Source organism: Sinorhizobium sp. FG01 (assembly GCF_002531875.1).
GTDB classification, from domain to species: domain Bacteria; phylum Pseudomonadota; class Alphaproteobacteria; order Rhizobiales; family Rhizobiaceae; genus Sinorhizobium; species Sinorhizobium fredii_C.
This window is the reverse complement of record NZ_NWTB01000008.1, coordinates 55,692-166,010: the sequence shown is the minus strand read 5'-3', so window position 1 is coordinate 166,010 and position 110,319 is coordinate 55,692. Positions and strand designations below refer to the sequence as shown.

The 110,319-nt window shown below is 63.6% G+C and carries 113 protein-coding genes, 2 tRNA genes and 1 pseudogene (2 of these 116 running past the window's edge); 59 read left to right on the top strand and 57 right to left on the bottom strand.

What is annotated here, in order from left to right; genetic code table 11:
• From dxs to CO656_RS15190, 5 genes are all read right to left on the bottom strand, one after another.
• A protein-coding gene (gene dxs / locus CO656_RS15210; RefSeq protein WP_083853830.1) for a 1-deoxy-D-xylulose-5-phosphate synthase crosses the window boundary here: on the bottom strand, window positions 1–1,114 show its 5' portion. 824 nt of this gene lie to the left of the window's left edge; the window shows 1,114 of its 1,938 coding nt (coding positions 1–1,114); its start codon is at window positions 1,112–1,114; its stop codon lies off the left edge, out of view.
• 137 nt (window positions 1,115–1,251) lie between these two features.
• Window positions 1,252–2,175, bottom strand: coding sequence for a pirin family protein (locus tag CO656_RS15205; RefSeq protein WP_037413351.1), 924 nt, complete (start codon window positions 2,173–2,175; stop codon window positions 1,252–1,254).
• 248 nt (window positions 2,176–2,423) lie between these two features.
• Window positions 2,424–2,678 carry an exodeoxyribonuclease VII small subunit gene (locus tag CO656_RS15200; protein ID WP_037413353.1) on the bottom strand — a complete coding sequence of 85 codons (255 nt, stop codon included), beginning with the start codon at window positions 2,676–2,678 and terminating at the stop codon, window positions 2,424–2,426.
• Window positions 2,679–2,681: 3 nt separating this feature from the next.
• On the bottom strand, window positions 2,682–3,611 hold the full coding sequence (locus tag CO656_RS15195; RefSeq protein WP_097526383.1) for a histone deacetylase family protein: 930 nt from the start codon (window positions 3,609–3,611) through the stop codon (window positions 2,682–2,684).
• A gap of 63 nt (window positions 3,612–3,674) precedes the next feature.
• Complete coding sequence (locus CO656_RS15190) at window positions 3,675–4,643, bottom strand: zinc-dependent alcohol dehydrogenase family protein (RefSeq protein WP_097526301.1); 969 nt, start codon at window positions 4,641–4,643, stop codon at window positions 3,675–3,677.
• Window positions 4,644–4,657: 14 nt separating this feature from the next.
• Here CO656_RS15190 and CO656_RS15185 point away from each other — a divergent pair, with 14 nt between their 5' ends.
• Window positions 4,658–5,059 (top strand): thioesterase family protein, encoded by a 402-nt coding sequence (locus CO656_RS15185; protein WP_097526300.1) that lies wholly within the window; start codon window positions 4,658–4,660, stop codon window positions 5,057–5,059.
• On the opposite strand, the gene CO656_RS15180 is transcribed toward CO656_RS15185, so the two are convergent.
• From CO656_RS15180 to CO656_RS15160, 5 genes are read right to left on the bottom strand one after another with little or no spacing between them, the layout of a single operon-like run.
• Window positions 5,047–6,240, bottom strand: a complete 1,194-nt coding sequence (locus CO656_RS15180; protein WP_097526299.1) for a thiolase family protein — start codon at window positions 6,238–6,240, stop codon at window positions 5,047–5,049. The two genes, CO656_RS15185 and CO656_RS15180, sit on opposite strands and share 13 nt — an antisense overlap.
• Complete coding sequence (locus CO656_RS15175) at window positions 6,224–7,720, bottom strand: class I adenylate-forming enzyme family protein (RefSeq protein WP_097526298.1); 1,497 nt, start codon at window positions 7,718–7,720, stop codon at window positions 6,224–6,226. Before CO656_RS15175 ends, CO656_RS15180 begins: the two co-directional genes overlap by 17 nt.
• A gap of 4 nt (window positions 7,721–7,724) precedes the next feature.
• Entirely contained in the window at window positions 7,725–8,288 is a 564-nt protein-coding gene (locus CO656_RS15170) for a biotin transporter BioY (RefSeq protein WP_097526297.1), read from the bottom strand.
• A gap of 31 nt (window positions 8,289–8,319) precedes the next feature.
• On the bottom strand, window positions 8,320–8,925 hold the full coding sequence (locus CO656_RS15165) for an energy-coupling factor transporter transmembrane protein EcfT (RefSeq protein WP_097526296.1): 606 nt from the start codon (window positions 8,923–8,925) through the stop codon (window positions 8,320–8,322).
• The gene (locus CO656_RS15160; RefSeq protein WP_037413363.1) at window positions 8,919–9,599 is read right to left on the bottom strand and encodes an energy-coupling factor ABC transporter ATP-binding protein; all 681 of its coding nucleotides are present in this window, start codon (window positions 9,597–9,599) and stop codon (window positions 8,919–8,921) included. Before CO656_RS15160 ends, CO656_RS15165 begins: the two co-directional genes overlap by 7 nt.
• Before the next feature lie 236 nt (window positions 9,600–9,835).
• On the opposite strand from CO656_RS15160, the gene CO656_RS15155 reads away from it, so the two are divergent.
• From CO656_RS15155 to CO656_RS15145, 3 genes are all read left to right on the top strand, one after another.
• Window positions 9,836–11,035, top strand: coding sequence for a winged helix-turn-helix domain-containing protein (locus CO656_RS15155; RefSeq protein WP_097526295.1), 1,200 nt, complete (start codon window positions 9,836–9,838; stop codon window positions 11,033–11,035).
• A gap of 70 nt (window positions 11,036–11,105) precedes the next feature.
• Entirely contained in the window at window positions 11,106–12,521 is a 1,416-nt protein-coding gene (tldD, locus tag CO656_RS15150; protein ID WP_037413378.1) for a metalloprotease TldD, read from the top strand.
• 10 nt (window positions 12,522–12,531) lie between these two features.
• Window positions 12,532–13,035, top strand: coding sequence for a GNAT family N-acetyltransferase (locus tag CO656_RS15145; RefSeq protein WP_097526294.1), 504 nt, complete (start codon window positions 12,532–12,534; stop codon window positions 13,033–13,035).
• 28 nt (window positions 13,036–13,063) lie between these two features.
• Here CO656_RS15145 and CO656_RS15140 read toward each other — a convergent pair whose 3' ends face one another.
• Complete coding sequence (locus tag CO656_RS15140; protein WP_037413380.1) at window positions 13,064–13,462, bottom strand: RidA family protein; 399 nt, start codon at window positions 13,460–13,462, stop codon at window positions 13,064–13,066.
• A gap of 157 nt (window positions 13,463–13,619) precedes the next feature.
• On the opposite strand from CO656_RS15140, the gene CO656_RS15135 reads away from it, so the two are divergent.
• Window positions 13,620–14,261: a TetR/AcrR family transcriptional regulator gene (locus CO656_RS15135; RefSeq protein ID WP_037413381.1), complete on the top strand. Its 642-nt coding sequence runs from the start codon at window positions 13,620–13,622 to the stop codon at window positions 14,259–14,261.
• Here CO656_RS15135 and CO656_RS15130 read toward each other — a convergent pair.
• A complete protein-coding gene (locus CO656_RS15130; protein WP_097526293.1) occupies window positions 14,258–15,511 on the bottom strand; it encodes a D-alanyl-D-alanine carboxypeptidase family protein in 1,254 nt (417 codons plus the stop codon). The genes CO656_RS15135 and CO656_RS15130 overlap by 4 nt on opposite strands.
• Window positions 15,512–15,754: 243 nt before the next feature.
• Between CO656_RS15130 and CO656_RS15125 the strand changes: the two genes are divergently transcribed.
• A complete protein-coding gene (locus CO656_RS15125; protein ID WP_097526292.1) occupies window positions 15,755–16,807 on the top strand; it encodes a polysaccharide deacetylase family protein in 1,053 nt (350 codons plus the stop codon).
• A gap of 110 nt (window positions 16,808–16,917) precedes the next feature.
• Here CO656_RS15125 and pdxH read toward each other — a convergent pair whose 3' ends face one another.
• Window positions 16,918–17,538, bottom strand: a complete 621-nt coding sequence (gene pdxH / locus CO656_RS15120; RefSeq protein ID WP_097526291.1) for a pyridoxamine 5'-phosphate oxidase — start codon at window positions 17,536–17,538, stop codon at window positions 16,918–16,920.
• A gap of 138 nt (window positions 17,539–17,676) precedes the next feature.
• Here pdxH and CO656_RS15115 point away from each other — a divergent pair, with 138 nt between their 5' ends.
• From CO656_RS15115 to CO656_RS15100, 4 genes are all read left to right on the top strand, one after another.
• Window positions 17,677–18,129 (top strand): RT0821/Lpp0805 family surface protein, encoded by a 453-nt coding sequence (locus tag CO656_RS15115; protein WP_037413388.1) that lies wholly within the window; start codon window positions 17,677–17,679, stop codon window positions 18,127–18,129.
• A gap of 210 nt (window positions 18,130–18,339) precedes the next feature.
• Entirely contained in the window at window positions 18,340–19,389 is a 1,050-nt protein-coding gene (locus CO656_RS15110; RefSeq protein WP_097526290.1) for a DnaJ C-terminal domain-containing protein, read from the top strand.
• 204 nt (window positions 19,390–19,593) lie between these two features.
• Window positions 19,594–20,412, top strand: a complete 819-nt coding sequence (gene fabI, locus CO656_RS15105; protein ID WP_097526289.1) for an enoyl-ACP reductase FabI — start codon at window positions 19,594–19,596, stop codon at window positions 20,410–20,412.
• A gap of 142 nt (window positions 20,413–20,554) precedes the next feature.
• Window positions 20,555–21,139, top strand: a complete 585-nt coding sequence (locus tag CO656_RS15100; protein WP_037413391.1) for a histidine phosphatase family protein — start codon at window positions 20,555–20,557, stop codon at window positions 21,137–21,139.
• 45 nt (window positions 21,140–21,184) lie between these two features.
• On the opposite strand, the gene CO656_RS15095 is transcribed toward CO656_RS15100, so the two are convergent.
• On the bottom strand, window positions 21,185–21,445 hold the full coding sequence (locus CO656_RS15095; RefSeq protein ID WP_012707100.1) for a DUF1344 domain-containing protein: 261 nt from the start codon (window positions 21,443–21,445) through the stop codon (window positions 21,185–21,187).
• 515 nt (window positions 21,446–21,960) lie between these two features.
• Between CO656_RS15095 and aroC the strand changes: the two genes are divergently transcribed.
• Both aroC and ribB read left to right on the top strand, forming a co-directional pair.
• A complete protein-coding gene (gene aroC / locus CO656_RS15090; RefSeq protein WP_037413392.1) occupies window positions 21,961–23,058 on the top strand; it encodes a chorismate synthase in 1,098 nt (365 codons plus the stop codon).
• Window positions 23,059–23,077: 19 nt separating this feature from the next.
• Complete coding sequence (gene ribB / locus CO656_RS15085) at window positions 23,078–24,178, top strand: 3,4-dihydroxy-2-butanone-4-phosphate synthase (RefSeq protein WP_037413393.1); 1,101 nt, start codon at window positions 23,078–23,080, stop codon at window positions 24,176–24,178.
• Between the two features lie 84 nt (window positions 24,179–24,262).
• On the opposite strand, the gene CO656_RS15080 is transcribed toward ribB, so the two are convergent.
• On the bottom strand, window positions 24,263–24,793 hold the full coding sequence (locus CO656_RS15080) for an invasion associated locus B family protein (RefSeq protein ID WP_037413395.1): 531 nt from the start codon (window positions 24,791–24,793) through the stop codon (window positions 24,263–24,265).
• Between the two features lie 369 nt (window positions 24,794–25,162).
• Here CO656_RS15080 and coxB point away from each other — a divergent pair, with 369 nt between their 5' ends.
• The 13 genes from coxB (at window position 25,163) to rnhA (ending at window position 35,102) form a co-directional block, all read left to right on the top strand.
• On the top strand, window positions 25,163–26,047 hold the full coding sequence (gene coxB, locus CO656_RS15075) for a cytochrome c oxidase subunit II (RefSeq protein ID WP_097526288.1): 885 nt from the start codon (window positions 25,163–25,165) through the stop codon (window positions 26,045–26,047).
• A gap of 20 nt (window positions 26,048–26,067) precedes the next feature.
• Window positions 26,068–27,759, top strand: coding sequence for a cytochrome c oxidase subunit I (gene ctaD, locus CO656_RS15070; protein WP_037379304.1), 1,692 nt, complete (start codon window positions 26,068–26,070; stop codon window positions 27,757–27,759).
• 98 nt (window positions 27,760–27,857) lie between these two features.
• Window positions 27,858–28,814, top strand: a complete 957-nt coding sequence (locus tag CO656_RS15065) for a heme o synthase (RefSeq protein WP_097526287.1) — start codon at window positions 27,858–27,860, stop codon at window positions 28,812–28,814.
• Entirely contained in the window at window positions 28,814–28,954 is a 141-nt protein-coding gene (locus tag CO656_RS15060) for a hypothetical protein (RefSeq protein ID WP_037413400.1), read from the top strand. Before CO656_RS15065 ends, CO656_RS15060 begins: the two co-directional genes overlap by 1 nt.
• A 10-nt stretch (window positions 28,955–28,964) precedes the next feature.
• Entirely contained in the window at window positions 28,965–29,564 is a 600-nt protein-coding gene (locus tag CO656_RS15055; RefSeq protein ID WP_097526286.1) for a cytochrome c oxidase assembly protein, read from the top strand.
• Window positions 29,565–29,626: 62 nt separating this feature from the next.
• Window positions 29,627–30,505, top strand: coding sequence for a cytochrome c oxidase subunit 3 (locus CO656_RS15050; protein WP_037413402.1), 879 nt, complete (start codon window positions 29,627–29,629; stop codon window positions 30,503–30,505).
• Window positions 30,506–30,583: 78 nt separating this feature from the next.
• The gene (locus CO656_RS15045) at window positions 30,584–31,075 is read left to right on the top strand and encodes a L,D-transpeptidase family protein (protein ID WP_176536605.1); all 492 of its coding nucleotides are present in this window, start codon (window positions 30,584–30,586) and stop codon (window positions 31,073–31,075) included.
• Window positions 31,072–31,464: a DUF983 domain-containing protein gene (locus CO656_RS15040; protein WP_097526285.1), complete on the top strand. Its 393-nt coding sequence runs from the start codon at window positions 31,072–31,074 to the stop codon at window positions 31,462–31,464. Before CO656_RS15045 ends, CO656_RS15040 begins: the two co-directional genes overlap by 4 nt.
• Window positions 31,424–32,209: an SURF1 family protein gene (locus CO656_RS15035; protein WP_097526284.1), complete on the top strand. Its 786-nt coding sequence runs from the start codon at window positions 31,424–31,426 to the stop codon at window positions 32,207–32,209. The genes CO656_RS15040 and CO656_RS15035 overlap by 41 nt, the downstream gene beginning before the upstream one ends.
• 13 nt (window positions 32,210–32,222) lie before the next feature.
• On the top strand, window positions 32,223–32,588 hold the full coding sequence (locus CO656_RS15030; RefSeq protein ID WP_097526283.1) for a DUF1304 domain-containing protein: 366 nt from the start codon (window positions 32,223–32,225) through the stop codon (window positions 32,586–32,588).
• Window positions 32,589–32,591: 3 nt separating this feature from the next.
• Window positions 32,592–33,602, top strand: a complete 1,011-nt coding sequence (gene ispH, locus CO656_RS15025) for a 4-hydroxy-3-methylbut-2-enyl diphosphate reductase (protein WP_097526282.1) — start codon at window positions 32,592–32,594, stop codon at window positions 33,600–33,602.
• 61 nt (window positions 33,603–33,663) lie between these two features.
• The gene (locus CO656_RS15020; protein ID WP_097526281.1) at window positions 33,664–34,644 is read left to right on the top strand and encodes a homoserine kinase; all 981 of its coding nucleotides are present in this window, start codon (window positions 33,664–33,666) and stop codon (window positions 34,642–34,644) included.
• The gene (gene rnhA / locus CO656_RS15015) at window positions 34,641–35,102 is read left to right on the top strand and encodes a ribonuclease HI (RefSeq protein WP_037413409.1); all 462 of its coding nucleotides are present in this window, start codon (window positions 34,641–34,643) and stop codon (window positions 35,100–35,102) included. Before CO656_RS15020 ends, rnhA begins: the two co-directional genes overlap by 4 nt.
• Window positions 35,103–35,286: 184 nt before the next feature.
• Here rnhA and CO656_RS15010 read toward each other — a convergent pair whose 3' ends face one another.
• Together CO656_RS15010 and CO656_RS15005 are read right to left on the bottom strand one after the other, a co-directional pair.
• A complete protein-coding gene (locus CO656_RS15010; protein WP_037413410.1) occupies window positions 35,287–35,772 on the bottom strand; it encodes a peroxiredoxin in 486 nt (161 codons plus the stop codon).
• 72 nt (window positions 35,773–35,844) lie between these two features.
• Window positions 35,845–36,660 (bottom strand): protein-disulfide reductase DsbD domain-containing protein, encoded by an 816-nt coding sequence (locus CO656_RS15005; RefSeq protein ID WP_097526280.1) that lies wholly within the window; start codon window positions 36,658–36,660, stop codon window positions 35,845–35,847.
• A gap of 272 nt (window positions 36,661–36,932) precedes the next feature.
• Between CO656_RS15005 and CO656_RS15000 the strand changes: the two genes are divergently transcribed.
• The gene (locus CO656_RS15000; protein ID WP_037413412.1) at window positions 36,933–37,538 is read left to right on the top strand and encodes a YqgE/AlgH family protein; all 606 of its coding nucleotides are present in this window, start codon (window positions 36,933–36,935) and stop codon (window positions 37,536–37,538) included.
• Window positions 37,539–37,570: 32 nt separating this feature from the next.
• On the opposite strand, the gene CO656_RS14995 is transcribed toward CO656_RS15000, so the two are convergent.
• The 4 genes from CO656_RS14995 to thrC all read right to left on the bottom strand — a co-directional run bounded on the left by CO656_RS14995 (window position 37,571) and on the right by thrC (window position 44,078).
• A complete protein-coding gene (locus tag CO656_RS14995) occupies window positions 37,571–40,483 on the bottom strand; it encodes a sensor domain-containing phosphodiesterase (RefSeq protein ID WP_097526279.1) in 2,913 nt (970 codons plus the stop codon).
• Window positions 40,483–41,094, bottom strand: a complete 612-nt coding sequence (locus CO656_RS14990) for a GNAT family protein (RefSeq protein ID WP_037413744.1) — start codon at window positions 41,092–41,094, stop codon at window positions 40,483–40,485. Before CO656_RS14990 ends, CO656_RS14995 begins: the two co-directional genes overlap by 1 nt.
• 261 nt (window positions 41,095–41,355) lie before the next feature.
• On the bottom strand, window positions 41,356–42,657 hold the full coding sequence (locus CO656_RS14985) for a pitrilysin family protein (RefSeq protein WP_037413415.1): 1,302 nt from the start codon (window positions 42,655–42,657) through the stop codon (window positions 41,356–41,358).
• A gap of 14 nt (window positions 42,658–42,671) precedes the next feature.
• The gene (gene thrC, locus CO656_RS14980; RefSeq protein ID WP_172900163.1) at window positions 42,672–44,078 is read right to left on the bottom strand and encodes a threonine synthase; all 1,407 of its coding nucleotides are present in this window, start codon (window positions 44,076–44,078) and stop codon (window positions 42,672–42,674) included.
• Window positions 44,079–44,488: 410 nt separating this feature from the next.
• On the opposite strand from thrC, the gene CO656_RS14975 reads away from it, so the two are divergent.
• Window positions 44,489–45,037: a hypothetical protein gene (locus tag CO656_RS14975; protein ID WP_037413416.1), complete on the top strand. Its 549-nt coding sequence runs from the start codon at window positions 44,489–44,491 to the stop codon at window positions 45,035–45,037.
• 196 nt (window positions 45,038–45,233) lie between these two features.
• Here the strand turns inward: CO656_RS14975 and CO656_RS14970 are convergent, their stop codons facing one another.
• Together CO656_RS14970 and CO656_RS14965 are read right to left on the bottom strand one after the other, a co-directional pair.
• Window positions 45,234–46,340 (bottom strand): ABC transporter substrate-binding protein, encoded by a 1,107-nt coding sequence (locus CO656_RS14970; RefSeq protein WP_037413418.1) that lies wholly within the window; start codon window positions 46,338–46,340, stop codon window positions 45,234–45,236.
• Window positions 46,341–46,583: 243 nt separating this feature from the next.
• Entirely contained in the window at window positions 46,584–47,279 is a 696-nt protein-coding gene (locus CO656_RS14965; RefSeq protein WP_037413420.1) for an HAD family phosphatase, read from the bottom strand.
• A gap of 170 nt (window positions 47,280–47,449) precedes the next feature.
• Here CO656_RS14965 and CO656_RS14960 point away from each other — a divergent pair, with 170 nt between their 5' ends.
• Together CO656_RS14960 and CO656_RS14955 are read left to right on the top strand one after the other, a co-directional pair.
• A complete protein-coding gene (locus tag CO656_RS14960; RefSeq protein ID WP_097526278.1) occupies window positions 47,450–48,118 on the top strand; it encodes a GntR family transcriptional regulator in 669 nt (222 codons plus the stop codon).
• A gap of 52 nt (window positions 48,119–48,170) precedes the next feature.
• Window positions 48,171–48,599, top strand: a complete 429-nt coding sequence (locus CO656_RS14955) for a DUF1284 domain-containing protein (RefSeq protein WP_037413424.1) — start codon at window positions 48,171–48,173, stop codon at window positions 48,597–48,599.
• On the opposite strand, the gene CO656_RS14950 is transcribed toward CO656_RS14955, so the two are convergent.
• Window positions 48,594–49,274, bottom strand: coding sequence for a winged helix-turn-helix domain-containing protein (locus CO656_RS14950; RefSeq protein ID WP_097526277.1), 681 nt, complete (start codon window positions 49,272–49,274; stop codon window positions 48,594–48,596). The two genes, CO656_RS14955 and CO656_RS14950, sit on opposite strands and share 6 nt — an antisense overlap.
• A gap of 71 nt (window positions 49,275–49,345) precedes the next feature.
• Between CO656_RS14950 and CO656_RS14945 the strand changes: the two genes are divergently transcribed.
• The 3 genes from CO656_RS14945 to CO656_RS14935 all read left to right on the top strand — a co-directional run bounded on the left by CO656_RS14945 (window position 49,346) and on the right by CO656_RS14935 (window position 51,275).
• Window positions 49,346–49,666 carry an NIPSNAP family protein gene (locus CO656_RS14945; RefSeq protein ID WP_037413749.1) on the top strand — a complete coding sequence of 107 codons (321 nt, stop codon included), beginning with the start codon at window positions 49,346–49,348 and terminating at the stop codon, window positions 49,664–49,666.
• Between the two features lie 4 nt (window positions 49,667–49,670).
• Window positions 49,671–50,027, top strand: a complete 357-nt coding sequence (locus CO656_RS14940) for an antibiotic biosynthesis monooxygenase (protein ID WP_097526276.1) — start codon at window positions 49,671–49,673, stop codon at window positions 50,025–50,027.
• A 117-nt stretch (window positions 50,028–50,144) separates the two neighbouring features.
• A complete protein-coding gene (locus CO656_RS14935) occupies window positions 50,145–51,275 on the top strand; it encodes a site-specific DNA-methyltransferase (protein ID WP_037413429.1) in 1,131 nt (376 codons plus the stop codon).
• A 182-nt stretch (window positions 51,276–51,457) separates the two neighbouring features.
• Here the strand turns inward: CO656_RS14935 and CO656_RS14930 are convergent, their stop codons facing one another.
• The 3 genes from CO656_RS14930 to mutY all read right to left on the bottom strand — a co-directional run bounded on the left by CO656_RS14930 (window position 51,458) and on the right by mutY (window position 54,418).
• On the bottom strand, window positions 51,458–52,495 hold the full coding sequence (locus CO656_RS14930; RefSeq protein WP_097526275.1) for a calcium-binding protein: 1,038 nt from the start codon (window positions 52,493–52,495) through the stop codon (window positions 51,458–51,460).
• Window positions 52,496–52,625: 130 nt separating this feature from the next.
• On the bottom strand, window positions 52,626–53,288 hold the full coding sequence (locus CO656_RS14925) for an HAD family phosphatase (protein ID WP_037413432.1): 663 nt from the start codon (window positions 53,286–53,288) through the stop codon (window positions 52,626–52,628).
• Between the two features lie 41 nt (window positions 53,289–53,329).
• The gene (gene mutY / locus CO656_RS14920) at window positions 53,330–54,418 is read right to left on the bottom strand and encodes an A/G-specific adenine glycosylase (protein WP_037413435.1); all 1,089 of its coding nucleotides are present in this window, start codon (window positions 54,416–54,418) and stop codon (window positions 53,330–53,332) included.
• A gap of 90 nt (window positions 54,419–54,508) precedes the next feature.
• Between mutY and CO656_RS14915 the strand changes: the two genes are divergently transcribed.
• The 5 genes and pseudogenes from CO656_RS14915 to ppdK all read left to right on the top strand — a co-directional run bounded on the left by CO656_RS14915 (window position 54,509) and on the right by ppdK (window position 62,957).
• Entirely contained in the window at window positions 54,509–55,015 is a 507-nt protein-coding gene (locus tag CO656_RS14915) for a DUF721 domain-containing protein (RefSeq protein WP_037413437.1), read from the top strand.
• Window positions 55,016–55,136: 121 nt separating this feature from the next.
• Window positions 55,137–55,949, top strand: coding sequence for a DsbA family protein (locus tag CO656_RS14910; protein ID WP_097526274.1), 813 nt, complete (start codon window positions 55,137–55,139; stop codon window positions 55,947–55,949).
• Between the two features lie 80 nt (window positions 55,950–56,029).
• Window positions 56,030–56,402, top strand: a pseudogene (locus CO656_RS14905) (DUF559 domain-containing protein).
• A gap of 256 nt (window positions 56,403–56,658) precedes the next feature.
• The gene (gene smc, locus CO656_RS14900; protein ID WP_097526273.1) at window positions 56,659–60,120 is read left to right on the top strand and encodes a chromosome segregation protein SMC; all 3,462 of its coding nucleotides are present in this window, start codon (window positions 56,659–56,661) and stop codon (window positions 60,118–60,120) included.
• Window positions 60,121–60,266: 146 nt separating this feature from the next.
• The gene (gene ppdK, locus CO656_RS14895) at window positions 60,267–62,957 is read left to right on the top strand and encodes a pyruvate, phosphate dikinase (RefSeq protein WP_037413442.1); all 2,691 of its coding nucleotides are present in this window, start codon (window positions 60,267–60,269) and stop codon (window positions 62,955–62,957) included.
• A gap of 19 nt (window positions 62,958–62,976) precedes the next feature.
• On the opposite strand, the gene CO656_RS14890 is transcribed toward ppdK, so the two are convergent.
• Complete coding sequence (locus CO656_RS14890; RefSeq protein ID WP_037413751.1) at window positions 62,977–63,222, bottom strand: hypothetical protein; 246 nt, start codon at window positions 63,220–63,222, stop codon at window positions 62,977–62,979.
• A gap of 283 nt (window positions 63,223–63,505) precedes the next feature.
• A complete protein-coding gene (locus CO656_RS14885) occupies window positions 63,506–63,895 on the bottom strand; it encodes a hypothetical protein (RefSeq protein ID WP_097526272.1) in 390 nt (129 codons plus the stop codon).
• A gap of 404 nt (window positions 63,896–64,299) precedes the next feature.
• Here CO656_RS14885 and CO656_RS14880 point away from each other — a divergent pair, with 404 nt between their 5' ends.
• Window positions 64,300–65,208: a DUF1499 domain-containing protein gene (locus CO656_RS14880; protein ID WP_097526271.1), complete on the top strand. Its 909-nt coding sequence runs from the start codon at window positions 64,300–64,302 to the stop codon at window positions 65,206–65,208.
• Between the two features lie 6 nt (window positions 65,209–65,214).
• Here CO656_RS14880 and CO656_RS14875 read toward each other — a convergent pair whose 3' ends face one another.
• On the bottom strand, window positions 65,215–66,126 hold the full coding sequence (locus CO656_RS14875; protein ID WP_097526270.1) for an MBL fold metallo-hydrolase: 912 nt from the start codon (window positions 66,124–66,126) through the stop codon (window positions 65,215–65,217).
• A 400-nt stretch (window positions 66,127–66,526) separates the two neighbouring features.
• On the opposite strand from CO656_RS14875, the gene CO656_RS14870 reads away from it, so the two are divergent.
• Window positions 66,527–66,601: transfer RNA gene (locus CO656_RS14870), tRNA-Gln, on the top strand.
• 82 nt (window positions 66,602–66,683) lie between these two features.
• Here the strand turns inward: CO656_RS14870 and CO656_RS14865 are convergent.
• Window positions 66,684–67,097: a hypothetical protein gene (locus CO656_RS14865; protein WP_037413453.1), complete on the bottom strand. Its 414-nt coding sequence runs from the start codon at window positions 67,095–67,097 to the stop codon at window positions 66,684–66,686.
• Between the two features lie 289 nt (window positions 67,098–67,386).
• On the opposite strand from CO656_RS14865, the gene CO656_RS14860 reads away from it, so the two are divergent.
• Window positions 67,387–67,463: transfer RNA gene (locus tag CO656_RS14860), tRNA-Pro, on the top strand.
• A gap of 252 nt (window positions 67,464–67,715) precedes the next feature.
• On the opposite strand, the gene cysN is transcribed toward CO656_RS14860, so the two are convergent.
• The 3 genes from cysN to CO656_RS14845 are packed head-to-tail and all read right to left on the bottom strand — an operon-like array spanning window position 67,716 to window position 70,966.
• The gene (gene cysN, locus CO656_RS14855) at window positions 67,716–69,212 is read right to left on the bottom strand and encodes a sulfate adenylyltransferase subunit CysN (RefSeq protein ID WP_037413455.1); all 1,497 of its coding nucleotides are present in this window, start codon (window positions 69,210–69,212) and stop codon (window positions 67,716–67,718) included.
• On the bottom strand, window positions 69,212–70,165 hold the full coding sequence (gene cysD, locus CO656_RS14850; RefSeq protein WP_037413458.1) for a sulfate adenylyltransferase subunit CysD: 954 nt from the start codon (window positions 70,163–70,165) through the stop codon (window positions 69,212–69,214). The genes cysN and cysD overlap by 1 nt, the downstream gene beginning before the upstream one ends.
• Before the next feature lie 45 nt (window positions 70,166–70,210).
• Window positions 70,211–70,966: a phosphoadenylyl-sulfate reductase gene (locus CO656_RS14845; protein ID WP_097526269.1), complete on the bottom strand. Its 756-nt coding sequence runs from the start codon at window positions 70,964–70,966 to the stop codon at window positions 70,211–70,213.
• Window positions 70,967–71,256: 290 nt separating this feature from the next.
• Between CO656_RS14845 and CO656_RS14840 the strand changes: the two genes are divergently transcribed.
• Together CO656_RS14840 and CO656_RS14835 are read left to right on the top strand one after the other, a co-directional pair.
• The gene (locus tag CO656_RS14840) at window positions 71,257–71,655 is read left to right on the top strand and encodes a DUF6152 family protein (protein ID WP_097526382.1); all 399 of its coding nucleotides are present in this window, start codon (window positions 71,257–71,259) and stop codon (window positions 71,653–71,655) included.
• Window positions 71,655–72,140: a DUF6644 family protein gene (locus CO656_RS14835; RefSeq protein WP_097526268.1), complete on the top strand. Its 486-nt coding sequence runs from the start codon at window positions 71,655–71,657 to the stop codon at window positions 72,138–72,140. The genes CO656_RS14840 and CO656_RS14835 overlap by 1 nt, the downstream gene beginning before the upstream one ends.
• Before the next feature lie 59 nt (window positions 72,141–72,199).
• On the opposite strand, the gene betA is transcribed toward CO656_RS14835, so the two are convergent.
• The 4 genes from betA to betI form a co-directional block, all read right to left on the bottom strand.
• The gene (gene betA, locus CO656_RS14830) at window positions 72,200–73,849 is read right to left on the bottom strand and encodes a choline dehydrogenase (RefSeq protein WP_037413468.1); all 1,650 of its coding nucleotides are present in this window, start codon (window positions 73,847–73,849) and stop codon (window positions 72,200–72,202) included.
• Window positions 73,850–74,062: 213 nt separating this feature from the next.
• Window positions 74,063–75,526 (bottom strand): betaine-aldehyde dehydrogenase, encoded by a 1,464-nt coding sequence (gene betB, locus CO656_RS14825; protein WP_037413469.1) that lies wholly within the window; start codon window positions 75,524–75,526, stop codon window positions 74,063–74,065.
• Between the two features lies 1 nt (window position 75,527).
• Window positions 75,528–77,066, bottom strand: coding sequence for a choline-sulfatase (betC, locus tag CO656_RS14820; protein ID WP_037413756.1), 1,539 nt, complete (start codon window positions 77,064–77,066; stop codon window positions 75,528–75,530).
• A 211-nt stretch (window positions 77,067–77,277) separates the two neighbouring features.
• The gene (betI, locus tag CO656_RS14815) at window positions 77,278–77,865 is read right to left on the bottom strand and encodes a transcriptional regulator BetI (RefSeq protein ID WP_037413471.1); all 588 of its coding nucleotides are present in this window, start codon (window positions 77,863–77,865) and stop codon (window positions 77,278–77,280) included.
• Window positions 77,866–78,011: 146 nt separating this feature from the next.
• On the opposite strand from betI, the gene CO656_RS14810 reads away from it, so the two are divergent.
• From CO656_RS14810 to CO656_RS14800, 3 genes are all read left to right on the top strand, one after another.
• Window positions 78,012–78,560 (top strand): HdeD family acid-resistance protein, encoded by a 549-nt coding sequence (locus CO656_RS14810; RefSeq protein ID WP_037413474.1) that lies wholly within the window; start codon window positions 78,012–78,014, stop codon window positions 78,558–78,560.
• A 130-nt stretch (window positions 78,561–78,690) separates the two neighbouring features.
• Entirely contained in the window at window positions 78,691–80,481 is a 1,791-nt protein-coding gene (locus tag CO656_RS14805; protein ID WP_097526381.1) for a GGDEF domain-containing protein, read from the top strand.
• 81 nt (window positions 80,482–80,562) lie between these two features.
• Window positions 80,563–81,570, top strand: coding sequence for an NAD(P)H-quinone oxidoreductase (locus CO656_RS14800; protein ID WP_037413476.1), 1,008 nt, complete (start codon window positions 80,563–80,565; stop codon window positions 81,568–81,570).
• A gap of 240 nt (window positions 81,571–81,810) precedes the next feature.
• On the opposite strand, the gene CO656_RS14795 is transcribed toward CO656_RS14800, so the two are convergent.
• Window positions 81,811–82,548: a DUF3750 domain-containing protein gene (locus CO656_RS14795; protein ID WP_097526267.1), complete on the bottom strand. Its 738-nt coding sequence runs from the start codon at window positions 82,546–82,548 to the stop codon at window positions 81,811–81,813.
• Window positions 82,549–82,619: 71 nt separating this feature from the next.
• Between CO656_RS14795 and CO656_RS14790 the strand changes: the two genes are divergently transcribed.
• Entirely contained in the window at window positions 82,620–83,627 is a 1,008-nt protein-coding gene (locus CO656_RS14790) for an asparaginase (RefSeq protein ID WP_097526266.1), read from the top strand.
• A gap of 52 nt (window positions 83,628–83,679) precedes the next feature.
• On the opposite strand, the gene CO656_RS14785 is transcribed toward CO656_RS14790, so the two are convergent.
• Window positions 83,680–84,432 carry a DeoR/GlpR family DNA-binding transcription regulator gene (locus tag CO656_RS14785; RefSeq protein WP_037413483.1) on the bottom strand — a complete coding sequence of 251 codons (753 nt, stop codon included), beginning with the start codon at window positions 84,430–84,432 and terminating at the stop codon, window positions 83,680–83,682.
• Window positions 84,433–84,526: 94 nt separating this feature from the next.
• Between CO656_RS14785 and CO656_RS14780 the strand changes: the two genes are divergently transcribed.
• Window positions 84,527–84,898 (top strand): NUDIX hydrolase, encoded by a 372-nt coding sequence (locus CO656_RS14780; RefSeq protein ID WP_037413485.1) that lies wholly within the window; start codon window positions 84,527–84,529, stop codon window positions 84,896–84,898.
• Window positions 84,899–85,012: 114 nt separating this feature from the next.
• Complete coding sequence (locus tag CO656_RS14775) at window positions 85,013–85,633, top strand: glutathione S-transferase (protein WP_037413488.1); 621 nt, start codon at window positions 85,013–85,015, stop codon at window positions 85,631–85,633.
• A gap of 9 nt (window positions 85,634–85,642) precedes the next feature.
• On the opposite strand, the gene CO656_RS14770 is transcribed toward CO656_RS14775, so the two are convergent.
• Complete coding sequence (locus tag CO656_RS14770) at window positions 85,643–86,008, bottom strand: MmcQ/YjbR family DNA-binding protein (protein ID WP_097526265.1); 366 nt, start codon at window positions 86,006–86,008, stop codon at window positions 85,643–85,645.
• Entirely contained in the window at window positions 86,005–86,262 is a 258-nt protein-coding gene (locus tag CO656_RS14765; RefSeq protein WP_141471730.1) for a hypothetical protein, read from the bottom strand. The genes CO656_RS14770 and CO656_RS14765 overlap by 4 nt, the downstream gene beginning before the upstream one ends.
• A 164-nt stretch (window positions 86,263–86,426) precedes the next feature.
• Between CO656_RS14765 and CO656_RS14760 the strand changes: the two genes are divergently transcribed.
• Window positions 86,427–87,362 (top strand): LysR substrate-binding domain-containing protein, encoded by a 936-nt coding sequence (locus tag CO656_RS14760; protein WP_037413492.1) that lies wholly within the window; start codon window positions 86,427–86,429, stop codon window positions 87,360–87,362.
• Here the strand turns inward: CO656_RS14760 and CO656_RS14755 are convergent.
• A complete protein-coding gene (locus CO656_RS14755) occupies window positions 87,322–87,981 on the bottom strand; it encodes a glutathione S-transferase family protein (RefSeq protein WP_097526264.1) in 660 nt (219 codons plus the stop codon). The two genes, CO656_RS14760 and CO656_RS14755, sit on opposite strands and share 41 nt — an antisense overlap.
• Before the next feature lie 393 nt (window positions 87,982–88,374).
• Here CO656_RS14755 and CO656_RS14750 point away from each other — a divergent pair, with 393 nt between their 5' ends.
• On the top strand, window positions 88,375–89,136 hold the full coding sequence (locus tag CO656_RS14750; RefSeq protein ID WP_037413496.1) for a L,D-transpeptidase family protein: 762 nt from the start codon (window positions 88,375–88,377) through the stop codon (window positions 89,134–89,136).
• Window positions 89,137–89,163: 27 nt separating this feature from the next.
• Here the strand turns inward: CO656_RS14750 and CO656_RS14745 are convergent, their stop codons facing one another.
• Entirely contained in the window at window positions 89,164–89,655 is a 492-nt protein-coding gene (locus CO656_RS14745) for a MarR family transcriptional regulator (protein WP_097526263.1), read from the bottom strand.
• 115 nt (window positions 89,656–89,770) lie between these two features.
• Here CO656_RS14745 and CO656_RS14740 point away from each other — a divergent pair, with 115 nt between their 5' ends.
• Window positions 89,771–90,196: an organic hydroperoxide resistance protein gene (locus tag CO656_RS14740; protein WP_097526262.1), complete on the top strand. Its 426-nt coding sequence runs from the start codon at window positions 89,771–89,773 to the stop codon at window positions 90,194–90,196.
• Window positions 90,197–90,265: 69 nt separating this feature from the next.
• Here the strand turns inward: CO656_RS14740 and CO656_RS14735 are convergent, their stop codons facing one another.
• A complete protein-coding gene (locus tag CO656_RS14735) occupies window positions 90,266–91,819 on the bottom strand; it encodes a helicase HerA-like C-terminal domain-containing protein (RefSeq protein WP_097526380.1) in 1,554 nt (517 codons plus the stop codon).
• Between the two features lie 263 nt (window positions 91,820–92,082).
• On the opposite strand from CO656_RS14735, the gene CO656_RS14730 reads away from it, so the two are divergent.
• Window positions 92,083–92,475 (top strand): hypothetical protein, encoded by a 393-nt coding sequence (locus CO656_RS14730; protein ID WP_037379449.1) that lies wholly within the window; start codon window positions 92,083–92,085, stop codon window positions 92,473–92,475.
• 51 nt (window positions 92,476–92,526) lie between these two features.
• Here CO656_RS14730 and CO656_RS14725 read toward each other — a convergent pair whose 3' ends face one another.
• The 5 genes from CO656_RS14725 to CO656_RS14705 all read right to left on the bottom strand — a co-directional run bounded on the left by CO656_RS14725 (window position 92,527) and on the right by CO656_RS14705 (window position 96,729).
• Window positions 92,527–93,357, bottom strand: a complete 831-nt coding sequence (locus CO656_RS14725) for an aldo/keto reductase (protein ID WP_037413501.1) — start codon at window positions 93,355–93,357, stop codon at window positions 92,527–92,529.
• 101 nt (window positions 93,358–93,458) lie between these two features.
• Window positions 93,459–94,232: a trans-aconitate 2-methyltransferase gene (gene tam / locus CO656_RS14720; RefSeq protein WP_097526261.1), complete on the bottom strand. Its 774-nt coding sequence runs from the start codon at window positions 94,230–94,232 to the stop codon at window positions 93,459–93,461.
• Between the two features lie 12 nt (window positions 94,233–94,244).
• Window positions 94,245–94,907: a haloacid dehalogenase type II gene (locus CO656_RS14715; protein WP_037379455.1), complete on the bottom strand. Its 663-nt coding sequence runs from the start codon at window positions 94,905–94,907 to the stop codon at window positions 94,245–94,247.
• A gap of 159 nt (window positions 94,908–95,066) precedes the next feature.
• A complete protein-coding gene (locus CO656_RS14710; RefSeq protein ID WP_097526260.1) occupies window positions 95,067–95,618 on the bottom strand; it encodes a phosphatase in 552 nt (183 codons plus the stop codon).
• 70 nt (window positions 95,619–95,688) lie between these two features.
• Window positions 95,689–96,729, bottom strand: a complete 1,041-nt coding sequence (locus tag CO656_RS14705) for a zinc-dependent alcohol dehydrogenase family protein (RefSeq protein WP_097526259.1) — start codon at window positions 96,727–96,729, stop codon at window positions 95,689–95,691.
• A 160-nt stretch (window positions 96,730–96,889) separates the two neighbouring features.
• On the opposite strand from CO656_RS14705, the gene CO656_RS14700 reads away from it, so the two are divergent.
• Both CO656_RS14700 and CO656_RS14695 read left to right on the top strand, forming a co-directional pair.
• Window positions 96,890–97,771 carry a branched-chain amino acid aminotransferase gene (locus CO656_RS14700; RefSeq protein WP_097526258.1) on the top strand — a complete coding sequence of 294 codons (882 nt, stop codon included), beginning with the start codon at window positions 96,890–96,892 and terminating at the stop codon, window positions 97,769–97,771.
• Window positions 97,772–97,973: 202 nt separating this feature from the next.
• Window positions 97,974–98,522: a glyoxalase superfamily protein gene (locus tag CO656_RS14695; RefSeq protein ID WP_097526257.1), complete on the top strand. Its 549-nt coding sequence runs from the start codon at window positions 97,974–97,976 to the stop codon at window positions 98,520–98,522.
• 88 nt (window positions 98,523–98,610) lie between these two features.
• Here CO656_RS14695 and CO656_RS14690 read toward each other — a convergent pair whose 3' ends face one another.
• Complete coding sequence (locus tag CO656_RS14690; protein ID WP_097526256.1) at window positions 98,611–99,021, bottom strand: VOC family protein; 411 nt, start codon at window positions 99,019–99,021, stop codon at window positions 98,611–98,613.
• Window positions 99,022–99,250: 229 nt separating this feature from the next.
• On the opposite strand from CO656_RS14690, the gene CO656_RS14685 reads away from it, so the two are divergent.
• Window positions 99,251–99,853, top strand: coding sequence for a superoxide dismutase (locus CO656_RS14685; protein WP_037413517.1), 603 nt, complete (start codon window positions 99,251–99,253; stop codon window positions 99,851–99,853).
• A 97-nt stretch (window positions 99,854–99,950) separates the two neighbouring features.
• Here the strand turns inward: CO656_RS14685 and CO656_RS14680 are convergent, their stop codons facing one another.
• Window positions 99,951–100,664: a YafY family protein gene (locus tag CO656_RS14680; protein ID WP_097526255.1), complete on the bottom strand. Its 714-nt coding sequence runs from the start codon at window positions 100,662–100,664 to the stop codon at window positions 99,951–99,953.
• 132 nt (window positions 100,665–100,796) lie between these two features.
• Between CO656_RS14680 and CO656_RS14675 the strand changes: the two genes are divergently transcribed.
• The 3 genes from CO656_RS14675 (at window position 100,797) to CO656_RS14665 (ending at window position 103,089) form a co-directional block, all read left to right on the top strand.
• Window positions 100,797–101,435 carry a LysE family translocator gene (locus tag CO656_RS14675; RefSeq protein WP_097526254.1) on the top strand — a complete coding sequence of 213 codons (639 nt, stop codon included), beginning with the start codon at window positions 100,797–100,799 and terminating at the stop codon, window positions 101,433–101,435.
• A 213-nt stretch (window positions 101,436–101,648) separates the two neighbouring features.
• Window positions 101,649–102,095 carry a cytochrome c gene (locus CO656_RS14670; RefSeq protein WP_037379476.1) on the top strand — a complete coding sequence of 149 codons (447 nt, stop codon included), beginning with the start codon at window positions 101,649–101,651 and terminating at the stop codon, window positions 102,093–102,095.
• A gap of 76 nt (window positions 102,096–102,171) precedes the next feature.
• Complete coding sequence (locus CO656_RS14665; RefSeq protein ID WP_179864771.1) at window positions 102,172–103,089, top strand: cytochrome c; 918 nt, start codon at window positions 102,172–102,174, stop codon at window positions 103,087–103,089.
• 17 nt (window positions 103,090–103,106) lie between these two features.
• Here the strand turns inward: CO656_RS14665 and CO656_RS14660 are convergent, their stop codons facing one another.
• Window positions 103,107–103,610 carry a GNAT family N-acetyltransferase gene (locus CO656_RS14660; protein WP_037379478.1) on the bottom strand — a complete coding sequence of 168 codons (504 nt, stop codon included), beginning with the start codon at window positions 103,608–103,610 and terminating at the stop codon, window positions 103,107–103,109.
• A 202-nt stretch (window positions 103,611–103,812) separates the two neighbouring features.
• Window positions 103,813–104,226 carry a helix-turn-helix domain-containing protein gene (locus tag CO656_RS14655; RefSeq protein WP_097526253.1) on the bottom strand — a complete coding sequence of 138 codons (414 nt, stop codon included), beginning with the start codon at window positions 104,224–104,226 and terminating at the stop codon, window positions 103,813–103,815.
• 169 nt (window positions 104,227–104,395) lie between these two features.
• On the opposite strand from CO656_RS14655, the gene bla reads away from it, so the two are divergent.
• A complete protein-coding gene (bla, locus tag CO656_RS14650; protein ID WP_097526252.1) occupies window positions 104,396–105,286 on the top strand; it encodes a class A beta-lactamase in 891 nt (296 codons plus the stop codon).
• 30 nt (window positions 105,287–105,316) lie between these two features.
• Here the strand turns inward: bla and CO656_RS14645 are convergent, their stop codons facing one another.
• From CO656_RS14645 to CO656_RS14635, 3 genes are all read right to left on the bottom strand, one after another.
• Window positions 105,317–107,653 carry a glucose/quinate/shikimate family membrane-bound PQQ-dependent dehydrogenase gene (locus tag CO656_RS14645; protein WP_097526378.1) on the bottom strand — a complete coding sequence of 779 codons (2,337 nt, stop codon included), beginning with the start codon at window positions 107,651–107,653 and terminating at the stop codon, window positions 105,317–105,319.
• A 296-nt stretch (window positions 107,654–107,949) separates the two neighbouring features.
• Complete coding sequence (locus CO656_RS14640) at window positions 107,950–109,455, bottom strand: protein adenylyltransferase SelO (protein WP_050988154.1); 1,506 nt, start codon at window positions 109,453–109,455, stop codon at window positions 107,950–107,952.
• Between the two features lie 136 nt (window positions 109,456–109,591).
• Window positions 109,592–110,319 carry the 3' portion of a homocysteine S-methyltransferase family protein gene (locus CO656_RS14635; RefSeq protein ID WP_037413773.1) on the bottom strand. The gene runs 229 nt beyond the window's last position, so 728 of the gene's 957 nt are visible here — the last part of the coding sequence; its start codon lies off the right edge, out of view; its stop codon occupies window positions 109,592–109,594.

Genomic DNA, 110,319 nt, shown 5'->3' with positions numbered 1-110,319 from the left:
CGTCGAAGCAGCGCGACGGATGCACGGCCGCAAACCGGTCGAGCCCGGTGCCGGACGGCATGGCGGCGGTGATCGCCACGATCTTGTCGTCGAGGCTAGCCTCCTGCACCAGCGCATCGGCGAAGACGGACGTGTAGGCCGGCGCGTTCGGCTTGGCCTTCGCCTGAGCGCCGGTGATCACGTCGAACTTGTTGACGCCATGATATTTGTCGGCGGCGGCCTCGGCCGGCGGATAGCCCTTGCCCTTCTGCGTTACCACATGAATCAGCACCGGTCCGCGCGCATTGTCGCGGACGTTGCGCAAGACCGGCAGCAGATGGTCGAAGGAGTGACCGTCGATCGGGCCGATATGGTAGAAGCCCATCTCCTCGAAGAGGGTGCCGCCGGTGACATAGCCGCGCGCATGCTCGACGGCGCGGGTGATCGCCCGGTCGACCGTCTTGCCGAGATAGGCGGTCAGCTTCTTGCCGACCTCGCGGATGCCCATATAGGTCCGACCGGAGGCAAGCCGTGCCAGATAGGCGCTCATGGCGCCGGTCGGCGGGGCGATCGACATGTCGTTGTCGTTGAGGATGACGATCAGCCGGGCATCGAGCGCGCCGGCATTGTTGAGCGCCTCATAGGCCATCCCGGCCGACAGCGCGCCGTCGCCGATGACGGCGATGACATTGCGGCTCTTGCCGTCGAGATCGGCAGCGACCGCCATGCCGAGGCCGGCGGAGATCGAGGTCGACGAATGCGCCGCGCCGAACGGGTCGTATTCGCTCTCGGCGCGCCGGGTGAAGCCGGAAAGACCGCCTTCTTGACGCAGCGTGCGGATGCGGTCGCGCCGCCCGGTCAGGATCTTGTGGGGGTAGCACTGGTGGCCGACGTCGAAGATCAGCCGGTCGTGCGGCGTGTCGAAGACCTTGTGGATGGCGATCGTCAGTTCGACGACGCCGAGGCCGGCGCCGAGATGGCCGCCGGTGCGCGACACCGCATCGATCATTTCCGCACGCAGTTCGCTCGCCAGCTGCGGCAGGTCCTTGTCGTCGATCCTCTTCAGATCGTCGGGGACATTGACCTTGTCGAGCAGCGGGGTCGCCGGCATCGGATTGGTGGGCAGTTGTGTCACGCTGCGTGCCTCGTGCGCGCCGCCGGGCGACGCGCGAACTGTTGGTGATTTCCGTCTTATTGGCTGTTTAGACGCAATCGTCGTTGAATGCAAAAATTAGGCATTCCTGCGTCGCCAACCAAGGGCTCGACGAAAAATTAGCTTGCCGGCAGGGGAATGAACTCCTCCTCGTCGCCCGGCACGATGTCGAAGCGGCCGCTCGCCCATTCTTCCTTCGCCTTGTCGATGCGCTCCTTCGATGAGGACACGAAGTTCCACCAGATATGCCGTGGCGAGCCGAGTGCAGCTCCGCCGAAGAGCATCACGTGACAGCCGGACGGCCCCGCCGTGATGGTGATCTCGTCGCCGGGCCGGAAGACGAGAAGCTGGTTGTCGGCGAAATGGTCGCCCGCAATTATCGCTTCGCCCGAGAGAATATAGATGGCGCGTTCCTCCCATTGGGCGGCAAAGGGAGCGCTGCGGCCGGCCTCGATCGACAGATCCACATAAATAGTGTGCGTGAAGGTCGAGACGGGCGAAGCAGCCCCTTCGAAATTGCCGATGACCACGCGCGCGCGAACGCCTCCGTCGGCAAGATGCGGCAGCATGTGTTCCTCGGTATGGGCGAAGACTGGATCGACTTCTTCCTTGTCATCGGGCAGCGCCAGCCAGGTCTGCAAACCGGAAAGCGAGCGCTCACGGCCGCGCTGGTTTTCCGGCGAGCGTTCCGAATGGACAATGCCTCGCCCTGCAGTCATCAGGTTCACGTCGCCGGGGCGAATGACCATTTCGGTGCCGAGGCTGTCGCGGTGCTTGATCTCGCCGTCGAAGAGATAGGTGACCGTCGACAGGCCGATATGCGGATGCGGACGCACGTCGATCGCCTGGCCGGCCCGCAGCAGCGCCGGTCCCATGCGGTCGAAGAAGATGAACGGGCCGACGAGCCGCCGCCGCGCCGTCGGAAGCGCCCGACGCACTTCTAGGCCGCCGATGTCGCTGGTGCGCGGGATGATCAGATGTTCTATGGCGTCGCAGGCCGGCTTGTCGCCGGCGAGCGGATCGGGACCGGGAAAAAAGGACATGGCGCTTGCTCCGGTTGGTGGCGTTTCAGCTTGAAACTAGCGCCGATCCTTCTCGCTCGATAGCGGATGTCGGCGAACGAAGTGTTTCCCAAGCTACAATGGTGACGACAGGCCTGGCCCCTCACCCTTCCCCTCCGTTCTGACGGGGAGAGGGGACCGAGTTGGCGCCACAAGTCCCTTCGCCCGGCCTGCGGGGAGAAGGTGCCGGTAGGCGGATGAGGGGCAAATTCTCGGACGAAAGCCGATGGCTATTCCGCGTCGAGCGGCTCCACAGCTTGCGGCTTGCCGTTGCGATCGAGGCGGATTTTCTCGATGCGGTCCTCGGCCGCCTTCAGCAGCGTCTCGCAATGCTTCTTCAGCGCCTCGCCGCGCTCATAGATTTCGATCGATTTGTCGAGCGCCACATCGCCGCGTTCGAGCGCGGAGACGATCCGCTCCAGCTCCTCGACGGCCTGCTCGAAGGAGAGGGCGGAGACGTCCGCCTGCGTATTGTCGTTGTTCATCAATTACCCTCTCATCAGTCTCAGTATGTGCATGCCGGCCGATTCGGCGAGCCCCTGCAGGTCATAGCCGCCCTCGAGCATGCTCACCACTCGGTTGCCGGCGCTCCTGCCGGCGGCCTCCATGAGGCGTCCGGTCGCCCAGTCGAAGTCCTCCGCCACAAGATTGATCTGCGCCAGAGGATCGCGGTAGTGTGCGTCGAAACCGGCGGAGATCAAGACGAGGTCCGGCCGGAAATTGTCGAGAGCAGCAAGAACGCGGCTTCGGAACGCATCGCGGAAGTGCTCGCTGCCGCTATTGGGGGAGAGCGGCGCATTGACGATATTGTGCTTGACGCCGGTTTCTTCCTTGGCGCCGGTGCCCGGATAGAGCGGCATCTGGTGGGTAGAGCAGAACAACACCGACGGGTCGTTCCAGAAAATGTCCTGCGTGCCGTTGCCATGGTGCACGTCCCAGTCGACGATGGCGACCCGCTCGACGCCGTGCGCCTTCTGTGCATGGCGCGCGGCAATCGCGATCGTGTTGAAGAAGCAGAAGCCCATCGCCTTGTTCTTCTCGGCATGGTGGCCCGGCGGGCGGGCCGCGACGAAGGCGTTGTCGGCCTCGCCGGCGAATACCGCGTCGATGGCGGCGACGGCGCCGCCGATGCCGGTCAGCGCCGCCACGAAGCTTGACGGGCTCGCATAGGTATCGGCTTCGATCTGGTTGATGTCCTCGTCCGGCATCGCCCGGGTGATCGACCTGAAGTGCTCCTCGGAATGGGCAAGCAGCACCAGGTCCTCGCTGCCCTTCGACGCCTCGATACGCGTGAGCGGCGCGAAATTCGGATGCTCCAGCGCGAGGTTCAGCGCCCTCAGCCGATCCGGTCGCTCCGGGTGCCCCTCCGGAACTTTGTGTTCCTGGAAGAGGGCATTTTCATAGAGATGCGTGGTCATCCGCGCAAAGCTAGTGCGCGTGCCTGTCAAAATCCATGGCCGCGACAGCAAAAGTCCGAATTTTCAACACCGCGGATCGAGCAGGATCTTGCCGTTGCGGAGCGGATCGGACTGGTGTGCCAAGGCTTCGCGAAGCCGGCTCAACGGATAGGTTGCGGCGACCGGGCTCGCGAACAGCCCGTCGCGAAGGCCCGCAAAGCTTCGGGCAAAGGCTGCCTCGAGGGCGTCGCGCCCGGCGGAGTGGACCCAGGTTCGCAGCCAGAGGAAGGCGAAGCGAACGTCGGGGCGGCCGGCGATCGCTGCCTGCGGGACCGGAATGCCGCTGAGCGCGCCATACTGGATGAAGGCCCCGCCTCGATGGATGGTCCGGCTGATCAGCTCGGCGGCCAACGTCCCGCCAACCGCATCGAGCACCGCGTCAAACCTTGCCCCTGCCGGAAGGTCGCTGCCGTCGGTCACGACAATCGAATATCCCTCGCCGACACAGGTGCGGCTCTTGTCGCTGCGAAGGACCGCTGTTGGCACAACGCCTTCCAACGTCAGCAACTTCATCAGCATGCCGCCGATCGCCGAACCCGCGGCCGTCACGCCGACGCTGCGGCCCTGGAGAGAGCCGAAATGCAGGCGCAGCGCCTCGACGAGCCGCAGCGCCGTCAAGGGGTTGACGTAGCTCATTGCCGCTTGCGTGTCGCTCACATCGTCCGGCACGGCAAAGCACCATTCGACCGGGCGGACGAGGAATTGCTGCCACAGCCCGCTGGCGCCGATCGGAACCACCCGGTCTCCGGGTTTCAGCTGGTGCACGCCCGTTCCGACGCGACGGACGATGCCGACGCCCTCGAAGCCGGGCACGAAGGGCAGTTCGGTGCGGGCGCGATAGGCGCCGGTCACCGGGATCAGGTCCGATGGGTTGATCGCCGCAAGCGAGATCTCGACCTCGACCTCGCCGGACCCCGGCTCGACGCGGGCGGCGTCGACGATCTCGATGACTTGTTCGGGATCGCCAAACTGTCTAACGAGAGTGGAGCGCATGTAAGGGGCCTCGCATGGACGGCACAGAGCGGGAAAATGTCACGGAAATCCGTATTCCGTTTCGCGATATAGACATGCATGGCCACATGCACAATGCGGCCTACTATGCGCATGCCGAGGCGGCACTGGCCAATCTCTGGCGGCATCGCCCGCCGACGAAGAACGAGCCGGCCTATCTGGTGCGCCGCCCTGCCTGCCTCTTTCATCGCGGCTTGCGTTTCGATGAGCCGGCCCGCTTCACCGTCACCGTGGCGAAGATCGGCGGCAGTTCGGTGAGCTTTGCGGTGCGCATCGAGGCTGGCGCCCATCTGGCGGCGGAGGTGGAAATCGTGTGGGTCGCCGTCGATCCGACTCGGCATCAGCCGGTGCCGCTGCCGGCCGCGACGCGCGACTGGCTCGCCGGCTATGCGGTGTGACCCGGTCTCAGCGAGCGAAAATGGGCGACGACGCCCATGCCGCCGCCGACCCCCATCATTGCCAGACCCTCGCTGTCGCTCGCTGCGGCGAGCATCTGGGAAAACAGCCTGACGACGAGAATCGCGCCGGAGGCGCCATAGGGATGGCCGAGCGCGATCGCACCGCCATCGCGATTGACGCGCTCCGGCGAAATGCCGAGGGGATCGAGACTTCCGAGAACCTGAGAGGCAAAAGCCTCGTTGAACTCGATGAAGTCGACCTTGGCGACGTCGAGCGCCGGATTGCGGGCACGAAGCCTCGCCATTGCCGGCACCGGGCCGAGGCCCAGGAGGTTGGGGTCGACGCCCGCCGTCGCCGCGTCGATGAATTCGAGGGCAAAGGACACGCCAAGCCGCCTAGCCTCGGCGAGCGACGTCATCAGAACGATCGCCGCGCCGTCATTGATCGGACAGGCATTGCCGGCGGTGACGGTGCCGTCCCTGACGAAGACGGGCTTCAGCCGGGCGAGCGTCTCGGCCGAGGCGTTGGCGCGGGGGCACTCGTCGCTGGCAACGAGGCCGGCCGGCGTCTCGACGGGCACGATCTCGCGACCGAAGCGGCCCGCAGTCTGGGCAGCCACGGCACGGCAATGACTTTCGAGCGCAAACTGGTCCTGGCGCTCGCGCGAAATCCCGCAGGCCGCGGCGACGTTCTCCGCCGCAACGCCCATATCCGGGTCGCCGATGGCATCGGGCGCCATCCGCGCGCGCTTCACCGGCTGCAGTTCCTCGCCACGCGCCAGCGGCGGGCGAAGTCGGATATGGGCGCGGCTGGCGCTTTCGGTGCCTCCGGCAAGGTAATATTGGCCTGCGCCGGCCTGGATCTGCCGCGCCGCCAGGACGATCGCCTCGAGCCCGGAGCCGCATTGGCGGTCGATGGTGACGCCGGGGATGGAAACGGGCAGGCCGGCCTCGAGTGCGGCGAGACGCGCGAGATTGCCGGCGCTGTTTGCGGCATTGCCGACAAGCACGTCGTCGATCTCGTTCCGATTGATACCAACGTCCGAGACGATGCGATCGATCAGCAGGGCGGCAAGGTTTGCGGGCTCGATCGCGGCGAGACTGCCGTTGACGCGACCGATCGGCGTGCGTAGCGCCGCGATGACGACCGGTGTGCGGGTGGGATCAGAAGAGGCGTTCAAGGGCACCGTTCTCCTCCGCGATCCATTGCCGCAATTGTCCGGCCGCGATCTTGCCGGAGGCGGTCATCGGCATTTCCCGGCACAGCCAGACCTTGCGTGGATGCTTATAGCGCGGCAGGGCATCAGCAAGATGACGCTCCAGCGCTTCACGCTCGAACCTATCATCGCTCGGCTGGACGACCGCGACAAGCTCGCTGCCGAGATCCGGATGATCCAGGCCGAAGGCCAGCACCGACTGGACCCTGGCCGCAGCCATGATCGCGCTCTCGACTTCCGAGGGATAGATATTGTTGCCGCCGGAAAGCACCATGCCGCCGGCGCGGCCGATGAGATGCAAGGTGCCGTCCTCGTCGAGAGAGCCGAGGTCGCCGACGGTGGCGAGCCGCCCATGGCGTCGAAATCCGACATTGTCGCCGCCGACTATGTAGCCATCTGATATCAGTGCGCTGTCGACGAAGATCGTCCCGGCTTCCCCCGGCGGCAGGCGATTTCCGCGATCGTCCAGGATGGCCAGCCGGACGCCCGGAAATGCCTTGCCCACGGCAGTCGCTGCGTGATGCTCGTCCGCGCCGGCAACTGTGATGAAGCCGAGTTCCGACGCGCCGAAATATTCGATCACCTCTGCCGCGGGGAAGGTGCGCGCTGCAGCGCTGCGGTCCGCCGGCGTCAGCTTGGCACCGGCGACGGTGATCTTTTCGACGCAGCGCAAATGAGCACCTTCCGCCTCATCGCAAAGCCGCCGCAGCATTGTCGGTACCAGCACCAGGCGTTTCGCCCTGGCGGCGCCGATGATGTCGAGTGCCTGGCGCGCCTCGAAGTGGCGGGCGCCGATGAATTCGGCTCCGGCCGCAAGGCTTTCGACGAGGGCATAAAGGGCCAGCCCGTGCGCCAACGGTCCGGGGGCATAGGTCGTCGTTTCCGGTCTTAGGCCGAAGAAATCCTGGCCAATTTCGAGGCTGAGGCGCCAGGATCGGCGGTCGCGGATGATCGCTTTCGGTTCCCCGGTGGTACCCGAAGTGAAGACCACGAGGAACGGTTCCGCCTCGTCGCCGACGCGGATCGGGGAGGAGCCGTCGAACGTATCGAGCGAATGGGTTTGTCCCGCTGACGGAACCTCCAGATGCAGGAGATCGCCGGCGGCGCGGATGACGATCTCCGGTTTCAGCTTTTCCTTCATTCGCTGGCGGGTCGAGTCGGGGAGGTGCGGATCGATGAGCGCGGCACAATTGCCGCCCGATGTCGCGGCGATGAAGGCTGCGGCAAAGAGCGGGTGATTGCCGGTTTCAAGGGCAATCAGCCGGACGCGGCCGGAAAGGACACTTTGCTCCGTCGCCTGCAGGGCCGCTTGTTCGATCGCGTGGAGAATCCAGTACGCATCCGCGGCAAGCTCGCCATAGGTGAAAACCCGGCCCTCCATGTGGAAGGCCCGGGCGTGCGGGCGCTCGCCCGCATGTCGCGCTATGGCGCCTGCAAGCGGCATTGCCTCAGGCGCGGGCCGGCAGCAGCGGATAGCCGGCGTAGACGGCGCGGGCCGCGAGCGTGGCGATCGCCGCCTTGAGGAGATCGCCCGGAATGAACACCAGCGAACCGGTCGCGGCGGCCATCAGCGGCGTGCCGGTGACTGCCGAGAGCCACGGAACGCCGATCGCATAGAGGACGACGATGCCGCCGATCAAGGAGGCGAGGAAGAATCCGACGAACTGACGCGCTTCCGAATTTCCCGGATGCACGAAGCGTTCGGCAATGAGACCGGTGACATAAGCGGCAACCGCCCACCCAAGAATGAAACCGCCCGAGGGGCCGGCGAAGACGGCAAGTCCGCCGCGACCGCCCGACAGCACCGGGAGGCCGATCGCGACCAGCAGGATGAACAGCAGGAAGGAAAGCGCGCCGCGCTTGGCGCCGATGATGCAGCCGGCGAGCATGACGCCCATCGATTGCGCCGTAATCGGAACGGGGATGAAGCCGAGCGTGATCGGCGGGATGAGGCCGAGCACGACGACGATTGCGGCGAAGAGCGCGATGAGGACGAGGTCTCTGGTGTTCATGTGGTCCTATCCTTTATTAGAAAGCGCGAATTTATTGGCGGCGGAATCCGCGCGCGTCAATGGCCGCCGCGATCGTATCCGCATCTTTCAGCGTCAGGATGATCAGCGGGCCGATGATCGTCATCGGCCGGATCGGCAGTCCTCGTGCACGGTGCGCCTCGCTGATTGCCTGATATCTGGCGAGGATATCCGGGACGAAGCGTAGCACGAGGCCAAGCGCCAGGCTGACATCGGCCGCCCGCAGGAGCCCGAGGCGTTCCAATGGCTTCAGGAGGATGGTGATCTCGTCCATGAAAGCGCCGATCGTCGTCGTCGCCGTGACCGCGGCGGCAAAGAGCACGAGGGCCGTCAGCCGCAGAATGAGTGCGATCACCTGGGGGAGTGGAACGAGGAAGAGGTTGATCCCCGCCAGCACGAGGATGGTGAACAGGACGAAGCCGACCCGCGAAAAGGCCTGGCGCGCCGACATGCCGAGGGAAAGATAGAGCGCACCGCAGAGGAGAAAGGCCGGCAGCAGCAGGAGCGGCGCGTTCGTCGCAAAAAGCGCCACGCTCAGGACGATGAGAGCGGCGAGCTTCAGGCGCACCGGCACCCGGTGGAACCAGCTCTGTCCTTCCACATAGAGGCTCGTCAGCATCCGGCCACCTCGTGATAGCGCCCGATTGTCTCCTCGGGGGTTCCGTCGGCAACGAGGCGACCTTCGTGAAAAAGCAGCAGGCGCTCGACCCCTTCGACAAGCCCGAGATCATGGGTGATGACGATCGTGTCCTCGTCGAGCGCATCGATCGTTGCCGCGACCATGCGGCGGTTGCGCAGGTCGAGCTGGTTGGTCGGCTCGTCAAGGATCAGGATTTTCGGTCCGGTGACGACGACGCTCGCCATGGCGACAAGCTGCGTTTCCCCGCCCGAAAGCTCATGCACGCGCCGTCTCGCAAGATGGCTGACGCCGAAGCGGGCCAGCACCGCCTCCGTTCGCGAGGAAATCTCGTGCGTTGGCAGTCCGCGATTCTTGAGCCCGAAGGCGATGTCGTCCGAAACGATCGGCATGATCAGCTGGTGCTGTGGGTTCTGGAAAATGAAGCCCGCCTCGGCAAGCACGTCCCTGTCATCCTTCACCGTATCGAGGCCATTGACCAAAACGTGACCCGTCGTCGGCTTGACGAGCCCGTTGATCAGTCGCGCGAAGGTCGTCTTGCCGGAACCGTTGAGGCCGATGATGCCGATCCGCCGTTCGTCGAGGGCAAGCGTCAGCGGGTGAAGCGCTACCCGCTCGCCGAACCGGACCGAGCAATCGGTGAAGCGGATGTCCAATCTTGATCCTCGTCCAGTTGTCGTGGTGGCTCTAGCGCATCGCCCGAAAATCGGCATCGTTTTTTCGGGAAGCACGATGCGTAGGTTTAAAGTGTTACAGCGTCTTTTGCGCGTCTGAAAAGACGTGCGGCGCTGTATAGGGCAACTCGATCGGCAAGGGCAATGCAGCCTTTGCCCGATTGCTTTATGGTGGAACTGTATTTGAATTATGGGAATAAAAGCCTATCCTGTTGCCCATGACGATTCGCCTCTCCAACCGCGATGCCCGGCGCATCTTCCTTTTCAAGCAGCGCCTCTCTGCCGCGCCGCATCGCGCGCTCGGCAAGGACGGTCTCCTGCGGCTGATCCGCGATATCGGCTTCGTGCAGGTTGATAGCATCGGCACCGTCGAGCGCGCCCATCATCAGATCCTGTTTTCACGCAACCAGACCTATCGCCGCGAGCATCTGAGCGAATTGCTGGAAGAGGATGGCGAGCTCTTTGAGCACTGGACTCATGATGCTTCGATCATTCCGAGCGCCTTCTTTGTCTATTGGAAGCATCGCTTCAAATGGGAGAGCGAAACGCTCAGCGAGCGTTGGCGCAAATGGCGCGGCGACGGCTTCGATGCGGGTTGCGACGAAACCTACGAGCGGATCGCCAGCGGCGGCGCCGTCATGGCGCGCGAGCTGAAGGAGGATCATCACGAATCGGGCGGCTGGTGGAACTGGCACCCGTCGAAGACAGCGCTCGAGGTGCTCTGGCGCCAGGGCCGGCTGGCGATCGCCCGCCGCGTCAATTTCCAGAAGGTCTATGATCTCACCGAGCGGGTGATCCCGGCGCATCACTACGACGGCGATGTGAGCCATCCGGAGTTCGTCGACTGGGCCTGCCGCAGCGCCCTCGAACGCCTCGGTTTTGCCACGCACGGGGAGATTGCCGCCTTTTGGGATCTCGTCTCGCCCGAGGAAGCGAAGGCCTGGGTCGCCGAGCATCGCGGCGAGCTTGACGAAATCGTCATCGAGCCTGCCAATGGCGGCAAGCCACGGCTGTCCTATGCCTTTGCCGGCTTTCCGGACATTCTCGCCGATGTGCCCGATCCGCCGGCGCGCATTCGCGTGTTGAGCCCCTTCGACCCCTTGCTGCGCGACCGGAACCGCACCGAGCGACTTTTCGGTTTCTTCTACCGCATCGAAGTCTTCGTTCCCGAGGCGAAGCGCGAATATGGCTATTATGTCTTTCCGCTTCTCGAAGGCGATCGGCTGATCGGCCGGATCGACATGAAGGCCGACCGCAAGCGCGGCAGCCTCGACGTCAAGCGCCTGTGGCTCGAACAAGGCGTCAAGCCGGCGTCGGGCCGCATTGACAAGCTGATGGCCGAACTCGACCGGATCGCCCGTTTCACTGGCGTGGCAGAGGTCAATCTGCTGGAAGGCTGGAACGCCGATCTCTCCTGACCGATTTTTCTTGGCTTGCGGCGCCGGGCTTCCTAAATGGAAGGAACCCTTCACGACGCGGAGCAGAACGATGGACACCAACCTCATAAGCCTCTTCGATGCGGACGAGGCGGCGGTCCGCAAGGTTCTCTCCGAGACGCTTGCCGGCGCCGACGACGGCGAACTCTTCCTCGAGCATGCGCAGGCGGAGGTGCTCTCCTTCGACAATGGCCGCCTGAAGGGTGGCAGCTTCAACACCGACCAGGGTTTCGGCCTGCGCGCCGTCGCCGGCGAAGCGGTCGGTTACGCCCATGCCGGGGAATTGTCGCTTGCCGCGTTGAAAAGGGCCGCGGACGCGGTCGGGCAGGTGACCCGCGGCTATTCCGGCTCCTACGCCGCTGCCCCGCAGCGCACCAACAAGAAGCTCTATGGCGATGAAAATCCGATCGGCGAACCGAGTTTCGAGACGAAGGTGAGCCTGCTCCAGGACATCGACGCCTATCTGCGAGCCAAGGACCCCAAGGTCAGGCAGGTGACGGCGACGGTCGCCGCAAGCTGGCAAGTGGTGGACATCTTGAGGTCGGACGGGCATCGTGTTCACGACGTGCGGCCGATGACCCGCATCAACATCTCGGTCGTGGTCGGCGAGGGCGAAAGGCAGGAATCCGGTAGCTTCGGCATCGGCGGCAGGCGCGGCTTCGGCGACTTCATCACCGAAGAGAACTGGAAAAAGGGTGCCGACGAGGCGTTGCGGCAGGCGCTCGTCAACCTCGAGGCAATCGATGCGCCGGCAGGAACTATGGACGTGGTGCTCGCTTCCGGCTGGCCGGGCGTGATGCTGCACGAAGCGGTCGGCCACGGCCTGGAAGGCGATTTCAACCGGAAGAAGACCTCCGCCTTCGCCGGGCTGCTCGGCGAGCAGGTGGCGGCCAAGGGCGTCACCGTCGTCGATGACGGCACGATCGAGGCGCGGCGCGGCTCGATCTCGATCGACGACGAGGGCACGCCCTCCGGCTACAACGTGCTGATCGAGGACGGCAAGCTGGTCGGCTACATGCAGGACCGGCAGAATGCCCGGCTGATGGGCATGAAACCGACCGGCAACGGCCGCCGCCAGGGCTACGCCCATGTGCCGATGCCGCGCATGACCAACACCTATATGCTTGCCGGCGATCGCACGCCCGCTGAAATCATCGCCTCGGTGAAGAAGGGTATCTATGCCGTTTCCTTCGGCGGCGGCCAGGTGGACATCACCTCGGGCAAGTTCGTGTTCGGCTGCACCGAGGCCTATTTGATCGAGAACGGCAAGGTCGGCGCGCCGGTCAAGGGCGCCATGCTGATCGGTAATGGACCGGATGCGATGAAGCGGGTAACAATGGTCGGCAACGACACGAAGCTCGACACCGGTATCGGCAACTGCGGCAAGGCGGGCCAATGGGTGCCCGTCGGCGTCGGCCAGCCGCATCTCAGGATGGATCAGATCACCGTCGGCGGCACTCAGGCATAGGCAAGTCGAGATGGCGGGTCAGTCGGGAGATGTTCTGGAAGTCCGGCGTTTTTTGGCGGCTGACGAGCAGGGCGTCATCGACGTCATCCTGCCGATCCAGCGCGAGGAATTCGGCATTGCCATCACCGCCGAAGATCAGCCCGATCTTCGGGCAATTCCCGCATTCTACCAGAGCGGCGACGGAGACTTCTGGGTTGCAGCCGTCGGCGAGCGGATCGTCGGCACGATTGCGCTCAAGGATATCGGAGGCGCCGAGGCGGCCCTGCGGAAGATGTTCGTCGCGTCCGAATTTCGCGGGCGCGAATACGGCACCGCCACTCGCCTGCTCGATACCCTCCTCGCCCATGCCGAACGGCGGCAGTTAACGGCGATCTATCTCGGCACGACCGAGAAGTTCCTCGCCGCCCATCGGTTCTACGAAAGGAACGGCTTTGTCGAAATCGCCAGGCAAGATCTGCCGGCGAGCTTTCCGGTGATGGGCGTCGATACGATATTCTACGTTCGCCGATTTTGAGGGCCCGACAGAAGAGCGCGGATATCTGTCAGGTATTTGCGGGAATACGGGCGATGACCTTTATCTCGAAGTCGAAGCCTGCGAGCCAGGTCACCCCGAGCGCAGTCCAATTGGGGTACGGCGGCTTGCTGAAAACCTGTTGCTTGACCTCCATGATGGTTCCGAACTGGTTTTCGGGATCGGTGTGGAAGGTCGTCACGTCGACGATATCATCCATCGTGCAACCCGCTGCGCTCAGTGTTGCCTTGAGATTTTCGAATGCCAGTTGGACCTGGCGCCTGAAGTCGGGTTCGGGAGTTCCATCAGGACGGCTGCCGACCTGCCCGGAAACGAACACGAGATCGCCGGATCGAATGGCGGCGGAATAGCCGTGCTCCTCATAGAGTGCGTGCCTGTCTGCAGGAAAGATTGCTTCGCGCTGGGTCATTCTGATTTCCTTTGGGATGATCTAGAGAGAACCGATGAGCGCGGTTCATGCTTCACAAGCCGGCGCCACATTGGTATACGGTACGTATGTGAAATATCCAAATACGCACCGTATGTCAAGTCTATGTACGAGTCGTATGTGAAATTGTGAGTTTGAAATGGCGAAACGACGCAGCGAAACGATGGAGGAGAACCGGGTCAAGTTGATCGGGGCTGCAAGAAAGGCCTTCGCGGAAAAGGGATATTCCGCGGCATCGATGGACGATTTGACCGCCGAGGCAGGTTTGACGCGCGGTGCGCTCTACCACAACTTCGGGGACAAGCGAGGGCTGCTTGCGGCGGTTGTCGAGCAAATCGACTCGGAGATGGCGTCGCGCGCGCAGGAGATCGGCGCACGCGAGGGCAACGATTGGCTGAGACTATTGGCCGAGGGCGCGGCCTATATAGAGATGGCGCTTGATCCAGAAGTGCAACGCATTGTTCTTCTCGATGGACCCGCCGTGTTGGGTGATCCCTCGCAATGGCCCAGCCAGAACAGTTGCCTGCAAGTAACGAAAAGAGCTGTGGAACTCCTCATTGCGCGGGGCATCGTCAAGCCGCTTGACGCGGAAGCATCAGCCCGGCTTCTCAGTGGTGCCGCGCTCAATGCTGCTCTCTGGGTCGCGGCAAGCGACAACCCACCGGATGTGCTGCCGAAAGCCGTGGAGGCTTTCCGTTCCCTTGCGGCGGGGCTGCTTTTGCAGCCCTCGAGCGCTGCCGATGGCTGTGCGCATCGCCTGGAAAACGCGTCCCGATCTTAGCTGCGGCCGGGAAGCAGCAGGCAGTCGTAGGACCGTTTCTTGAGGATGGTGCAGGCCGAGTCGGCCGCCTCCCGGCTGGGGAAGCCGATGAAGCGGGAGCGGTAGCGCTTCCCGGAGCCGCTGCCGTCCACATCCGTATGCGGCGAGGCGCCGAGCAGGGCCGCACCGCCGGCCGACTGTGCCTCGACGAGAATTCTGCGCGCGGCTTCTGCCGTGGGTGACGTCGAAATCTGGATCTGCCAGTAGGCAGCCGCCTTCGCCTCGCTGCGCGCGACCACCTCGATTTCGGTTGGCCGATCAGCCGGAACCACAGCTGCGGGCGAGGCCGCCATGAGAGCTGCGCTCGCTTTCTTTCCGGCCCGAGTGGGTTCGGAATAGAGAGACACGCCGGGCAAGGTCGCGACCTCGACCGTGTCGAGCGGCTTAGCCGCGGCCATCGCCGATCCGCTGCCAGACTGGGACGCCCTGCCCAGGTGTTGATCGAGCAGCGCCGCCATCTTGTTGTCGCGGCTTTTCGCCGTGCGTCCGCCGAGCACGACGCCGATGACACGGCGGTTGCCGTCTCTGACGGCGCTGACCAGATTGAATCCGGAAGCGTTGGTATAGCCGGTCTTGATTCCGTCCATGCCGTCGTAACGATACATCAGCCTGTTGTGGCCCCGGATCACCCGGCCGCGGAAATTGAAGCTCTGCGCCGAGAAGAGCCGATACTCCTGCGGAAAGTCCCGGATCAGCGCCATGCCGAGTCTTGCCATGTCGCGCGCCGTCGTCACCTGCTGGCTCGCAGGCAGGCCGGATGCGTTGACGAAGACGGTGCGCGTCATGCCGAGCCGGCGCGCCTTCGCCGTCATCATCTGGGCAAAGGCGGCTTCGGAGCCGCCGAGTTTCTCCGCCATCGCCGCAGCGGCATCATTGGCGGAATGGACGATCATGCCGTAGACGGCCTGCTCGACGGTGATGGCGTCGCCGGGCTTGAGGCCAAGCTTGGTCGGCGGCTTGCGCGCCGCTTCCTTCGACATCGGTACCGGGGTCTGCCAACCAATCTCCCCCCGATGCAAGGCCTCGAAGGTCATGTACAGCGTCATCATCTTCGTCAGCGATGCCGGATAGTTCAACTCATCCGCATTTTCGGCGGAAAGAACCCTGCCGCTGCGGGCGTCGATGACGAGGGACGCGCTACCCGCGAAAGCCGATCCGGTGGCAGCGACGAATGCAACGATCGCCGCCAAGGCAAATTGCAAGTTCTTCATGATTCCCCCTTGAACGCGTGGCTTCTGGCGCGCGAAGTGTCAGGACGTGGCCGACGTGGATTTGTCGTAACATTAAGGCCGAAAATCGATAAGCGCAGCCCCTTTTTAAGGTTTGCCCCGACTTTCAATGGCAGCGCCGGCCGATTCAGCAAGGCTTAACAGAGGTGGCGTAAAGCTTCGGCAAAGTGCTGCGGGGCGGGTTCAGCGGCGTCTCGCGAAGCCGGTGCGGCACAGCGGAGAAGGATGAGACAGTTGGTCGCGAAGATCGTCCGCAACCATTTGCGGCGGGCCGCAATTGCCGGCGGGCTCGAGGCCGCACATCTCCTTGCGCGCGCCGGTCTGATGGGCGAGGCCCGCGGCCGCGGTGCCGTCTTTACCTTGCATCATGTCCGCCCCAGGGAACATCGAAACTTTGATCCCAACGCGCATCTGGAAATCACCCCGGCGTTCCTCGAAAAGACGATCGTGACATTGAAGCGCGGCGGTTACCGTTTCGTCGCTCTCGAAGATCTGCCGGCATGTCTCGCCTCGACCGGCGATCGGCCCTTCGCTTGCTTCACGCTCGACGACGGCTACCGCAACAATCTCGAATGGGCGCTGCCCGTATTCGAACGGCACGCCGTTCCCTTCACCGTCTTCGTCACGGCAGGCTATGTCGATCGCAGCCACACGCTGTGGTGGGAAACGCTCGCCGAGCTGCTGTCGCCCAGCCGCGAGTTCCGCTTCGACTTCGGCGATGGTGCGGTGCCGCTCTCGAGCGGCACGCTTGTGCAGAAGCAAGCGGCTTTCGATCGCATCGCCGCCTTTATCCATAGAACCGACGAGGCGAGCGCAGTGGCGGCGCTGAACCGAGCTGCGCTGGCGCAGGGCATCGATCCCCTCGCCATCACCGAGCGACTGACGCTCGACGAGAGCGGTCTTCGCGCCTTGGTCGCAAGCCCGCTCGCCAGCCTCGGCGCGCATACGGTCAGCCATCGCGCGCTGGCGCGGCTCGATGACGAGGAGGCCCGCCGGGAAATCGCCACATCCGCCGCACGGGTCGAGGCGATCACCGGCAGGCCGCCGCTGACCGTCGCCTATCCCTATGGCTACGGGCCGACGGTTTCGAAGCGGGATCACCGGCTGGCCGCGGATCTAGGCTTCACCGTTGGCGTGACGACCGAACCGGGCACGCTCTTTGCCGGCGTCAATCGTCATGCCATGCCGCGGATCTCGCTGAACGGTCACTTCCAGAGCGAACGCTATGTCGCTGCGCTCGCCTCCGGCATTCTGTTCCGGCTGCTGCATGAGTCCTGAAATCGGAATCGATTTCAGGACTCATGCAGCAGTTCAAAGTGCTACAGCGATCTTGGCGCGTCCACTTGGACGCGCGGCGCTGTAGGCTGGCGACAGGTCGCGGCTTCCCGTCAGGGATACATCCGAAGCTTTTCCCACCCTCCTTCCGGGAGGGGGCGGCGGAACTCCATGCGGTCGTGCAGTCGGAATGGACGGTCATGCCAGAACTCGATCGAGGTCGGCCGGATGCGGAAACCCGACCAGTAATCCGGACGCGGGATTTCGCCGATGGCGTGACGGGCGGTGAATTCGGCGACGGCCTTCTCGAGCGCGAAGCGGCTCTCGAGCGGTCGGGACTGCTTCGAGGCCCAGGCGCCGATGCGGCTGCCGCGCGGCCGACTCCTGAAATATTCGTCCGCCTCTTCATCGGTGACGATTTCCACCGGCCCGCGCAGGCGCACCTGGCGGCGCAGCGATTTCCAGTGGAAACACATGGCGGCCTTGCGGGTCGCCAGCAATTCGCGGCCTTTCTGACTCTCGAAATTCGTGTAAAAGACAAAGCCGCGTTCGTCGAACCCCTTGAGCAGCACCATGCGGACATTGGGCAGTCCACCGGGATCGACGGTCGCAAGGGCGACCGCGTTGGGGTCATTCACCTCGCTCTTCTCGGCGTCCTTCAGCCATGTGCCAAAGAGGGAAAAGGGCTCGTCTGCCTCCGTGAAGTCACCGGTTGTTAACTCATTCGCCGTCATATTGCCTTCCTATGCCGTGTATCTGGCGCGGGAGCGCGTCGGGATGAGCCCGATTGTCGTTTCCGCATCGAAAAATGTCGGAGCCCGCCAGCGCTTCCTCGGGCTGCGCTCGGCTCTGGCGAGTCAGACAGGATTGCCGTGCAAGACATAGCAAAGTGGATCGATGGCAAGAAGGGTTTTTCCATTGCGCTGCTGCGCAGTGCGGCTTTGTGCCTGACCGTCTTGGCGCTTCCGGGCTGCATGGGCGGTGGTCTTGATCTCTTCGGAAGTTCGAGCGTCGATCGTTCGGTCGCGACCGGGACCGTGCCGGTCGCCAAGACGTCCGACGGTCTCTCGGACGCGGTCGCCGTGCGCAATGCGGTTTCCTCGGCCGATATTACTGCGAGCAGCAACGCCATTCCCTGGGCGAATGCCTCGTCGGGCAGCGCCGGGGTCATCAGCAGCATCGAGGAAGACCGCGCCTCCGGCGTGCTCTGCCGCCGCTTCACCACCACGCGCCACTCCTTCGAAGGCATTGCCAAGTTCGATGGGCGGACCTGCCAGCTCGACAATGGCGAGTGGTATCTGACGAGCTTCGGCCCGCAGGGCTGAAATCCTCGGTTAACCACATCCCCGCAAAGACGCGGGACTGCGGCCCGAGCGGCCCGCAACCGCCTGCGGGGCGATAGCTCGGCTAACCGATATTTAGCAACTTCCCCGGATCATCGCTTCCGAGAAGAGCGGCCCATCTTGAGCTGCCGTCGTAGTGCGTAGACGCGCCGCCGCCAAGGGCTGGCCGTTCAAAGAATGTGGTGACAAGCCATGCGTGATCCCTATGCAATCCTCGGCGTGCGTCGCGGCGCTGGACAGGACGAAATCAAGGCCGCCTGGCGGTCGGTCGCGAAAGCGATCCATCCGGATCACAACCAGGACGATCCGCTGGCGACCGAACGCTTTGCCGAAGCCGGCCGGGCTTACGAACTGCTGCGGGACCCGGCGCGCAGGAGCCGCTACGACCACGCGCGGCGGGAGGCGGAACTGCGTCGCATGGAAGCGATGAAGGAGAAGATGCGCGGTCCGGAGCAGGTCGAGGAACCGGTCGGCGCGGAGAGCGCCGAGGAGGCGGTATCGCGCATTTTCGGCGTCGATCCACAACCGGCATCCGGCAACAGGCCGAGGGCCTCGGCGCAGCGCCCCGCCGAGAAGGTCGCTCCCGCCGCCGAGGCAAAGCCGGAGCCGCCCGTCGAAACGACACAGGAGCCGGCAAGGACGGATACAGCGGTCCGGCGGCTTGCGGCGCCCGGGACGGAACTGGTTGCGGCGATCGTCCGGCGCATCCGCGACCGCATCACGAAGACGGCCGAGAAAGTGCCGGATCTGGCTGTCGAATTGCCGGTCAGCATCGACGAGGTGATCAACCGGGCGCGTGTCTCCCTGGAGCTTCCCGACGGCGAAACGGTGAAGCTGGCAGTTCCGCCTGGCGCGGTCGACGGCCAGGTGGTTCGCCTGAAGGAGCAGGGCTACCGGGTCGCCGGCATGACCCGTGGCGACGTCGTCGCGACCCTGCGCATCCGTCAGGACGGCGCCTTCCGCACCCAGGGCCTCGATCTCGTGACCACCCTGCCGGTCGACCTCCAGGATGCGGTCCTCGGCTGCGAGGCCGCAATCGAAACGCCGAGCGGAGCCGTGACCGTCACGGTTCCGGCATGGTCGGGATCCGACCGCGTCATCCGGATAGCCGGTAGGGGTTTGAAGGGAGCCGACGGCGAAAGCGGCGACCTCCTTGTCGAGTTGCGGCTGGTGCTGCATGAAAACCCCGACGACAAGGTCACCGACCTGATGCGGGCGCAGCGCGACGGCCTCTATTTGTAACGGTTCAATGACAAGCTGAACCAATATTACGGGGACTAACAGTTCCTGATCCGCACCGCGCTTGAACCGGTCTGGCGGCTATGCCATAGGCAATTCTCGACATTTTGCCGCATCCACCATTGGTGGCATAGTGCGGCGCCATCGACATTCGGGAATCTGGCATCGGCTCCGGCCGGTCCAGGCAGACAGTATTGGGGACATTCCATGGCTCAGGCATCGGGTCTGATGAATGGCAAGCGCGGCGTCATCATGGGCGTCGCAAACAATCGCTCGATTGCGTGGGGCATCGCCAAGGCTCTGTCGGAAGCGGGCGCTGACATCGCGCTGACCTGGCAGGGCGACGCGCTGAAGAAGCGCGTCGAGCCGCTGGCGCAGGAACTCGACGCCTTCATGGCCGGTCATTGCGACGTGACGGACCTTGCCACGATCGACGGCGTATTCTCGGCGCTTGAGGAGAAATGGGGCAAGATCGATTTCGTCGTGCACGCGATCGCCTTCTCCGACAAGGACGAGCTGACGGGCCGCTACCTCGATACGAGCCGCGACAACTTCGCCCGCACGATGGATATTTCCGTCTACTCCTTCACGGCCGTTGCGGCGCGTGCCGAGCGCATCATGAACGATGGCGGCTCGATGCTGACGCTGACCTATTACGGCGCCGAAAAGGTGATGCCGCATTACAACGTCATGGGCGTCGCCAAGGCGGCGCTCGAGGCAAGCGTGCGTTATCTCGCCGTCGATCTCGGCAACCGCGGCATCCGCGTCAATGCGATCTCGGCCGGCCCGATCAAGACGCTCGCCGCCTCCGGCATCGGCGACTTCCGCTATATCCTCAAGTGGAACGAATACAACGCGCCGCTGAAGCGCACCGTTTCAATCGAGGAGGTTGGCAATTCGGCACTCTACCTCCTGTCCAACCTGTCTACCGGCGTCACCGGCGAGGTGCACCATGTCGATTCCGGTTATCATACGGTCGGCATGAAAGCGGTCGACGCTCCGGACATTTCCGTCCTGAAGGACTGATCGCTTCTTGCGTGCAACTGCTTGAATCCTCGGACCGAGTTCGGTCTAAGATTTGAGCAGCTGTCCGGTTGCGCGAGCGGCCTTCGCGCGCCTGGCAAGACACGCAACGCGGCGGGCGGCGGCCTCATCCGGAGTGAACACTGTGCTGATCTACATGGTTCGCCACGGCCAGACGGACTGGAACGCCGAGAGTCGTCTACAGGGGCAGAAGGATATTCCCCTCAACGAGACCGGCCGCCAGCAGGCGACCGGCAATGGCGTGGCCCTCGGAGAGATCCTCGGGCGGAATGCCGCCAGCTTCGATTTCGTCAGCAGCCCGCTTGGCCGGACGCGTGAGACCATGGAGCGCCTCAGGCGGGCCATGGGGCTCGACCCTTTCATCTACCGCACCGACGAGCGGCTGAAGGAGGTCTCCTTCGGAGCCTGGGAGGGCTTCACGCTTTCGGAATTGAAACGCCGGGTGCCGGAGCGCATTGCCGCACGCCGGGTGGCGAAATGGGACTTCATCCCGCCCGGCGCGGATGCCGAAAGCTATGAAATCCTCTCCTGGCGCGTCGGTGCCTGGCTGAAGGATGTGAGGAAGCCCACCGTCTGCGTCAGCCACGGAGGCGTGATCCGTACCCTGTTCAAGCTGCTCGGAGAAATGGAGCCGGATGAAGCAGCGGCAGCAGCGATTCCACAGGACCGGCTGCTGAAGATCGTCGACGGCTCGATCAACTGGCTTTAGGCGGGATGCGCGCACAAATGTTCGTGCCGGACCCTTGGGGCCAGCCTACTGAACGATTTCCAGATCGTTGATGACGCGTTTGCCGTCCACTTCGGTGTAGAAGACGAGAACCTTGACGCCGGCCTCAAGTCCCTCGAAGTTGAATTCCTCGGGCGCCTGGTAGCTCTTGCCGTCGTCGAGCGAGAGGCTCAGCTGCTCGGTGTCGATATTGGTGATCACGGCTTCGACGTCGGCGCTTTCCGCGTGGACCGAGAGCGGCGATAGCAAGCTTGCGGTAGCCATGAGCGTCGCAATGACAAATCGCATCTTTCCTGCCCTCTTCCATGAAACTGCGAATTTCCTCGTCATCACCCTGTGGTCCCCGATTGTGGCAAAAGTTCTTTTTGCCATGGTTTTTTAGGATTTAGCTGCAGATTCCGAACAGTGTTTTCGGCGGCTGAAAGAGTGAACGCCGGCCACGGGAATTTCAAGCCGCTAAGGCCGGAACGCGGGTGCTGTACGCCCTGCCGAAGGATGTCGCAGCGGGTTTTCCAAAGAAAGATCGCGGAGAACTCCAGGGCGGCAGGCAGGCCGCGACAACCGTAGACCGTAATCCAAGCGAATCGGAGCCGAAAATCCGGGCTTGCGGCAAGTCCTCCCGCAACAGCGGAAGCCCTTTCCCCAATGAGTGCTTTACACTAAGAGAGGGCGCGCGCTTTCGCGCGGTCTGAGCAGGACGGAAATACGAAGTCTTTCGCGTTCTGCTCTCACTCGATTAGAATCGATCCGGAGGGATTGGGTCGGTCGGTCCGATCTCTCGGGTCCTGAGCACGGTAGCCGTCATGTCGCACAATACCTTCGGTCATCTCTTCCGCGTCACCACCTGGGGCGAGAGCCACGGAGCGGCGCTCGGCTGCGTCGTCGACGGATGCCCGCCCGGCATTCGCTTCACGCTCGCCGAAATTCAGGCCTGGCTTGACAAGCGGAAACCCGGCCAGTCCCGGTTCGTGACCCAGCGCCGCGAAGATGATCTGGTTAAGGTCCTGTCCGGCGTGATGCTCGACGAGGACGGCGAGACGATGATCTCGACGGGTACGCCGATCTCGATGATGATCGAGAACACCGATCAGCGCTCGAAGGATTACTCGGAGATCGCCAAGCGCTACCGCCCCGGCCATGCCGATTACACCTACGACGTCAAATACGGCATTCGCGACTATCGGGGCGGCGGCCGGTCCTCGGCGCGCGAGACGGCGGCGCGCGTGGCGGCCGGCGGCATCGCCCGCAAGGTCGTGCCCGGCCTCGTCGTGCGCGCTGCGCTCGTGCAGATCGGCAAGCACCGGATCGACCGGGCCAATTGGGACTGGGCCGAGGTCAACAACAATCCGTTCTTTGCGCCGGATCCGGCCATCGTTCCCGTCTGGGAGGAATATCTCGACGGCATCCGCAAGGCTGGCTCGTCGATCGGCGCGGTCGTCGAGGTCGTCGCCGAAGGCGTGCCGTCCGGCATCGGTGCGCCGATCTATGGCAAGCTGGACCAGGACATCGCCTCGAACCTGATGTCGATCAACGCCGTCAAGGCCGTCGAGATCGGCGATGGTTTTGCCACCGCCGAGCTCAGCGGCGAGGAGAACGCCGACGAGATGCGCATCGGCTCCGACGGCAAGCCCGTCTATCTCTCCAACCATGCCGGCGGCATTCTGGGCGGTATCGCGACCGGCCAGCCGATCGTCGCTCGCTTCGCGATCAAGCCGACCTCCTCCATCCTGACCGAACGCCGCTCGATCGACAGCGACGGCAACGAGGTGGACGTGCGCACCAAGGGCCGGCACGATCCTTGTGTCGGGATCAGGGCGGTGCCGATCGGCGAGGCCATGCTTGCCTGCACGATCGCCGATCACTATCTGCGCGACCGGGGCCAGACCGGCCGGCTGAAATAATCTGCTGGAGAGAATAAAGATGTCCTATGACCAGAAGCGCGTCGTCGAGGCCATTCGCGCCTTCGAGGCCGGCGAGATCGTCGTCGTTACCGATGACGGCGGGCGCGAAAACGAAGGCGATCTGATCGTCGCGGCCGTGCACTGCACCCCTGAAAAGATGGCCTTCATCGTCAGGCACACCTCGGGCATCGTCTGTGCGCCCATGCCGCGCGACGAGGCGAAACGCCTCAACCTGAATGCGATGGTCGCCGAGAACGACTCCGCCCACACCACCGCCTTTACGGTTTCCGTCGACTTCAAGCACGGGACAACGACTGGCATTTCGGCCGACGACCGCACCCTGACGGTCAGGAACCTTGCCAATCCGAATGTCGGAGCGACGGATTTCGTGCGGCCCGGCCATATCTTCCCGCTGGTGGCGCGTGAGGGCGGCGTGTTGATGCGCTCCGGCCATACCGAGGCGGCAGTCGACCTCTGCAAGCTCGCCAGTTTGCCGCCGATCGGCGTCATTTGCGAACTGGTCAACGACGACGGCACGGTGATGCGCGGCCCGCAGGTGGAGACCTTCGCCGAAACGCACGGCCTGAAGCAGGTCTCCGTTGCGGATCTCATCGCCTACCGCCAGCGCAAGGAGACCTTGATCGAAAAGGCCCATAGCTTCGAGATCGAGACGGCCTACGGCAAGGCGAAGGCGCACACCTATGCGCTGCCATGGGATCCGATGCAGCATCTTGCCGTCGTTTTCGGCGACGTTCGCGACGGCGTCGACATTCCCGTCCGTCTTCACCTCGAAAATGTCGGCGCGGACGTCTTCGGCAATGGCCGCCAGATCGACGAGGTCATGAAGCGCATCGCGGGCGAGGGGAGGGGCGTTATCGTCTACCTGCGCGAGGGCTCGGTCGGCGTCGGCGTCTCCCAGACCGCGCGCAAGGGCAAGCATGACCGCGAGGGCCATTCCGAAGCGCAGGCGCGCGAAAGCGAATGGCTGGAAATCGGCCTTGGCGCCCAGATCCTCAAGGATCTCGGCATCACGTCGATCCGACTGCTGTCCTCCCGCGAGCGCCACTATGTCGGCCTCGAAGGCTTCGGCATCAAGATCGCAGCGACAGAGATCCTGTAGCGCGCACAGGCGAACGGCCGAGTTCACAAGAAAGCCGCGCCTCGGGAAGAGCGCGGCCTTTCATTTCGATAAGCACTCGCGATTTTACGGAAGCGCGTCGTAGCCTTCGCCGAAGCCCTTCAGGTCGACCGGAATGCCGATTCCTTCCTCCGGCGACTGGAAGACGATGAAGGTTGCCGTCCCGCCGGCGCGCATCGTCTTCAGGAGCTCGTCCTCGAGCACCACCTCGGCATAGCAGCCGTCCGAAAAGCAGCGGACGAAATAGGCGCGGCCAATGTCCTTGCCGTCGACATTGAGGCCAAGGCCGTTGGGCAGAAGCACGCCGAGCGGTGCCAGAACGCGAAGGATCTTCGCCTTGCGGTCGGCGGTTTTGAGAACGACGACCGAGAGCCCGACTTCAGGCCGGTCCTCGGCGATGACGTTCTGCATCAGCGCGCATTGTTCGGCAGAGGCGCCGGCCGGCTGATCGCAGACGATCGACCAGGCGCCGTGGTTCGACTTGACGGTCCCGGGTGTGGCAGCAGACTGCTGGGCCAAGCTTGCGGCGGGAAAGACGAAGGCGGCAATTCCGAGCGCGATCAAAGCGGGCAGCCGGGAGAAGAGGGACAGGCCCATGTAAACCTCAAAACGTCGAATCATTCGGGCTATTCTTGATGCGCAGAGATATAAATGAAAAGCCCCGCCACTTACATTCCAGCGGCATATGGCCGAAATTGGGCCTATATCGAGCGCATCGGGCGCGCCGGACGTTTCCGCCGTGACGGGGGGCGCGTAGGCAAGGCGAGGATCGCCGCCCTGACGCAATCTCTGATCCGGCGCGAAGGGCGGCGACGGGAAATCTTGGCTTTGTGCAAAAATGCCGCATGAGGTTCATTGCACAGATGTTGCGGCGCTGGTCAAACTGTGGTTTGAAGCGCTTCCAGTATCGCAGGGATTCTGCGTTCCGGGTTTGATCCTGATCAAGCGCATTGGGGAGACGTAATTGTGAAAAACAAGGCCTATGCAGTTCTGGCAGCGCTTGCCTGTCTGCTCTTTGCTTCGAGCGCCTTTGCTGACAAGCCTGTCGATTGGCAGACCACCTTTCAGCCGGCCGCAACGGGCATCATGGAAGAAATCACGTGGTTTGAACAATATACCCTGTGGTTCATCATTCCGATTACCCTCCTGGTCCTCCTGCTGCTGATCATCGTCGTCGTGAAATTCCGCGAGGGCGCCAATCCCGTTCCGTCGCGGACCAGCCACAACACCGCGATCGAAGTGATCTGGACCGTCGGTCCGGTGATCATTCTGCTGTTCCTGGCCGTTCCGTCCTTCCAGCTTCTCACCGCGCAGCTCACGCCGCCGCAGAACCCGGACCTGACTGTCAAGGCGACCGGCAATCAGTGGTACTGGTCCTATGAATATGAGCTCGGCGAGAATCCGCTCTCCTTCGACAGCCTGCTTTTGAAGGACGAAGACCGCGCGGGTCTCGGCAAGGAAGACAAGGCCGCTTATCCGCGTCTGCTCGCCGTCGACAACGAAGTCGTCGTGCCGGTCGGCAAGACCGTCCGCCTTCTGGTCACGGCTGCCGACGTCATTCATGCCTTCGCCATGCCGGCCTTCGGCGTGAAGATCGACGCCGTTCCGGGCCGCCTCAACGAGACCTGGTTCAAGGCCGACCGTGAAGGTCTCTATTATGGCCAGTGTTCCGAGCTCTGCGGCAAGGATCACGCCTATATGCCGATCGCCATCCGCGTGGTTGCGCAGGAGAAATACGACGCCTGGCTCGCCGCCGCCTCAACCAATCTCGGCGAAGCGAACAAGGCGCTCATGGCGTCCACCGACGGCGCGGTCAAGACCGTTGACGTCGCCGCAAACGCCGCACAGTAATCGGAAGGGGAGCTCGACCCATGGCTGGAACAGCCGTTCACCACGATCACCGTCATGATCATTCCGATCATGCCCATGATGCAGACCACGCTCACCAGCCGCTGACCTTCTTTCAGCGCTGGTTCCTGTCGACCAACCACAAGGATATCGGCACGCTCTACCTGATCTTCGCGATCATTGCCGGCATCATCGGCGGTACGCTGTCGGTCTTCATGCGCGCCGAACTGCAGGAGCCCGGCATCCAGATCTTCCACGGTCTGGCGCAGATGGTCTACGGCTTCGAAGGCGATGCTGCCATCGACGGCGGCAAGCACATGTTCAACGTCTTCACCACCGCCCACGCGCTGATCATGATCTTCTTCATGGTCATGCCGGCCCTGATCGGCGGTTTCGCCAACTGGATGGTGCCGATCATGATCGGCGCGCCGGACATGGCCTTCCCGCGCATGAACAACATCTCGTTCTGGCTGATCGTGCCGGCCTTCCTGCTGGTGCTGCTTTCGATGTTCGTCGAAGGCCCGGCGGGCGCCTACGGGGCCGGCGGCGGCTGGACGATCTATCCGCCGTTCTCGACCTCCGGCATGCCGGGGCCGGCCATGGATCTGGCGATCCTCGGCCTGCACATTGCCGGTGCCTCGTCGATCCTCGGCGCCATCAACTTCATCACGACGATCCTCAACATGCGCGCGCCGGGCATGACGCTGCACAAGATGCCGCTCTTCGCGTGGTCGGTGCTGATCACCGCCTTCCTGCTGTTGCTGTCGCTGCCGGTTCTGGCGGGCGCCATCACCATGCTGCTCACCGACCGCAACTTCGGTACGACCTTCTTCGCGCCTGACGGCGGCGGCGATCCGATCCTGTTCCAGCACCTGTTCTGGTTCTTCGGCCATCCGGAAGTGTACATCCTGATCCTGCCGGGCTTCGGCATCGTCAGCCACATCATCTCAACCTTCTCGCGCAAGCCGATCTTCGGCTATCTCGGCATGGCCTATGCCATGGTCGCGATCGGCGCCGTCGGCTTCATCGTGTGGGCGCACCACATGTATACTGTCGGCATGTCGCTCGAGACGCAGCGTTACTTCGTCTTCGCGACGATGGTCATCGCGGTTCCGACGGGCGTGAAGATCTTTTCCTGGATCGCCACGATGTGGGGCGGCTCGATCCGCTTCACCACGCCGATGGTCTGGGCGATCGGCTTCATCTTCCTCTTCACCGTCGGCGGCGTCACGGGCGTTCAGCTCGCTAATGCCGGCCTCGACCGGGCGCTTCACGACACCTACTATGTGGTTGCTCACTTCCACTACGTTCTGTCGCTCGGCGCCGTCTTCGCGATCTTTGCGGCCTGGTACTACTGGTTCCCGAAGATGAGCGGCTACATGTACTCCGAGTTCCTCGGCAAGCTGCATTTCTGGGTGATGTTCGTCGGCGTGAACCTCATCTTCTTCCCGCAGCACTTCCTGGGTCTCGCCGGCATGCCGCGCCGCTATATCGACTATCCGGATGCCTTCGCCGGCTGGAACATGGTATCGTCCTACGGCTCCTATGTCGCCGCCGTCGGTGTGCTGATCTTCCTCTTCGGCGTCGCCGAAGCTTTCTCGAAGAAGCGCGTCGCGGGCGACAATCCGTGGGGCGAGGGCGCCAACACGCTCGAATGGCAGCTGTCCTCTCCGCCGCCGTTCCACCAGTGGGAGCAGCTCCCGCGGATCAAGTGACGGACAACGAACAGAAGCCGCCGGTGACGGCGGCTTCTCCCCGCCGGCCTTCCGGCATGATGCGGCCTATCCGGCCGCAGCTAGTTCAGGAAAGAGACATGACGCTCATCGACAATCACGAGGCAGTCGGCATGGAAGGCGCACCGCGCCTGTCCGAAGCCTCTGCGCGCGATTACTTCGAGCTCTTGAAGCCGCGCGTCATGTCGCTTGTCGTCTTTACTGCCTTTGCCGGGCTTGTCCTTGCGCCGGGACAAATCAATCCGGTCATCGGCTTCATCGCCATTCTCTGCATCGCCATCGGCGCCGGCGCCTCCGGTGCGCTGAACATGTGGTACGACGCCGATATCGATGCGGTGATGAGCCGCACCGCCAAGCGCCCCATCCCCGCCGGCAAGATCCTGCCGCAGGAAGCGCTCGCCTTCGGCCTCACCCTGTCGGCATTTTCCGTGATCATCCTTGGGCTCGCCGTTCACTGGCTCGCAGCCGGGTTGCTCGCCTTCACGATCTTCTTCTATGTAGTGATCTACACGATGTGGCTGAAGCGCTCGACGCCGCAGAACATCGTGATCGGTGGTGCCGCCGGGGCCTTCCCGCCGATGATCGGCTGGGCCTGCGTGACCGGGGGCGTGTCGGTCGAGAGCATCGTGCTCTTCCTCATCATCTTCCTTTGGACACCGGCGCATTTCTGGGCGCTGGCGCTCTTCAAGATGGGCGACTACGGCGCCGTCGGCGTGCCGATGATGCCGAATGTCTGCGGCCAGGCGACGACCAAGCGGCAGATCGTGGTGTACGCGCTCCTGACCGCGCTGAGCGGCATCTGTCCCACGCTGCTCGGTTTTGCGAGCCTTGGATACGGAGCCTTCGCGACTGCTCTTGGCTTGGGCTTCGTCTGGTATTCGCTCGCCGTGCTGCGCATGCCGGAAAGCGACCTCAGGATGCTGCCGGCCAAGAAGCTCTTCGCCTTTTCGATCGCCTATCTCTTCGCGATCTTCTCGGCCCTGCTTGTGGACTATGTGATCGTGAATGTCTGGCTCAAGGGCGGGGGTGTCATCTGATGGAAACCGTGAAGCTCAGCGAAGCCCAGAAGAAATCCCGCCGCGGCCGCAATATCGCACTTGGCCTCGTGCTCGCCGGTCTTGTCGGGCTGTTCTATGTCGTCACGCTGATCAAGTTCGGCGGCGGCATGGCCCATTGAAGGTGATGCGATGACGGATACGCCGCAAACACCCGGGAAGGAACGCGCCAACGGCGTCATCGTCGGCGCCTGCCTCGCCTTCGTGGCGGGCATGGTCGGTATGGCCTATGCGGCCGTTCCGCTCTACGACATGTTCTGCCGGGTGACGGGCTATAACGGCACGACGCAGCGCGTCGAGCAGGCGTCCGACGTCATTCTCGACGAGACGGTCAAGGTGACCTTCGACGCCAATGTCGGCCCCGGCCTGCCATGGGATTTCAAGCCGGTTCACCGGGACATCGACGTCAGGATCGGCGAGACGGTGCAGGTGATGTACCGCGCGAAGAACCTCTCGTCGAAACCGACGACCGGCCAGGCGACGTTCAATGTGACGCCGATGGCGGCGGGCGCCTATTTCAACAAGGTGCAATGCTTCTGCTTCACCGAAACGACGCTCAAGCCCGGCGAGGAAATGGAGATGCCCGTCGTCTTCTTCGTCGATCCGGAGATCGTCAGGCCGGTCGAGACCAAGGACATCAAGACCTTGACGCTGTCCTACACCTTCTATCCGCGCGAGCCGTCCAAGCCGGTCGCCGCGGCAAGGGACGGGCAAACTGAGAACAGACTTTGACAGGACGCCCGTTTCGGCTATGCCGTGCGGGCGACAAGAGAGGACTATCGGGGATTACTGACATGGCCGGAGCGCATCAGAAGAATCACGACTACCACATCATCGATCCGAGCCCGTGGCCTTTGCTCGCCTCCATTGGCGCCTTCGTCATGGCGTTCGGCGGCGTCGGTCTCATGCGCTATGCCGCCGGCGGCTCGTTCAAGCTGTTCGGCCTGGAACTTGCCAACCCGTGGCTCTTCCTGATCGGCCTGGCGATCGTTTTCTACACGATGTTCGGCTGGTGGTCGGATACGATCAAGGAAGGCCGCGAGGGACACCACACACGCGTCGTGTCGCTGCACCTGCGCTACGGCATGATCATGTTCATCGCTTCCGAGGTGATGTTCTTCGCCGCCTGGTTCTGGGCCTTCTTCGATGCCAGCCTGTTTGCCGGCGAGCCCATTCAGGCCGCTCGCGCCGCCTATACCGGCGGCGTCTGGCCGCCCAAGGGCATCGAGGTCCTCGACCCCTGGCACCTGCCGCTCTACAACACGGTGATCCTGCTGCTCTCCGGCACGACCGTCACCTGGGCGCACCACGCGCTGCTGCACGACGACCGCAAGGGCCTGATCTACGGCCTGACGCTTACCGTGCTCCTCGGCGTTCTGTTCTCCTTCGTCCAGGGCTATGAATATGCGCACGCGCCGTTCGCCTTCCGCGATTCGATCTATGGCGCCACCTTCTTCATGGCGACCGGCTTCCACGGCTTCCATGTTCTCGTCGGCACCATCTTCCTGCTGGTCTGCCTTTTCCGGGCGCTCGGTGGCGGCTTCAGCCAGCAGCATCATTTCGGCTTCGAAGCGGCAGCCTGGTACTGGCACTTCGTTGACGTGGTCTGGCTGTTCCTGTTCTTCTCCATCTATATTTGGGGCGGATGGGGTGCGCCGATCGCTCACGGCTGAGGCTGGGGCGGTACGAAGGACAAAGGGCGGCTGCGGCGATGCAGCCGCCCTATTTCGTTTGAGAGCAATGATCGGGCGATGAAATACGCGTATTTGTGGCTGCTGGCTGCAGCTGTTTTCGTGACGCCGCCTGTCAACGCCGCCGAAACTGCGGACAAGGTGGTCGTCTACAAGGAACGACGCGTGCTGCAATTGTTTGCCGGCGAGCGCCTCCTGCGCGAATATTCGGTCGCGCTCGGCGGCAATCCCGTGGGAGACAAGATGCAGGAAGGCGACCGGCGGACGCCGGAGGGGCGCTACGTACTCGACTGGCGCAACGACGCGAGCAGCTTCTACCGTTCCATCCACATCTCCTATCCGGCACCCGAGGATGTGCGGGCCGCGGCTGCCAAGGGCCTCGATCCCGGCGGCATGATCATGATCCATGGTCAGCCCAACTATTTCGGCTGGCTGGCCTTTTTGACGCAGATGTTCGATTGGACGGATGGCTGCATTGCCGTTACCAATGCCGAGATGGACGAAATCTGGGACATGGTCCCGAACAACACGGCGATCGAGATCAATCCATGAACGACGACAAGGCGTTGTACCCGCCGGTTGACCCGATCATGACAGGCGTCAAGGGGCTTTGCCCGCGCTGCGGCCAGGGCCGGTTGTTCGACGGCTTCCTGAAAGTTCGACCGGCCTGCGAGAGCTGCGAGCTCGACTATCGCTTTGCCGATTCCGGCGACGGTCCCGTCGTTTTCGTCATCCTCATCGTCGGCTTCGTCGTGCTTGGGGCGGCGCTCTGGATGGAGGTCAATGTCAATCCGCCGCTATGGCTGCATTTCCTGATGTGGATACCCCTGGCAACGGTTTTCAGCCTCGCGCTGACGAGGACGTTGAAAGGCGTGCTGATCAATATCCAGTACCGCAACAATGCACGTCCGGGTGAAATCGACAGTGGCCGAGATGCATAAGGCGGCCTCGCATGGGCGCCTCGGCCGGATTGGCGGTATCGTGCTCGTCGCGATCGCCTTCGCCGTGCTCCTCTCGCTCGGTACATGGCAGCTGGAGCGGCTGCACTGGAAGGAGGCGCTGATCGCCGCGATCTCCGAGCGCCGTTCGGCGCCGCCGGCGCCGCTCGGAGAGATAGAGGCGCTGGCTGCGGCCGGCGAGGACATCGACTATCGATCCATCAGCGTGTCCGGCGTGTACGACCACGGCAAGGAGCGGCATTTCTTTGCCACGCACGATGGTCGCACCGGTTACTACGTCTTCACGCCGCTCATGCTCGCGGACGGTCGCGCTCTTTTCGTCAACCGCGGCTTCGTGCCCTTCGAGAAGAAGGACGCCGCAACGCGGGCCGAGGGGCAGGTTGGCGGCAACGTGACCATCAATGGTCTGGCACGGCCGCGGCTTTCCGAAAAGCCTTCGTCGCTGGTGCCTGACAACGATATCGCCAAGAACATCTTCTACTGGAAGGATCTTGGCGCGATGACACAGACAGCCGGCATCGCCGCTGATCGTGTCGTTCCCTTCTTCGTCGACGCGGATGCCGCAAAAAACCCGGGCGGCTTGCCGGTCGGCGGCGTCACCCGGTTCGACCTGCCGAACAACCATCTTCAATATGCGCTCACCTGGTACGGTCTTGCGGGGGCGCTGGTCGTGGTGAGCGGCGCCTACCTCTATCGTCAGCGACGCAGAGATCATTCCGGCGAATGAAACGGGGAAACGTATGGCTATTCTCGCCGCCATCCTGATTGCGCTCACCGCATTGCTGCATGTCGGCTTCCTGGTGCTCGAGATGTTTCTATGGACGAAGCCGCAGGGGCGGGCGGTCTTCCACATGACGGCGGAGCGGGCCGAGACGACGCGGGTGCTGGCGGCCAACCAGGGGCTCTACAACGGCTTCCTGGCCGCAGGTCTCGTCTGGTCGCTGCTCCAGCCCGAACCGACCTTTGCCTTTGAGTTGAAGGTGTTCTTTCTTGTGTGCGTGATCGTTGCCGCTATATATGGCGCATGGTCGGTCAAGCCCCGCATTCTTCTCGTGCAGGGCGGCCCGGCCATGCTCGCCCTCCTGTTCGTTCTACTGGCGTCCTGATTCATGGCCTCATCCACGGCGGCAAAATCCCAGATCACCATACGTCTTTGCGGACCGCGCGGCTTCTGCGCCGGCGTCGACCGGGCGATCCAGATCGTCGTACTGGCGCTCAAGGAGTTCGGCGCTCCGGTCTATGTCCGCCACGAGATCGTGCATAACCGCTATGTCGTCGAAGGGCTGGAGGCCAAGGGCGCGATCTTCGTCGAGGAGCTCGACGAAATTCCGCCGGAGCATCGCAAGCAGCCTGTGGTCTTCTCCGCCCATGGCGTGCCGAAATCGGTGCCCGCCGATGCCGATCAACGCAGCCTCTTTTATCTCGACGCCACCTGTCCGCTGGTCTCGAAGGTGCACAAGCAGGCGATGCGGCACCACCGGCTGGGGCGGCATGTGGTGCTGATCGGCCATGCGGGGCATCCGGAGGTCATCGGCACGATGGGGCAATTGCCGGAAGGGTCCGTCTCGCTCATAGAGACGGTGGAGGACGCAGATTTGTATGTGCCGCCCGATCCCGACAATCTCGGCTTCGTGACGCAGACGACGTTGTCGGTCGACGACACCGCGGGGGTCATCAAGCGCCTGCACGAGCGCTTCCCGAACCTGACGGCACCGGCCGCCGATTCGATCTGCTACGCTACGACCAACCGGCAGGAGGCAGTCAAGCAGGCGGCGCCCGGCTGCGACCTCTTCCTGATCGTCGGCGCCCCCAACTCATCCAATTCCAAGCGGCTCGTCGAAGTGGCGCTGAGAGCGGGGGCAAAGAAATCTGTGCTTGTCCAGCGTGCCTCGGAGATCGACTGGGAAACGATCGGCGACATCTCAACCGTCGGCCTCTCGGCCGGCGCCTCGGCGCCGGAGGTGATCGTCAACGAGATCATCGAGGCGTTCCGTGAGCGCTATGATGCGACGGTCGAACTGGCCGACACGGTCGAGGAGAACGAGAACTTCCTCGTCAATCGCGAACTCCGCCATGTCGAGTTGACCGCCGCCGACATGGCCTTCGTCAATGGAGAATAGGTGCGGGACGATAAAGCTTCCGCTTCGATCCCCTGGAATTCTTTTCCGAAAGTAGCGACCCTTGGCAGTTTACACCGATATCACGGAAGACGACCTGACCCGCTTTCTGGCCGCCTATGACGTGGGCGATCTGACCTCCTACAAGGGCATCGCCGAAGGCGTCGAGAATTCGAACTTCCTTCTCCATACGACCAAGGGCTCCTATATCCTCACGCTCTACGAAAAGCGGGTGAATGCCGATGACCTGCCGTTCTTCCTGGGGCTGATGCACCATCTCGCGGAAAGGGGGCTTTCCTGCCCGCTCCCCTTGCCGCGTGCCGATGGCGAACTGCTCGGCACGCTGTCCGGCCGGCCAGCCGCCGTCATCTCCTTCCTCGAAGGCATGTGGCTGAGGAAGCCCGAGGCGCAGCATTGCCGCGAAGTCGGCCGGGCGCTGGCATCGATGCACGAAGCGGGCGAAGGGTTCCCGTTGAAACGAACCAATGCGCTCTCGGTCGGTGGCTGGCGGCCGCTCTGGCGGAATTCCGAGGCGCGCGCCGACGAGGTGCAGGACGGCTTGAAGGACGAGATCGCGGCGGAACTCGCGTTTCTCGAAGAGCACTGGCCGAAGGGCCTGCCGGACGGCGTGATCCATGCCGACCTCTTCCCCGACAACGTCTTCTTCCTAGGCGATCGCCTTTCCGGATTGATCGATTTCTATTTCGCCTGCAACGACTTCCTCGCCTATGACATCGCCGTTTGTCTGAACTCCTGGTGCTTCGAGAAGAACGGCTCCTATAACATCACCAAGGGAATGGCCTTGCTCTCCGGTTACGAAAGCGTACGGAGGCTGACCGCGGAGGAGGTAGCGGCGCTGCCGTTGTTGGCCCGAGGCTCGGCGCTGCGCTTCTTCCTGACGCGCCTCTACGACTGGCTGACGACGCCGGTCGGCGCCCTCGTGGTCAAGAAGGACCCGCTCGAATATCTGACGAAACTCCGCTTCCACCGCGCCGTCGTATCGAGCGCCGAATATGGCCTGCGGCGCGGCGAGGCTTTGCAATGAAGCATGTCGACATCTTTACCGACGGCGCCTGCTCGGGCAATCCGGGGCCGGGCGGCTGGGGAGCGGTGCTGCGCTATGGCGAAGTGGAAAAGGAGATGTGCGGGGGCGAGGCGGAGACGACCAACAATCGCATGGAACTTACGGCCGCTATCTCGGCGCTCAACGCCCTGAAGCAGCCCTGCGAGGTCGATCTGCACACCGACAGCAAATATGTCATGGACGGCATTTCGAAGTGGATCCACGGCTGGAAACGCAACGGCTGGAAGACCGGTGACAGGAAACCGGTGAAGAACGGCGAACTCTGGCAGGCGCTCGATGAGGCGCGGGGCCGGCATCAAGTGACCTGGCACTGGGTCAAGGGCCACGCCGGCCATCCGGAAAACGAGCGCGCCGACGAGCTGGCACGCAAGGGAATGGAGCCGTTTAAGAAGCCGGGCCGCCTGGCTGCGGCGAAGTAGCGCCACACGCCCAGTATCACTTTTCGAATACCTGATTGACGGGCAATTGCCCCTCACCCTAGCCCTCTCCCCGCCCGCGGGGAGAGGGGACTTCAGAGCGCGCCGCGAGTCCCCCCGCCCCGCTTGCGGGGAGAAGGTGCCGGCAGGCGGATGAGGGGCTGAGACTAACGCCAATCCCTATCGATCAAAGCTGTTCCAGCATTGCCGCCGCGCCGGAAACGGTCGCCTGGCCCGGGGAGTCTTCGACGTTCAGCGACTTGACCACGCCGTCGTCGACGAGCATCGAGTAGCGCTTCGAGCGGATGCCGAGTGTGCCGGCCGACAGATCGATATCGAGGCCGAGCGCCTTGGTGAAGGCAGCGTTCCAGTCGGATAGGAAATGGATCTTGCCCATGCCGCCGGATGCCGTTGCCCAGGCGCTCATCACATGCAGGTCATTGACGGCGACGACGGCGATATCGTCGATGCCACGCGCGAGGATCGCGTCGCGGTTCTCCAGATAGCCGGGAAGATGATTGAGCGAGCAGGTCGGGGTGAACGCCCCCGGGACGGCGAAAAGGACGACGCGCTTGCCCTTGAAGAGCTGGTCGGTGGTGATCTCGACCGGGCCGTCGGCGGTCTTTTCCTTGAAGGTTGCGTTGGGCAGCTTGTCTCCGACAGCAATGGTCACGGTTCTCTCCTCGAATTCAACTCGCGGTCCGGCAAAGGGGTTGCCGAGCCTGCGAGCGACTATAGGAACGCGTCAGTCAAAGGCAAGCGTGGTTTCCATGCTCAGATCGCCGGCACGCACGGTAATCGCAATCGCCTTGCCGCCCATCTTTCGGTCCTTGCCGGAGAACTTCACGGGAATGTCCACGCGGCGCTCGGCGCCGGAGAGGTCGCCCACGACCGGTGCTCCGAAGGAGAGACCCGCCGGCCCAGCGAGGAAAATCTCCGGTTCGCCCGCGTCTTGCGGAAGCCGGAGATCGAGGTGCATGATGCCGGCATCCTCTTCGAAGTCTGTCATCGTGACCCTGAAGTGATCGGATGGCGGCTTCGGAAGTGCCGCCACGGCCTCCTCGATGCGCGCGCCGTCCAGTGGATTGTCGAAGACACCGGCCTTCAGCGCCAGATCCAGTGTGCCTTGGACCGGGATGCAGATGTCTTCGCAAACGCCCAGGAAAACGGAAGCCCGGACGGTCAGGTCCTTTTCGCCGCTTACCCGTTTCAGCGTGAGCGGGAAGGCAACCGAGCTGTCGTAACCGACATAGCGTCCCGGTCCCTCGCCGAAGGTCTTCGGTGCGGGAAACCGGATCGCCTCCAGAGCGACGCCGCCTTCCGGATCGAGGGTGATCTGCGGCGGTATTCCGCTCGCGCCGGGGTCGCGCCAGTAGGTTTTCCAGCCGGGCTCGAGCTTGATTTCGAGCACCGCTGGAATGGAGCCGTCCGGTCTTGGCTGCGAGGCGACAAGGCGGATCGCCCCGCCGGGGGAGGCCAACCAGTCGCTGCTGGCGGCCTCGGACTGGTACGGCAAAAAAAGAGCGACGAGCAGGCTTGCCTTCGCGAGGCGCTGAGCCATCTTCTTCCTGGTTCGGCATCTGGTCATGACCTAGCACTAGCGCGTTTCCGCATTCGTCTCCAGCCGCCGCGAAAGGCCGCCGATCATATCTGCTTGATCGACGATGCCGGGTGAATGGTTCGCCCGTACTGGGCTCCAACTGTGGAATTCTCTTGTCTTTGCATCGTTGGAGCTGGAGATCGACGCGAAGGAGCGTCGTGCGTGCAAATTTCGGCCCGCGCCACGTAGAGGCGCTTTTCATTTCGTGCCGAATTGATAGGCTATCTTTCATTATGGCAACAACGGCGCAGCCAAAGATACGCGAACGTGGTTTCCTTGACGGTCAGTTCCTGATCGCCATGCCCAGCATGTTCGATGCCAATTTCGCCCGCACGGTGATCTTCGTCTGCGCCCATTCGGAAGACGGCGCGATGGGCTTCGTGTTGAACCGGCCCCAGCGGCTGACCTTCCCGGACGTGCTCCTGCATCTGCAACTGCTCGACCCGGACGAAGCGATCCGGCTGCCTTCGGCGGCACGTGAGTTCCAGATCCAGGCTGGCGGGCCGGTCGAGACCGGTCGTGGTTTCGTCCTGCATTCGGACGATTACCTGAGCGACTCGAGCATTCCGGTCAGCGACGATATCTGCCTGACGGCGACGCTCGACATCGTCAAGGCCATTTCGCGCGGCGAGGGGCCCGTCAAGGCCACCATGCTGCTCGGCTATGCCGGCTGGGGACCGGGGCAGCTCGAAAGCGAAATCGCCAACAACGGCTGGCTGACATGCCCGGCGCGTGAAGAGCTGATCTTCAGCCGTGACCTCGACGAGAAATACGATCAGGCGCTTGCGCTGATCGGCGTCTCTTCGGCGATGCTTTCCCCCGATGCCGGCCACGCCTAATCGAAGGCTCGGTTTCCTGCTTCTTTCCCCGATTACGCTCTCTTCATGAGCGGAAAGCGCTCCTTCAGGAGCCGCAGGATCGATTCCGAGCCGACGGGCGGGCCGAACAGGAAGCTCTGGCCATAATCGCAGCCCATCTGCGCGAGCTGGATCGCATCCTCCTCCGATTCTATGCCTTCGGCGACGACCCGCATGTCGAGTTCGCGCGCCATGGCGATCACCGAGCGCAGCACGACGCCGCGCTTGTCGCTCGGATCGCGCACCAGCGCCTTGTCGATCTTGATCGTGTCGAAGGGGAAGCGGGTCAGATAGGAAAGCGAAGAATGGCCGGTGCCGAAGTCGTCGAGGGCGAGCCGCAATCCGGCTTCCCGGAGCTTTTCGAGCACGAGCCGGGCCTGTTCCGGATTCTCCATCACCAGCGATTCGGTCAGCTCCATCTTCACCTTCGCCGGATCGCAGCGGTTCTTGTTGAGGATGGTCCGGACGTCGTCATAGAGCCCGCTGTTGAGCAGCTGCGCACTCGAAAGATTGATCGCGACGAAGATCGGCAGATCGCCCGTCTGGATCTGCCATTCGGAAAGGTCGCTCGTCGCCTGGTCGAAGGCGAACATGCCGAGCTGGTTTATGACGTCGGAATTCTCCGCGATCGGGATGAATTCGGTCGGCGAGATACTGCCGCGCTTCGGATGGTCCCAGCGCATCAGCGCTTCGAAACCGGCGACCTCGGCATCGCTGAGACGCACGATCGGCTGGTAGACGAGCGACAGTTCCTTGCGTTCGATCGCCCGCTTCAGGTCCGCTTCGAGCTGCAGGCGATCCGATCCGGATGTTCGGAAGGCCGGCCGGAAGGGCTCGACGCGGTTGCCGCCCTCCTTCTTGGCGCGAAACATCGCAAGCTCCGCATCGTCGAGCAGGCTTGCGGCGCTCTGCTCCTGGTCGAGCCAGGAAACGAGACCGATCGAGGCGGTGAGATTTATCTCGCGGTTGCCGTAGTTGAGCGGCACCATGATCGCCTTGCTGACCGCATCGGCGAAATCGGCGATCTTCGCCGGATCGCGCTCGGACATCAGGATCAGCCCGAACTGGTCGCCGCCGAGGCGGGCAAGCGTGTCCTGCGGCCGCAGCAGCCGGCGCAGCCGCCGCGTCAACGCGATCAGAATGTTGTCGCCGGCGGCGATCCCGAGCAGGTCGTTGACCTGCTTGTAGCGGTCGATGTCTATGGCGAGAACGGTCGGCCGCGTCGAAGCGATGCCGTCGGACATCAGAAGGATGGCCTGCAGGCGATCGAGGAAAACCTGCCGGTTCGGCAGGCCGGTGAGGTTGTCGAGGAGCGCGTTCTGCAGCAGCCGCTCGACCGAATTGCGCTGTTCGGTGATGTCGACGATGGTGCCGACGCAGCGGATGATCTCGCCATTGGCGCCCAGCACGGGCCGCGCCCGGATCGACAGCCAGTGATAGTGCCCATCCTCGGCGCGCACGCGAAATTCGTGGTTCAAGCGGCCGCGTCTGTGTTCGAGAAGCACATCCAGGGTCGCCCTGAACCGGTCGCGATCGTCCGGATGCAGCCGCGGCACCCAATTGCGGACCGGTCCGTTCATCGTGCCGAGCGAAAGGCCGAGCTGGTGCGAAATATCCGGGATCGTCACGACGCGGTCGCGCGCCACGTCCCAGTCCCAGACGGTGTCGCCGGAGCCGGTCAGCGCCAGCGCCTGCCGCTCGAGGTCCGAGAAGAGACCCTGCTGGTATGCGCCGCCGGCAAAGGCATGCTGCATCACCGTGAAGCCGATCAAGAGGACGATCAACACGAGGCCGCCGCCGAGGGCCGGCTGGACGATGTCATTGGCGAGCTGACCGGTGACCGCCAGCCACGCGCCGAACAGCCAGACGAGGATCAGGAGCCAGGCCGGAACGAGAAGGATGGCGCGGTCGTAGCGGTTAAAGCCGAGATAGGCGATCAGCACGATGCCGACCGTCGCCGTCAGCGCAAAGGAGAGACGGGCGATGCCCGATGCGATCGCGGGATCGTAGACGGCGACGCCGAAGAGCAGTGCCAGGCCGAGAATCCAGGCGAGCGTCGCGTAGCCGAGATGCTGATGCCAGCGGTTGAGGTTCAGATAGGTGAAAAGGAAGATTACCAGCCCCGCCGCCAGAAAGACTTCCGTTCCTGCTCGCCATATGCGTTCGTCGCCAGCCGTCACGCTGATCAGCTTCGACAGAAAGCCGAAGTCGACACAGATATAGGCGAGAACCGCCCAGGCAAGCGCCGCCGTCGCCGGCAGCATCGAGGTGCCCTTGACGACGAAGAGAATGGTCAGGAAGACCGCGAGCAGCCCGGCAATCCCGAGCACGATGCCGCGATAGAGCGTAAAGGCGTTGACCGTGTCCTTGTAGGCGTCGGGCTGCCACAGATAGATCTGCGGCAGTTCCGGCGTCGCAAGCTCGGCGACGAAGGTGATGACGGCGCCGGGGTTGAGGGTGATGCGGAACACGTCCGCCTCGTCGCTCGGCTGTCGGTCGAGCGCGAAGCCCTCGCTCGGCGTGATCGACAGGATGCGTTGCGAGCCGAGGTCCGGCCAGAACAGTTTCGAATTGACCAGCCGGAAATGCGGCGCGACGATCACCCGCTCGAGCTGCTCCTCGGAGACATTTGCAAGCGCGAAGACGGCCCAGTCGCCCTGATGATGCTCCGTGCTCGATCGGACCTCGATGCGCCGCACGATGCCGTCCGTGCCGGGCGCGGTGGACACCTGGAAAGCCTCGCCCCGGCCGGAATAAATTTCCGTCGTGGCCGTCAGGTCGAGTGCCGTGTCCTCGCGCGAGATCTTGACCGGTTCGAGAGCATGGGCGACCCCGCCGGCGGTGCCGAAGATGAAAACGGCGAATGCCGCCAGAAACGCCGCCACCCTTGCGGCTGGCCATGCGGTCGGCTTGCGGATCACGGGCATCAAAGGGGCATATTCCTGTTCGGTACGGCATCCGCGGACAGAAGCGAAAACATCAGGTGATCGCGCCACTGGCCGTTTATCTTCAAGTACTGTCTCAAGTAGCCTTCGCGTTCAAAGCCGGCCTTTTCAAGGAGCCGGATGCTCCTTGCGTTCTCTGGAATACAGGCTGCTTCAATACGGTGCAACTCGAGGGTCGAAAAGATGTAGGGGATGGTCAGCTTCAGCGCCTCGTACATGTGGCCCTGGCCGGCATGTTTCTGCCCCATCCAGTAGCCGATCATGCAATTCTGCGCCGCACCCCTGCGGATATGGCCGATCGTCAGGCCGCCGAGGAGAACCTCGTCCGGTCTGCGGAACAGGAACAACGGCACCGCCTGGCCGGAAGCATATTCCTGTTCGTTGCGGATGACGCGGCTGCGAAACGCGCTCTCGGTCATCTCGTCAGCCCGCCAGGTGGGCTCCCACGGTTCGAGGAAGCCGCGGCTCGCGCTGCGTAATTGATACCATTGCCGATAATCGGCGTAGCGCGGCAGGCGGAGAAGGTAATCCTGATTGGCGATTTCGACCGATTCGGGCTGCCTCGACAGGAACCGAAATACCGATCGTGCCATATATGCCTCCGGCCCCAAACTCGCATGCCGGCGGGCGGAGATCGGCTTCATGCTCTTCCTCATCCCGCTCAGGTCAATCTACACAGCCGGACCGAAATCCCAGCCCGGACCGCGCCATCATGCAAGAGTTCGAAGGCGCCGTGTCATTGCGAAGCGTTGCACAAGTTAACGCCTAAATCGAATCCGATTTTAGAAATTGTGCAAGAAAGGCACGGGCCCCGCAGGTGCTGCCCGCACTCTGAAGATCGGGGATTGCGCCCGCTAGCCGGCGAGCGCCTGGACGGCAGCGGGTTTGATATTCAGAGACGACAGAATGTCGCTCATCGGGGCGAGCTGTTCGAGCGGGCCGATCGCCGAAAGGGTAGGGGTCGTATCGAAGAAGAGCCGGCCGGCGAGATCGGTCAGCCGCTCTATGGTGATGCCGGACAGCCGCTCCATCAGCTCTTCGTTTGGAATGGGGCGCCCATAGAGCATCATCTGGCGGGCGATCTGGCCGGCGCGCGCCGCCGGGCTTTCCTGTCCCATCAGCAGTTGCGCCCGGATCTGCGCACGGGCACGCTCGATCTCCTGCTGGTCGATGCTCGCCGACGATTTGCGCAGCTCCTCGATGATGACCGGCATCAGCTCGGGGAGATTTTCCCCGCCGGTAGCGGCGTGGATGCCGAAGATGCCGGTATCGGAAAAGCCCCAATGGAAGGCGTAGACCGAATAACAGAGGCCGCGATGTTCGCGCACCTCCTGAAAGAGGCGGGACGACATGCCGCCGCCGAGGATATTGGCAAGGATCTGCGAACAGTAGAAGTCGCGGGCGTGATAGGCCCGGCCTTCGAAGCCGAGCAGCACCTGCGCGTCCATCAGGTCACGGCTCTCGCGGCTGTCGCCGCCCGTGTAGCGCGCCGTATCGAGGACCGGAGTCGACAGCGGCGTGACGGGCAGCGTGGAAAAGCGCTCCTCGACCTGGCGCACGATCGTGTCGTGGTCGACGGCGCCGGCGGCAACGATGAACATCCTGTCGGTCGTATAATTGCGGCCGAGATATTGGCGGATCTGACCGGGGGTGAACGACATCACCGTTTCGGGCGTGCCGAGAATGGGCCGCCCGACCGTCTGGTCGCGGTAGGCGGTCTCGGCGAAGCGGTCGAAGACCACGTCGTCCGGCGTGTCGTCGGCCGCGCCGATCTCCTGCAGGATGACGTGCTTCTCGCGCCGCAGCTCCTCCTCGTCGAAGGTTGATTCCGTCAGAATGTCCGCAAGGATGTCGACCGCCAGCGGCACGTGGTCCTTCAGTACCCGCGCGTAGTAGGAGGTGGTCTCGGTGGAGGTGGCGGCGTTGACCTCGCCGCCGACGTTTTCGATCTCTTCGGCGATCTGGCGGGCGCTGCGCCGTCTTGTCCCTTTGAAAGCCATGTGCTCCAGCAGATGCGCAATTCCGTGTTCATCCACGGTCTCGTTGCGCGAACCGGACTTGATCCAGACCCCGAGCGCCACGCTTTCCAAATGCGGCATTCGCTCGGTTACCACCGTCAGCCCGGAAGGGAGCCGGGTGCACTCAACTTTCATCATCCGTATCTTTCGTTCTATTCCCGAACGCGGGTACGCTCGCCGATGAAGGTTTCGACGTTCTTCAGCTCCGCATCCAGGATGTCGAAACGCTCCGCCCTAGTCATGAGATCAGCAAGCCACGTCGGAAGCGTGGGGTCAATACCACTCGCCGATTTTACCGCGTCGGGAAATTTCGCGGGGTGAGCGGTCCCGAGCGCCACCATTGGCGCCGACGGCTTCTCGTGCTTGGCGGCGACCGAGACGCCGATTGCCGTATGCGGATCAAGGAGATAGCCGGATTTCTCGAAGGTTTCGCGGATCGTCGCCGCCACCTGCTTCTCCGAGGCGCGGCCGGCGCGAAATTCCTTGCGAATTTTTTTCAGTGCGCCCTCTTCGATGGCAAAGGAACCGGATTGCTTGAGGCTTTCCATGGCGGCGCGCACCCCTGCCGCCTCGCGGCCATAGGCCTCGAACAACAAGCGCTCGAAGTTGGACGAGATCTGAATGTCCATCGAGGGCGAGGTCGTCGCCTTGACCTCGCGCATCTCGTAGCGGCCGGTCTTCAGCGTGCGCGCCAGAATGTCGTTTTCATTGGTGGCGATGATCAGCCTGTCGATCGGCAAGCCCATGCGCTTGGCGACATAGCCGGCGAAGATATCGCCGAAATTGCCGGTCGGCACCGTGAAGGAGATCCTCCGGTCCGGGCCGCCGAGCGCGATCGCCGTGGTGAAGTAATAGACGATCTGAGCCATGATGCGCGCCCAGTTGATCGAATTGACCCCCGACAGCTTAACCCGGTCGCGAAACGCCGTGTCGTTGAACATGGCTTTGACGAGGTTCTGACAATCGTCGAAATTGCCCTTGATAGCGATCGCATGGACGTTCGACGCCCCCGCGGTCGTCATCTGCCGCTGCTGCACCGGCGAGACCTTGCCGTGCGGGAAGAGGATGAAGATGTCCGTCCTTTCCCGGCCGGCAAAGGCGTCGATCGCGGCACCGCCGGTATCGCCGGAGGTTGCCCCGACGATCGTCGCCCGTTCGCCGCGCTCGGCGAGCACATGATCCATGAGGCGCGCCAGCAATTGCATGGCGACGTCCTTGAAGGCGAGCGTCGAACCGTGGAAGAGCTCCATGACGAAGGAGTTGGGGCCGGTCTGGACAAGCGGGGCGATGGCCGGATGGCGGAAGGTCGCATAGGCCTCGTCGATCATCTCGCGGAACTTCGCGGCCGGAATTTCACCGTTCGTGAAGGGCTCGAGAACAGCGAAAGCGATTTCCTGATAGGACTTGCCGCGCAGCGCACGGATTTCCTTTTTCGAGAAGGCCGGCCATTCTTTCGGCAGGTAGAGGCCGCCGTCACGAGCAAGCCCTGCCAGAAGAGCGTCGCAGAAACCGAGGGGTGCTGCTTCCCCGCGCGTCGAAATATACTTCACCTTCTTCATCCTTCGTTACCGCATCTCAAAGTTACAGCAGACAGTCTGGCGGAGGACCGCCCCTCTCGCCGCGCTATCACGCCGATATTGCATAACCCTTCAAGGAAGAACCGCCGCCCGGCCCCCTATTTGTTCCAGTTCGCCGTAAATCGCGCGGACATTTTTGTCACCATGGCAAATTTACGAATGCTTCGGAAAGTGAGGCTTGCGATGGCCCGCCGGTCGATTTTTCGATTTGCCGCTGCTATAGACGATGCCCGAGGGTCGAGAAAGGCCCTCGAAGATCGTCGGTCCGGAGGAGGAGGGGATTGCAGATGGGTTCCTGCTCCGGCCATCAAAAGGATCGCGCCAGCTTCGGCCGAATTCGCCGCGGTTGCCGTGATCTCAAAGTCTCACCGGTTCAGTAGGGGTCGTGCAACGTGTCTGGCAAAGTGTCTCGCCATCTTATCGCAATGTCTGTCCTTTTGGTCGCCGCAGGCTGTAACAAAACGCAAGACGGCGGCGCCATCGAGGCCGGCGGCACCGCGAACGCACCGACGCCGGCGGTGATCCAGGCGGCTTGCCCGCCGGTGACGCTGCGGGACGGCACCGCCTCCTATCGCACCTATGCGAAGGGCGGCAAGGACGATCCGACCAAGGTGGTCTACCAGGCCTCGCTAGCCGATACCACGCGGCAATGCGTGCAGAGCGCGGACACACTGACGGTGACCGTGGTCGCCCAGGGCCGTGTCGTCGCCGGCCCCGCCGGCGGTCCGGGCAAGATTACCATGCCTATCCGCGTGGCGGCGACCGACGGGGAAAAGACGCTCTATTCCGAACTGACGCAATATCCGGTCGAAGTCCCGCCGGGCAGCACCAACACGCAATTCGTCTTCACCAAGGCCAACGTCACCCTGCCGGCCGGAGCCGGAGCCGATGCCAAGATCTTCGTCGGCTTCGACGAGGGACCGCAGAAGGCGAAGCAGTAGCAGACCGCACAGGTGCGGGGGAGTTGCCCCTTACGCTGACCCGATACGGTGCCGCGAGTCCCCTTCGCCCCGCCTGCGGGGAGAAGGTGGCCGGCAGGCCGGATGAGGGGCAGACTCCAAGAAAAACAACTCTTTGCAGCCAAACTTATAAAAACGCCGAGGCAATGCCCGGCGTTTCCACGCGTCCGCGGCCGGGTTATTCGGCCGCCACGCTCTTGCCCGCTTCCCATTTGTAGAGCGAGAAGCTCGGCGAGGTGAGATCGCCGCTCTCGCCATAGGTCAGCTTGCCGATGACCGTGTCGATCGCCTCGCCGGATTTGATCGCGGTCGCAACCGCGGTCGCATCCTCGGCCGAGCCTGCCTTCTCGATGCCGGCCTTGAGCACCTGGACGGCGGCATAGGCGTTGAGCGTGAAGGCTTCCGCCGGGATGTTCTTGACATTGAGCGCCTCGATCACCGGGGCGGCGGCCGGGTGGCGGGTGGCGTCGCTTGCATTCGTGTAGATCGTTCCCTCGGCAGCGTTGCCGCCGATCGCCCAAAACTCGGTGTTGGAGAGGCCGTCGCCGCCGATCAGCTGCGCATTGACACCCTGGTCGCGCATCTGCCGGATCATCAGGCCGGCCTCGGCGTGGTAGCCGCCGAAATAGACGACCTCGACATTCTCGGCCTTGAGGCGTGTGACGATGGCGCTGAAGTCCTTTTCACCGGGGTTCAAGCCCTCGTAGACGACTTCCGTGATGCCGCCTGCGTTGATCGCCGCCTTGAAGCCATCGGCGAGGCCCTTGCCGTAAGCACCCTTGTCGTGCAGGACGGCGACGCGCTTGTCCTTGAGGTTCTTGACGACATAGTCGGCCGCGACCACGGCCTGCTGGTCGTCGCGGCCGCAGGTGCGCAGCACGTTCCAAAGCCCGCGGGTGGTAAGGTCGGGCGTGGTTGCCGTCGGCGTGACCATGAGGATGCCGTTCTCGGCGAGCACGTCGGATGCCGGCATCGCCGTGCCGGAAAGCACCGGCCCTACGACATAGCGCACGCTCTCTCCGGCGAGCTGGTTGGAAACGGAAACAGCCTGCTTCGGCTCGCCAGCATCGTCGACGATCTTGATGACGATCTTCTCGCCCTTGATGCCGCCGGCATTGTTGATTGCTTCGGCCGCTGCCTCGGCGCCGTTCTTCACCTGCTCGCCAAAGGCCGCGACCGGGCCGGTGAGCGGCGTGATCACGCCGATCGTGATATCGGCATGGGCGAGCGGCGCGAAAGCCACGCCGGCAGCCAGGGTCAGTCCGGTCAATAGTGAAAGACGCATCGTGGTTCCTCCTTGGAAATAACCTCTACAGCGCCCGGACATACGGAGGCCGCCATAGCGCTTTGAACTGCTGCGCGGCCCTACCCGGAACCATGCAGTGGTCGATCTTGATATAGCTCTCGTGCGCCGTTCGAAAACCCGCGGTTTCTCGCAGGAAACCATGGGTCTTCCACCGCATGCCGCCTTTCGAGGGCGCCGATGATGAGCGGCGCGAAGGGCCGTCGGAATTAGAGAGGGTGAGGGTCAGGCCGTCAGGGACTCGGACCATTCGGCAAGCGCGGCGACGACGCCGGGCAGGACGGCCATCCGCGAGATAACGGTCTCGGCGCCGGCCTCCGTCAGCTTGTCAGCATGCGAGGCATAGCTATGCGAGCCCCCCGTGAAGCCGACGACGCGCATGCCGGCGGCGCGCGCCCCGTGGACGCCGTGCACCGAGTCCTCGATGACGAGGACGCGTGCCGGGTCGACGCCGAACTGGGCGGCGCCATGCAGGAAGATGTCCGGCTTCGGCTTGACCCGGTCCGGGCCAAGATCGCGCGCCGAATAGATATGCTTGCCGAAATGGTCCTGAATGCCGACCTTGCCGAGCATCGTTGCGAGCCGCGCTGAGGTCGAGTTCGAGCAGATGCAGTGCGGCAGCGTCAGCTGCAGCAGTACGGGCTTGACGCCGTCGATGATCTTGACGTCGCGGGCGAGCCGCTTGTCGAGAATGGTGTCGACGCGGTCGATCAAAGAAGCCGAGAGCGGAATGCTGGCTTCCTTCTCGATCGCCAGCAGCGTGTCGCGCCAGGTCATGCCGGCAAAGCGCTCGCTCATTTCCTCGACACTGATCGGGTAGCCGGCTTCCGTCAGAAGTCCGGCCTCGACTTCCGAGGCGATGATTTCCGAATCGACGAGCACGCCGTCGCAGTCAAAGATGATGAGATCGAAACCGGTCATTTTGCGTCCTTGGGAGAGGCGCGCCGCTGGCGGGGAGGAGGCTCGATGCGGCGCGAAAACAGGTCCGGGCAGATTTATACGATGGTGGATCAAAGCTCAACCTTTGGAAATCGTCTTGCGGAAGTTGTGCCTTGCTCGACAGGCTCGGGCTGCACCTCTATCTGTAGCGCATGACAAACGAACGCGATGACACGATTGCAAGCCGGATCAGCCGGGCGCTCGCCGAAAGGATCATCTCCGGGGCGCTCCCTCCGGGCGAGCGGTTGCGTCAGGACCATGTTGCCGAGGAGTTCGGCGCGAGCCACGTGCCGGTGCGTGAGGCTTTCCGACGGCTCGAGGCGCAAGGCCTTGCCGTTAGCGAGCCGCGCCGGGGCGTGCGGGTCGCCTCCTTCGATCTCAAAGAGGTGCGCGAGGTGGCGGAGATGCGCGCGGCACTCGAGGTGCTGGCGCTCCGCCATGCCATACCCCACCTGGCACCCGCCATTCTCGATCGCGCCGAGGCGGCCACGGCCGCGGCGGACAGATCCCGCGACGTGCGTAGCTGGGAGGCGGCAAACCGAGCGTTCCACCGTTTGATCCTCGAGCCCTGTGCCATGCCGCGCCTGCTCGCCGCGATTGACGACCTTCATGCGGCAAGCGCCCGGTTTCTCTTCTCCGCCTGGCGATCCAGCTGGGAGGCACGCACCGACCACGACCACCGCGCCATTCTTGCAGCGCTGCGCCAGGGGAGAGGCGAGGAGGCTGCCTCGATCCTCGAGCGCCATGTCGGCTGGATCGGCAAGACGCCGGTAAAGACCGCCGGCGGGGAAGTCCGCGACGCCTTTTCTATCGTCGGATAGCGGCGATCTGCCGTAAACTGCGACTTCGGAAACCGGGACGAGGTGACATTCCATGGTTCGCCTGCGCGGCCACCATCTCCTGTGTCTGCTGACCTATGTCGGCAAGGGCTACACGGCCGCCTTCACCCGCAACTATCTCGGGATCGCCGCCCGCCTTTCCTCCGGCGAGGCGATCGAAATCGTCCAAGGCCCGGACGATATCTGCGCTCCCATGCTGGATGATCCCGACGCCCATTGCCGGAACGACAGTGTTCTTGACCGTGACGACAAAGCCTTGACCGCCGTCGCCGATCTGCTGGGCATGTCGCTGACGGCCGGCTCGGTCCTCCAACTGGACGGCGAGCGCCTGGAGCGGCTGCGTGCCGCGTTTGCGGCAGACTCGATACGGGCAGCCTGCGAGGCGTGCGAATGGGCGCAGTTTTGCACACGGATCGCGGGCGACGGTTTTGCCGACGCGCTCGTCAAGGCCAAGCGCCTATAGCGGAAAGAGCTCCAGGAAGGCTTTTTCGCCCCTGTCGGTGAAACGGATCACGCGGCTGTCCTTCTCGCGTTTCGCCCAGCCGTTGTCGATGAACAGCCTGAGCAGCGCCTCGCCGAGCGAGCCGGCGAGATGCGAACGGCGTTCGCTCCAGTCGAGGCAGGTTCGGCAGATCGGCCGTCGGGATTTTTGAAGCGCGGGGTAGTCGATGCCGAGCGCCTCGATGCGATGCCGTCCTGCATCGGTCAAGGCGAGGTCCTCTCCAGTCACTTCGATCTGGCGGTCCGCGACCAGACTGTCCAGCAGGCGCACGCCATAGTCGCCGGCGAGGTGGTTGTAGCAGATGCGCGCCTTTCTGAGCGCCGGATCCTTCGGCCCCGGCCGATGCCGCGTCAGGCCGCGGCTGGCGGCGAAACCCATGAGGCTTTCGAGCATCAGCCCAACCTCGTCTTCGGCCAAGGCATAGTAGCGATGCCGACCCTGCTTGCGCTGCGTCAGCAATCCGCCGGCCTCGAGCTTGGCGAGATGCGAGCTCGCGGTCTGCAGCGTGATGCCGGCGTGCGCCGCAAGCTCCGTTGGCGTCAGCGCCTGGCCGCCCATCAGCGCGGTCAGCATGTTGGCGCGGGCCGGATCGCCGATCAGCGATCCGATGAGGGCGATATCGGGACCTTCCTTCATACTTCGATCGTAGTCGAAGCATTCCGGCCGAACAAGCGGGCATGATGCAAATCATCAACAAGGAGAAGATCATGATCACCTGCTTCATTCGCTACGAGATCGATCCCTTCCGCAAGGAGGATTTCGCTACCTATTCCCGCAATTGGGGCGAGGCCATTCCACGCTGCGGTGCCGACCTCATCGGCTATTTCGGTCCGCACGAAGGCTCGGCGACGACCGCCTATGGCGTCTACAACATCGAAAGCCTCGCCGCCTACGAGGCGTACCGGGCGCGTCTTGCCGCCGATCCGCTCGGCCGCGAGAATTACGAATTCGCGCGGCGCGAGCGTTTCATCCTCAAGGAGGACCGCATCTTCCTGAAGAACGTCTCGCTGCCACATGGGAAGGAGTGATGCGATGATCGCGGTGATTTTTGAGGTTCTGCCGGCCGAGGGCAAGCGCGAAGCCTATCTCGCCCTTGCCGCCGACCTGCGGTCGCTGCTCGACGGGATAGACGGCTTCATCTCGATCGAGCGATTCCAGAGCCTTACCGATCCGAACAAGCTGCTGTCGCTCTCCTTCTGGCGCGACGAAGCGGCGGTGAAGGCCTGGCGCAATGGTGCGGAACATCGCGCGGCACAGGCCGCGGGGAGGAATGGCGTCTTCGCCGACTATCGCCTGCGGATCGCGGCGGTCGTTCGCGACTACGGCCTCAACGAACGGCATGAGGCGCCAGCGGACAGCCGGGAGTGGCACGAGCACGATACGAACTGAACGAGAGGGACATGGCAGCGACGCAAATTTCCCGGGCGGCCTTCAAGCTTTGGTAACCATCTTCGGTAACCATAAGTGCTATAGTCAGTCCCGAGTAAGCGTATTTGCGAGTTGCCCATGTCTTCAGTTGTTTCGCTTGCCGAAATCTCCCGAGCCGCCCGTCCGCTGAGCTGGCTGGACAGCATCATCAAAGGAGATTGCGTGGCTGCGCTGAACGCGCTCCCCGACAATTCGGTAGACGTCGTCTTCGCCGATCCGCCCTATAATCTGCAGCTGGGCGGCATGCTGCACCGGCCGGACCAGTCGCTGGTCGACGCTGTCGACGACGAATGGGACCAGTTCGCTTCCTTCGAGGCCTATGATGCCTTCACCCGCGCCTGGCTGCTTGCCTGCCGCCGCGTGTTGAAGCCGACCGGCACACTCTGGGTAATCGGCTCCTACCACAATATCTTCCGGGTCGGCGCGATCCTGCAGGACTTGCATTTCTGGATCCTGAACGACATCATCTGGCGCAAGACCAATCCGATGCCGAACTTCAAGGGTCGCCGCTTCCAGAACGCCCACGAAACGCTGATCTGGGCGACGCCGAACGCCAAGGCCAAGGGCTACACCTTCAATTACGAGGCGATGAAGGCCGCGAACGACGACGTGCAGATGCGCTCCGACTGGCTGTTCCCGATCTGCTCCGGTTCGGAGCGGCTGAAGGGCGACGACGGCAAGAAGGTGCATCCGACGCAGAAGCCGGAAGCGTTGCTCGCCCGCATCCTGATGGCTTCGACCAAGCCCGGCGACGTGGTGCTCGATCCCTTCTTCGGCTCCGGCACCACCGGCGCGGTTGCCAAGCGCCTCGGCCGCCATTTCGTCGGCATCGAGCGCGAACAGGACTATATCGACGCCGCAGCCGAACGCATCGCCGCAGTCGAGCCGCTCGGCAAGGCGACTCTGTCCGTGATGACCGGTAAGAAGGCCGAACCGCGCGTCGCTTTCAATACGCTCGTCGAGAGCGGCTTGATCAAGCCCGGCACGGTGCTGACCGATGCTAAGCGCCGCTACAGCGCCATCGTGCGCGCCGACGGCACGCTTGCCTCTGGCGGCGAGGCCGGCTCGATCCACCGCCTCGGCGCCAAGGTTCAGGGCCTCGACGCCTGCAACGGGTGGACGTTCTGGCATTTCGAAGAAGGGAATACTCTGAAGCCGATCGACGAACTCAGATCCGTCATTCGAAATGACCTGGCAAAACTGAACTGATCAACCAGTTCCGCTTGGGTCTTCGAAAAAGCGCTCTGCCCGGTTTTGTACCTTCAGTCCCGGGAGGAGAGCTTTAAACGCCCGGAATCCGTAAGGGATTCCGGGCGTTTGTATGAGGTGGGATGCCCTCCCGCTGCCGCGACCTTCTCCCTTGACGGGGAGAAGGGGCACGCCGCGCCGCCTCAGAGGAAGAAATCGTCGACCCGCAGGCTGGTGACGCCGTTCACCTTGATCTGGAAGTCGGCATAGCCGTCGCCATTGACGTCGCCGGACAGGACGCCGGAGCGGAAGTTCAGTTCGCCGGCGTCTCCCGAAAACGCGCTGCCGCCGATGAAGGTGAATTTCTGATTGCCGCTCCAGGTCGTGTCGGCATCGATCGTCGAAAGGTCGATGACGTCGAACTCGGAGCGGCGGAAATCGGCGATCACGTCGCGGCGGGAGCCGACCACCGATTCGGAGATCGCGTTGAAATCGAAGCTGTCGGTGCCGGTCCCGCCGACCAGATAGTCGAAGCCACTGCCGCCGCGCATGATATCGGCGCCGGAGCCGCCATAGAGATCGTCGTCACCGCTGCCGCCGTCGAGGAAGTCGTCGCCGGCGAGGCCCTCGATAATGTCGTGGCCGCCCAGCCCGCGCAGCGTGTTGGCAACAGAACTGCCGGTGATATCGTCATGGCCGTAATTCGTGCCGGTGGCGTTCTCGATGCTAATGAGGTCCTCGCGCCGGCCGCTGCCGGTGGTCGCGTATTTGTTGCCGAGGTCGATCGTCACGCCCTTGCCGCGCTCCGAGCTCCAGTCGTCCTGGAACTGGTAGCTGACGGTGTCGATGCCGGTGCCGCCGTTGAAGTAGTTGTTGAATCCGGCCGAGAGGAAGGTGTCGTTGCCACTTTCGCCGTAATAGTCGCTGGCATAGCCGTCGATTTCGAAGCGGTCATTGCCGCTGCCGGCATAGACGACATCGTAGGAGCTCGTGTCGCGTGCCCGGATGTCGGCAACATAGATGTCGTTTCCGACACCCATATAAATGTCGTTGCCGCCCTCGTAGGAATTCACCACGAGATCATTGCCGTAGCCCGCATCGACGTAGTTGTATCCGCCGTAGCTGTCGGTCCTGTTCAGGTAGATGTCGTCGTCGCCGTCATAGCCATAGATTTCGACCTCGATATAGCTGTTCTGCTTGAGGATATCGGCGTAATTCGTACCGTAGATGCGCGTGACCATTAGCTCGACCTTTTCAGCGAAGGCGTTGAAATCTAACGCGGATCATGGAGGAGCAAAGCTGAATGGCGGGTGAACCGAATGCGGCGTTTTCGTGAATTCGCTGGCCGGTTCGGCGGTCAGGATCGCGCTGTCAGGCCTGGGTCGCCACTGCCGGACCGACACCGTCAAGCACGTCCAACGGTTGCACGCCATAGGCTGCCAGATCGGCCCTCAGCCTTTGGGCATCGACGAAGTGCACGGCCTGCCAGCCCGCCGCCCGGGCGCCTTCAACATTGGCCAGGCTGTCGTCGATGAAGATCGTCGCCGCGGGGTCGAGACCGAAGGTACGGGCATGGGTCCAGTAGATTTCGACATCCGGCTTGATCAGCCCGACGTCGCCCGAAACCGTGACGCCGCGCGGCAGCGTCAGGAAGGGAAAGCGCTTCTGCGCCTCGCGGAACGTGTCGGAGGCGAAGTTGGTCAGCATCGTCACGTCGCGGCCTTCGGCGATCAGGCTTTCCATCAGCGCGACCGTATCTTCATAGGCGTGCGGCACCATCTCGTGCCAATGCCGGCGGAAGGCGCGGATATGCTCTTGCCGTTCCGGATGCTCCTCGATCAACAGCGCCTCGGCCTCCTCCCAGGAACGGCCCCGGTCCTGTTCGATGTTCCAGTCGTGGGTACAGACATTGGCGAAGAACCAGCTGCGTTCCGCCTCGTCCGGGATGATCCGCGCGTAGGGGATCTGCGGATCGTAATGGATCAGCACCTTGCCGATGTCGAAAACGATGTGGCGGATGTCGACGCTGCTCATTGGTAATCCTGCGGCGGGTTGAACGAGGTTGCGGCCTTGCCTTACACGGCTTTGAATGCGTGCGGTATAGCCTGCGTGATTGCTTTTTTCATGACGGTCGGCAATGCCTGCCCCTTCAAAGACGCGATCGGCTCCCACCAGCCCTCGGCGCAGGCCACGGCCTTCGCGACTTTGGCACGGTAGACCGAGAGGCGCAGTTCGAAATGCGTGAAGACATGCGTGACAGTGCCGCAGGCTTCCCAGGCGGCCGCGAAAGGCTGCGCCTCTACCGAGGTCTCGCCGTCGCGGCGCGCGGTCCAGCCCGTGCCCGGCACTTCCGTCATGCCGCCAAGGAGGCCCGTCTCGGCGCGCTTGCGCAGATAGACGGCATTAGCACCATCGATCGCCACGAAGGCGGCGCCGAGGCGCAGCGGCTTTTCCTTCTTCGCCCCCTTGCGCGGAAACGTCTCGGGATCGGCGACGGCGAGCGCCCGACAGTTCGAGCGGAAGGGACAGAGCGCGCAGGCGGGGCGCTTCGGCGTACAGATCGTGGCACCGAGATCCATCATCGCCTGGGCGAAATCACCCGGCCGGTCGGACGGCGTCAGTTCCGAGACGAGCCGGCGCATTTCCGGCTTGGCGGCGGGAAGCGGCGTCTCGATCGCATAGAGGCGGGAAATCACCCGCTCGACATTGCCGTCGAGCACGGCGCTCCTGCGGTTGAAGGCGATCGCCGCAACCGCGGCCGCTGTATAGTCGCCGATGCCGGGAAGGGCTTTCAGTCCTTCCTCCGTCTCCGGGAAGCGGCCGCCATGGTCGCGCGCCACCGCCTCGGCGCATTTCTTCAGATTGCGCGCCCTGGCATAGTAGCCGAGGCCGGCCCAGGCCTTCATCACCTCTTCGGTTTCGGCGGCGGCCAGGTCTTCAACCGTCGGCCAGTGCCTTAGAAACTTGTCGAAATAGGCCTTGACCGCCTGCACGGTGGTCTGTTGCAGCATGACTTCGGACAGCCAGACATGGTAGGGATCGGCGACGGCGCCGCGCGCTGCCATCGGCGGCGAGACACGCCACGGCAGATCGCGATGGTGGCGATCGTACCAGTTGAGCAGCACGGTGGCGGCTTCGGCCGCCTTTAGCGTGTCGAGCGTCATTTGCCGGAGAGTCCCTTTCCGGCCTATACTTGGCCGACGCCCGCTTGGGCTTCAAGGCTCGATCGAAGTTGCGAACAGAAAGTCGTTCCGGTGAGTGAAGCGAAGTCCCGCAAGGGCGTTGTGCAGATCAGCGAGGTTGCGAACGGGCTGATCGATCCGGTGCTGGCCAAGCGCGCCGGCATCAACACGATGCTGCTCGGCTCCTGGGACGAGATCGCCGGCGCGGAGTTCGCCGACTGCACGCGGCCGGAAAAGATCGCCTGGCCGCGACGCGCCTCGGAGATCGGCAGCGATGGCGGCTACCAGCCCGGCGTGCTGACGGTTGCCTGTGAAGGCGCAAGGGCGCTTTTCCTGACCCATGCCCAGGGCGAACTGATCCAGCGCATCAACGGCTTTTTCGGCTTCCATGCGATCGGTCAGCTTCGAATCGTCCAGAAGCCTGTCGCACCGCCGCCCAAGCCCTACCGGCGGCCGCGGCCGCTGACCGGCGAACCGGCACGCCGGCTCGACACCATGGTTGAAGGCATCGAGAGCGAGGCGCTGAAGGCCGCACTGAAGCGGCTCGGCACGGCGGTCCTGTCTCAGCGCCGCAAGTAGTTCACCATCAAGGGGTCACAATTCTTTGAATTCAGTTGAAACAGTGCCCCTTGTCGCCTTGCACTGAGCAAGTTATCGAAATCACAACTCAATTTTCCCCTCCTAGAACACGGGTCCTTCCATGTCCGCTTCCGAAACGAACCTTCCGAAACGCCTGCTGAGCGGTGTCGCCGTCGCGGCGATTGCCCTGGTGCTTGCAGCCTGCAGCGAAGAAAAGAAGGAGGCGGCTTCCAAGGCGCCGGCTGAAACAACGGCCAGCGCGGACGCGACGACCACCGGCTCCACCGCCGCGACGCCGGCCGCTTCCGGCCAGGCGAAGTCCGCCGCCACCGAGGTCGCGCAGTCTTCCGCCCCGACCGCCAAGGCCGAGTTGCCGCAGTCGGAAGGCAGCGTCGACGTGCAGAAGCTGATGGAGCCCGGCGCGCTTCCGGAAATGGCGCTCGGCGAGGCCAATGCGCCGGTAACGATCGTCGAATACATGTCGATGACCTGCCCGCACTGCGCCAACTTTCACAACAAGACCTTCGACGCCATCAAGACGAAATATGTCGACAGCGGCAAGGTGCGCTTCGTCATCCGCGAATTCCCCTTCGACCCGCGCGCCGCGGCCGCCTTCATGCTGGCGCGCTGCGCTCCGGAGGGACAGTATTTCCCGATGATCTCCATGCTGTTCAAGCAGCAGGAACAATGGGCCGCCGCGGAAAACGGCCGCGATGCACTGCTGCAGATGTCGAAACTCGCCGGTTTTACACAGGAGAGCTTCGAGGCCTGCTTGACGAACCAAAAACTTCTGGATGATGTGAACGCAGTCATGCAGCGCGGCGCCAAGGAGTTCGGAGTGAAATCGACGCCGACCTTTTTCGTGAATGGCGAGCACTATTCGGGGGACATGTCGGTTGACGTTATGTCGGCCCTCATCGACAGCAAGCTCTGATCCTTCGCTCTTCCTGACAACGGGCGACGGCTGCGGCCGTGCGCCCGTTTCTTATGTTCGGGAACCCGTAAGGTTTGGCCATGCCTCACACTGACGTTCCGCCGAAAACTCGCTCCAATGCGCGCCGCATGCGGAGTGTGATGACCGACGCCGAGGTCAAGCTGTGGAACGAGTTGCGCTCACATCGACTGATGGGCCTCGGCTTTCGCCGACAGGTTCCGGTCGCGGGTTATATCGTCGATTTCGCTTGCCCCGCACATCGACTGATCATCGAAGTCGATGGTGCGCAGCATGCGAAACCGGGTGATGCCGACTACGATCGGCAGCGTACGCTCCGACTGGAGACCGCTGGCTGGACTGTCTTGCGTTTCTGGAATGACGACGTGCTGCGCGACATTGACAAATGTGTGCGAGCATATCGTTCGGGTTATCGGGAAGGGGACATTCGAGTGATGCGCTCGTGGCTCACCCCCCTCTGCCCTGCCGGGCATCTCCCCCACAAGGGGGGAGATCGGCAAGTGGCGATGTCCCGCTCGACCAAATACCTGTCGCTTGGGTCATTTTTAGTGGGGCTTTCGGCACATTCGGCTTTGATGTCGCGGAAGCCCATGCGTCTAGCCGACCTCCCCCCTTGCGGGGGAGATGCCCGGCAGGGCAGAGGGGGGTGCAGCGCGGTCGCCGCACATCGCAAAGGGGGGCATCGCGCCCCATGAAATTCAACAAGCTGCGCCTGCTCGGCTTCAAATCCTTCGTCGAACCGACCGAATTCATCATCGAACGGGGCTTGACCGGCGTCGTCGGGCCGAATGGCTGCGGCAAGTCCAACCTCGTCGAGGCGCTGCGCTGGGTGATGGGAGAGAACTCCTACAAGAACATGCGCGCCTCCGGCATGGACGACGTGATCTTTTCCGGTTCGGGCAACCGGCCGGCGCGCAATACCGCCGAGGTCGGTCTTTACCTCGACAATGGCGACCGCACGGCGCCCGCCGCGTTCAACGACAGCGACGAGATCCAGGTGACGCGCCGGATCGAGCGCGAGCAGGGATCGGTCTACCGGATCAACGGCAAGGAGGCGCGGGCAAAGGACGTCCAGCTGCTCTTCGCCGACGCCTCGACTGGCGCCCGCTCGCCGTCGATGGTCGGGCAGGGCAGGATCGGCGAGCTGATCGCCGCAAAGCCGCAAGCCCGCCGGCAATTGCTCGAAGAGGCAGCCGGCATTTCCGGCCTGCACTCGCGCCGTCACGAGGCCGAGCTGCGGCTGAAGGCGGCGGAGACCAATCTCGAACGGCTCGATGACGTCACCTCGCAGCTCGAAAGCCAGATCGAGAGCCTGAAGCGCCAGTCGCGTCAAGCCAACCGCTTCAAGATGCTGTCGGCGGAAATCCGCCGTCACGAGGCGATCCTGCTCCACATCCGCTGGGTACAGGCGAAGGAGGCCGAAGCCGAGGCGACCAGCCAGTTGAACCAGATCACCGCGCTCGTCGCCGAAAAGGCACAGGCGCAGATGGAAGCGGCCAAGCATCAGGCGATCTCGAGCCTCAAGCTGCCGGAGCTGCGCGAGAACGAGGCGAAGCTTGCAGCAGCGCTGCAGCGCCTGCAGATCGCCCGCGCGCAGCTCGAAGAAGATGCCGGGCGCATTCTGCGCCGGCGCGACGAATTGCAGCGGCGGCTCTCGCAGCTTGCCGAGGATATCGCCCGCGAGGAGCGGCTCATCGCCGACAATGCCGGCATCCTTGCCCGCCTCGACCTGGAGGAGGAAGAGCTGCGCGACGCGCTCGCCGAGGCGGACGAGCGTGCCGCGGAGGCGCGAGAAAGGCTGGAGGACGCCAACGAAAGGCTTTCCGGCAGCGAAGCCGATCTCGCCGGGCTTACCGCCGAGCGCGCCGAAGCGCAAGCGGCGCGCAACCAGCTCGACAGGACGCTGCGCGACCTCGCCGAGCGGCAGGCGCGCCTTGCCCGTCAGCTCGCCGATCAGGGGCGCGACCTCGAAAGCCTCGACCGGCAGATGGCGGCTCTCCCGGACCCGCACGAGAAGCAGGGGCAGGTGGAGGCCGCGGAAGCGGCGCTGGAAGAGGCCGAGGCGGTGGTCGTCGCCGTGGAGGAAAACCTTGCCGAAGCGCGGGCGGAAGAAGCGGCGGCCCGCCAGCCCGTCGACCAGGCGCGGGCGCGGCTGAACGGCATTGAAACCGAGGCGCGCACGATCCGCCGGATGCTGGAAGCGGCCGGCGCCAGCGCCTATCCGGCGGTCGTCGAGAATATGAAGGTGGAGCGCGGCTTCGAGACGGCGCTCGGCGCAGCATTGGGCGACGACCTCGATTCGCCGCTGGAGCAGGCGGCTGCCGCCCATTGGCGCATGCCCGGCGACCACGCCGACGACCCCGCCTTGCCCGGCGGTGCCTTGCCACTCAGCGACTATGTCAGCGCCCCGGAGGCGCTGGGCCGCACGCTCCGCCAGATCGGCATCGTCGGAAACGAATCCGAGGCTGAGCGCCTGTTGCCGCTCTTGAAGTCCGGCCAGCGGCTGGTGACGAAGGAAGGCGCTGTCTGGCGTTGGGATGGGCACGTCACCGGCTCGGAAGCGCCGAGTGCTGCCGCCTTGAGGCTCGCGCAGAAGAACCGCCTTTCTGAGCTCGAGGCGGAGGCCGAGGATGCGGCTGAGGTGCTGCGCCGGGCGGAGGCGGATCTCGCCGCCGCCGGCGCGCGCATTCGTGCCGAGGACGAGCGGCTGCGGCTGTCGCGCGATGCCCAGCGGATGATCTCCAGGCAGCTCGCCGAGGCGCGCGACGCTCTAGCTGCGGCCGAACGTGCCTCCGGTGATCTCGTTCGCCGCCGGGCGGTGCTTGCCGAGACGAAGCTTCAGCTCGAGGCTCAGGTCGAAGAGGCGGCCGAGCAGATCGAGGCGGCGAACGACGCACTGGCCGAGGCGTCCGACCCCTCGGAACTCGAGCTGCGGCTGCGCACCCGGACGGCGGAGGTTGCGACGGACCGCGCCGCGGTCGCCGAAGCGCGCGCCGCGCATGACGGACTTGCCCGCGAAAACGAGGCGCGCCTGCGCCGGCTGACGGCGATCGCTGCGGAACGCGAGACCTGGCGGGCGAGGGCGGCGAGCGCCGACGAGCACATCGCGACACTGCGCGACCGCGAGGCGGAAGCGCGCGAGGAGGTCGAGGAGCTCGTCGACGCACCCGACGAGTTCGACGACAAGCGCCGCGCCCTGGCAAACGAGTTGCAGAAGGCGGAGACGGCGCGCCGCCAGGCGGCCGACATCCTCGCCGAGGCGGAGACCCGCCAGCGTGAAGCCGATCGCCTTGCCGCGGCGGCGCTCTCGGAACTCGCGGAAGCGCGCGAAAAGCGCGGCCGAGCCGAGGAACGGCTCGTCTCGGCCCGCGAGCGGCGCGTCGAGGTCGAGGCGCGCATACTGGAGGCGCTTTCCTGCGCACCGCACGAGGCGATGCGCCTGACTGGGCTGGCCGCCGATGCGGCGTTGCCCGACATGCGAGCCGTCGAGCGTGAGCTTGAGCGGCTGAAGATCGAGCGGGAGCGCCTCGGCGCCGTCAACCTGCGTGCCGACGAGGAGCAGAAGGAGCTTTCTGAACGGCTGGCAGCACTCCTCAAGGAGCGCGATGACGTCATCGAGGCGATCCGCAAGCTCCGGAGCGCCATCCAGAACCTCAATCGCGAGGGACGCGAACGGCTGATTGCCGCCTTCGACGTGGTCAATGTCCAGTTCCAGCGGCTCTTCACCCATCTCTTCGGCGGCGGCACCGCGGAACTGCAACTGATCGAGAGCGACGATCCGCTGGAGGCCGGCCTCGAAATCCTCGCCCGGCCGCCGGGCAAGAAACCGCAGACCATGACCTTGCTTTCCGGCGGCGAGCAGGCGCTGACGGCGATGGCGCTGATCTTCGCCGTCTTCCTCACCAATCCCGCGCCGATCTGCGTGCTCGACGAAGTCGACGCACCGCTCGACGACCACAATGTCGAGCGCTACTGTAACCTGATGGATGAAATGGCCGCCTCGACCGAGACGCGCTTCATCATCATCACCCATAACCCGATCACCATGGCCCGCATGAACCGCCTGTTCGGCGTCACCATGGCCGAGCAGGGTGTTTCGCAGCTTGTCTCCGTCGACCTGCAGACGGCCGAGCGCATGCGCGAAGCGGTCTGAACCGGCGGGCCATCCGCAGACGAGAGAGGCGACAGGCGCTGCTGCATTTTTGATGCACTGCAGCAAAAATCTTCGCCGAGTGCATTTTCAGGCCGAACCATATACTGTAGATCGTCCATCGAACTGTTTCTGGGTGGAGAACAGGCATGACGAAATGGGTCTACACCTTCGGCGGAGGCAAGGCCGAAGGGAGTGCGGGGGATCGCAATAGGCTGGGCGGCAAGGGCGCGAACCTTGCCGAAATGTGCAATCTCGGCCTGCCGGTGCCCCCCGGCCTGACCATCGTCACGGATGCCTGCAACAGCTATTTCGACAACGGCCGGGAAATGCCCGAAGGCCTGCGCGAGCAGGTCCGCGAGGGCATTGCCCGGATGGAAGAGATCACCGGGCGCGTTTTCGGCGATACGGACCATCCGCTGCTTCTCTCGGTCCGTTCCGGAGCCCGCGCCTCGATGCCCGGCATGATGGATACGGTCCTCAATCTCGGTCTCAACGATCAGTCGGTGCACGCGCTCGGACACGATGCCGGCGACGCGCGCTTCGCCTGGGACAGCTACCGCCGCTTCATCCAGATGTATGGCGACGTCGTGATGGGCGTGGATCACGAGATCTTCGAAGAAATCCTCGAGGAAGAGAAGGCGCGGCTCGGCCACGAGCAGGATCCGGAGCTTTCGGCCGTCGAGTGGCAGCATGTCATCTCCCGCTACAAGGAAGCGATCGAGGAGGTGCTCGGCGAGCCCTTTCCGCAGGATCCGGAAGTCCAGCTCTGGGGTGCGATCGGCGCGGTCTTCTCGAGCTGGATGAACCCGCGTGCCATCACCTACCGGCATCTGCACGCCATTCCGGCCGCCTGGGGCACCGCCGTCAACGTTCAGGCGATGGTGTTCGGCAATCTCGGCAATTCGTCGGCAACCGGCGTCGCCTTCACCCGCAACCCGTCGACCGGCGCAAAGGAACTCTACGGCGAATTCCTGGTCAATGCGCAAGGGGAGGACGTGGTCGCCGGCATCCGCACGCCCCAGAACATCACCGAGGCCGCCCGGATCGCGTCCGGCTCCGATAAGCCGTCGCTGGAAAAGCTGATGCCGGAGGGCTTCGCCGAGTTCGAGGCGATCTGTCAGACGCTTGAGCGCCACTACCGCGACATGCAGGACCTCGAATTCACCATCGAGCGCGGCAAGCTCTGGATGCTGCAGACCCGCTCCGGCAAGCGCACCGCCAAGGCGGCGCTGAAGATCGCCGTCGACATGGCCGAGGAGGGCCTGATTTCCAAGGAAGAGGCCGTGGCGCGCATCGATCCGGCTTCGCTCGACCAGCTCCTGCATCCGACCATCGATCCGCATGCCCGCCGCGACATCATCGGCTCGGGGCTGCCGGCCTCGCCGGGGGCGGCGACGGGCGAGATCGTCTTCACCTCCGAGGAGGCGGTGCAGGCCGTCAAGGAAGGCCGCAAGGTCATCCTGGTCCGAGTCGAGACGAGCCCGGAGGACATCCACGGCATGCATGCGGCTCAGGGCATCCTGACGACACGCGGCGGCATGACGAGCCACGCCGCCGTCGTCGCCCGCGGCATGGGCACGCCTTGCGTCTCCGGCGCCGGCAGCATCCGCGTCGATCAGCGGGGCGAGCTGCTGATCACCGCGAGCGTCACCCTGAAGAAGGGTGAGGTGATCACTATCGACGGATCGTCGGGCCAAGTGCTGAAGGGCGAGATCGCCATGCTGCAGCCGGAGCTTTCGGGTGATTTCGGCAAGATCATGCAATGGGCCGACCAGAGCCGCCGGATGACGGTGCGCACCAATGCCGAGACGCCCGCCGATGCGCGTGCCGCCCGCTCCTTCGGCGCCGAAGGCATTGGCCTCTGCCGCACAGAGCACATGTTCTTCGAGGACGACCGCATCAATGTGATGCGCGAGATGATCCTCGCCGAGGACGAGGAGGGCCGGCGTGCGGCACTTGCGAAGCTCTTGCCGATGCAGCGCTCCGACTTCGTCGAGCTCTTCTCGATCATGCACGGCCTGCCGGTGACGATCCGCCTTCTCGATCCGCCGCTGCACGAATTCCTGCCGAAGACCGATGAGGAAATTGCCGAAGTCGCCGGCGTTCTGGCGCTCGACCCGGCGCATCTGCGTCAGCGGGTCGATGCGCTGCACGAGTTCAATCCGATGCTCGGCCATCGCGGCTGCCGGCTCGCGATCTCCCATCCGGAAATCGCCGAAATGCAGGCCCGCGCCATTTTTGAGGCGGCCGTCGAGGCGGCGCGCAGCACAGGTGCGCCGGTGGTTCCCGAGATCATGGTCCCGCTCGTCGGGCTGCGCGCGGAACTCGACTATGTCAAGGAACGGATCGATGCGGTCGCCAAGGAAGTGATCGGCGAGGCAGGCATCGGCATCGATTATCTGGTCGGCACGATGATCGAACTGCCGCGCGCCGCCTTGCGCGCCGACGTGATTGCCGAAGCGGCCGATTTCTTCTCCTTCGGCACCAATGACCTGACGCAGACGACCTTCGGTATTTCGCGCGACGATGCGGCCCAGTTTCTGGCCACCTATCAGCAGAAGGGCATCATCGAGCAGGATCCGTTCGTCTCGCTCGACTTCGACGGCGTAGGCGAACTGATCCAGCTTGCCGCCGAGCGCGGCCGCCGCACCAAGAACGGCCTGAAGCTCGGCATTTGCGGCGAGCATGGCGGCGATCCGGCGTCAATCCGCTTCTGCGAGGAGGCCGGGCTCGACTATGTTTCCTGCTCGCCCTTCCGCGTGCCGATCGCCCGGCTGGCGGCCGCACAGGCGGCGATCAAGGGCAACGGCAAAACCGAGGCGCTGGCGGCAAGTTGACGGCTGGCCTGCGTCCGCCTTAATACCAATACGGTCTTCGCAACAGTATGTCGCTTTCGTAGCGGAAGGCGCGCGCTTCGGCGCGGCGGTCGAGTTCTATGCGTTGCAGGCAGGTGGCGAACGCATCCGTGCCGCGGCGAAAGCCATAGGAGGCGCAGGTCGTTTCGTCCCTTGCGCGCCGCTCCTGCGGGGACACCGTCTGGCAGCCGGCAAGCACTATTCCTGTTGCAGCGAGTGTCAGCAGTCTGATTGTCGTCGTATTCATTCCTGCCTCCTGATCGGCGCTCGCTCGCGCAACTGAGATCGGCGGCATGTCGGCTCGTCCTCCGCGCGATGAAATTGCTAGTGCATGTCTTTCTCCTTAAATCGTCCTCGATTTAAGGACAAAGGCATGCAGCAATTCAAAGTGCTACAGCGGCCTTTGCGCGTCTGACAAGACGCGCGACGCTGTAGGCAGGAAGGACGCATGGTTGCGGGTCTGCGGGCGCGATTCAACGGCAACAAGAATATCATGCGCCGCTGGATAGTGGCGATTAATCTCGGCTGCTTCAGATCCGCTCGAGCACGCCGACGAAAGCCTCGGCGAAGCTGGTGAGACCGGCGGTGCGCTCGCTCGGCTGCTCGACGCGGATCGAACTTCCATCCTCATTCAGGCAGACGAAGAGGATCGTTTCCGCCTGATCGCCGGCCGTGCCGTGGCGGAGGACGGCAATGGTCAGGCAATTGTCGACAAGGCCGGAGGCAGGCAGGACGAAGAGGAACTCGCCGCCGATCTCGGCGGCAACCGTGCGGACAAAGGACGAGAAATCATCCTTGTTGCCGGAGAAGCGGTCGAGGGAGAGCTCGAGTTCGAGCAGCGCCACTGGAAGGGCAGCGTCTCCGCCGGGCGGCGGAGGGGCGGCAACGGCGATTTCCGAACGTGTCTCCGATGCGGTCATGATCTCTCTCCGTTGTCACGGCGCCTCTATGCCGCCGTGTGTCTTTTCAGGCAGGCGGAGGCCGTTGGCCTACTTTGATCTGCTGCCAGTTTCCCTGGGCGCTGGTCGGCGCGGCAACCGGCAAGGCTGCCGAATGTTCAACTGAAATAACTGGTTAACGAGAATGGCGAATTTGCGGCAGAAATACAACCGATGCGCTCATACTCTTTTCGGGCGAATTCAAGGCGTGCAAAAGCGCGTGGTTCCCACGGAAAGCGCCATGGTCTACAGCGCCGCGCGCCTAATGAGACGCGCAAACGTAGCACTTTGAATTGCTACATGATTCTGTCCCTAAATCGATTCCGATTTGGGGGATCTTGCATTAAGAAGGGCAAAGACTTTTCCGCGGGGATTGATTCCGTTTCATGATGGTCCGCTACGAGCGTCCTTATTCCCATGCCGCCCACTGGGCGCGATTGTGCGCCCGCATAGGCTTCGTCATTTTCGTGCTGTCGCTTGCCGCGCACCGCTTCGGCCCCTTGACCACCCCGCATTTTCTGGCGCTGGCAGGCTTTGCCGTGGCTTTCGCCCTAGTGGCCGTCCTGCTTGCGGCAATCGGTCTGACGCGCCTTTGGCGGGTTGCGGCAATCGGCGGGACCGCTTCGGTCTCGGCGCTCTTCTATGCGGCGCTCCCGCTCGGCTTTTTCTTCTATGGGGCGGCGCAATATCTGACGCGCCCGGCGATCTACGATGTGAGCACCGATACGGCGACGCCGCCGCCCTGGATCAAGGCGCCCGTCGTCGAGGAGAGCTGGATCAAACGCCGGCCGATCGTGACGCCCGAGGATCGCGAAGCGCAGATCGCGGCCTATCCGGGGCTCACGGGACGGCGTTACGACGGCGCGCTTGACCGCGTTTTCCAGGGCGTCCGCAAGGTCGTCGAGGCAACTCGGGTCGGCATCACCGCGGAACTCGGCGTCGAGAACGCACGTGCCGATCTCGAGGATCTTGCCGTTGGCCCCAGCGAGGGGGCGGACACGAGCCGGGGACCGGAGGCCATTCCGGTTCCGGCTACGCGCCCGGCGCCCGATATCGATGTCGGCATACCGGGGCGCCAAGCCAGCGATATCGTTCTACAGGGGGAATGGCTCACGCTGATCGTCGGCTTCCGTTTCGACGTGCTGATCCGGCTGCGTGAAGAGGCGGAAACCACGCTCGTCGACCTGCGCGTCTCCTCGCGCTACGGCCAGCACGATCTCGGCATGGGCGCCAGTTTCGCGGAAGAGTTCTTGCGCGCGCTCGATGCCGAGCTTCTTGGGATTGCTGGCGATTAATCTCGCTCAGGCGACCAGCCGGTATTCGCCAAGAAGCGATGGCGGGCCGTTGGTCTCGATGCGGCCCTGTTCGATCAGGTCCTCGATATGGGCGAGCACCGAAAGCGCCGCTGCGCCGTGCAGACGCGGATCGGTCGAGGCGTAGATCACCTTCACCATGTCGGGAATATTCCGGTCGCCGGCGCGCAGCCGCTCCAGCACGGCGCGTTCGCGCATCTTACGGTGCGCCTTGAGGGCCCGCAGGAAGGAGGCGGGCTCGCTCACCGGGCCGCCATGGCCGGGCAAATAGAGCCGGTCGTCGCGCAAGAGCAGCTTGTCGAGCGAGGCCATATAGTCGGCCATGGCGCCGTCCGGCGGTGCGACGATGGTCGTTGCCCAGGCCATCACGTGATCGGCGGAAAACAGAATGCCGGTGCCGTCGAGCCCGAAGGCCATGTGGTTGGCGGTGTGTCCCGGCGTGGCGATCGCCGTCAGGCTCCAGCCGTCGCCCTCGATCCGTACGCCGTCTTGAAGTGCAATGTCGGGCGCGAAATCCATGTCCGAGCTTTCGGCGAAGGGGTTGGTCTCGCCGGCGTGCAAGGGGCGGGCGGCCCGGTGCGGCCCCTCGCCGACGACAATGGCCCCGGTCGCTTGGCTGAGCCGGCGGACGAGGGGCGAGTGGTCGCGATGCGTATGGCTGACGGCGATGTGCGTTACCTCGCGCCCTTCGAGTGCCGCCATCAGCGCCTGAAAATGCGCCTCATCTTCCGGGCCCGGATCGATCACCGCGACCGAGAGGCGGCCGACGATGTAGGTGTTGGTGCCATGAAAGGTAAAGGGCCCGGGATTGTTGACGGTGATGCGCTGAACGCCGTCTGCCACCGTCACTGCCTCGCCATGGGCTGGCTTGAAATCGAGGTCGAATTCCGGTCCCTGCATGCGTCTGTTCCTGCGCTCCATCTTCGACCAACGACCTCATGCCCTCTCCTCGGCCCCGAGGGCTAGCCCCCGCTCACGGGAAGAGGAGACTGAGGGCGCGCCGCGGTCGCCTTCGCCCCGCTCGCGGGGATTAGGTGCCGGCAGGTGGATGAGGGGCGAGTCGATCGCGATGAGCAACATTGGTTCGAGTTTCACTCGCGAGTGACAATAGGCCAAAGCGTGGAAGGAAGAAACGGTACACCGGTTCGGATTGTCGCGAGCAGCGACCGCTGGATTGAACGGTCGGGGTTAGCGGAAATGGGCCAACAAAATGCAGGCAAAGCGAAGTTAAGCATTGTGAGCACGCACGAGCTTTGCTAATCAGGCGCTCGATTTGGCGAGCGCACTGCCGCCAATCCGTTGGGGCGTAGCCAAGCGGTAAGGCAGCGGTTTTTGGTACCGCCATTCCCTGGTTCGAATCCAGGCGCCCCAGCCACCGCCGAACGCTCTCCAGATGTCAAAAACAAAACCCGCCGACTTTCGTCAGCGGGTCACGCGGATGAACGGTGTGCGCGTCTTCACTCCGCCTTGGCGCCGCCCAAAAACTCCTCGCACCAGCTCGGGCCGTTCGCGCGCTTGCGGTCGCCGGCGATGCGGATCGAGCGGATGACGTAGTCGGAGGAGACGGTGAGCTGGACGGCGCAGCTCAGATATTCGGTGCGGGCGGCCGCGATGCGCTTGCCGCGCTTGCCGTCGGCGGTCTTTTCGTATTCGGCCGGGATCCTGCGGGTCTTGTAGCCGCCCTTCCAGCTATAGACGGTGTCGCTACCGGCTTCGACGTCGGAAATTGGCGGGCCGAACTGGGCGAAGAAGGCGCCGGCCGGCTGGCCGAGCCAGCGTTTCTCGACCTCGTTGCGCGCCACTCCGGTCGTCGTCGTGCAGCCGGCGAGCACCAGCGCAAGGCCGGCCGCCGTCATCATGCGGAAATTCATGTCTCTGTCCCTTTGTCTGTGCTTAAATTCTGCGGCGCGGAAAGGCCGGACGCCCGGATTTCCTTGCGTTCCGGCGTGGCTCTAGCGCCAAAAACGACGAAAGAAAATCGCCGTGGGACCCTGCGAACGAGGAAAATCCGAAGCGTTGCAGAAACGCCCTATTGCCACGCATGGGCGAGGAGTTGATGGGCATGTCGCCGCCCGGAATTTTTTGGATGAGCCCACCTTCTTTTTTGAGTTTGGCGCTTGTGAAAACGAAAATGCTGTTCTATAGAGGCGCCGCTGGTCACGGAGTGTAGCGCAGTCTGGTAGCGCACCACGTTCGGGACGTGGGGGTCGTGTGTTCGAATCACACCACTCCGACCAGCTAAATCAATCAGTTACGCGCAGTGTTTCTTCGATTCCGACATCTCGGGAGCGATAGCGTTTGACGTGTCACCCGTCTGGACGTCCGTTGCGCCTCGCGGCCCGCAGCAGGTCCGGTTCGGGCGCGGTTCTGGCCAATGCCTCTATCGGGACAGACAGTCTGAAAGGACCGCAATCAAAATTCTGCCGGCACGAACGACGCATGAAAAAGGGGCCACGAAGGCCCCCTTTTCACGTCTTGGATATTCCCGCTCACTCGTCGATCGTGTCGATGATCTCGATCGCCCTGGCGGCGGTGAGGCGGCGGACTTCCGCATCCTCGCGGCGGCCGGCGAAGATTTCCGTGGCCATCAGCTGGTCGGCAAGGTCGGCCGGCAGCGACAGGATCACGCGGCTGTCCTCGGTATGGATGCCGCCGATGGCCGCTCGCTTAGCAGTGATCATGCCGCCGGCCACCGTGTTGTTGGTGTCCGGGTCGATCAGGATGAAGGCGCCGGTGGTGCGGTTCTGCTCATAGGCGTCGAAGATCGCCTGCTCGTCGAAGGCGAGGTGCACCTTGCCGATGGCGTTCATCGGCAGCTCGTCCGCATGGTTCCACTTGCCGGATTTCAGGTCGAGCTGACTGATCGGCTGCACCTGCACGCGCTGGCGGCGGCTGCCGGACTTCAGCCAATAGCGCTTGCCCGGCTGGATGCCTTCGGCCTGAAGTGCCACGAGCTGGGCGTCGAAGGCGAGCCCGGTCATCGGCTGGCTGTCGATCGCCGCGATCATGTCGCCGCGCGACACGTCCACCTGGCGGTCGAGCACCAGTGTGATCGCGTCGCCGGCGACGGCCGCATTGCGCACCAGGTCGAAGGTAACGATCTTGGTGACGTTGGCGACCATGCCGGACGGCAGGATCACGACGGAATCGCCGGGCTTCACCGAACCGCCGGCAACGGTGCCCTGATAGCCGCGGAAGCTTTCGCCCGGGCGCGAGACGCGCTGCACCGGTAGGCGGAAGCCGACGGTCTGCGCCGAGCGGGTGGTGGCGAGTTCCAGTACCTCGATCAGCGTCGGCCCCTCGTACCACGGCATCGACGCGCGGCCGTCATAGACGACGTTTTCGCCCTTCAGCGCCGAGACCGGGATCGCGGTGACCTGACGGACGCCGAGCGACAGGGCGAGTTCCTTGAACTCGTGCGAGATCTGCTCGAAGCGGCTGCGGTCGTAGTTGGTCAGGTCGATCTTGTTGACGGCCAGCACGAACTGCTTGATGCCCATCAGCGTCGCGATCGTCGCGTGGCGGCGGGTCTGCTCCAGAAGGCCGACGCGTGCATCGACGAGCAGCACGGCGAGATCGGCGGTCGAGGCGCCGGTCGCCATGTTGCGGGTATATTGCTCGTGGCCGGGCGTGTCGGCGACGATGAAGGAGCGCTTGTCGGTCGAGAAATAGCGATAGGCGACATCGATGGTGATGCCCTGTTCGCGCTCGGCCTGCAGGCCGTCGAGCAGCAGCGCGAAATCGGGCAGGCCGAGATCGTTCTGTTTGCCCTTGGAATCGCGCTGAAGGCTCGCGGCCTGGTCTTCCTTGACCGCCTTGGTGTCCCAGAGCAGCCGGCCGATCAGCGTCGACTTGCCGTCATCGACGCTGCCGCAGGTGATGAGGCGAAGCGGGCGGGAATCGCGCGCGACCCGAGCCGGTTCCTGCGACGGGAGGGCAACGGCCGTTTCGTCCAGGGCTGCATTCGCTAGTGCCGGTGCGGTCATCAAAAATATCCTTCGCGTTTTTTCTTTTCCATCGAGCCCGCCTGGTCGCGGTCGATGGCGCGGCCCTGGCGTTCGGAGACGGTCGCGGTTTCAAGTTCGGAAATGATGTCGTCGAGCGTCGTCGCGTTGGAGCGGATCGCGCCCGTCAGCGGGAAGCAGCCGAGCGTGCGGAAGCGGATGACCTCCTCGCGCTTCGTCTCGCCCGGAAGCAGCTCGAGGCGCGGGTCCTCGGCGAGGATCATCATGCCGTCGCGCTCGACGATCGGGCGCTTCTTGGCAAAGTAAAGCGGCACGATCGGGATCTCTTCCGCCTGGATGTAGCGCCAGATGTCTACCTCGGTCCAGTTGGAGAGCGGGAAGGCGCGCACGCTCTCGCCCTTGCGGATCATGCCGTTATAGACGTTCCAGAGCTCGGGGCGCTGGTTGCGCGGGTCCCAGCGATGGTCCGGCGTGCGGAAGGAATAGATGCGCTCCTTGGCGCGGCTCGCTTCCTCGTCGCGACGCGCGCCGCCGAAGGCGGCATCGTATTGGCCGGCGTCGAGCGCCTGACGCAGCGCTTCCGTCTTCATGATGTCGGTATAGAGCGCCGAGCCGTGCGTGAAGGGCGTGACGTTCTCGGCCGCACCGCGCGGATTGGTGTGGGCGACGAGATCGAGGTCGTATTTTTCGACCATCTCGTCGCGGAAGGCGATCATCTCGCGGAACTTCCAGCCGGTATCGACATGCAGGAGCGGGAAGGGGACGCGGCCGGGATAAAAGGCCTTGCGCGCCAGGTGCAGCAGGACAGACGAATCCTTGCCGATCGAATAGAGCATCACCGGGCGCTCGAATTCGGCAGCGACCTCACGGAAGATGTGGATCGCTTCGTTTTCGAGGGCCTTCAGATGCGGATCAAGCGGCGGTTTCGTGCTCTGCGGGTTATGCAATTCCGTTTCCGGATGGGTGTGGGGCATTTCGAACTCCGGGGAGGATACTTGTCTCTTGGCGGCGGCGCTGTCTCAGGCGGCGCTGCTGGCATTGGGGATGATGGAGGAAGCCGCTTCCGCTACGTGCAGGCCGCATTCGCGCTTCTCGTCGTTCTCCCACCACCAGCGGCCGGCCCGCTCGGGCTCGCCCGGCTTGATGGCGCGCGTGCAGGGCTCGCAGCCGATCGACGGATAGCCGCGGCCGTGCAGCGGGTTGACGGGAATGGCCTCTGCGGCGACATGTGCGCGGATCGTCTCGATATCCCAATCCGCCAGCGGATTGATCTTGATGAGGCCGCGCTCGAGGTCGGCCTCGGCAAAGGGCGTGGTGGCACGGTTGCCGGACTGGCCGCGGCGCAGCCCGGTGATCCAGTAGCTTGCCCCTTCGAGCGCACGCGCAAGCGGCTTCAGCTTGCGAACGCCACAACAGGCATGCCTGGCTTCGACGCTCTCGTAGAAGCCATTCATGCCGTATTGCGCCACATAGGCGTCGATATCGGCCTTTTCGGGATGGTAGCGTTTGATCAGAATGTCGTAGGTTTCCTCGGTCTCCTCGATCAGGGCGACCGTTTCGTTGAAGAGCCTGCCGGTCTTCAGCGTGGTGACCTCGATGTCGAGCCGGTTGGTGCCGATCGCAGCGGTGATGACCTGATCCTCGATGCCGAGCGACGTCGTGAAGACCGCCCGGCCTTCAAGACCGGCGACGAGCGCCAGGCGCCCGGCAAGATCGAGGCTTTCGAGCTTGTCGTTCAGGGCCTTGGCTTCGGTTTCGAGAGGTTGCGTCGTCATGGCTGCATCCTGTTGCAATTTGAACGGAATATCGCAGCCGTTTGTGACAAAGGACAGAAAAACGGATTTCTATTGCTCAAGGATCAGAGCAAATATCTCTCTGATCCAGAAAGTTCTAAGAAAACCTAGTAATTTAATAGATTATCTTCATGCGGCGAGAGGAGGCGAGGATACCTTCCTCTGCCGGAGCCGACAGGGCGGACCGTTCAAGAATTGTTGAAGGCTCTGTCCTTTCGCACCGGCTGCTCCAGCTTTGTGCTTGAGCGATCGGGAGAATGAAGGAGACGGAGATGGTCCAGTCCTTGTCCAGGCGCGCCGCCCTTGGAGCCGCCTTGGGAAGCGTCCTAGGATTGCTTCTGGTGACCGGCGCCTATGCTCACCACGGCTGGTCCTGGGCGGAGGCCGACCAGGTCGAGCTCTCCGGAACGATCCGCGAGATATCGATGGCGCCGCCGCATCCGACGCTTCGGGTCGAGACGAAGAATGACGGCATCTGGCTGGTCGAACTCGGCAATCCCCGGCTGACCGAGCGCTCCGGCTTCGTCGAGGGCGTTGCGAAGGTCGGCGATCAGATCGTCGCGCTTGGCAACCGCTCGCTTGACCGCAACGAGAAGAGAATGAAGGCGGTTCGGATCACGGTGGCCGGAAAGGTCTATGACATCTATCCGGACCGAATTCAGACGAATTGATGACCGGCGTCGAATTGCTTGAGGGGATCGGGGCGCTGCCCTTCGCCTTGGCGATACGGCGCTCTGCGATCATCTACATCTTCGTCAATGCCGCCCATATCCTGTCGATCGGGATCATTGTCGGCGCAATTCTGCCGCTGGACCTCAGGCTTCTCGGCCTCTTCAGGAAGGTGCCGATCGAGGTGGTCGGACCCTTCCTCTCGCACGCCGCGGCCGTTGGCGTGACGCTGGCGATTGTCACCGGCTTCTGCCTCTTCAGTGTCAATCCGCTCGAATATGCCGGCAATGCCGCCTTTCTAATCAAGATGACGCTGCTCGCCCTAGGCGTCGCCAATGCGGCCTTGTTGCACTTGGCGCCGCAGTGGCGCGCTGCGGTCAAGGGGGGACCGATTTCGCTCAGGATCCGCCTCTCGGCGCTGCTGTCCATCAGCGTCTGGACGGGCGCCGTCATCGCCGGCCGCTGGATCGGCTTCCTGCTGGAGTAGTGCTTTGAAATTCCGCAATTTCGGGCGGAAAACCGCTATGCACTTTTCCGGCAACTGCTCTAGCGATCGCTGATCGCCCAGCGCGGGTTGATCCAGGGCTCCTGGTTCGAGCGGGCGAGCGGCTGTTTGCCGAGGATATGGTCGGCGGCCTTCTCGCCGGTCATGATCGACGGGCCGTTGAGATTGCCATAGGTGACATGCGGGAAGATCGAGGAGTCGGCGACCCGCAGGCCGTCGACGCCGATCACCCGTGTTTCCGGATCGACCACCGCCATCGGATCGTCCTTCGAACCCATTTTGCAGGTGCCGCAGGGGTGGTAGGCGCTTTCCAGGTGCTCGCGCAGGAAGGCGTCGATCTCCTCGTCCGTCTGGACCTTTTCGCCGGGTTGTATTTCCGGCCCGCGATATTGGTCGAAGGCCTTCTGGCCGAAGATCTCGCGCGTCAGGCGCACGCAGTGGCGGAACTTCTCCCAATCCTCGGGATGGCTCATATAGTTGAAGCGGATCACCGGATCGGCTTTTGGGTCGGAGGCGCGCAGCGTGACGCTGCCGCGCGACTTCGACAGGTTGTAGCCGACATGCACCTGGAAGCCGTGCGTGTTCGCCGCCGCCTTGCCGTCATAGCGGATCGCGACCGGCAGGAAGTGGTACTGGATGTCGGGCTGCTTGACGCCGGCCGCCGAACGCAGGAAGGCGCAGGCCTCGAACTGGTTGGAAATGCCGAGGCCGGACTTGAAGAACAGCCATTGGGCCCCGGCGACGCCCTGCCAGAACCAGGGCAGCCAGGAATAGAGCGAGACGGGCTTGGTGCTGACCTGCTGGAAATAGAACTCCATGTGGTCCTGCAGGTTCTGGCCGACGCCGGGGCGGTCGACCTTGACCTCGACGCCCATGTCCTTCAGATGCGCGGCCGGTCCGATGCCGGAGAGCATCAGGAGTTTCGGCGAGTTGAACGAGGAGGCCGAGACGATCACTTCGCGGTTGGCCTTGACCATCTCGATGCGGCCGCCGCGTTCGATCTCGACGCCGGTGGCACGACCGTTCTCGATGACGACCTTGCGGGCGAAGCAGCGGATCAGCTCGACATTTGGGCGCTTCAGCGCCGGCTTCAGATAGGCGGAAGCGGCCGACCAGCGCCGGCCGCGCCAGGTCGTCTGCTCCATCAGCCCGAAGCCTTCCTGCTTGGAGCCGTTGTAGTCGTCGGTCATCTCGAAACCGGCCTGTTTCCCGGCTTCGACGAAAGCGTGGAACAGCGGGTTCCTGACCGGGCCGCGCTGTACGTGCAGGGGTCCATCGGTGCCGCGCCAGCCGTCCTCGCCGCCGTGCGAATGCTCCATCCGCTTGAAATAGGGAAGCACGTCGGCATAGGCCCAGCCCTGCGCGCCGAGTTCTTCCCAGCGGTTGAAGTCCTCCGCGTGGCCGCGCACATAGACCATGCCGTTGATCGAGGAGGAGCCGCCGATCACCTTGCCTCGCGGCGCGGTGATGCGCCGGTTGTTGAGGTGCGGCTCCGGTTCGGAGAGATAGCCCCAATTGTAGCGGTTCATGCTCATCGGCCAGGCGAGCGCGGCCGGCATCTGGATGAACGGACCGAAGTCCGATCCGCCGAATTCCAGCACGATGACCGAATTCTTGCCGTCCTCCGACAGGCGATAGGCGAGCGCCGAGCCTGCCGAACCGGAACCGATGATGACGAAATCTGCCTGCATTCTAGTGTCTTTCTTGTGTGTCGAGGACGCCCCTCATCCGGCTGCCGCCACCTTCTCCCCGCTTGCGGGGAGAAGGGACTTGCGGTTGCCGACTTCGCTCCCCTCTGACCCCGCCCAAAACCCTGTCTCCTCCACGAGGCGAGCGTATGCGGCGCGGTATTCCCTCTCCCCGCGAGCGGGGAGAGGGCTAGGGTGAGGGGCTATTGCAAACTCTCAGTACGGCGCCTCTACCTTCCCCATGCCGACATAGACGGTCTTGAGCTCGGTATAGTGATCGAGCGCCGCGATCGAGTTCTCCCGCCCAAAGCCGGACTGCTTCGAGCCGCCGAAGGGTATTTCCACCGGTGCGAGGTTGTAGGCGTTGATCCACAGCGTGCCGGCTTCGAGCTGGTCGATCACCCGGTGGGCGCGGGTGAGGTCGGCGGTGAAGATGCCGGCGGAGAGACCAAACTCGGTCGCGTTCGCCCGGGCGACGACCTCGGCCTCGTCGTCGAAGTCGAGCACGCACATCACCGGCCCGAAGATTTCTTCGCGGGCGATCGTCATCTCATCGGTGACGTCGGCAAAGACGGTCGGCTGGATATAGGTGCCTTCGCTGTTCACATCGTTCGGGATGCCGCCGCCGGTGAGGAGCCGCGCACCTTCCTCCTTGCCTTTGTCGATATAGGAGAGCACCTTGTCGCGCTGCGCCCTCGACACCATCGGCCCGAGTTGCGTCCCCTCGTCCATGGGGTCGCCGATGACGATCGCCTCGGTGCGCTCCTTGAGTCGCGTCAGGAACGCTTCCTTGATCTTCCGCTGCACGAAGACGCGGGTGCCGTTGGAGCAGACCTGGCCGGTCGAATAGAAATTGCCGAGCATGGCGCCGCCGATGGCGCTTTCGAGGTCGGCGTCGTCGAAGACGATCAGCGGCGACTTGCCGCCGAGCTCCATGGTGACGTGCTTCAGTTCGGCCGCTGCGGCCGCTGCCACCTTCTTTCCGGTCGGCACCGAGCCGGTCAGCGACACCTTGGCGACGTCGGGATGGTTGACGAGCAGCGGGCCGGTCGAGCGGTCGCCCTGGATGACATTGTAGAGCCCTTTCGGCAGCCCCGCCTCTGTGAGGATCTCGGCGATCTTCAGCGCTCCGAGCGGCGTGTTCTCCGACGGCTTGAACACCATCGCATTGCCGGCAGCGAGCGCCGGCGCACCCTTCCAGCAGGCGATCTGCTGTGGGTAATTCCAGGCGCCGATGCCGACGCAGACGCCGAGCGGCACCCGCTTGGTATAGGCGAAGTCCTGCCCAAGCGGGATATAGTCGCCGTTGAGCGCGGCGGCCGCGACGCCGCCGAAGAACTCGAAGCTGTCGGCGCCCGAGGTCGGGTCGGCGACAATCGTCTCCTGGATCGGCTTGCCGGTGTCGAGCGTCTCAAGCTCGGAGAGCTCGCGATTGCGCTCGCGCATGATCTCGGCGGCGCGCTTGAGGATGCGGCCGCGCGCCGTCGGGCTCATCGCCGCCCATTCCGGCTGTGCCCGCTTCGCCGCCGCTATTGCCTTCTCGACGATTGCCGGCGTTGCCGCATGCAGCCGGGCGATCACCTCGCCGGTCGCCGGATAGATGCTCTCGATCGTCGTGCCGGCCGCATCCTCGACATATTCGCCATCGATGAAGTGCGAGGCTTTCGGTTGGGCTTTCATCTCATTCTCCCCGCGGATAGCGTTTGGATTCCTCGAGATTGTCGAGGTTCATGTGGTTGCGCATGTAGCGCTCGGATGCCTTCTGCAGCGGCTGGTGATCCCAGGGGTAATAGGCGCCGTTGCGGAGCGCCTCGTAGACCACCCAGCGACGCGCCTGGCTTTCGCGCACGGCGGCGTCGAAAGCCTCCATGTCCCAATGGGCGGCGCGCATGTCGCGAAATGCGGCGAGCGTCGCCTGATCGACGGGGCCGCGCGGCTTTTCCGCAAGATTGGTGAGTTCCAGCGGGTCGGCATCGACGTCGTAGAGCTGGTCCGGATCGAGCGTGCAGTGGACGTATTTCCACTTGCCCTCGCGAATCGCGACGAGCGGCGCGTAGGAAGCCTCTGCCGCATATTCCATAAGCACCGGCTCGGTGCGCTCCGCGCCGTTGATCATCGGCACGAGGCTGACCCCATCGGTCCAGGGCTGTATTTCATCCATCGAAATACCGGCCAGATCGGCCAGCGTCGGCGTCACGTCGAGATTCGATGTCGGCGTCAGATGCAGACCCGGCGTGACGCCCGGTCCGGTCACCATCAGCGGCACGCGCGCCGAGCCTTCGAAGAAGTTCATCTTGAACCACAGGCCGCGCTCGCCGAGCATGTCGCCGTGATCGGAGCAGAAGAGGATCAGCGTGTTGTCGAGCATCCTCGTCCGCGCCAGCGTATCGACGAGCTCCCCGACTTTCTCGTCGAGATAGGAGATATTGGCGAAATAGGCGCGGCGCGACTGGCGGATGTTTTCCTCGGTCAGCTCAAAGTTCTCGTAGTCGCAGGACAGCATGATGCGCTGCGAATGAGGATCCTGCTCCTCGAAGGGGATGGCGTCCACTTTCGGCCGAAGGTGCTCGCAATCTTCGTAGAGGTCCCAGAATTTTCGGCGCGCGACATAGGGGTCGTGCGGGTGGGTGAAGGAGACGGTGAGGCACCAGGGTCGGCGGTCCTTGTCGTCGTTCTCCCGCGAAAGCTGGTAGAGCTTCTGGTTCGCCAGAAACGCCACCTCGTCGTCGTACTCCATCTGGTTGGTGATCTCGGCGACGCCGGCGCCGGTGACCGAGCCGAGATTGTGATACCACCAGTCGATGCGCTCGCCGGGCTTGCGATAGTCCGGCGTCCAGCCGAAATCGGCCGGATAGATATCGGTCGTCAGCCGTTCCTCGAAGCCGTGCAGCTGGTCCGGACCGACGAAGTGCATTTTGCCGGAAAGCGCGGTGTAGTATCCCGCCCGCCGCAGATGGTGCGCATAGGTCGGGATCGACGACTGGTACTCCGCGGCATTATCGTAGACGCGCGTGCGGCTCGGCAACTGCCCGGCCATGAAAGACGCACGCGCCGGGGCACAGAGCGGCGAGGACGTGTAGTTGTTGCGGAAGCGCGCCGAGCGGTCGGCGAGCGCCTTCAGATTGGGCGCATGCAGGAAGTCGGCGGGACCGTCCGGGAAGAACGTCCCATTCAGCTGGTCCACCATGATGATCAGGATATTCGGCTTCCTGGCGGTCACGTTGTCGGTTCCTTGATGGTTCAGTTCCACATCTTGCTCTGAGTTTTGCCCCTCTGCTCGGGTTAAACCCGAGGACTAGCCCTCTCCCCGCAGGCGGGGAGAGGGGACAGGGCGGTGCGGCATATCCCTTCTCCCTGCGAGCGGGGAGAAGGTGGCGGCAGCCGGATGAGGGGCGACCAATTCGCGAGAACGGAGTTGAGGGGCCACAAGCTCACCCACCACGCGCCCGCAAATGCGCATTCACATAATCTTCCGTCAGCGCGATCGAAGCCTCGATGCTGATCGGCGCCGATTTCAGACTTTGCCGAATGTAAAGTCCGTCGATCATCGCAGCCGCGCCCTCGGCAATACGCTCCGCGTCATCAGCCGGGCAGAGCGCCTTGAGGCTGGCGAGCAGATTGGAGCGCAGCCGCCGCGCATAGATGACGAGAAGGCGCCGCACGTCCTCGGAGCGCTGCGCCTCGGAATAGAAGGCGAGCCAGGCGGCGACCGTCTCGGGGGCGAACTGGTCGGCCCGGAAGCTGACACGGATCAGCGCGCTCAGCTTTTCCCGCGGTGTCCGTGCTGCCCGGATCGCGGCTACGGCGTCGCGGCGCAACTGCCCGAGCAGGCTGCGAATGGTGGCGATCAGCAACTGATCCTTGCTGCCGAAATAGTGATGCGCCAGCGCCGGCGAGACGCCGGCCGTGCGGGCGATGTCGGACATGGTGACGGCAAGCGTTCCCTGATCGCCGATCACGCGCAGCGCCGCGTCCACCAGCGCCTTGCGGCGCACCGGCTCCATTCCGATTTTCGGCATCTCCCGAGCTCCTTCGTGAGGCAGTCTATTTTTGATTGATGCATCAATCAATAAAAATCCACATGCTTTTTCCCTTTCTTTTTGCTTGGAAATCCGGCTCAATCACGAGGTAGCGCTCGTGCTCGTCGCCTGGACTGAGGTTGAATATGACCAACACGTTCGATCCCAGCGGAAGACAGACCGTGGCGGGAAAGTGGGGATGGTTCGTCGCGCTCGGCGTGCTGCTGATCATGGCCGGCGGCATTGCCTTCGGCAATCTGCTGATGGCGACCGTCGCCTCCGTCTATTACGTCGGTCTCATCATGCTGATCGGCGGTCTGCTCAACCTCGCTCAGGCCTATCAGGTCAAGGATTGGGGAGGCTTTCTCTTCTGGGTGCTGAGCGGTGGTCTCTATGCGGCAGCGGGCCTTTTCGCTTTCGTCAATCCGCTGCTCGCTTCGTCGATCCTGACCATCCTCATGGCGATGGCCCTGATCGTCGCCGGCGCCTTCCGGATCTGGGTCGGCTTCAGGCTCAGTCCGCTAGGCGGCTGGGGCTGGATCGTCATTGGCGGCCTTGTGACGCTGATTGCCGGTCTCGTCATCGCTGCCGGCTGGCCGGTCGACAGCCTCTGGATCCTCGGCCTGTTTCTGGCGGTAGACCTCGTCATGCAGGGTTTGGCGCTGATCGCCTTCGGTGTTCTCGTGAAGAGTTAGTCGGCTGCGCGCGTGAAGGAAGACCCGTCCGCAAGCGGCCTTCACAAAACTTTCACATTGGCGAAAGCTTTCATTGACGCTTGCCGCCGATGCTGGCGGCCGGTCCGTCCGTCATATCCTGGAGTCCGGCATGCCCGCCGCCGCAGAACTTCTGTCGTTTCGCCGCTTCGGCGACGATCAGATCGTAACGCTTGCCAAGCTCGTCATTGAAAACGCCTTCCAGCCGATCGTCGAAGCGACCACCGGCGCCGTATTCGGCTATGAGTCGCTCCTACGCGGTTTCGATCGGCTGGGCTTCGCCTCGCCGCTCGAACTGCTCGACAGGGCGGAGGGCGCCGGGCAATTGCTGGCCCTCGAACATCTGATCAACAGCCGCGCCGTCGCCGCCTTCGCGACGCTGCCGGATTTTGCGTCGCGTACGCTCTTCCTGAATTTCGACTCGCGGCTGGTCGGCGGCGAGGGCGACATCGTCGAGCGCCTCGTTAATCACCTGAAGCGCGCCAATATCGCCCCGTCGTCGCTCTGCTTCGAGATCTCGGAGCGCTTCGACAGCGGCAAGATCCCGGACTTCTCGGCCCTCGTCCGGCAATTGCGGCTTGGCGGCTTCAAGCTGGCGATCGACGATTTCGGTGCCGGCTTCAACGGGCTGAAACTGCTCTGCGACCAGCCCGTCGACTATGTGAAGATCGACCGGCACTTCGTCTCCGGCATAGAGAGGGACCCGCGCAAGCGGCACCTCCTGCGCCACACCGTCAACATGGCGCATGTGCTCGGTACCCGGGTGATTGCCGAAGGGGTCGAGACGGAAGACGAGTTTTTGGTCTGCCGCGATCTCGGCTGCGACCTGATACAGGGCTATTTCGTCGCGCGCCCGACGACACACTTGAATGAGCTTCAGCCGGTCTATCCGCATCTCGAGCCGGGCGTCCGCCGGCTTTCGTCGACGCTGGACAGCATCCTGATCCGCAAGGAGATCGAGCAACTGCCGACCGTCAGGGAAAGCGATGACCTCGATTCCGTCTTCGATCTTTTCCGGCGCAACCCGCGCCAGGCGTTCTTCCCGGTGCTGAACGCCAACGGCGAGCCGCGCGGCATCCTGCACGAGTACCACGTGAAGGAGATGATTTATCATCCCTTCGGCCGCGATCTTCTGAAAAACCGCATCTACCAGCGGCGCATTTCGCACTTCGTCACGCCGGCGCCAATCGCCGATCTCGATACGCCGGCCGACGAGATGCTGAAGATCTTTGCCGGCATGGACGGCAGCGACTGCGTCATCCTGACGGAGAACATGCGGTATGCCGGCATTCTCTCAGCCTCGTCACTCCTGAAGATCATCAACGAGAAACAGTTGAAACTGGCGCAGGAGCAGAACCCGCTGACCGGCCTGCCCGGCAACCGTGCAATCCGCGACCACGTCCAGCAGGCCATTCTCGACGGCGATGAGACGCGCTATTTCTGCTATTGCGATTTCGACGACTTCAAGCCCTTCAACGACAGCTACGGCTTCCAGAAGGGTGACCTGGCGATTACCCTGTTTGCCGCGCTTTTGCGGCGCCATTTCATCGGCGAGGAAAAGTTCCTCGGCCATGTCGGCGGCGACGACTTCTTCGTCGGTGTGAGCGGGCTCGCCGAAGCGGAGCTTCGCGCCCAGCTGATGCGCCTCATCGACGATTTTCGTTCGGATGTCCGCCAGCTCTATTCGCCGGAGCATCAGGCGGCGGGTTGCATCAGTGGATATGGCCGTGACGGCGGAGCGAAGGACTTCCCGCTGATGCGCTGTTCGATCGCGGTGCTCGTCCTGCCGGCCGGTTTCATACTCTCCGACAGCCAGACGGTGAGCACTAGGATCGCCGAGATCAAGGCGCGGGCCAAGGCAAGTGAGACAGGCCTGGTGCTGGAACTGATCACCCGCGAATGAACCTTGGCGAGGCATGGCCTTTCCTGAGCCGCGGGCCGGCTATAGGTATAGGCGCTTCGAGCGCTTCGCGAGGATACTGCCATGACTATCCCGACCGAAATGACCTATGTCGATTTGCCGAGCCCGGGTGGCGCGGAAAACATGGTTCTTACGCGCGGACCGCTGCCGGAGCTTAGGTCCGGCGAGATTTTGATCCGCGTCGAGGCCTTCGGCGTCAACCGGCCGGACGTGCTGCAGCGCAAGGGCGACTATCCGCCGCCGCCCGGCGCGAGCCCCGTTCTCGGCCTCGAGATCGCCGGCGAGGTCGTCGAGCTTGGCGAGGGGGCGGCGGGTTTTTCGGTCGGCGACAAGGTCTGCGCGCTCGCCAATGGCGGCGGCTATGCCGAATTTTGCGCGGTGCCGGCGACGCAGGCGCTTGCCTGGCCGAAGGACTTTGATGCGGTCAAGGCCGCGGCCCTGCCGGAGACCTTCTTCACGGTCTGGGCCAATGTCTTCGACATGGCGGGCCTGAAGCCTGGCGAGACCATCCTCGTGCACGGCGGTTCGAGCGGCATCGGCACGACGGCGATCCAGCTTGCCAACGCCTTGGGCGCCCAGGTCTTCGCGACGGCCGGCAGTGCGGCGAAGTGTACCGCCTGCGAGACGCTCGGCGCGAAGCGGGCGATCAACTACCGCGAGGAGGATTTCAAGGCCGCCGTGCTCGAGGCGACGGGCGGCCGCGGCGTCGATGTCATCCTCGATATGGTCGGCGGCCGCTATTTCGGCCGCAACCTCGCCTCGCTGGCCAAGGACGGACGCCTGTCGATCATCGGCTTTCTCGGCGGGGCGCGCGTCGAGGACGCCAATATCGCCGCGATCCTGACCAAACGGCTGCATGTGATGGGGTCCGCATTGAGACCGCGTACGGCGGAGGAGAAACGAGCGATCCGCGACGGACTTGCGGGCCGGGTCTGGCCGCTCTTGGAAGCAGGCGACGTCGCGCCGGTCATACACGCGGTCTTGCCCTTTGAAGAGATTGCGGACGCCCACCGCCTGATGGAAGAGGGCGACCATATCGGCAAGATCATGATGACGATTACCAGGGATTAGACGATGGTTGCCCTTGTATTGCCGCGGACATGAACTACCTTGGCTATATCGGCAACAACAGAAAGGAAGGTGATCCAATGTCTAATGAGATTTCGGACCTCGTGACAGGCATCGGAGAGGTGAAGGAGTCGAGGCAGCCCTCGGCTTGATCCCCGCCTTCCTCGGGCCCGCCAGGCCCAGCCATTCACAAGGCCAAAACTCATGGAAGGGTCGCTAGCGCGGCCCTTTTCCATTTTCAGGTCAAATCCCGACCCGGCCGATCGCCGGTATCTTGATGCCTGGCCGGGCAAGATCGATGCCGGCCACCAGCCCCATGAAATGCAGTTCCAGGCCGCTGCGCCAGCCGGCCGAAATCCCGGCGATGCCATAGAGCGTCGCATGCAGGTCGCGGCCGTCCGCGTCGATGTGGAACAGTTTGCCTTCCGGCAGATAGTCGCGGCCGACCGCATCGGGCGGCAGCACGGTGTCGAGTTCGGGCACCGAGCGCAGCACATGGGCGACGAAGGTGTTGGAGTTCGGCCCCGGCCAGAGGCGGTAGGTGCCGGGCGAGGAGTAGGGATAGGCGGCAATCGCCTGTTCGACCTTCGGGATCAGCCGCTTCGCTTCCTCGCCGGATACGGCGGCAACGATGCGCGGCTCGTTCGAATACCAGCGGCCATCGGCCCGATAGGCGTTCTTGCGGATCGGCCGCCCCCAGCCGACCTTTTCATAGCGGTTGTATGTGGAAGCGCCTTCGTCCTTCGTGACGATCCAGGCGTGGCTGGCCACGGCGCCCTTCATGCCTCCGGTCGTTGCCGAGAAGACATAGATCGCTGCCTGCGGACTGATGGATGCCTCGGGGAGGATGCCTGCCGATGACCAGTCCGCGTCACGCCAGCTCTGCGGCCTTTCCTTGAAGTACCACAGCCCTGCCGACGCCAGCGCCGGCAGCAGGTAGATGATGGCGAAGACGATCAGCAGCCGGCGGAGGATTTTCATCGACGATGTCTTTTCTGCGGATGGATTCCTGATAGATGCATAGCCCAAACTTGGAAAATTGAGGGCAAGACATGTCGAATCCGGTCGTGGTCGAAGTGACGCGCGGAAATCTGGTCGAAAGCCGCCACCGCGGGGCGGTCATCGCCGTCGGCGGCGACGGCAAGACGCTGTTCGCGCTCGGCGACACGGAAGCGGCCGTGTTCCCCCGTTCGGCCTGCAAGGCGATGCAGGCCCTCCCGCTCATAGAAAGCGGCGCCGCGGATGCCTACGGCTTCGACGACAAGGCACTGGCGCTTGCCTGCTCATCGCATTCCGGCGAGCCGGAACATGTGGCGCTGGCCGCCAAGATGCTTTCCGCCGCCGGCCGCGATGTCGGCGCGCTTGAATGCGGCGCCCATTGGTCCTTCTACCAGAAGAACCTGATTGCGCAGGCGCGCACCCTCGAAAGGCCGAGCGCACTGCACAACAATTGCTCCGGCAAGCACGCCGGCTTTATCTGCGCCTGCTGCCACTCCGGCACCGAGGTCGAGGGCTATGCCGGCTACGGCCATCCGATCCAGCAGGAAATCCGCGGGATCATGGAAAGCCTGACAGGCGCGCTTCTCACCCAGGATAACTGCGGCGTCGATGGCTGCTCGATTCCGACCTATGCGGTGCCGATGAAGGGCCTCGCCCATGGCTTCGCCCGCATGGCGACGGGCGCGGGCTTGGACGCGGTGCGGGCACGCGCCTCCAAGCGCCTGATCGGGGCCTGCATGGCCGAGCCCTTCTATGTTGCCGGCACCGATCGCACCTGCACGCGGCTGATGAAGGCGGCACCCGGGCGCATCTTCGCCAAGACCGGTGCCGAAGGGGTGTTCTGCGCCGCGATCCCGGAAAAAGGCATCGGCATCGCAGTCAAGTGCGAGGACGGCACGACGCGCGCGGCCGAGTCTATGGTCGCGGCGACGCTCGCACGCTTCTTCGCGGACGAGCCGCAGGTTCACGCAGCGCTGATGGCTCAGGCCAACCACTCGATGCACAATTGGAATCGTATCCATGTCGGCAACGTGCGCGTGACCGAGGCCTTTATCGCGTGACCTACAACGCCGCGCGTCTTAAGGAAACATGCGGCAGCGTTCGGAAGTCTCTCTATGCCGTGATCAGCGCGGTGGTGCCGTCCTGATAGGGCGATAGAAGGTCGGCTTCCATGTCCGCGGGTACGACGAGGCCGGCAAGGTCGCTGACGCTCATGATGCTGTGCGGAGAGGCTGAGCCGAATTTCTCCGGCGTGGCGAGCACGTAGGTTTCAGCCGCGCGCCGGGCGATCGCCCGCTTTATCGCCGCCTCCTCGTAGTCTCCGGTCGAGAGCCCATGGGCCGGATGAATGGCGGTGACCCCGAGAAAGAAAATGTCGGCCCGGATTTGCTCGATCGCCGCGAGCGTGGCGGAGCCGGTTGTCACCATCGAGTGCTTGTAGAGCCTGCCGCCGACCAGGACCACTTCCGCGTCGTGACGCTCGAGCTCTGCGGCGATCGTCGGGCTATGCGTGACGATGGTCACGCGGAGGTCGTACGGCAGAGCTCGGGCGATCTCTGCATTGGTTGTGCCGCCGTCGAGAAAGACGACCTGGCCGGCCTTAACGAGGCCTGTCGCGCGGCGGCCGAGTCGGCGCTTGACGTTGCTGGCGATAGCCCCGCGGGCGGCAAAATCCGGAAGCGGCGGCGTCAGCGGCAGGGCTCCTCCATGAACCCGCTTCAACAGGCCCTCGGCCGCCATTTCCCTGAGGTCGCGGCGGATCGTGTCTTCCGAAAGCCCGAGCTCGTCGGCAATCGCCTTTGCAACAATCTGCCCGTCGCGCGCAAGTCTTGCCGAGATCATCGCTCGTCTCTGTGTCGTCAGCATCGATTCCTCCTTGACTATCCACGAAATTGCATGAAGTCTCCTGAAAATTCCAGAAATATCTGGAATTTTCGTGCAAAAACCGTGGAGAAAGTTGATGCTTATTCTGATTGCTGGACCCTATCGCTCGGGTACGGGCGACGATGCGGCCAAAATGGCGGCCAACTTGAAGCGTCTGGAGGAGCCGTCCTACGCGCTCTTCAAGGCTGGGCACGTACCGATGATCGGCGAATGGGTGGCCTTGCCGGTATGGCATGCAGCGGACGGTCGCCACGTGGGCGATGATCTCTATGAGGAGATCTTTCACCCGGTGGCCGGCCGCTTGCTAGCCCTTTGCGACGCCGTACTGCGGTTGCCCGGCGACTCGAAGGGAGCGGACAATGACGTGCGCATAGCGCGCGAGCGCGGCATTCCGGTCTACTATCGTCTTGAAGACGTGCCGGGCTGCGCCGGTACGCTGGTCGCCTGAGCACCGGGTCCGGCGGATCGCCGCCGGACCTTCCGCCCTTGTCAATCGCCGCGTTTTCATCTCTTCTGCAAAGGCAATTCGCGCTTCCGCGCCGCCACCTTGAGAGGCAGAACGATGCTGAAACTGTTTTATACGCCCGGGACCTGTTCGCTTGCCTCGCATATCGCGCTCGAGGAGACCGGAGCTGCCTATGAAGCGCATCGTATCAATTTTTCCAAGGCCGAGCAGACGAAGCCCGAATATCTCGTCATCAATCCGAAGGGAAGGGTACCTGCGCTCGTGACCGATCGTGGCATCTTGACCGAGACGCCAGCCATCCTCGCCTATATAGCCCAGAGCTTTCCCGCGGCGCGGCTTGCACCGATCGAGGACGCATTCGAGTTTGCGCGGCTGCAGTCGTTCCTGAGCTATCTCTGCTCGACGGTGCATGTCGCTCACGCTCATGCGCGGCGAGCGGCACGCTGGGCCGACGACCCGGCTGCGCACGAGGCGATGATGGCGAAGGTGCCGCAGAATATGGCCAATTGCTTCGCCTTGATAGAAAGCTCCATGTTCGCCGGCCCCTTCGTGATGGGCCGGAACTACACGATCGCCGATCCCTATCTCTTCACAATTGCCAGTTGGCTTGAAGCGGACGGCGTCGATCCGGCGCGCTTCCCGAAGGTTCTCGATCATCGCAACCGAATGGCCGCACGGCCCGCCGTCGCCAAGGTGCAGGCAGTCGTGCAGTCATGATACCGCGGGTCACGTCGGGTTGCAGGTGGCGAAGCGATCTGCCAGCCGTTTCGGCGCTTTTTCGCGCCAGGCGGCGATCAGCCGTTGCGTCAGCACATCGTCGTCGATGACCGAGAGCCTTACCAACATCGCCGGCCATCCCTTGTAGTGGTCGGTCTCGAAAAAAAGCGACGGATCGAGTTCCATCAGCATCTCCTTTTCTTCGAGCGCACACATCACCACCAGCGTTTCGGCGTCCTTCATCCGTACGAAGCTCTTGCCTTTGACGAGTAGCGCCGGCGTCCCATAGGACGTGCCGACGGTCATTTCCGGCAACGCCGCGGCTTCTGCCAGCCGCCACACGCGCTCGAAGGAACGCTTCATCTCGTCCGTCATGGATTTCCTCGGCAAACCGAAGGACGTTGCGGATCATAGCTCAGCCGCCGTCGCCGATCACTGTGGTCGCAAGCCCCGCTCGCCGCAGCGCGCGGCCATGGCCATCCGGGAAACGGCAGGTCCGCCAGCGCGCGTTCATCCATGCGGGCGAGATCGGGATGCTGGAGAGGATCTCGCGACCAGGCGGGAGCCGCTTCGGTAAGATCGTCAGAGGCGATCCCGATACGTTTCAGTATAGAGAAGACCTTCAGCATGGCGCTATCCTTCTTCGAGGCCGCCGTAGTCCCGCATCTGCGGTCGAATGCGGTTAAAACCTTTGCAGCCATTCGCTCTCCTTCCGGGGAGCCTTGCAGCAGAATCGGCCGGTTCGGCGAAATTTACAATTGAGATTGCCAGATCTTATGTTTAGAAAAACTATATGAAGGAACTGAACACGATCCATTTGAATGGGCTACGTGCGGCGGAGGCAGTGGGTCGCCTGGGTTCGCTCGCCGCCGCGGCCGACGAACTCGGCGTGACCCCCGGCGCCGTCAGTCAGCAGATTGCCAAGATTGAGGCGCAGCTTGGGCGTACGCTCTTCGAGCGCTCGCCGCGCGGACTTGTGGTAACGGATAGCGCCCGCCCGCTCATGATGCGGCTCTCGAATGCTTTTGCGGAACTCGCCGAAGCCGTGGCGCAGGTGCGTCGTCGCGACGAGTCGGTATTGACGGTGTCTGTGGCGCCGGTCTTTGCGGCCCGCTGGCTGGTCTATCGGCTGAACCGCTTCGCCGAGCGCCATCCGGAGATCCGGCTGAGAATCGACGCGACCACGAGACTCGCCAATCTAGAAACGTCCGACGTCGATCTCGCCATCCGCGTCGGTGCGGGCGGCTGGCCGGGTGTGCGGGCCGAGCTGCTGTTGGAGCAGGAGGTCTTTCCCGTCTGCTCGCCGGCCCTGGCCGCGGGACTGCGCGAACCCGTGGATATCCTGAATCTGCCGGCCGTCATCGACGAGCACGCCATGTTCTCCTGGGAGGTGTGGCTGAAGGCGGCCTGTCTTTCCGGCGCCCAGATGACCGTGCGCCACACCTTCAACGATGCGTCGCTGGCGCTCGACGCGGCCATTGCCGGCCAGGGCGTGATGATTGCCTGGCAGACGCTCGCCGGCTATGCGGTGATGAAGGGCAGTCTGGTGGCGCCGTTCGGCATCCGCGCCAAGACCGGCTTCGGGCACTATTTCGTCACCTCGGCCTCGAGGCGTGAAAGCAAGGCCGTCACTGCATTCAAGCGCTGGGTGCGCGAGGAAGTGGAGGAGGGGATGCGGCAGCTCTCCGCTATTCCTTCTCCTTCAGCCGTTCTTCCATCATCGCCTTGAAGGCCGGGCGCGACTGGCAGCGCGCCAGCCATGCCTTGACGCCCGGGTGCTGCTCGAAAAGCGCCGCCTGGCTCATCGTATAACGGAACACCTCGGCGAGGTTGAGATCGGCGACCGTAAAGCGGCCCCCGACCAGGTAATCGCCGCCGTCGAGATGCGCCTCGAGCCTGGCGAAGGATTTCTCGAGCGACCGCACGCAGGCGGCGATCACGGCCTGCCCGTCCGGTGTGTTCTCGATGCCGGCGTCATAGGCGAGGACGATCTTGACCGCGTGCGGCTCGACTTCGGTCGCCGCCCACATGGTCCAATTGCCGATCTGTCCTTCCTCGGCAAGGTCGGCCGGCGCCAGCGGCCCGCCATGCTTGCGGGCGAGATAGAGATTGTTGGCAAGCGATTCCGTCAGCACCAGCCCGTCGTCGTCGATCGCCGGAATAAGCCCCGTCGGGTTGACGGCGAGAAAGCTCGGCGAGCGCGTGTTGATCGGCGCGTCCGCTGCCAGCGGATCGGCAAGGCGACGCGCCTGGATAACCGGCACCGATTGGAACGGAACGCCGAGTTCGCGGGCCATCCAGTAGTTGCGCGATGCGCGCGAGCGGTAAACACCATAAATCGTCAGCATCTCGGCCTCCTTGGTTGGCAATGCCGCGATTGCATACGCAATTGCCGATGCCTGGCGAAGCCGTCCATGTTGATGTGCGCATGAAATCTTTTGATGCGAACCGCTCTGCGGCCCGGTCGCACCGAGGCAGCGCCTGTTAACGGTTGCAAAGTGCGGTACCACAATCGTGATCGGGTATTTACTGGCGCAAGTTCGGCTCCAGCCGTAAATGCAAGCTTGGAGTGAGGGGGCAAGAATGTTTTTGGCTTGCGTCCTCCTCCGACTTGTCGATATCGATCACCCGGATGGCTTTCGTCGACAAGGCCATCGCGATTTCGCTGCAGGAGCGGGACGATGCACGTTGCGCGTCGCGCCGCTCTCCTTTCTCGCCGCACTCAAACCCGTCAGAGTTCGATGTCATCACTGCCTGTCTTTTCCCGCCGCCAGTTTCTTCGCACGTCCGCGGTTGCGATCGCCTCTGCCGGTCTTGCGGGCTGTACATCGTCGATGAACACCGACCGCTTTCGCCAGGAAACGATGCCGGTCTATCGCAATCCGGCGCTCGAAAACCGTTGGGTCGATCCGGCTATGCTCGAAGAGCCGCTGACCGGCCTGCCGCCGCAGGACGCCTACTACGCCGATATTTACGCGCAGCGGGAGGATGGCGGCTTTCTCATTCCGGCGGTGCCCTACCACCAGATCGACCCGCGCTTCTATCGTCAGGAGGTCAGTGACCCGTTCGGCGAGGCGCCGGGGACGATCGTTGTCGATACGGCGGACCGCTATCTCTACCTGATCGGATCCGGCGGCAGCGCCACGCGCTATGGCGTTGGCCTCGGCCGCGAAGGCTTCGCCTGGTCGGGCCGCGGCGTCATTCAGTGGAAGCAGAAATGGCCGAAATGGACGCCGCCGGATTCGATGATCGTCCGCCAGCCGGTGCTCGCCAAATATTCGGCGGACAATGGCGGCATGCCGCCGGGCCTCGACAATCCGCTCGGCTCGCGCGCCCTCTATATTTTCCAGAACGGCCAGGACACGCTCTATCGCGTCCACGGAACGCCGGAATGGCAGTCGATCGGCAAGGCCGTTTCTTCTGGTTGCGTCCGCATGATCAACCAGGACGTGATCGACCTCTATGATCGCGTGCGCGGAAAGGCGCCGATTCTCGTCGTCTGACGACGGCGAGCCGCGCGTCTGCACGGATCAAGCGGTCTGCGTTCCCTCGTCCTGGCTGTCGGCCAGGCGTTGCGTCAGCCGATGCAGCGCCTCGCGCAGTTCGCCGACCTCCTCAAGGCTGCAACCCGTCGCCTTGCCGATCTCCGCAAGAATCTTGAAGGCCTCGGTCTTCAGGCGCCGGCCGCTTTCCGTGAGGCTGACGATGACCTGCCTTTCGTCGGCCGGGTCGCGCATTCGCCCGACATAGCCGGCTGCCTCCAGCCGCTTGAGCAGGGGCGAGAGAGTGCCGGAATCGAGACCCAGTTCCTCGCCGATCCGTTTCACCGTCATGCCGTCCCGTTGCCACAACGCCAGCAGCACGAGATACTGCGGATAGGTGAGCCCGAAGCGGTCGAGGAGCGGCTTGTAGGCCCGGTTGAAGGCGTGCGTCGCGGAATAGACGGCAAAGCAAAGTTGCTGGCCGAGCGCCAGCGCCTCGTCGGGGAATGGGTTTCCAGTCTTCACCGCTTTGGTCGTCATTCCCGGATTGTCGCAAATTCACGCCCCAAATGCAATTTGCAAAATTAATTTGCGTCCAATTTAATATTGCGCTATTGAAAGGCGATCCACAACGAAGCCAGCAAGGAGAACTGCCATGCCCATTCTTTATCGCACCACCGCATCTGCCTCCGGGGGCCGCGCCGGCGAGGCCAAGAGCGCCGACGGCGTTCTCGACGTCACCCTCACCGTGCCGAAGGAACTGGGCGGCGATGGGGCACGCGGCACGAATCCGGAGCAGCTTTTTGCCGCCGGTTATTCCGCCTGCTTCCTCGGCGCGCTCAAGTTCGTGGCCGGCAAGGAGAAGGTAAAGCTTGCCGAAGACACGAAAGTGACAGGAACGGTCGGCATCGGTCCGCGCGACGACGGCACCGGCTTCTACATCGATGCGGCGCTTGAGATCTCTTCACCCGGCGTCGACAAGGCCGTGCTCGAGGACCTGGTCCAGAAGGCGCATATCGTTTGCCCCTACAGCCATGCGACGCGGGGCAATGTCGACGTGAAACTGTCGGTGGCCCGATAGGAAACGTCATTGTGAACTGAAGTCCGCGGCTGCGGGCTTCAGTTCAGGCTACGGCCTTTTGCCGCTCACCTATCGCTTCAGGCTGCCGAGAATGCCGCGGACCAGTGCCCGTCCCACCTGGGTTGCGACCGTACGGGCGACAGACTTCATCGCCGCCTCCATGATCGTTTCGCGCTGATAGCCTGTGGAGCGCGGCCGGGCCTGGCGGCCGGACGCTGCCTCCTTCTCGTCGTCCCCGAAGCCGGGGAGGGTCCAGCGGCTGCGGCCGGCCTCGTCTTCGGCGGCCTGCGCTTCGGCCCGTTCGGCGGCCTCAGCGGCCTTTTCAGCCCGTTTGGCGAGGAGCTCATAGGCGGATTCCCGATCGAAGTCCTCGTCATAGAGCCCACGCACCGGGCTGACATTCATGACATTCTGGCGCTCGGCCTCCGTCAGCGGACCGAGCCGCGAGGCCGGCGGCCGGATCAAGGTCCGCTCGACCATGGACGGCGACCCCTTGCCCTCGAGCGTCGAGACCAGCGCCTCGCCGGTGCCGAGATTGGTGATCACCTCGGCGCAGTCGAAATTCGGATTGGGGCGGAACGTGTCGGCCGCGGTCTTCACCGCCTTCTGCTCGCGCGGCGAATAGGCGCGCAGCGCATGCTGGACGCGATTGCCGAGCTGAGCGAGCACGGTTTCGGGCACGTCGAGCGGGTTCTGGGTGACGAAATAGACGCCGACGCCCTTCGAACGGATCAGCCGGACCACCTGTTCGACGCGCTCGACGAGGACCTTCGGCGCGTCGTTGAAGAGCAGGTGCGCCTCGTCGAAAAAGAACACCAGTTTCGGCTTGTCCGGATCGCCGACCTCAGGCAGCTCCTCGAAAAGCTCCGACAGAAGCCAGAGCAGGAAGGTGGCATAGAGCCGCGGGTTCATCATCAGCTTGTCGGCGGCAAGCACCGAGATTGCGCCGCGCCCGTCATTCGTCGTGCGCATGATGTCGGTGATCTTCAGCGCCGGCTCGCCGAAGAAGTGCTCGGCACCCTGTTGTTCGAGGATCAGGAGTTCGCGCTGGATGGAGCCGACGGAGGATTTCGAGATGAAGCCGAACTGATTGGAGAGTTCGCTCGCATTCTCGCCCATGTAATTCAGCAGCGACTGCAGGTCCTTGAGGTCGAGGAGCGGCAGGCCGCCCTCGTCGGCGATCTTGAAGGCGATGTTCAAGACTCCTTCCTGGGCATCGCTGGCGTTCATCAGCCGCGACAGGAGAAGCGGCCCCATTTCCGACAGCGTCGTGCGGACGCGATGGCCCTTCTCTCCGTAGAGATCCCAGAAGATCACCGGAAATTCCTGGAAGTCATAGGGCGAGAGGCCGATCTGCTCGGCGCGCTTGAGGAGGAAGTCCTTGGCCTCACCGATGGCGCCGATGCCGGAAAGATCGCCCTTGACGTCGGCGCAGAAGACCGGAACGCCGGCGTTCGAGAAACCCTCCGCCAGGATTTGCAGCGTTACGGTCTTGCCGGTACCGGTGGCGCCGGTGATCAGGCCATGGCGGTTGCCGAACTTCAGTTCGAGATATTCGGGCTTGTTGATCGCATCGTCCGGCTTGCGGCTGGTCCCGATATAGAGCTTGCCTTCCTGTTGCATGGCATTCTTCTCCGAATCGATTTTGTCAATGGAACCGGGCATTTGCCGGATGTCGTACGAAGTCCGTCATCGAAATATTGCTCGGTTCTGTTATAGGCTGTGCACTGCGGCCCGGCAACACGGGTTGTAGGCGAGGCAAGGCCTCGCCGGGCTGCAACGCCGCATATGTTGACGCAGGACGGATATGTGTTCCGGTGCTATTGTCATTTCGGAAGCGATATTTTACCTTGACGTCAACGTCAAAATTGCACGAGGAGATTTCCATGAGTGAACTGGTTACGCGGGTGGCGGAAAATGTCGGTCTCGAGCCCGCGACGGCCGAGAAGGCAGTGGGCATGATCCTCGGCTTTCTCCAGCGCGAAGCGGCCGAAGGCCCGGTCGCCCGGATGATCGAGGCTATCCCCGGTGCGCCGGAATTGGTCGCTCAGTACAATGGCGAGGGCGGCAATGGCGGCGGCCTGCTCGGCGGCCTCCTGTCGGCCATCGGCGGCGGCGGCGTCATGGCGCTCGGCCAGCAGCTGATGAGCCAGGGATTGGGCATGGGCGAAATCACCGCGCTCGCCAGGGAAACCATTGCCTATGCCAAGGAAAAGGCCGGCGACGAGGTCGTGGACGAGGTCGTCGCCTCCGTTCCGGGTCTCAGCCAGTTCGTCTGATTCTGCGATCAATCCCCTCTGACCGGCAGGCCAGAGGGGCAGCAATCCCTCTCATCCGTCCCACTCGGGCGCAAGGTCCGCCGGGTTGACGATTCGCCCGTCCGGGCGGGCGAGGCCGCGGATCGCCGCCATTTCTTCTCGTGTCAGCGCAAAATCGAAGATCGCGAAATTTTCTTCAAGCCGCGCCTCCGTGGCGGTTTTCGACAGTGCGATCACATCCTGCTGCTGCACCAGCCATCTGAGCACCACTTGCGCGGCTGTCTTGCCGTGGCGATCGCCGATGTCGTTCAGCAGTTGGTCGGAAGGCACCTTGCCATTCGCCATGGCATAATAGGCGGTGAGCGACATGCCGTGTTGCCGCGCCGCCTGCAGCACCTTCGTCTGGTCGAGATAGGGGTGGTACTCGACCTGGTTGGTCGCAATCGGCGCGTCGCTGAGGCGGACCGCCTCCTCCATCTGCGCCGTGTTGAAATTGCTGACGCCGATATGGCGGACCTTGCCCGCCTTCCGGACCTCGTTCAACGCCCCGATGCGCTCGGCCATCGGCACCTCGCTGCCGCCCGGCCAGTGCAGGAGCAGCAGATCGACGTGGTCCGTCTTCAGCTTTCTGAGGCTCTCGTCGACTGAGGCGAGGAAGTCGTCATGGCGGTACCGATCGACCCAGACCTTGGTCGTCAGGAAGATGTCGGCGCGCGGAATGCCTGAACGGTGGATCGCTTCCCCCACCTCCGCCTCGTTGCCATAGGCCTGCGCGGTGTCCACGTGGCGGAAGCCGATCTTCAGGGCTTTCGGCAAGATCCGAAACACCTCGGCGCCCGACATGCGGAAAGTGCCGAAGCCGAGGGCGGGGATGTTGGCGCCGTTCGAAATGACTGCATGCATGGGTGGCTCCTTGGTCGCGGCGGAGAAATAACGGACATGCCCCTATACTTGTCGCTGCCGGTCGCGGCTTCAAGCCGGCCAGCACGTCCTTCGCCGTCGATTCAGGGCGCCTTTACGGCGACGAGGAACAGGCGGGGAAAGCGCAGGAGCACCCGCCCGTCGGCCATGGCCGGATATTCCCTGCGGATCTTCTCAGCATAGGCGGCGAGGTAGTCCTTACGCCGGTTGGCAGGCAGTGCATCGAGATAGGGGCGCAAGCCCGTGCCCTTCACCCACTCGACGATGGCATTCGCGTTGGCCAGCGGGTGATAATAGACCGTGTGCCAGACCTCGACCCGCGCCGCCTTCGGGGCCAGCCTTTCGACATAGGTCCTCGGGGAGGGAAGCGGCATTCGCCGGATCGTCCGGCCGGCAAAAGCCGCTGCGAAAGTCCGTTCCTCGGCCGTCTCCTGCATCAGGAGATGCGAAGGCTCGTCGAGGTTGTCGGGCATCTGCACCGCAAGCGTTCCGCCCGGCAGCAGCGCCTCGACGAGACGCTCGAGGATATCGATGTGCTTCGGCAGCCATTGGAAGACGGCGTTGGCGAAGAAAAGCGCGGCCCCTGGCGGCGGCGTCCAGCCGGCAAGATCGACCCTCTCGAAGCGCAGGCCGAGCAGCCGTTTGCGAGCGGCCTCCAGCATGTCCTCGTCGCTGTCGATGCCGACGAGCGGATTGTTGGGGAAGCGTTCGAGGATAAGTTGCGTCGAATTGCCCGGTCCGCAGCCGAGGTCGAAGGCGGGGCCGGGCGGCAGATCGGGGACCTGCGCCAGGAGATCGCGCGCCGGCCGGGTTCGCTCATCCTCGAACTTTACATATTGCGCTGCCGACCAGGCCATCGGGCCGCTCCTTCATATGCCGACTTGCAGGCTTTCCAGCGAAGGGAGAATGAGTGCCGGGCCATAGTCCTGGTATTCGTCCGGCATGTCGGCGCGGTTGATCCACACCGTGCGGAAGCCGAACTTGGTGGCGCCGGCAATGTCGAAGCGGTTGGACGACTGGAACGAAACCGCATGCGGATAGAGCCGGTATTGCGTCGTCACCAGGTCGTAGACGGCTGGTGCCGTCTTGAAGGCCTTGACCGCATCGACCGAGAAGACGTCATCGATGATGATGTCGAGCGCGGCATTCTTGACGGCCGATGCAAGCATCGCCGGCGAGCCGTTCGAGAGAATGGCGATACGGGCGCCGCGCTCCTTCAGCCCCTTGAGCACGGCCGGAACCTCGGGGTAGCAATCGAGCGCCCAATAGGCGTCGAGCAACTGCTTCCTGAGCTTGGGATCGGCGGAGGGAAAGCGGGCAAAGGCGTAGTCCAGCGATTGCTCGGTCAGTTGCCAGAAATCGACATAGGCGCCCATCAGCGAGCGCACCCAGGAATATTCGAGCTGCTTGGCGCGCCAGAGTTCGGAGAAGGCCTGGCCGTCCGGACCGATCGCCTCGGCATGCCGGCGCACGGCCGCATGGACATCGAAAAGAGTGCCATAGGCATCGAAGACATAGGCCGCATGAGACATCGAACTCTCCCGTCTTTACCTCGTCTGCGGCGCTTTCCGATCGGTGCCCGCAGCGAAGGCTTCTTGCGACGAAGAACGCGCCGCTTCTCCATTTGTTTTTAGGGGATCATGTCAAATTTTTGTGCGCCGCACAATGCGTCTCATTCTCGCTGTGATTGTTCAGCCTTTCCAGAGCTTTGCAGGAAACCGCAGTGCCTGCTTGGCAAGCTTCCCCTTGAGCCCCAGCGTCGCGTCGCAGAGGCCGACCACATGACGGTTCGGCTTGGCCTCGGGGCGAAGCGCGTGCAGGGCTGCCGCCGCCCTTTCTGGTTCCATGTAGCGCGCCAATATGCCGAGCGTCAGCGCCGTCGAGCGGCCGATGCCCCTCAGACAGTGGACCAGCAGATGCGCGTCCTTTGGCAGCCCGTCGATGAAGGCGAAGGTCGCCTGGATCGCCTCGGCGCGCGCCGCATCCGGCGCATCCGGGTCGGTCGTATCGCCGAAATAGAGCTCCAGATGCCGCTCCGGCGGCAGGTCGATCATCGAAAGCAGACGGGTTGCGGGCGCCCGGATCGAGACGAGATGCGTCGGCGCCCAGTGCTGGCGGTTGTGCCGCGCCTCCGTCTGCGAGCTCACGATCACCCGCACCGGCCAGCCGCTCGGATGGGCCGGGTTCGTGTTAAGAACCGGCCGATAGAGTTCGTCTTCCGTGGCCCGAGCCGCAAGCGCCATGACGACACCTCCCTGATTCGTCTTGCTAGGCTGAGAATAACAGCGCGCCGTAACGAATCGGAATCCCCGATCAGAACCCCGTGATCACGCTGATGCCGAGGTCCGTCGCCCGGTCCATCGTCGTAAGCGCCGGCACCGCCTCCTCCAGCGATATCTCGCGGCCGATCAGCCGCTTCGGAACGAGCTTGCCGCTGGTGATCATCGACAGCATTGCGTCGTAGCGCCAGGGCTGCATGCCGTGGCTGCCGTAGATTTCGAGCTCGTGGCCGATCACCTGCGCCATCGGGATCTGCGGTGTTGCCTGTTCCGCCAGCATCAGCCCGACCTGGACATGGCGGCCGCGGCGGCGGAGGTTCCTGATCGAGTTGAAGCAGGTGACGGGCGAGCCGAGCGCGTCGATCGAGACATGCGCGCCGCCTCCGGTGATCTCCTTGACCGCGTCGGCGACATTCTCCGTCCCCCGCGCATTGATCGCGGCGACGGCGCCGAGCGTCCGCGCGAATGCGAGCTTCTCCTCGGAAATGTCGATGGCGATGGGATTGGCGCCGAGCGCCGCGGCGATCATGATCGCCGAAAGACCGACGCCGCCGCAGCCGTGCACCGCCACCCATTCACCGCCTCGGACGCGGGCCTGGTCGGCGATCGCCCGGAAGGATGTGGCGAAGCGGCAGCCGAGGCTGGCGGCGGTCGCAAAATCCATGCTCTCCGGCAGGTGCACGAGGTTCTGGTCGGCGAAGTCGAGTGCGACATATTCGGCGAAGGAACCCCAATGGGTGAAGCCCGGCTGGAACTGCGCCTCGCAGACCTGCTGGTTGCCGGAGCGGCATTCGCCGCAGCGGCCGCAGCCGGAAACGAAGGGCACGGTCACCCGGTCGCCGATCTTGTAGTTGAGGACGCCGCGCCCGGCGGCGGCGATCGTTCCGGCCAGTTCGTGGCCGGGCACATGCGGCAGGCGGATGTCCGGGTCGTGCCCCATCCAGCCGTGCCAGTCGCTGCGGCAGAGCCCGGTCGCCTCGACCTCGACGACGACGCCGTATTCGCTGGGCGTCGGATCGGGCAGCGTCCGGATTTCCGGCGTCTTCTCGAAGGCATCGTAATACATCGCTTTCATCGGCGATCGGTCTCCATTTTCTATTTTCGCCATTCTGGCACGCAGTTCGGGGAGGCTCCAGAATGGACGCCATGACATTTTTTGATGTACCCATTCACCCTGATGCTGCTTTTTCCGGCTAGAGCAGGAGGAGCGCACAGCGAGACGAGAGGAGAGTCCGATGGCCGTCGATACATCCCCCCGATCCACGACCTGGACCTATGTCGACGGCGAATGGCTTTCCGGCAACCCGCCGCTGATCGGCCCGACGTCGCACGCGATGTGGCTTGGCTCGACGGTGTTCGACGGCGCCCGCTGGTTCGACGGCATCGCCCCGGACCTCGACCTCCATTGCCAGCGCGTCAATCGTTCCGCGGAGGCGCTCGGCCTGAAGCCCACCATGGCCGCCGAGGAGATCGAGGCTTTGACCTTCGAGGGCGTGAAGAAATTCGACGGCAAGACGGCTATCTACGTGAAGCCGATGTATTGGGGCGAGCATGGGTCCTGGAGCGTCGTGGCGGTCGATCCGGAATCGACCCGCTTTGCGCTGTGCCTGTTCGAGGCGCCGATGGGCAACGCCCATGCCGGTTCGGCGCTGACGCTCTCGCCTTTCCGCCGCCCGACGCTCGAATGCATGCCGACGGACGCCAAGGCCGGCTGTCTCTATCCCAACAACGCCCGCATCCTCCAGGAAGCGCGCTCGCGCGGTTTCGACAATGCGCTGGTGCGCGACATGCTCGGCAACATCGCCGAGACCGGCTCTTCCAATATCTTCATGGTCCGGGACGGCGTCGTCTTCACCCCGGCCGCCAACCGCACCTTCCTCGCCGGCATCACCCGCTCGCGCGTCATGAGCCTGTTGCGCGAAGCTGGCTTCGAGGTGATCGAAACGACGCTGACGATGACCGATTTCGAGGCTGCCGACGAGATTTTCACCACCGGCAACTATTCGAAGGTGCTGCCGGTGACCCGCCTTGACGACCGCGATCTGCAGGCCGGCCCGATCACCGCCAAGGCGCGCGATCTCTACATGGACTGGGCGCATTCGAGCGGCGACGTCTAGGAGGGTTCAAGACGGGATATTCCGGCTGACAAAGGCGGTGTGAACCGGATAGGTTGATGCTCGGCCGGAGGCGGCCGGCAGCCCGCGTCCGACAAGGGCATGGCGAACGCCTCCACTGATCCTTGCTCACCCGTTCGACAGTCGGGCGAAGGCGTTGGTAATGCGGGCGCTGACGAAGGCTTCGCCGTGACGAGGAACGGAAATGCGCGACTATCGCGATGCCAAGGCCATGGCGAAGGCCCTGCGTGAGGCCCTTGCCGACCATCAAATGACGATCGCCCACAGCGAGGCGCTTGAGATCGTCGCCCGCCAGTTCGGGCTTGCCACCTGGAACATCCTGTCGGCGAAACTCGAAGCCGCGGCAGCCGCTCGAGAGAGCGCCGAGATCGCGTTCGAGCAGGCCGTGCCGATCGTTCGGATCTTCGACGTGGCAAAGGCCCACGAATTCTATCTTGGCTTCCTGGGCTTCACGGTCGACTGGGAACACCGCTATGGCGACGATTTCCCGCTTTACACGCAGATCTCGCGAGGCGGACTGAAGCTGCATCTATCCGAGCATGCGGGAGACGCGACGCCCGGCGGCAACATGTGCGTCTACATGACGGGCATCCGCGCGTTCCACAAGGAACTCATCGCCAAGAACTACCGCTACATGCGGCCGGGTCTCGAGGATGAAGGAACGCGGCTCGAGGTGACAGTCATCGACCCGTTCAACAACCGCATCCGCTTCATGGAGCTGAAGGAGGGATAGGTCGGCCGCCTATCTGATCGGGAGGCCGCAGCGATGCCCGGCGCTAGCCGGATCGAACGGTCTCCCGACTATGAACCGCACTCCGACCTCAAGTCTCGACCGGCCGGACGACGACATCGGCGGCCGATCGCGTCGTCGGCCCATGATGAACCGCCTCGATATTGTTGCCGTCGGGATCCAGCAGAAAGGCGGCGAAGTAGCCCGGGTGATAGGGACGCTTGCCGGGTGCGCCATTGTCCGTGCCGCCATTGGCGAGACCGACATCGTAAAAGCGCTGCACCGCGTCCGGCCCGGAGGCCTGGAAGGCGATATGGACGCGGGTACGATAGTCGTCCGCCTGGTCGACGAAGAACTCGTCGAAGGCGAAAAACGCGTCGGTCTCGTGGGTTGGTCGATGGCCGAGGGCGCCAAGCACTGCCTGATAGAAGCGCTTGCTGACGGCGAGATCCTCGACGCGCAGATGTACGTGGTCAATGAGACGGCCCTGATGGAACTCCATTCTTTCCTCCTGTGCCGAGGGCGAAGTCAGTTGGCTCGTCTCCGTAAGGTAGGACAGGAATCCTCAGCGTCGACATTCGCGTCAAACGCGCACCCAGCGCCGAATGAAAGTATTTTGCGCGGCTCAGGGAATTTTTGGCACCGCATCGGTTGCCTCCCGCCAAGGCGGTGCCTATGTTCCCGCTCACTGATTTCCGTCACGAAATCTAATGCCAAGAGGAGATGCCACAATGGCTTTCGAATTGCCGAACCTTCCCTATGACTACGATGCGCTCGCGCCCTACATGTCGCGCGAGACGCTCGAATACCACCACGACAAGCATCACCTCGCCTATGTGACGAACGGCAACAAGCTCGCCGAGGAAGCCGGTCTGTCGAACCTTTCGGTGGAGGAAATCGTCAAGAAGTCCTACGGCACCAACCAGCCGCTGTTCAACAATGCCGGCCAGCACTACAACCACGTCCACTTCTGGAAGTGGATGAAGAAGGGCGGCGGCGGCACCAGCCTGCCGGGCAAGCTCGACGCGGCCATCAAGTCCGATCTCGGCGGCTACGACAAGTTCCGCGCCGACTTCATCGCCGCCGGCACCGCCCAATTCGGTTCCGGTTGGGCCTGGCTCTCGGTCAAGAACGGCAAGCTCGAAATCTCCAAGACCCCGAACGGCGAAAACCCGCTCGTGCACGGCGCCTCGCCAATCCTCGGCGTCGACGTCTGGGAGCATTCCTATTACATCGATTACCGCAATGCCCGTCCGAAATACCTCGAGGCTTTCGTCGACAATCTCATCAACTGGGATTACGTCCTCGAAATGTACGAGGCAGCGGCGAAGTAACCCTTTGGTTGTTTATGCACGAAATTCGGCCCGGCGCTTGCGTCGGGCCTTTTCGTTGTCGGTCCGCCGGCGAGACTGATATCTGCTTCGCGATCAATCACAGAGTGCCCGAAGCGAAAGATGGAACGGCATTTATCTTCCAGCCGGCGATCCACGCTTGCCGAAGCTTCTCGCCTTCGCCGCGGAAGAAGGCGCCGATCGGCTCGCAATGCTCCACCCGGTCGGCGCGGAAGTTGCGGATGTCCTGGCGCAATTCGCACCAGGCGACCATCATCGCATGCTCCGAATAGTAGATCAGCGCCAGCGGCCGCACCGTGCGTTCCGTTGTCCGCCCGAGTTCGTCGCGGTAGTCGAGCGCGAGTTTTTGCTCGTCGCGGATCGCGCGGCGGATCATGGCGAGGTCGACCGCAGGCGGCGGGGCGGCGATCGTGCCCCAGGCATGGAGCGCTTGCGAGTGGAACGCCTGGCGCAGCGGTTGGGGCACGGCGCCGGTGATCTTGCGGTTGACGCGCTGGGCTGCGGTCTTCAATTCCTCGTCGCCGGTACGCGCCAGCAGCGCCAGCGCCAGGACGATCGCTTCCGTCTCCTCGATCGAAAACATCAGCGGCGGCAGATCGAAGCCGGGCCTCAAGATATAGCCGAGACCGCGCTCCCCTTCGATCGGCACGCGCATTGCCTGCAGGGCGACGATATCGCGATAGATCGAGCGCGGCGTGACCTCTAGTTTCTCGGCAATCTGGGCGGCCGTGATCGGTTTACGGGCAAGCCGCAATATCTGGATGATCTCGAAAAGCCGCGCCGCCTTGCGCATGGCGAAAACTCCGGAAGTCCGAACGCTCCTGACAGAACCCTGTCAGTTGGGCGGAGCTATAGCACGCATCAACGGATTGAAAAATCAGCAATCCGAAACGGAACTCCCATGCAACCTCGATGAGTAACTGACATGACCTATGCTGAAAATCTCTGGCTCTTCTTCACACTTCTGTTCGGCATCATCATTGTTCCGGGCATGGACATGGTCTTCGTGCTCGCCAATGCGACAACCGGCGGCCGGACGTCCGGGTTGGCCGCGACGGCGGGCATCATGGCGGGCGGAGTGCTGCACACGCTCTATGCCGCGCTCGGCGTCAGCGTCGTGCTGCATCTGGTCCCGGAGCTCTTCAATGTGCTCCTTGTCGCCGGCGCCGCCTATATCGCCTGGATCGGCGTCGCGCTGTTGCGCAGTTCGATCACCATCGGCGGTGTCGAGGAGGGCAGGCGGCTGTCGCGCTGGGCAAGCTTCCGGCAGGGGGCACTGACGAGCCTGATGAATCCCAAGGCCTATCTCTTCATGCTCGCCGTCTATCCGCAGTTCCTGAAGCCGCAATTCGGTCCCGTCTGGTCGCAGGCCGCGGTCATGGCGCTGATGATCGCCGTGACGCAGCTTGCCGTCTATGGCGGGCTGGCGCTCGCCGCCGGCCGCGGCCGCGACCTGCTGGTCGGCAGTCCGGTAGCGACGGTTGCCATCGGCCGCGGTGCCGGCCTGCTGCTTGTCGCAATCGCCGTCTTCACCGTATGGCAGGGTTGGAGCGCCGCCCGGTGATTTGCTGTGCTCCCTTCAAGTATTAAACAAGAACAGGAACTCATGTTATTGTTCGCGCAAGTTCTGCCGCGCCTTCAGGTATAGCGCGGCGAATTGTGCTGAAATGACAAGCACATCAAGAAAATGTTACTTCCGTCGAAAAGCCAAGATGCCATCATGCCGGCGCCTTCAACAGGAAGCCGCGCGAGCGGGTTCGAACGACCGGAGAACATGATGAAGATACGAGCTCTTATGCTTGCAGCCGTCCTCGCAGGCTTGGGTGTGACCGCCGTCACCGCCGCCGGTGAACCTCAGGCGGTCCGCCAGCAACTGATGAAGAAGGTGGGCCAGGCTGCCGGCGCGCTGAGCGGGATCGCCAAGGGCGAAAAGCCTTATGATGCCGAAATCGTCAAAGCGTCGCTGTCGACGATCAGCGAGACGGTGAAAGTCTTCCCGAATCATTTCCCGGCCGGCTCCGAGACCGGTATGGAAACGGAGGCGAGCCCGAAGATCTGGCAGAACATGGATGACTTCAAGGCGAAGGCCGCCAAGCTCGGTGGCGATGCCGAGAAGATTCTTGCCGAGCTGCCCGCCGACCAGGCCGGCGTCGGCGCCGCACTCGGCGTCCTCGGCAAGGATTGCGCCAGCTGTCATGAGAGCTATCGTCTGAAGAAAGAGTAGCGGACGCCACTGCTTGGTCAGTTCAATGCGCCGGTCTACCCGGCGCATTTATTTCTGTGTTGAAGACGAAGGAGAGATGATGAGGGGGCACGCGGGGCGGCTTTTGTCCGGTCTGGTTCTACTTGCAGCGGTCGGCGCCGGCGCCTTCTGGTGGCTGACGAAGCCCGCCCCCTGGGATGCCGCCCATTGGGAGGGCCTGGGCGAGCCGGATCTCGCCAATGGCGAGCGGGTCTTCTGGGCGGGCGGCTGCACCAGCTGCCATGCAGCACCCCGTGCCGAGGACGATGCTCGACTGGTGCTGTCGGGGGGGCGGCCGCTGAAGAGCCCGTTCGGGACCTTCTACCCCCCGAATATCTCGCCGGACGAGACGGCCGGAATCGGCGGCTGGACGCTGGCAGAATTCGGCAACGCCATGACCCGCGGGGTCGGAAAGAATGGCGAGCATCTCTATCCTTCCTTTCCCTACGGCTCCTATGCGCGGATGACTGCCAAGGACATCAACGACCTCTACGGCTATATGCGGACCCTGCCGAAGAGCGCCAATGTGGCGCCGCCGCATGATCTGCCTTTCCCCTACAATATCCGCCTGGCGCTCGGCGGTTGGAAATTGATGTATCTCACTGACGAGCCGCGGGTTCAGGTCGACAGCGCCGACCCGAAGCTCGCCCGCGGACAGTATCTCGTGGAAGGCCCGGGCCATTGCGGCGAGTGTCACACGCCGCGCGACGCACTCGGCGGCTTCGAAGCGGGCCGCTGGCTAGCCGGCGCCCCGAACCCGGAAGGCGAGGGTCGGATTCCCGACATCACCCCGGGCTCCAGGAGCATCGGCAGCTGGAGCGCATCGGACATCGCCTCCTATCTGGAGACGGGTTTCACGCCCGAATTCGATTCAGTCGGCGGTTCTATGGTCGAGGTGCAGAAGAACATGGCAAAGCTTCCGGCCTCCGAGCGCGAGGCGATTGCCGCCTACCTGAAGGCGCTGCCCCCGTCATAGGCTATCGCCTCCTTCGCTCAGCCTAGCTTCTGCATATAGCGCATGCCGGTCACCGGCCGCGGCACGAAGCGCTCCGACTCGTAGAAACGATGCGCCTGGAAATTGCCGGTTGCAGCGCTGACGGCAAGGTAATCGCAGCCGGCCATCTTCGCCTGTTCCCGCGCCTTGGCGACGAGATGGCGGCCGATGCCTGTGCCGCGATGGCCGGGGCGCACGAAGAGGTGATGCAGCTCCATGCCACGCGCGCCTTCGGCTGCCCGGTATTGGGGAACGAGAATTGCGTAGCCGATCAGCTGGCCGCCGGCCTCGGCGACAAGGGCGGTGATCCAGGGGGTGCGGCCGAAGAGGTCGCGTTCGAGCTGCTCCGAGGTAAGCGGGGCGGCATCGCCGTGATGGGCGGAAAGCTCCGCGATCATCTCACGCAGTTCGGCGAGGTCGCGCAACTTGGCGCAGCGGATCGTCACCATCGGAGCGCGGACCGACGGAATAGGATGAAGGGAGGGGGTGGCAGTCTGCAGCATTCTCGGCTCCTATGGGTTTCCCGCCATCAGGTGCCGTGAAAAACAAAAGCCGCCTGATGGCGGCCTTGTTGAAAATGATCAGCAGGCCGCTCCTATCGGAACAGCCAAAAATACGCGCGGCAGATGGGTGCGTTTTTGATCATGCGCGTAGATTGTTCATTTCCGCGAATTTGTCAACGGGGATACTTGGTACAAACATGCCTCAGTGCTCGCTGTCGCACAGCGAATGGTCGGCAAGGGCCCGGATGACATAGCAGTCGCCGATCGTGTGATCGCCGTGGCAGGCGACGATCCGCTCCAGTTCCTGCTCGAGCTTAGTGAGGCGGGCGATCTTCTCCCGCACCGAAGCGAGATGTTCGTTGGCAATGCGGTCCGCCTCGCCGCAGGGCCGTTCCGGATGTTCGCTGAGCGCCAGCAATTCCCGGATCGCTTCGATCGAAAGCCCGAGATCGCGCGCGTGACGGATGAAGGCAAGCCGCTCGAGCTGGCGCCGCTCGTAGCGCCGCTGGTTGCCCTCCGAACGTTCCGGCGCCGCGATGAGACCCATTTGCTCGTAATAGCGGATCGTCGGAATTTTCACGCCGGTCCGCCGGGAGAGGTCTCCGATCGAGTACATAGGCGCGCTCCATAGCTATAGTCTCTGGAGCTATATAGATACCGCTCCCTCAGGGCACAAGGCCGCCACATTCCCTGCCTAGCGAGTCAGAGCGTCGCATGGACGAATTAATATTCGAGATCAGTAATTTAACCTCAGCGGCTGCTCGCTCGCCAAAAGGAGGAAAGACATGTCCCTGCTCATCAATCGCCGCAACATGCTGATCGGCACCGCAATGCTTTATCCGGCACTGGCGCTTGCCGGTGCGGCGCGTGCCGCCACTGCGACCGGTGACGATGTGACGAAACTGCTCGCGGAGCTCGAAAAGCGGACCGGCGGGCGCCTCGGCGTGGCCGTGCTCGATACCGAAACCAACATCTCCTTCGGTCACCGTGAGACCGAGCGCTTCGCCATGTGCTCGACCTTCAAGGCGCTCGCCGCCGCATGCGTGCTCGCGCGCGTCGATCGGGGCGAAGAAAAACTCGACCGGCGGATCACCTTCGGCAAGGATGTCCTGCTGCCCCATTCGCCGGTCGCCGAAAAGCATGTCGGCGGCAATGGCATGACGGTCGCCGAACTCTGCGACGCCGCGGTCACCATCAGCGATAATGCGGCCGCCAACCTGATGCTCGAAAGCTTCGGCGGCCCGGCCGGGCTGACCTCCTGGCTGCGGTCGATCGGCGACGGGACGACGCGCCTCGACCGAACCGAGCCGGATCTCAACGAAGCCAAATTCGGCGATCCGCGCGATACAACGACGCCGGTCGCGATGCTCGAGACCATCGGAAAGCTTGCCTTCGGATCGGTCCTGGCGGAGAGCTCGCGTCGACAACTCGTCGAATGGATGGTCGCCAACACGACCGGCGACGCGCGGCTTCGTGCCGGACTGCCGAAGGATTGGCAGATCGGTGACAAGACCGGCACGAGTTCGACCGGCGCAGTCTCCGATATCGGCTTTGCGGTGCCCAAGGGGCGCGGCCCGATCCTCATCACCGTCTATACCGGCGAAGCGAAGGTGGAGCCGGCAGAGCTCAATCCGTTGTTCGCCGAAGTCGGCAAAATTGTCGCCGGCATGGTCTGAGCGCTTCAGCAGGCGGGCCGCCGATGACCATCAGGGCAGCGTATAGGCGATCACATAGTCGCCCGGCTTGGTCCCGACCGAGCCGTGCCCGCCTGCGACCATCAGCAGATACTGCTTGTCGCCGACCATATAGGTCATCGGCGTCGCCTGGCCGCCGGCCGGCAGCCGCGCCTCCCAGAGCTGGTCGCCGGTGGTGACGTCATAGGCTCTCAGGAAATTGTCGACCGTGGCGCCGAGAAAGGCGACGCCGCCCTTGGTGATGATCGGTCCGCCGATGCCCGGCACGCCGAGCCTGAAGGGAAGCGGCAGCGGCGTCATGTCGTAGACCGTGCCGTTCTTGTGCTTGTAGGCGATCTTGCCGGTCCGGAGGTCGGCACCCGCGACATAGCCCCAGGGCGGCGCCTGGCAGGGAATCCGCAAGGGACCGAGGAACGGACCCATATAGACGCCGTAGGGTGCTCCCTCGTTGCGGTTCAGCCCTTGCTCGCTGCCCTTTTCGCCTTCGCCCTTCGGCGGGATTTCCTCGCGCGGCACGAGCCGCGAGGTGAAGGCGAGATAGGTTGGCATTCCGAACATCACCTGGCGCTCCGGGTCGACGGCGACCGAGCCCCAGTTGAAGGTGCCGAAATTGCCCGGATAGACGAGCGTTCCTTCGAGCGAGGGGGGCGTGTAGCGGCCCTCGTATTTCAACGAGAGGAACTCGATCCGGCAGGCGAGCTGGTCGAACATGGTAATTCCCCACATGTCGCGCTCCTGAAGCGGCGGCGGCATAAAGGTGAGTCCGGAGACCGGCTGGGTCGGCGCGGTGAAATCCTCCGCGATCGCGCCGCCGGGGGCGGGCACCTCCTCCACCGGAATGATCGGTTCTCCGCTGCGCCGGTCGAGCACATAGATGTCGCCCTGCTTGGTCGGCCCGACAAGCGCCGGCACGACGCTCCCGTCTTCCCTGGTGATGTCGAGGAGGGCCGGTTGCGCCGGCACGTCCATGTCCCAGAGGTCGTGATGCACCGTCTGCCTGACCCAGCGCACCGCGCCCGTGTTGATGTCCAGCGCGACGATCGAGGACGAGTATTTCTCCACATGCTCGCTCCGCCCCATGCCGAGTTGATCGGGAACCTGATTGCCGAGCGGGACATAGATCAGCCCGAGAGCCTCGTCGACGGAGGAGACCGACCAGCTGTTCGGCGAATTGGTCGTGTAGAACTGGCCGGGCGGCAGCGGCGCCGTCTGATCGGGGTTGCCGCTGTCCCAGTTCCAGATAAGCGCCCCGGTCTTGATGTCGAAGGCGCGGATGACGCCGGACTGTTCCTGGGTCGAGTAATTGTCGTTGACGGCGCCGCCGACGATAAGCTTGCCGGCGACGGCGACCGGGGGCGATGTCGAATAGTAATAGCCGGCGGGATTGTAGCGCATGCCCTGTTCGAGGTGCAGAACGCCCTGGTCGGCAAAACCGGTGCAGACCGTGCCGTTCGCGGCATCGAGCGCGATCAGGCGGGCGTCCGATGTCGGCAGATATACGCGTTCGGCACAGGCGCTGCCGGCGGCCGCCGCCGGATCGGCCCAATAGGTGACGCCGCGGCAGGTCTGGTGCTGGCGGTCCGGGTTCAGACCCGAGTTCGAATCATATTTCCATTTCTGCCGGCCGGTCGCAGCATCGACCGCGATCGCCCAATTATGCGGCGTGCAGAGATAGAGCGTGTCCTTCACCTTCAGCGGCGTCACCTGATAGGTGGTCTCGCCGATATCCTCCGGCAGCTTGACGTCTCCTGTCTGGTACTGCCACGCGACCTTCAGAGTCGCGACGTTCTCCCGGTGGATCTGGGCGAGCGGCGAATAGCGCTGGCCGAACAGCGTGCGGCCGTAGTGATGCCACTCGCCGGCCGGCACATTGCCGCCGAGGTTGGGGTTGCCCGCCGCGACGTCAGCCGGCAGGTCGCCGCGAATGTCATGGACGTCCTGCGTCATCGAATAGAGCGCGACGCCGATCGCGACGAGGCTGGCGAGCGCAAGTGGCCAGGCGGCTGCGCTGTAGTGTTCGCCCGACGGGCTGATGAAACCGAGCGGCCGCCGGATCCATGGCGTAAGCAGCCAGAGGCCCAGCAGGATGATCACACCGCCGCGCGGACCAAGCTGCCACCAGTCAAGCCCGACCTCCCAGACGGCCCAGGTAAGCGAGCCGAGGACCATCAGCGTATAGACCCAGATCGCCGCCGCGCTCTTGCGGTAGAGCAGCAATGCGGTGAGCAGGAACGCCAAGCCGGTGATGATGTAGTATGGACTGCCGCCGAGCAGGACGAGCCTTGTCCCTCCCGCACCGAGCACGAGACCTATCAGTGCGAAGAAAAGGGCGGTCAGGACAATCGGCATGAATTCGAACTCCCAAATTGAAGAACGATACGGCGGCACCTTCGGCCCGCCGGGCCGCACGGAACGGCAGACGAAGAACGAGCGCGGATTTCGCGACAATTCTCCCTCGCAAATTGTGCGCCTCATCCACAGCATCATTTGTGAAGGTAACGCGACGCAGGTGCCTTTCAATGTTGCCGCCTTCGGCGCAAGCGCCTTTGCATACGCCAGGCGTCGCGGCAGGACTTTGATTCCCCGGGAGTATTTCAAATTGGCGGCCCATTGGGCCGCGGAGGCCGAGGCGGGGCTGCGGCTTGTCAGGTGCCGCAGAAGGTTTGCAGCACTTCTTCGCCAGGTTGCGGCGGCTCGGCAAAGGCGGCATGTGCCGGCTGATCATCGTAAGGTTTGGAGGTCACCTCGAGAATCGCTTCGAAAAGCGAGAAATCCGCATGTTCGGTCGCCGCTTCGATCGCCTGCTCGATGCGGTGGTTGCGCGGAATGAAGGCCGGATTGACGGCGCGCATCGCTGCCGCTCTTTCGACCGGCCCGGGAGCTTCGCGCTCGAGACGGCGGCGCCAGTCCCCAAGCCATGGCGACAGTGCCTCGGGCGCCTGGAAGAGCTTGGCAAGCTCGGCATCGGCGCCTGCGTCTTCCGCCGACGCAGCGAGCCTTCTGAAGGTGAGGGTGAAATCCGCGCCCCCTTTGTGCATCAGCGCCAGCAAAGCCTGCACCAGCTCCAGGTCACCCTCTTCCGCCGTCGAGAGCCCGATCTTGCGGCGCATGCCGTCGAGCCATTGGTTCTGGAAGATAGCGCCATACTCGCCGAGGGCGTCATTGGCGAGGTTCACCGCCACGTCTGCCGTCGGATCGAAGAGCGTCACGAGTGTTTCGGCGAGCCGGGCGAGATTCCACTGGCCGATGGCCGGCTGGTTGGCATAGGCGTAGCGGCCGAACTGGTCGATTGAACTGAAGACCTTTTTCGGATCGTAGGCATCCATGAAGGCGCAGGGACCGAAGTCGATCGTTTCGCCGGAAATCGTCATGTTGTCGGTGTTCATCACGCCGTGAATGAAGCCGATGTGCAGCCAGCGCGCGATCAACGCTGCCTGCCGCTCCGAGACTGCCCTGAGAAGGCCCAGATAAGGGTTCTCGTCTGCCTTCAGTTCGGGGTAGTGGCGGTCGATCACGTAGTCGGCCAGTGCCTTGACCGAGTCCATGTCGCCGCGTGCGGCGAAGAACTGGAACGTACCGACCCGGATATGGCTCGCCGCCACCCGGGTAAAGACGGCGCCGGGGAGGATCTGCTCGCGATAGACCGGCTGGCCGGTCACCGTCGCGGCAAGCGCGCGGGTGGTCGGCACGCCGAGCGCATGCATCGCCTCGCTGACGATATATTCGCGCAGCACAGGCCCGAGCGCTGCCCGGCCGTCGCCGCGGCGCGAATATGGGGTCTGGCCGGGTCCCTTGAGCTGGATGTCGCGGCGTTTTCCATCACGGTCGACGACTTCGCCCAGCAGGATGGCGCGGCCGTCGCCGAGTTGCGGGACGAAGGTGCCGAACTGGTGCCCGGCATAGGCCATGGCGAGCGGCTCCGCGCCCGCCGGGACCATGCTGCCGGAGAAGATCGCGGCGCCGTCGCGCTCGAGCGCTTCGAGATCGAGACACAGCTCTTCCGCGAGCGGCCGATTGAACTTGATCAGCCAGGGCTCGGCAACAGGTGTCGGCTCGACCCGGGCGTAGAAATTCCCAGGCAGTCGCGCATAGCTGTTGTCGAAGGGAAACGGGGCTGTCGCCGAGCCCGGTTGCGGCGGTATGGAATTCATCACACTCCAGCGGCCCTGCCTAGCAAATACCGGCCGCCCTTTCCCGACAAGTCTACACGAGCGATCCGGTTTTCGCGAGCGTCGGGAATACTGGGAGCTCCTGCTGCCACTACGGCGGAAGGAGCTCTTCCGGTGGTCAAGCGCTCAGTGCGGTCGCGGGCAGGCAGACCTCGCAGATCGCCGCGATGTGGCGATGGTCGGTGCCGCAGCAGCCGCCCAGCACACGCAAATGCGGCATGCGGCCTGTGAGCGAACGATAGCGCCGGGCGAGATCGCCGATGTCTCCTATGTCCAAGGTCTCGCTTTCGTCGAGTTCGGCATGGCTCTTGGTCGAGGCGTTGGCGCGAATGCCGCCGATCCGCCGCACCCATGGCTGGCGCTGATCGAGGCTGCTTTCGAAATGGCTCGGATGGGCGCAATTGACCATGTAGTAATGCGGATAGCCTTCCGTCTCTGCGTCCACCGTTTCGACGGCTTCCTGGAGAGAGCCGCCCGTTACCAGCCGACCGTCGGTCTCGACGGTGAAGGAGATGGCGCAGGGCATGCCGTGTTTCCTGGCCGCTCTTGCGACGCCGATCGCCTCGTCGACATTCGTCATGGTCACCGCCGATACTATGTCGGCTTCGCTGCCGGCAAAGGCCGCGACCTGGGCGCTGTGATATTCCTCAGCTTCCTTCGCATTCATCAGGCCGGCCTTGTAGCCGTCGCCGCGCGGACCGATAACGCCGTTGAACACGATCGGGACCTGCGGCCGCTCGTACTGCGCCCGCAGTTCGGCAAGCAGGTGGGCGGCGTCCTGGTTGACCTGCCTGAGCGCCTCGGCGTCGTAGCCAAGTTTCGCGCCCCAGTCGGCATTGGCGCGCC

Bases quoted from the DNA above. Each gene is read 5' to 3' on its own strand.
- CO656_RS14710 (WP_097526260.1), bottom strand. From the start codon at position 95,618: ATGGCGCTTGCGGCTCGGGCCACGGAAGACGAACTCTATCGGCCGGTT.
- aroC (WP_037413392.1), top strand. From the start codon at position 21,961: ATGTCGCACAATACCTTCGGTCATCTCTTCCGCGTCACCACCTGGGGC.
- CO656_RS15190 (WP_097526301.1), bottom strand. From the start codon at position 4,643: ATGCGCTCCACTCTCGTTAGACAGTTTGGCGATCCCGAACAAGTCATC.
- CO656_RS15065 (WP_097526287.1), top strand. From the start codon at position 27,858: ATGACGCTCATCGACAATCACGAGGCAGTCGGCATGGAAGGCGCACCG.
- rnhA (WP_037413409.1), top strand. From the start codon at position 34,641: ATGAAGCATGTCGACATCTTTACCGACGGCGCCTGCTCGGGCAATCCG.
- betA (WP_037413468.1), bottom strand. From the start codon at position 73,849: ATGCAGGCAGATTTCGTCATCATCGGTTCCGGTTCGGCAGGCTCGGCG.
- betI (WP_037413471.1), bottom strand. From the start codon at position 77,865: ATGCCGAAAATCGGAATGGAGCCGGTGCGCCGCAAGGCGCTGGTGGAC.
- CO656_RS14970 (WP_037413418.1), bottom strand. From the start codon at position 46,340: ATGCGTCTTTCACTATTGACCGGACTGACCCTGGCTGCCGGCGTGGCT.
- CO656_RS14810 (WP_037413474.1), top strand. From the start codon at position 78,012: ATGACCAACACGTTCGATCCCAGCGGAAGACAGACCGTGGCGGGAAAG.
- CO656_RS14955 (WP_037413424.1), top strand. From the start codon at position 48,171: ATGGTTCGCCTGCGCGGCCACCATCTCCTGTGTCTGCTGACCTATGTC.
- CO656_RS14945 (WP_037413749.1), top strand. From the start codon at position 49,346: ATGATCACCTGCTTCATTCGCTACGAGATCGATCCCTTCCGCAAGGAG.
- mutY (WP_037413435.1), bottom strand. From the start codon at position 54,418: ATGACGCTCGACACGCTAAAGGCGGCCGAAGCCGCCACCGTGCTGCTC.
- CO656_RS14745 (WP_097526263.1), bottom strand. From the start codon at position 89,655: ATGACGACCAAAGCGGTGAAGACTGGAAACCCATTCCCCGACGAGGCG.
- CO656_RS14800 (WP_037413476.1), top strand. From the start codon at position 80,563: ATGACTATCCCGACCGAAATGACCTATGTCGATTTGCCGAGCCCGGGT.
- CO656_RS15130 (WP_097526293.1), bottom strand. From the start codon at position 15,511: ATGAAGAACTTGCAATTTGCCTTGGCGGCGATCGTTGCATTCGTCGCT.
- CO656_RS15145 (WP_097526294.1), top strand. From the start codon at position 12,532: ATGGCGGGTCAGTCGGGAGATGTTCTGGAAGTCCGGCGTTTTTTGGCG.
- CO656_RS14930 (WP_097526275.1), bottom strand. From the start codon at position 52,495: ATGGTCACGCGCATCTACGGTACGAATTACGCCGATATCCTCAAGCAG.
- CO656_RS15135 (WP_037413381.1), top strand. From the start codon at position 13,620: ATGGCGAAACGACGCAGCGAAACGATGGAGGAGAACCGGGTCAAGTTG.
- CO656_RS14675 (WP_097526254.1), top strand. From the start codon at position 100,797: ATGACCTATGCTGAAAATCTCTGGCTCTTCTTCACACTTCTGTTCGGC.
- CO656_RS14795 (WP_097526267.1), bottom strand. From the start codon at position 82,548: ATGAAAATCCTCCGCCGGCTGCTGATCGTCTTCGCCATCATCTACCTG.
- cysD (WP_037413458.1), bottom strand. From the start codon at position 70,165: ATGCCCCACACCCATCCGGAAACGGAATTGCATAACCCGCAGAGCACG.
- CO656_RS14925 (WP_037413432.1), bottom strand. From the start codon at position 53,288: ATGAGCAGCGTCGACATCCGCCACATCGTTTTCGACATCGGCAAGGTG.
- ispH (WP_097526282.1), top strand. From the start codon at position 32,592: ATGGCCTCATCCACGGCGGCAAAATCCCAGATCACCATACGTCTTTGC.
- bla (WP_097526252.1), top strand. From the start codon at position 104,396: ATGTCCCTGCTCATCAATCGCCGCAACATGCTGATCGGCACCGCAATG.
- CO656_RS14865 (WP_037413453.1), bottom strand. From the start codon at position 67,097: ATGAATTTCCGCATGATGACGGCGGCCGGCCTTGCGCTGGTGCTCGCC.
- CO656_RS14715 (WP_037379455.1), bottom strand. From the start codon at position 94,907: ATGTCTCATGCGGCCTATGTCTTCGATGCCTATGGCACTCTTTTCGAT.
- CO656_RS14780 (WP_037413485.1), top strand. From the start codon at position 84,527: ATGCTTATTCTGATTGCTGGACCCTATCGCTCGGGTACGGGCGACGAT.
- CO656_RS14790 (WP_097526266.1), top strand. From the start codon at position 82,620: ATGTCGAATCCGGTCGTGGTCGAAGTGACGCGCGGAAATCTGGTCGAA.
- CO656_RS14960 (WP_097526278.1), top strand. From the start codon at position 47,450: ATGACAAACGAACGCGATGACACGATTGCAAGCCGGATCAGCCGGGCG.
- CO656_RS15125 (WP_097526292.1), top strand. From the start codon at position 15,755: ATGAGACAGTTGGTCGCGAAGATCGTCCGCAACCATTTGCGGCGGGCC.
- CO656_RS14840 (WP_097526382.1), top strand. From the start codon at position 71,257: ATGGTCCAGTCCTTGTCCAGGCGCGCCGCCCTTGGAGCCGCCTTGGGA.
- smc (WP_097526273.1), top strand. From the start codon at position 56,659: ATGAAATTCAACAAGCTGCGCCTGCTCGGCTTCAAATCCTTCGTCGAA.
- CO656_RS14725 (WP_037413501.1), bottom strand. From the start codon at position 93,357: ATGCATGCAGTCATTTCGAACGGCGCCAACATCCCCGCCCTCGGCTTC.
- CO656_RS14670 (WP_037379476.1), top strand. From the start codon at position 101,649: ATGAAGATACGAGCTCTTATGCTTGCAGCCGTCCTCGCAGGCTTGGGT.
- CO656_RS14645 (WP_097526378.1), bottom strand. From the start codon at position 107,653: ATGCCGATTGTCCTGACCGCCCTTTTCTTCGCACTGATAGGTCTCGTG.
- CO656_RS14740 (WP_097526262.1), top strand. From the start codon at position 89,771: ATGCCCATTCTTTATCGCACCACCGCATCTGCCTCCGGGGGCCGCGCC.
- pdxH (WP_097526291.1), bottom strand. From the start codon at position 17,538: ATGACGGCGAATGAGTTAACAACCGGTGACTTCACGGAGGCAGACGAG.
- CO656_RS15185 (WP_097526300.1), top strand. From the start codon at position 4,658: ATGGACGGCACAGAGCGGGAAAATGTCACGGAAATCCGTATTCCGTTT.
- CO656_RS15055 (WP_097526286.1), top strand. From the start codon at position 28,965: ATGACGGATACGCCGCAAACACCCGGGAAGGAACGCGCCAACGGCGTC.
- CO656_RS15175 (WP_097526298.1), bottom strand. From the start codon at position 7,720: ATGCCGCTTGCAGGCGCCATAGCGCGACATGCGGGCGAGCGCCCGCAC.
- CO656_RS14700 (WP_097526258.1), top strand. From the start codon at position 96,890: ATGGCCGTCGATACATCCCCCCGATCCACGACCTGGACCTATGTCGAC.
- CO656_RS14660 (WP_037379478.1), bottom strand. From the start codon at position 103,610: ATGCTGCAGACTGCCACCCCCTCCCTTCATCCTATTCCGTCGGTCCGC.
- CO656_RS14685 (WP_037413517.1), top strand. From the start codon at position 99,251: ATGGCTTTCGAATTGCCGAACCTTCCCTATGACTACGATGCGCTCGCG.
- CO656_RS14890 (WP_037413751.1), bottom strand. From the start codon at position 63,222: ATGAATACGACGACAATCAGACTGCTGACACTCGCTGCAACAGGAATA.
- betB (WP_037413469.1), bottom strand. From the start codon at position 75,526: ATGAAAGCCCAACCGAAAGCCTCGCACTTCATCGATGGCGAATATGTC.
- cysN (WP_037413455.1), bottom strand. From the start codon at position 69,212: ATGACCGCACCGGCACTAGCGAATGCAGCCCTGGACGAAACGGCCGTT.
- CO656_RS15195 (WP_097526383.1), bottom strand. From the start codon at position 3,611: ATGACCACGCATCTCTATGAAAATGCCCTCTTCCAGGAACACAAAGTT.
- CO656_RS14995 (WP_097526279.1), bottom strand. From the start codon at position 40,483: ATGCCCGTGATCCGCAAGCCGACCGCATGGCCAGCCGCAAGGGTGGCG.
- CO656_RS15040 (WP_097526285.1), top strand. From the start codon at position 31,072: ATGAACGACGACAAGGCGTTGTACCCGCCGGTTGACCCGATCATGACA.
- CO656_RS14775 (WP_037413488.1), top strand. From the start codon at position 85,013: ATGCTGAAACTGTTTTATACGCCCGGGACCTGTTCGCTTGCCTCGCAT.
- CO656_RS15050 (WP_037413402.1), top strand. From the start codon at position 29,627: ATGGCCGGAGCGCATCAGAAGAATCACGACTACCACATCATCGATCCG.
- CO656_RS14910 (WP_097526274.1), top strand. From the start codon at position 55,137: ATGTCCGCTTCCGAAACGAACCTTCCGAAACGCCTGCTGAGCGGTGTC.
- CO656_RS15005 (WP_097526280.1), bottom strand. From the start codon at position 36,660: ATGGCTCAGCGCCTCGCGAAGGCAAGCCTGCTCGTCGCTCTTTTTTTG.
- CO656_RS14785 (WP_037413483.1), bottom strand. From the start codon at position 84,432: ATGCTGACGACACAGAGACGAGCGATGATCTCGGCAAGACTTGCGCGC.
- CO656_RS14705 (WP_097526259.1), bottom strand. From the start codon at position 96,729: ATGAAAGCGATGTATTACGATGCCTTCGAGAAGACGCCGGAAATCCGG.
- fabI (WP_097526289.1), top strand. From the start codon at position 19,594: ATGGCTCAGGCATCGGGTCTGATGAATGGCAAGCGCGGCGTCATCATG.
- CO656_RS14755 (WP_097526264.1), bottom strand. From the start codon at position 87,981: ATGCTGACGATTTATGGTGTTTACCGCTCGCGCGCATCGCGCAACTAC.
- thrC (WP_172900163.1), bottom strand. From the start codon at position 44,078: ATGAAGAAGGTGAAGTATATTTCGACGCGCGGGGAAGCAGCACCCCTC.
- CO656_RS14640 (WP_050988154.1), bottom strand. From the start codon at position 109,455: ATGAATTCCATACCGCCGCAACCGGGCTCGGCGACAGCCCCGTTTCCC.
- CO656_RS14770 (WP_097526265.1), bottom strand. From the start codon at position 86,008: ATGACGGACGAGATGAAGCGTTCCTTCGAGCGCGTGTGGCGGCTGGCA.
- CO656_RS14965 (WP_037413420.1), bottom strand. From the start codon at position 47,279: ATGACCGGTTTCGATCTCATCATCTTTGACTGCGACGGCGTGCTCGTC.
- CO656_RS14735 (WP_097526380.1), bottom strand. From the start codon at position 91,819: ATGCAACAGGAAGGCAAGCTCTATATCGGGACCAGCCGCAAGCCGGAC.
- CO656_RS15030 (WP_097526283.1), top strand. From the start codon at position 32,223: ATGGCTATTCTCGCCGCCATCCTGATTGCGCTCACCGCATTGCTGCAT.
- CO656_RS15060 (WP_037413400.1), top strand. From the start codon at position 28,814: ATGGAAACCGTGAAGCTCAGCGAAGCCCAGAAGAAATCCCGCCGCGGC.
- CO656_RS15000 (WP_037413412.1), top strand. From the start codon at position 36,933: ATGGCAACAACGGCGCAGCCAAAGATACGCGAACGTGGTTTCCTTGAC.
- CO656_RS14950 (WP_097526277.1), bottom strand. From the start codon at position 49,274: ATGAAGGAAGGTCCCGATATCGCCCTCATCGGATCGCTGATCGGCGAT.
- CO656_RS14665 (WP_179864771.1), top strand. From the start codon at position 102,172: ATGATGAGGGGGCACGCGGGGCGGCTTTTGTCCGGTCTGGTTCTACTT.
- CO656_RS14875 (WP_097526270.1), bottom strand. From the start codon at position 66,126: ATGCAGGGACCGGAATTCGACCTCGATTTCAAGCCAGCCCATGGCGAG.
- CO656_RS14940 (WP_097526276.1), top strand. From the start codon at position 49,671: ATGATCGCGGTGATTTTTGAGGTTCTGCCGGCCGAGGGCAAGCGCGAA.
- CO656_RS14760 (WP_037413492.1), top strand. From the start codon at position 86,427: ATGAAGGAACTGAACACGATCCATTTGAATGGGCTACGTGCGGCGGAG.
- tam (WP_097526261.1), bottom strand. From the start codon at position 94,232: ATGGCCTGGTCGGCAGCGCAATATGTAAAGTTCGAGGATGAGCGAACC.
- CO656_RS14990 (WP_037413744.1), bottom strand. From the start codon at position 41,094: ATGGCACGATCGGTATTTCGGTTCCTGTCGAGGCAGCCCGAATCGGTC.
- CO656_RS15140 (WP_037413380.1), bottom strand. From the start codon at position 13,462: ATGACCCAGCGCGAAGCAATCTTTCCTGCAGACAGGCACGCACTCTAT.
- CO656_RS15095 (WP_012707100.1), bottom strand. From the start codon at position 21,445: ATGCGATTTGTCATTGCGACGCTCATGGCTACCGCAAGCTTGCTATCG.
- CO656_RS14885 (WP_097526272.1), bottom strand. From the start codon at position 63,895: ATGACCGCATCGGAGACACGTTCGGAAATCGCCGTTGCCGCCCCTCCG.
- CO656_RS15165 (WP_097526296.1), bottom strand. From the start codon at position 8,925: ATGCTGACGAGCCTCTATGTGGAAGGACAGAGCTGGTTCCACCGGGTG.
- ppdK (WP_037413442.1), top strand. From the start codon at position 60,267: ATGACGAAATGGGTCTACACCTTCGGCGGAGGCAAGGCCGAAGGGAGT.
- CO656_RS14805 (WP_097526381.1), top strand. From the start codon at position 78,691: ATGCCCGCCGCCGCAGAACTTCTGTCGTTTCGCCGCTTCGGCGACGAT.
- CO656_RS14695 (WP_097526257.1), top strand. From the start codon at position 97,974: ATGCGCGACTATCGCGATGCCAAGGCCATGGCGAAGGCCCTGCGTGAG.
- CO656_RS15080 (WP_037413395.1), bottom strand. From the start codon at position 24,793: ATGGGCCTGTCCCTCTTCTCCCGGCTGCCCGCTTTGATCGCGCTCGGA.
- CO656_RS15035 (WP_097526284.1), top strand. From the start codon at position 31,424: ATGCACGTCCGGGTGAAATCGACAGTGGCCGAGATGCATAAGGCGGCC.
- CO656_RS14655 (WP_097526253.1), bottom strand. From the start codon at position 104,226: ATGTACTCGATCGGAGACCTCTCCCGGCGGACCGGCGTGAAAATTCCG.
- CO656_RS14935 (WP_037413429.1), top strand. From the start codon at position 50,145: ATGTCTTCAGTTGTTTCGCTTGCCGAAATCTCCCGAGCCGCCCGTCCG.
- ctaD (WP_037379304.1), top strand. From the start codon at position 26,068: ATGGCTGGAACAGCCGTTCACCACGATCACCGTCATGATCATTCCGAT.
- CO656_RS14880 (WP_097526271.1), top strand. From the start codon at position 64,300: ATGATGGTCCGCTACGAGCGTCCTTATTCCCATGCCGCCCACTGGGCG.
- tldD (WP_037413378.1), top strand. From the start codon at position 11,106: ATGGACACCAACCTCATAAGCCTCTTCGATGCGGACGAGGCGGCGGTC.
- CO656_RS15170 (WP_097526297.1), bottom strand. From the start codon at position 8,288: ATGAACACCAGAGACCTCGTCCTCATCGCGCTCTTCGCCGCAATCGTC.
- ribB (WP_037413393.1), top strand. From the start codon at position 23,078: ATGTCCTATGACCAGAAGCGCGTCGTCGAGGCCATTCGCGCCTTCGAG.
- CO656_RS14765 (WP_141471730.1), bottom strand. From the start codon at position 86,262: ATGCTGAAGGTCTTCTCTATACTGAAACGTATCGGGATCGCCTCTGAC.
- CO656_RS14835 (WP_097526268.1), top strand. From the start codon at position 71,655: ATGACCGGCGTCGAATTGCTTGAGGGGATCGGGGCGCTGCCCTTCGCC.
- CO656_RS14845 (WP_097526269.1), bottom strand. From the start codon at position 70,966: ATGACGACGCAACCTCTCGAAACCGAAGCCAAGGCCCTGAACGACAAG.
- CO656_RS14750 (WP_037413496.1), top strand. From the start codon at position 88,375: ATGTCATCACTGCCTGTCTTTTCCCGCCGCCAGTTTCTTCGCACGTCC.
- CO656_RS14985 (WP_037413415.1), bottom strand. From the start codon at position 42,657: ATGATGAAAGTTGAGTGCACCCGGCTCCCTTCCGGGCTGACGGTGGTA.
- CO656_RS14690 (WP_097526256.1), bottom strand. From the start codon at position 99,021: ATGGAGTTCCATCAGGGCCGTCTCATTGACCACGTACATCTGCGCGTC.
- CO656_RS14730 (WP_037379449.1), top strand. From the start codon at position 92,083: ATGAGTGAACTGGTTACGCGGGTGGCGGAAAATGTCGGTCTCGAGCCC.
- CO656_RS15155 (WP_097526295.1), top strand. From the start codon at position 9,836: ATGACGATTCGCCTCTCCAACCGCGATGCCCGGCGCATCTTCCTTTTC.
- CO656_RS15200 (WP_037413353.1), bottom strand. From the start codon at position 2,678: ATGAACAACGACAATACGCAGGCGGACGTCTCCGCCCTCTCCTTCGAG.
- CO656_RS15045 (WP_176536605.1), top strand. From the start codon at position 30,584: ATGAAATACGCGTATTTGTGGCTGCTGGCTGCAGCTGTTTTCGTGACG.
- CO656_RS15110 (WP_097526290.1), top strand. From the start codon at position 18,340: ATGCGTGATCCCTATGCAATCCTCGGCGTGCGTCGCGGCGCTGGACAG.
- CO656_RS15205 (WP_037413351.1), bottom strand. From the start codon at position 2,175: ATGTCCTTTTTTCCCGGTCCCGATCCGCTCGCCGGCGACAAGCCGGCC.
- CO656_RS14680 (WP_097526255.1), bottom strand. From the start codon at position 100,664: ATGCGCAAGGCGGCGCGGCTTTTCGAGATCATCCAGATATTGCGGCTT.